Here is a 91,441-nt window from a genome sequence, read left to right on the forward strand (position 1 = left end):
TACTGCCAATGGTGGGAGAGTAGGTCGTTGCCTTTCTTTATAAACCTCAATCTTTAAAAGATTGAGGTTTTTTTATGTTAATTATTTATCTTTTAAATATGAGCTATAAACATTCGTATTTAGTAACAATTCAATATCTAGGATTTAGATTTCATGGTTGGCAAAAGCAACCAAATTTAAAAACAGGTCATTTGTTTTTAGATAAAACTTTAAAGTTTATTTACAAAGGGGTTCGATTTAAAAGCTTGGGAGTGGGTAGAACAGATGCTCGAGTTTCAGCCAGTCATTTTGCATTTCAATTGTTTATAGATGAAGCCATAGATTTTAAACAATTTATGATTGAGTTTAATACGAATGCACCAAGCGATATGAGAGCCTTGAAGATTGAAGATATTCCTAAAAATTTTAATATCATTCAGCATCCAAAAGTTAAAGAGTATCGTTATTACTTTTCTTTTGGAGAAAAGAATCATCCTTACGCTGCACCTTTTTTAACTCGTTTTAGAGAACAACTTGATATTACATTAATGCAAGAAGGAGCGCAACTTTTTGAAGGTTTTCATAACTTTAAACGATTTTGCACAAAACCCTCTGAAACAACCAAAGTAAAAAGAGAAATTAAGTATTGTAGAATAGAAGAGAACATTGAGTTAACAGCTTCATTTTTTCCAAAAGAAAGTTATGTTTTAATCGTAAGAGGAGAAGGGTTTTTAAGAAATCAAATTCGATTAATAATGGGGGCTTTACACGACTTAGGAAAAGGAGAGTTTGGATTAGGCTTTATTAAAGAAAGTTTAAATCCAGATTCTGATATAGAATTGATAAAGAATATTGCTCCAGCTTCAGGTTTACATTTACATAAAATAGATTTTAAAAATTAAAAAAGCGTATCAAACGATACGCTTTTTTAGTTTTATCTATTTATAGAAATTAATCTTTTAATACACTTCTAGAAATTACAATTTTTTGAATTTCTGAAGTTCCTTCGTAAATCTGAGTAATTTTAGCGTCACGCATTAAACGTTCTACATGGTATTCTTTAACGAAACCATTACCTCCATGAATTTGAACAGCTTCAACAGTTTGTTCCATTGCTACTTTAGAAGCGTATAGTTTAGCCATAGCACCTTCACGATCGTAGTTTTCACCAGCATCTTTTTTACAAGCAGCAGCCATTACTAAATGACGAGCGGCAGCAATTTCCGTGTACATATCAGCTAATTTAAATGCGATAGCCTGATGGTTACAAATTTCAGTACCAAAAGCTTTACGTTCTTTAGAATATTTTAAAGCTAATTCGTAAGCTCCTGATGCGATCCCTAATGCTTGAGCAGCAATACCAATACGACCACCTGATAAAGTTTTCATAGCAAACTTGAATCCAAATCCATCTTCTCCAATTCTATTTTCTTTAGGAACTTTTACATCATTAAATTGTAACGTATGAGTATCAGAACCGCGGATACCTAATTTATCTTCTTTAGGACCAATATCAAAACCTTTCATTCCTTTTTCAAGAATAAAAGCATTAATACCACGATGTCCTTTTTCACGATCAGTTTGTGCAATTACTAAATAAGTATCAGCACGACCACCGTTTGTAATCCAGTTTTTAGTACCATTTAATAGATAGTAATCGCCTTTGTCTTCAGCAGTAGTTGCTTGTGAAGTAGCGTCAGAACCTGCTTCAGGCTCACTTAAACAAAAAGCTCCAATTTGTTCACCTGTAGCTAATTTTGTTAAATATTTTTGTTTTTGTTCTTCAGTTCCGTAAGCTTCTAAACCGTAGCATACTAATGAATTGTTTACAGAAACCATTACTGAAGCAGAAGCGTCAATTTTAGATAATTCTTCCATAATTAACACATAAGAAACTGCATCCATTCCACTTCCTCCATATTTAGGATCTACCATTACTCCCATAAACCCTAATTCACCCATTTTTCGAACTAGTTCGTTAGGAAACTCTTGTTTTTCATCTCTTTCTATAACTCCTGGCAATAATTCGGTTTGAGCAAAATCACGTGCAGCATCACGAATCATTAAATGCTCTTCTGTAAGGTTAAAATCCATGTATTTATTTTATATTTTGTTAAATTCGTAAAAAATGTGTTCAAAGATACTTTTTTAATAGCAATTTTTCAATAGACTAGCTATTTTTACTTTATGCAAGAGAACTATATTTATTGTATTGGATTAATGTCGGGAACTTCTTTAGATGGGGTTGATTTAGCATACATAAAAATGAATAGTGAATCCTATGATGATTTTGAGATTTTAAAGGCAAACACAGTAACATATTCTAATCAATGGAAAAATAAACTGCAAGAAGCTATAAATTATGAAAAGAAGCATTTACAAATTTTAGATGTTAGTTATGGTAAATTTTTGGGGAGTAAATTGAATAACTTTATAAGAAAACACCATATTTCTAAATTAGATTTTATAGCGTCTCACGGACATACAGTTTTACACCAACCAGAAAAAGGAATTACCCTACAAATAGGAAATGGGCAAGTTATAGCAAATGTTACTCAGCAAAAAGTAGTATGTGATTTTAGAACTCAAGATGTAGCGTTAGGTGGACAAGGAGCCCCTTTAGTGCCTATTGGTGATAGTTTATTGTTTACTGATTATGATTACTGTTTAAACTTAGGAGGGTTTGCTAATATTTCTTATGAAGAAAATAAACAAAGAATAGCTTTTGATATTTGTCCTGTGAATATTGTACTAAACCATTACACACGTAAAATAGGTTTAGAATATGATGATGAAGGGAAAATAGCTTCAGAAGGAAAAATTAATGTTGAATTATTGAGGCGATTGAATGAGCTTCCCTTTTATCAAGAACTTCCTCCAAAATCTTTAGGGTTAGAATGGGTAAAGTCAACTATTTTTCCTTTAATAGGTAAAGAGGAAGCAGATATATCGACTATTCTAAGAACTTTTGTAGAGCATGTAGCGATGCAAATTGGTGATGTTGTTAAAAAAGAGGCTACTATTTTAGTAACTGGAGGAGGAGCGTTCAATACGTTTTTAATGAAAAGAATAGAGTTTTTTACACAGACAAAAATAAAACAAGTAAGCACAGAGCTTATTGATTACAAAGAAGCTTTGATTTTTGCGTTGTTAGGAGTGCTAAAGACCCAAAACAAAGTAAACTGTTTACAGTCAGTAACTGGTGCGAAGAGAGACCATTCTTCGGGTAACGTTTTTTACCCTCAGAAATAATTTAAAGTATTTGAGTAATGTTGTTTTTTATGATAAATTTGTTCGGTAACAACTACACATTAAAACCTATATTATAATGAATCAACTTTAGCTTCCCTTAGGGGAATAATCACATCGAATTTTTAAACATGAAAAAGAAATAAGCAAAGTTGAAAATCATCTATTATAACATTAAACAATGAAAGAATTACTTAAACAATACGAAGAAAAACAACCTGAAATAGTATTTAATTGGAAAGATTCAGAAACAGAAGCAGAAGGTTGGACAGTTATAAACTCATTAAGAGGAGGTGCTGCTGGTGGTGGTACACGTATGCGTAAAGGATTAGATAAATACGAAGTAATGTCACTTGCAAAAACTATGGAAGTGAAATTTACAGTATCTGGCCCTGCAATTGGAGGAGCAAAATCTGGGATTAATTTTGATCCACAAGACCCAAGAAAAAAGGGAGTATTAGAACGTTGGTATAAAGCCGTGGCTCCGTTGTTAAAAAACTATTACGGAACAGGTGGAGACTTAAACGTTGATGAAATCCATGAGGTAATTCCAATTACAGAAGATAGTGGTGTCTGGCATCCACAAGAAGGTGTTTTTAACGGGCATTTTAAACCAACTGAAGCAGATAAAATTAATCGTATAGGTCAATTACGACACGGAGTAATTAAGGTATTAGAAGACGAAAATTTATCACCAGATACTGCTAGAAAATATACAGTAGCTGATATGATTACAGGATATGGTGTTGCAGAAGCAGTTCGTCATTACTACGATATTTATGGAGGAACAGTAGAAGGAAAACGTGCTGTAGTACAAGGTTTTGGAAATGTAGGTTCAGCAGCAGCTTATTATTTAGCACAAATGGGAGCTAAAGTTGTAGGTATAATTGATAGAGTTGGTGGAGTGATTAAAGAAGAAGGTTTTTCTTTTGATGAGATAAAAGAAATGTTCTTAAACAAAGATGGAAATACTTTAGTGTCTGAAAACATGGTTTCGTTTGAAGAAATGAACGAGCGTGTTTGGAATTTGCCTTGTGAAGTTTTTGCACCGTGTGCAGCTTCAAGATTAGTTACTCAAGAGCAAATTAATAGCATGATAAATTCAGGATTGGAAGTTATTTCATGTGGAGCAAATGTTCCGTTTGCAGATAAAGAAATTTTCTTCGGATCAATCATGGAAGATACTGATAAAAAAGTTAGCCTAATTCCTGATTTTATATCTAACTGTGGTATGGCAAGAGTATTTGCATACTTTATGGAGCGTAGAGTAGAAATGACAGATCAAGCTATTTTTGAAGATACTTCAAATACTATTAAAAAAGCTTTACAAAGAACGTTTGCTAGAAGTGCTTCAAAAGCTAAAATAAGTGAAACGGCTTTTGAAATAGCTTTGAAAGAATTAGTATAAATCATATAACTTTTATAGTTGTAAAAATGCTGTTTTTGAGCAAACAGGTATAAAAAATAAAAGTCTTCCTTTCTTGTTAATATTAAGGAAGGCTTTTTACATAAAACAATTTTACATAAAACAAATCGTTAGTTAAGTAGCGAAAACATAATATAAATCCTAATTTAGTATTCATGCTATTATTTCAAGAAACTCAGGAGTTAGTAGAAGAAGTTCCACAAGAAAAAACATTATCAATCTATAGTTTAATTATGGATGGAGGTGTAGGCGGACAAATTATTATAGCTTTATTATTTGTGTTGTTAGCTATAGCTCTATATATTTATTTTGAACGATTTTTTGCTATCAAAGAAGCTTCAAAAGTAGACATAAATTTCATGGATCAAATTAGAGATCATGTAACGAATGGAAGAATTGATAGTGCTAAATCACTTTGTGATAATACAGTGACACCAACTGCTAGGTTAATTGGTAAAGGAATTTCTAGAATAGGGAAACCTTTAGAAGATATTAATACAGCAATAGAAAATGCAGGAAAGCTTGAAGTATATAAGTTAGAAAGGAATGTATCTGTGTTGGCAACAATAGCAGGAGCTGCTCCAATGATAGGTTTTTTAGGGACTGTAATTGGAATGATTATTGCGATACATGAGATAGCAAATTCAGGAGGACAAATAGATATTAAAATGTTATCGGATGGGTTGTATACAGCGATGACAACTACGGTTGGTGGACTAATTGTGGGAATTATAGCATATATTGCTTACAACCATTTAGTAGTAAGAACAGATAAAGTTGTTTATCAAATGGAAGCAAAGTCTGTTGAGTTTTTAGATTTATTAAACGAGCCAGTATAATGAATTTACGAGGAAGAAATAAAGTCAATCCAAATTTCAATATGTCATCAATGACCGATATTGTTTTTCTGTTATTGATATTTTTTATGTTAACATCCACACTTGTCACAGTAAGTGCGATTGACGTGTTGTTACCAAAAGCTGGAGGAAAAACTGAAAATAATACGTCAGTAGCAGTAACTATTACAAACGACGCATTATTTTATATAGATAAAACAAAGGTAAGTAACGTAAACTTAGAAAGAGAATTACTCACTAAAGTAGGTGTAGATAAAAAGAAAACAGTGGTTATTCGTGGCGATCAAAACGTGCAGTATAAAAATGTAATGCAGGTAATTGATATTGCGAACAGAAACAAGTTAAAAATGATTTTGGCTGTAAAAGGCAAATAAATGACAATTTTAGAAACAAAACATAAACGTAAATCGGCTATTATCACAGCTATTATTCTGATATTATTAATAATTGGAGTATTTAACTATGGAATTAAATATCTAGATCCGCCTATTGAATATGGGTTAGCAATCAATTTTGGGAACTCAGAAGTAGGAAGTGGTGAACCTGTTGAAAAAACAAAAGCTCAAGCTACTCAACAACAAGAAGAAGTAGTTGAAGAGCAAGTAGAAGAAACTCCAGAAGAAACTATCAAAGAAGAAATTATTACAAATGATACTGCGGAAGAAGTTCCAATAGTTGAGAAAAAAGCAGAAAAGAAAGAAGCAGTAAAAGAAACTCCGAAAGAAGTAAAACCGAAAGAAAAACTAAAGCCAAAACCATCAAAAGAAACAACGGATGCATTGAATAGTTTGTTGAATGGTGCTTCAAAAGAAGGAGTAAACTCTGGTGAAGGAGATGATAAGCAATCAGGTGTAAAAGGAAATGAAAACGGAGATCCGAATTCTGATAAATACTACGGAAATTCGGGAAGTGGTTCTGGAGGAAATTATAATTTAGCAGGAAGAAAAGCCTTATCAAAACCTATTCAAAAACCAGATTGTCAAGAAGAAGGTACCGTAGTAGTGAGTATTGAGGTAGACCAAAACGGAAAAGTTACTAAAGCAACTCCGGGAGCTAAAGGAACTACAAATTCAGCTTCATGTTTATATGATGCAGCAAAAAAAGCAGCATTAAAAACAAAATGGAACGCTGATGGAAATGCGCCATCAAAACAACGAGGAACAATTATCTACAAGTTTTCTCTTTCAAAATAGCATATCTTAGCAGAATAGCTACAAGGAATAGTTATTCAATAAGGATGTATGCAACAACTAATGAAGAATCAATAAATATAAGTACATGAAATTAACTGTTATCGGAACAGGATATGTAGGGTTGGTATCTGGGGCTTGCTTTTCAGAAATGGGAAATAAGGTGATTTGTGTAGATATCAATCAAGAAAAAATAAATAACCTTCATCAAGGAATTATTCCTATCTACGAGCCAAGATTGGAAAAAATGGTATTGAAGAATATAGATAAGAAAAACTTGTTTTTTACTACGAAGTTAGAGGAAGCAGTCAATGATTCTGAAATTATTTTTATAGCAGTCGATACTCCCATGGGGAAAGATGGTTCCGCCGATTTACAAGATGTATTAGCGGTAGCGAAGGAGGTTGGTCAGAAAATGAATGAAAGACTGATCATTGTTAATAAATCTACTGTACCAGTAGGAACAGCAGATAAAGTAAAAGCTATAATTCAAGAAGAACTTGATAAAAGAAAAGTAACGATTGGTTTTGAGATGGTGTCAAATCCTGAATTTTTAAAAGAAGGAGACGCCATCAGTGATTTTATGAAGCCAGATAGAGTGGTGATTGGAGCTGAATCTGAATGCGCATTTAAAAAAATGAAAGAATTATATAGCTCATTTTTTAGAACACATGATCGTTTTATAACAATGGATGTTCGCTCTGCTGAAATGACTAAGTATGCAGCCAATGCCATGCTTGCAACAAAAATATCGTTTATGAATGAAATAGCAAATATATGTGAACGTGTAGGTGCTAATGTAAATAACGTAAGAGTTGGGATTGGATCAGACTCAAGAATAGGATACAGTTTTATTTATCCAGGAGTAGGTTATGGAGGCTCTTGCTTTCCAAAGGATGTAAAAGCTTTAAAAAAGATTGCAGAAGATAATGGTTATGAAGCGCAGTTAATTAAATCAGTTGAAGATGTAAATAATCGTCAAAAGCTTGTAATTACTAAAAAAATAATCAAAAGATTTGGAGAAGATTTAACAGGTAAAACCTTTGGGCTTTGGGGGCTTGCATTCAAACCAGGAACCGATGATATGCGTGAGGCTCCAGCAATTTATGTGATAAAGGAGTTGGTGAAAAGAGGAGCAAAGGTACAGGCTTATGATCCAAAGGCCATGGGAGAGGCAAAAGATTTTTATCTAAAGAATGTTAATAATGTAGTGTATAAGAAAACGAAATACGAAGTCTTATTAAATGCAGAAGCATTAATATTATTAACAGAATGGAAGGAGTTTCGTTCTCCTGATTTTTCAGAAATCGAAAAACAATTGAAAAATTCAGTTATTTTTGATGGAAGAAATCAGTATAATAGTTATAATTTAGAAGAAAAAGGATTTGAATACTATCAAATAGGTAAAAGTAACAGAAGAAATATTCTTCAAGTTATTAAATAATCTCTTTCGTATAATCAACTTGAATTTGTTTTTAAACTTTCTCTTCCGTTAAAAAATAATTATTTAATGACCTATCAACAAGTATTAGATTGGATGTTTGTCCAGTTACCAATGTACCAGCGTCAGGGACAAGCAGCATTTAAAAAAGATCTAACAAATATTATTGCATTGTGTAAAGAACTAGGTAGCCCTCAAGAAAAGTTTAAAACTATTCATGTAGGAGGAACTAACGGGAAAGGGTCTACCAGTCATATGTTAGCATCCATATTACAAGAGGCTGGTTACAAAGTCGGTCTGTACACGTCTCCACATTTAAAAAACTTCACAGAACGTATCCGAATCAACGGAGAAGAAATATCAAGAGGTTCTGTGGTCAAGTTTATAGAAAATAATAAGACCTTTTTAGAAAAACAAGGGTTGTCATTTTTTGAAATGACTGTTGGAATGGCATTTGAAGAATTTTCAAATCAAAAAGTAGATATAGCAGTTGTCGAAGTTGGTTTAGGAGGAAGGCTAGACTCAACCAATATTATTTTACCCGAAGTTTCGGTAATAACTAATATAGGATTAGATCACACACAGTTTTTAGGAGAAACCTTACCAGAAGTAGCTTTTGAAAAAGCTGGAATTATCAAAAGTAATATTCCAGTAGTTATTGGTGAACGTCAAAAAGAAACAGAAAATGTTTTTATTACTAAAGCGGAAGAATGTAATGCCCCAATTGTTTTTGCTTCGGATGAAGAGCAACATTATACAACTGATTTATTGGGTGATTATCAAAAAAACAATGTAAAAACAACAGTAGAAGCCATTCAGCAACTAAAAGGGTTTAATATCTCTGAAGAAAAAATAAAAAAAGGATTGTTAAATGTTGTAAAAAACACCAATTTAAAAGGGCGTTGGCAAGTGTTGCAGGAATATCCAAAAGTAATTTGTGATACAGCGCATAACAAAGAAGGATTGTTTTATACATTGAAACAATTAAAAAAAGAAAATTATAAGCAATTGCATATTGTTTTGGGAGTAGTTTCCGATAAGAATTTGAATGAAATTTTACCAATGTTTCCTAAAAACGCCATTTATTATTTCTGTAAACCAAATATTCCACGAGGGTTGTCGGCAGGTGAATTAAAAAAACAAGCGAATGAATTCGGATTGGGAGGAGAGGTGTTTGGCTCTGTAAGTCAGTCGCTTGAGAGGTCAAAAGAAAATGCGTCCAAAGAGGATGTAATTTATATTGGTGGAAGCACATTTGTAGTGGCAGAAATTTTATAGAAAAAAAATAAAAAAGTTATTGTCAATCTCTAAAACTGTTATATATTTGCATCCGCAATTAACAAGTAAGGGCGCGTAGCTCAGTTGGTTCAGAGCACTTGGTTTACACCCAAGGGGTCAGGGGTTCGAATCCCTTCGCGCCCACAACTCTTACAAAGGTTTAATTGCAGGCGGGCGCGTAGCTCAGTTGGTTCAGAGCACTTGGTTTACACCCAAGGGGTCAGGGGTTCGAATCCCTTCGCGCCCACTGAAAGTCTCATCATTATTTGATGAGACTTTTTTATTTTATAACCTTCTTGTTCATGCAATTTTTTGTAGTTTTGTGAACTTGAAAAATGTTTAATGAGTACTGGTTGAGTAAGAAAATACTAATAATGAGGTGTTTTTATACGTGTAGATAACAGGAAGTTGAGAGGTGAATGTAAAGGATAGGAGGTTAACTAGAAGTTAGAAACCAAAAAATATTAATTGTAAAAAAAAGAACATTGAAAATTAAGGTTTTATTACAGGTGGTTTTTGTTGCTTTTTTGGTGTTAGCTAATACTGAAATGAGAGCTCAAGACGTTCAAGGTCAAATGAGTCAAATACAAATTGATGATTTATCTGATGAACAAGTAGCAAAATACTGGGAAAAAATAAAAGAGGAAGGGTATACTCTAGATCAGGCCTTAGCAATAGCAAAAACTAGAGGAATGTCCGAATTACAAGCTCAAAAGCTTAGAGGAAGAATAGAAAAACTCAAAAATAAACCACAAAATAAAGAAGAGGAAAGAGAAGAAGAAAGTCAAGAGGAAGAAGTAGATAGTACTCAGCTTCTTTTCGGTTTGACGGGAGAAGAAAAAAAGGAAGAAAAAAAAGAAGAACTCTTTGGGTATAGTTTTTTTAATAACCCAAATATTTCGTTTACACCAAATTTAAATATAGCTACACCAGAAAACTATATTATAGGAGCGGGAGATGTTATTTCAATTGACCTTTGGGGAGCAGCAGAGGTCAATTATGAGAAAAAAGTAAACAAACAAGGGGCTATAAATGTAGAAGGAGTAGGGTATATTCAATTAATAGGATTACCAGTTAGTGCTGCAAAATCTAAAATAAAAAATTATTTAAAAAGAATCTATGCAGGAATAGGAGCTTCTTCTAGTAGTTATAATAAAGTAAATGTAGCTGTTTCTATAAAAGAAGTAAGAAATGTTCAAGTAAATATAGTAGGAGAAGTAAAGGTCCCAGGATCATATTCAGTTAGTGCTTTATCTACGGTATTAAATGCCTTGTATGCAGCAGGTGGTCCAACAAAGAATGGTACTTTTAGAAGAATTCAGCTTTTTAGGAGAGGAATGAAGGAAGCTGATTTTGATTTTTATCAGTTTTTAGTAAATGGTTCAGAAGAAGGAAATATAACGGTTCAAGATCAGGATGTAATAATAGTAAGACCTTATGAAAGTAAAATTACTATTGAAGGTGCTATTAAAAGACCAGGTGTTTTTGAGATGAAATCCGAAGAAAGTGTAAAAGACTTATTAAATTATTGTAGTGGTTTCACCTCAAATGCGTATAGACAAAAAATTGTTATAGAGAGAATTAAAGGGGTTCAAAAAGAGATTGTGGAGGTTTCACAAGATAATTTTGATTCTGTGAAAATAAAAGATGGAGATTATATCAAAGTAAACGAAATAGTAGATGAGTTCTTGAATAGAGTAAGTGTTGGAGGAGCTGTTTTTCAGCCTGGTAACTACGAATATAAAGAAGGAATGACGGCTTCTAACTTGTTGCTAAAAGCTGAAGGGGTAACTAAAGAAGCCTTTTTAGATAGAGGGATCATTGTAAGAACATATGATAAGAGCGATAAAGAAACATTATCTTTTTCTCCGAGAAAGGCAATGGAAAATAAAGAGCATATACTTTTAAAGGAAAGCGATAGTATTTACATTTTCACGAAAGAAGAGTTAAAAGAAAAAGAGTTTATTACCATTAATGGAGCGGTGAATAAAGAAGGAGAGTTTGATTTTATGAAAGGAATGCGTGTTGAGGACTTAATAGTATTAGCAGGAGGGTTAAAAGATGGAGCAGACGCAAGTATGATTGATGTATCTAGAAGGTTGAAAGATGGAAGTTTTGAAACTGTTAGTGAAAACTTTGATTTAAGTGCAAGTAAAAATCTAGGTACTGATCACTTAGATAACTTTGTGTTAAAACCGTTTGATATTGTTTCTGTAAGGTATTTAAAAGGGTATACAGAACAAAAAAGAGTAACTATTATAGGAGAAGTTAATTTTGAAGGAGAGTACTCAATTGGTCAAAAAAACCAAAGAATTTCTGATTTAATAGAGCAAGCAGGAGGTTTAACAAAATATGCTTATGAAGAAGGTGCTTTTTTAACCAGGAAGAACAACGAAGAGGAAGATGAAAAGCAATCAGACTTTATAGCTGACTTTGCTCAAAGAGATTCATTATCTGGCAATGTTGAACAGCGTATGAAGAAGAAAAAAGACTTTAAAATAGGAATAGAGTTACAGAAGATATTAGCTTCAGGAGGGAAAAAATCAAAGTATGATATAATTTTAGAAGAAGGAGACGAGTTATTTATCCCTTCTGAAAGACAAACCGTAAAGGTTGAAGGAGAGGTGTTGTCACCATCATTAGTGAGATATGAAAAAGGTAAATCATTCAAACATTATATTGAAAACTCTGGAGGCTTTTCTGAAAACGCAAAAAAAAGTAGAGCGTATATAGTGTATGCAAATGGAGATATTAGAACAACAAAAAAGTTTTTGTTCTTTAAATCATATCCAGATGTTAAACCTGGTGCAGTTATTTTAGTCCCAAAAAAACCAGAGGTAACAAATAAAGTTACAACGCAACAAGTGATAGCTATAACTACAGGTTTAGCTACTTTAGGTGTGTTGGTGAAAACGTTAACTGAGAAATAACTTTAACAAACTATGGAAAGTAAAACTAAATATACTTCTAATGATGAAATAGATTTATTAGAGATATTTAAAACTATCTGGGAGGGACGAAAAACAGTTGTCAAATTTCTTATAGTTTTTGTGGTAATAGGTTTGTTTATAGCTGTTTTTTCAGCTAAGGAATATACGGCGACAACAATTGTGTTACCACAGAGTTCGAATAATAAAGTAGGAGGTAATTTAGGAGGGTTGGCAGCAATGGCAGGGATTAATATAGGAGGTGGTAATTCGGAAGGTATTCCACCTAGCTTGTATCCTAAAGTGGTTCAAAGCATTCCCTTTCAGAAAGCACTTTTAGAAGTGCCATTGAAGTTTTCTAATTTAGAAAAAGAAGTAACTTATAAAGAGTACTACACAAATTATCAAAAATTCAATTTATTATCTGCTATTAAGGAATATACTGTTGGGTTACCAGGAAAGATAGTAGGTCTATTTAAAAAGAAGAAAAGTACATTGTTACATGAGAACGACGTACAAGACTCTATATATGTAATGTCAATAGAAGATAAAAAGCTATTTGATTTATTACAAAGTCAATTTGTGTTAGACGTTAATGATAAAGAAGGGTTTGTTAAAATATCATTTTCAATGACAGAAGCATTACCAGCTGCACAAATGACAAAAAAAACTCAAGAACTTTTACAAAAGACTATAACAGAATTCAAAATACAAAAAGCTAAAGAGCAATATAAGTTTATAGAAGAACGCCATAAGGAAGTTAGGAAAGACTTTGTGGAAAAACAATCTATATTGGCTAATTTTAGAGATAAAAACCAAGGTTTGATACTGTCTCGTTCTCAATCACGTTTAGAACGATTACAGTCAGACTATAACTTAGCCTACGAAGTATATTCTGAATTAGCAAAACAATTAGAAACTCAAAAAATTAAGTTGAAAGAAGACACTCCTGTTTTCACAGTAATAGAGCCAGTGAGTGTGCCCGTAATAAAATCAAAACCAAAAAGGCTTTTCATAATAGTTATATGGACTTTTATAGGTTTCATTATGGGGGTGTTGAGTCTTTTTATAAAAGTTTTTTTTAATTCCCTTAAAGATAAAATAAAAGTGTAAGTTTTGAAAAAAGTTAGTGTAGAACTTATAAAATAATTAAAAATGAGTAAAAAAATATGTGTAGTTGGGCTTGGTTATGTAGGATTACCTTTAGCGCATGCATTTGCAGCAAAAAAATATAATGTTGTTGGTTTTGATATTAATGATAGAAGGATAGAAGAATTAAATACAGGTTATGACAGAACCCAAGAAATAGAAAAAAATCAGCTAGATGATGTTAAAAGTTATATAAAATATACCGCAAATATAAAGGAAGCTGAAGACTGTACAATTTTTATAGTAACGGTTCCTACTCCAATAGATGCTAACAATCGTCCTAATTTAACACCTTTAATAGATTCCTCTGGGTTAGTTGCTGATGTTTTGAAAAAAGGAGATATTGTTATTTATGAATCCACAGTTTATCCTGGGGTGACAGAAGAGGTATGTGTTCCTGAGCTAGAAAAGAACTCAAAATTAAAATTTAATAAAGATTTTTTCTGCGGTTATAGCCCAGAGAGGATTAATCCAGGAGATAAAGAACATACAGTAACAAAAATTCTTAAAGTAACTTCTGGCTCAACGCCTGAGATAGCAAATGAAGTTGATGAATTGTATAAATCAATAATTGTTGCAGGTACTCATAAAGCATCAAGTATTAAAGTAGCTGAAGCAAGTAAAGTTATTGAGAATACACAAAGAGATGTCAATATAGCTTTAATTAACGAGCTTGCGTTGATTTTTGATGCAATGAATATTGATACAAATGAAGTTTTAGCAGCAGCAGCAACAAAATGGAATTTTATAAAATTATCACCAGGTCTTGTTGGTGGTCATTGTATAGGTGTAGACCCTTATTATTTAACCTTTAAAGCAGAAGAGTTAGGGTACAAACCTAATCTTATATTAGGTGCTCGGCAGATTAATAATGGAATGGGGAAATATATTGCCGAGAATACGGTAAAAGTAATGATAGCTAATGACAAAAAAATTAATAAATCAAACGTATTAATTCTAGGTGTAACTTTTAAAGAAGATTGTCCAGATATGAGAAATACAAAAGTTGTGGATATTATCGAAGAATTAAAGGTTTATGGGTGTAATGTCGACGTATATGATCCATGGGTAGATCCAAATGGAGATTATAGTAGTTACAAGCATGGAGTAATTGAAAATCCTTTTGAATCAACAAAAAAGTATGATTCTATTATTGTTGCAGTTGCTCACAAACAGTTTAAGGAGTTAACAGGTAAAGATTATGAAAAGATATCAAAAGATATACCCGTTATTATGGATATAAAAGGAATAGTAAAAAATCCAAATTGGAGATTATAAATGAAAAATTTTGCACTAATAGGGGCTTCAGGATATATTGCCCCAAGACACATGAAAGCGATTAAAGAAACTGGAAATAATTTGATAGCGGCGCTAGATCCTTACGATGGTATAGGGGTTATGGATAGTAATTTCCCTGAAGCAAACTTTTTTACAGAGTTTGAAAGGTTTGATAGGTTTGTTGATAAATGGCATAGAGATAATACAGGAAAAAGAATAGATTATATTTCAATTTGTTCTCCAAATTATTTGCACGATTCTCATATCAGGTTTGCTTTAAAAAATGGAGCAGATGCTATTTCTGAAAAACCTCTTGTGTTAAACCCTTGGAATATAGACCAATTAAAGATTATAGAAAAAGAATCGGGTAAAAAAGTTTATAATATACTTCAATTAAGGCTACACCCTTCAATAATAGCTTTAAAAGAAAAAGTAACAAAGGAGTTGGAATTAAATCCAAACAAGGTATATGATATAGATTTAACATATTTAACTTCTAGAGGAAAATGGTATTTTGTTTCATGGAAAGGAGACGAATCTAAATCTGGAGGTATTGCTTCTAATATCGGAGTACATTTTTATGATATGTTATGTTGGATTTTTGGTGAAGTACAAGAAAATACGGTTCACTTAAAAGAGGCAGATGCAAATGCAGGAAGTTTTAGACTTAAAAATGCAAATGTAAGATGGTTTTTATCTGTAAACTACGATTATATTCCAGAAGAGGTTAAAATGAAAGGTTTACGTACTTATCGATCAATAACTGTTGACGGTGAAGAGATTGAATTCAGTGGTGGATTTACAGATTTACATACTCGTAGTTATGAGGAGATCTTAAAAGGAAACGGTTTTGGTTTAGATGAAGCTTATGGGTCTATTAGCACAGTGTCTACAATTAGAAACTTAGATCCAATAGGATTAAAAGGAGAATATCATCCATTTTGTAAAAAAGTTATAAATGGCTAAATATTTTGTACATGAGTCTTCTTTTATAGATGAAGATGTTAGTATAGGAGACAATACTAAGATATGGCACTTTAGTCATATATTATCTAAAAGCAAAATAGGAGAGAATTGTTCTTTTGGGCAAAACTGTGTGATTGGTCCTAATGTTAAGGTAGGTAATGGCGTAAAAGTACAAAACAATATCTCTATTTATGAAGGAGTTGAGGTAGAAGATGACGTTTTTCTTGGGCCATCAATGGTATTTACCAATGTAGTTAATCCAAGAAGCTTTATTGTCAGAAGAGAAGAGTTTAAAAAAACATTATTAAAGAAAGGTTGTTCGATAGGCGCAAATGCAACAATTATTTGTGGTGTTACAATCGGTGAGTATGCTTTAGTGGGGTCTGGAGCTGTTGTTAATAAAGATGTAAAGCCTTACGCATTAATTGTAGGTGTACCAGGCAAACAAATAGGCTGGGTAAGTAAAGCAGGAAATACGTTAAAATTTGATAAAAATAACAGAGCTGTAGATACTTTCGATAATAGTAGATATAGAATTATAGATAACCAATTAATCGAGGAAAAGGAATAGAATGAAAATAGATTTTGCAAAACTTCAATATCAGTATCAATTATATAAAAAAGAAATAGACACTTCAATACAAGCCGTATTGAATAAATCTAATTATATAATGGGTGAAGAGGTTTCTGAGTTAGAAAAATCTTTAGAGGAGTTTACTGGGGTTAAACATGCGATATCGTGTTCTTCTGGAACAGATGCTTTATTGTTAGCAATGATGAGCTTAAATATTAAACCAGGAGAAGAAATCATAACAACACCTTTTACTTTTGTAGCTACTGCTGAAACAATTGCTTTTTTAGGTATCAAACCAGTGTTTGTTGATATTGATGAGACAACATATAATATTGATTCTTTAAAGATAGAAGAAGCAATTACCACAAAAACAAAGGCTATTATGCCTGTTTCTTTGTATGGACAACCAGCAGATATGGACGTTATTCAAAAAATAGCGGATAAACATGGTTTAAAAGTAATAATAGATGGTGCGCAATCATTTGGTTCAAGATATAATGGTCAAACAGATAGTAATTTAGGAGATATTTCAACAACTTCTTTTTTTCCCGCAAAACCTTTAGGGTGTTTTGGAGATGGAGGGGCTGTATTTACTAATGATAGTAAGTTGGCAGAAAGAATGAAGTCATTACGACTACATGGTCAGTCTAAAAGGTATCATCATAAACACATTGGAATAGGAGGTAGGTTGGACACTCTTCAAGCAGCTGTTTTAAATGTAAAGTTGAAGCATTATACAAAAGATTTAAAGTTAAGGCAAGAAGTAGCAAATAACTATACTAAAACAATTGATAACTTAGATGTTGTAAAACCTTTTGTTGAAGAGAATTGTACTTCAGCATGGGCGCAATATTCAATTAGAGTTAAAAACAGAGAAGAGTTACAAGTAAAGTTAAAAGAAAATGGAATTCCTACAGCTGTTCATTACCCAATGCCATTGCATTTACAGGAATGTTTTGAATATTTAGGATATAATGAAGGTGACTTTCCTGTTTCTGAACTTGTTTCAAAAGAAATTTTAAGCTTGCCAATGAATCCTTATTTAACAGAAGAAGAAATAAAGTATATTTCTAATGAACTTTAAGAAATTTTTTCTAAAGTCCGATTTTTCAAAAAATGTACTTACGTTAATGACGGGCACGGCTTTGGCTCAAGCTTTGCCTATATTAATAAGCCCTATATTAACACGTTTATATTCAGATAAAGACTTTGGATTATTTTCCTTATATTCTTCAATAGTTATGGGGATATTAACCATAGGCTCTTTAAGATATAATATGGCTATTGTATTGCCCAAAAAAGATGAAGAAGCTAAACAATTAGTGAAGTTAAGTAGGAAGATAATATCGATAGTTTCAATTATAGCCACATTTTTCTTAGTTTATTTTAGTAAGACTATTGTAGAGCAAATTAATGGTAGTGGAATTGAGAAATATTTTTTTATAGCGGGTGTAAGTATCTTTGTTCTAGCTCAAATAGAAGTGATTCGTTACTATTTAAATAGAAAAAAAAAATATAAATTAATAAGTAAAGCAAAAGTATACCAAAGTGGCGGAAGTAGTTTTTTTCAAGTTCTTTTTGGAGTTTTTCCTATGTCGGGAGGAGTAACAGGAATGATTTTTGGAGTTTTAGTGGGGCAGATAATGGGACTTTACTACCTTTTTAAAAGAACAAAAAATGAATTTAATAATGTTGCTAATAATGATAAATTCTTGTTAAAGAAGTACCAAAAAATGCCATTATTGAATGGCCCTAATGCAGTGGTAGACGCGATAAGAGTAAATGGAATAAATATAATGATAGCTAGGTTGTTTTCAAGCATGTTTTTAGGTCAGTTTGCTCTTGCATGGCGAGTCCTACAATCTCCTCTAGGGTTAATTAATGGAGCTTTGTCACAGGTGTGTTTTCAGCGATTATCAGTATTGGAAAAGTATGAGCATTATTCTTTTCTTAAAAAAAGTGTTGTTAGATCCTTTTTATTAGGAATTATTCCCTTTACAGTTCTTTACTTTTTTGCACCAATCATTTTTTTATTTATTTTTGGTGAAAGTTGGGGAATTGCTGGTAAAGTAGCTAGTTATTTAAGCCCTTGGCTCTTTTTAAACCTAATTACTTCTCCAATTTCTACTTTTTTTATTGTAGTTGAAAAACAAGGCCTTTTATTATTGTATGCTGTTTTTTATATGTTGGTGCCTTTTATTGTTATATGGGGGTTCAGAACTGATTTTTTACTAGCAATTCAAGGATTATCAATTTCAATGAGCATAATGCTTTTAATTTTTGTAGCTATGGTTTTAATTACCAGTAAAATAAATCAAAAGCCTGTTTATGGTAAATAAAATATCATTAAGGTTTCCAATAGAATTAATAATTACTTTAATAATTACTTTAATTATCTGTAGAGAGTCTTTGTTACAAACATTTTATAGCTCTACAGTATTTAACTCAGGTATTTTAACCTTGGTAATACTTCTTATTAATTTTACTAATTTTTCAAAAAAAGTAAAGTTACTTTTACCTTTACTTACTTTTATGATACTGTCAGTATTGTTAAATAGTGTGTATATAGAAAAAGGTGGATATATAACTTTCGGGCTATCAACTTTAAGTTTTATGTTATTGTTTATAAATATAAAAAGAATAGATATTAGAAAGTTATATAATTATATATCTTTTATTGTATTTCTTTTTTTATTTATCATTTATTATTTCTATTTAATGGGGTTACAAGTAATTCCTAGTCACATATTTTATGTACTTGCTGGACCTTTCCAAAATCAGAATCAAACAGGTATGATATTATTGTGTTTATCAGCCATTATTACGAGTTTGCAAAGATCTACTAAGTTAAACCATATTATGTTATTTTTGTTAACCGTCTCTATTATCCTCACACAATCACGAGCTGCAATGTTAGGGGTGTTTATAATTTTAACGTTTTACTATAGAAAGAAGTTAATATTATTAACACCAATATTAATAATATTGAGTATTCAAGTGATTAGACTTTACGCAGATGTTTTTGAGCGTCTTATACATAAAATAACAACTGGAGGTTCCAGTTACCGAGTCGAATTTTGGACTGAAGCATTAAACAACATGCAAAATAATATTTTAACATTTTTTTTTGGTAATGGAGTTAATGTAACAACTGTAGAGCTTTATGGAGAATCGTTGAGCTTACATAGTAGTTATGTGAATTTTATTGTAGCATATGGTTGGCTTGCAACTGTGTTTTTAATTTTGTTAATATTTTATATACTTTATGAAGCCAAAAAAAATGATAATTTAATTTTTGTAAGCTTATTAAGTTTGTTAGCTCATGGTTTTTTTGAAACAAGCTTATTTTTAGGTTTTTCTATATGCTGGATGTCTTTTATTTTAATGTTTTCTTTAAGAAAGCTTATAAACACATAAACTTATGAATATTGTTGTATTGCCATATAATTATCCAAATATTTATAGTGATATTTCAGCTATTTTTATACAAGATCAAGCCGAGGCAATGAGTAATTTAGGTCTTGATGTAAGGGTTGTTGGAGCAGTTCCTATATCATTAAAACAAGTCTTTAAGAGAAAAAAGATATATTTTGGAAATGTTAAGTATGTTAAAAATAATGTAACTGTACACCTTCTTTTATACCCTTCAGTTCCAAAACTAAAAAAAATTAATAGTTTTTTTAGAAATGTTATAAATAACTTTTTGTTAAATAAATCTCACAAGCATAAACCAATAGATGTAATTCACGTACATAATAGTATAGCAGGAAAATCAGCTTTCAATATGTATGAAAAAAAACAGATTCCATATATTATTACAGAGCATTCTTCTGCTTATGTCAGGAATTTAGTTTCTAAGAAAGAAATCGTAGAATATAGAAATATTTATAAACATGCTAGTTGTAGAATTGCTGTAAGTAAACAGTTTTGCGCTGTTTTGAAAGATATTTTTGCTTTAGAGTTTACTTATATTCCAAACATTGTGAATCAGGATTTTTTTTTTCGTAAACCAGAGAAAACTAAAAAAGAAATTATCTTTATTAATGTAGCAAACCTTCTTAAAAATAAAAATCAAGAGCTTTTAATTAAGGCTTTTGCAAAAACTTTTAGAGAAGAAAAAGTAAAGCTACACATATTAGGAGCAGGTCCTGAATATAATAATTTACAAAACTTAATTATTAAGTTGAATGTAGAAGATAAAATTATCTTATTTGGTAAATCGAACAGAGACAAAGTTATATATGAGTTACAAAAATCAGATGTTTTTGTATTATCAAGCATTTATGAAACTTTTGGGGTCGTATTAATAGAGGCAATGGCTTGCGGATTACCTGTTATTTCAACAAAATGTGGAGGCCCAGAGTCAATAATAACCAACAAAAGTTTAGGAGAGTTAGTTAAAAGTAATATAGACGAGCTATCTGCAGCAATGTATAAAGTATATAATAATTTAAGAGCTTATGACAATAATGAGATTAGTAACTTTGTAGAAGATAATTTTTCTGAGAAAGTGATAGCTAATAAACTTAATAATATTTTAAATAATGTTGTGTTTTTTGAAAGGTAAAATGTCAAGTGAAGCTTAAATATTATATAATAAAAGTTGTAAATTTTAGCTAGTTAAAGTTGCTTGTGAAATGATAACGATATGTAATAAAGTTACCAGTGTAACTCAAGTTGTTTATAATAATATAATGAAACAATATCATATATTTGAGGCTCATTAATAGAGGGAAAAACTTATATCAAAAGAATAAGTCAATAAATTTGAAACTTCAAGGATAAGTTGGTCAAAGACATATAGAATACATCTTATTTAGAACAAAATTTTATAGAAACATAAGGAGGTTTAAAAAAGCAAAATATAATGAAAAAAAGAGTAGTTCATTTAACTTCAGTACATGCTAGAAATGATGTTAGAATTTTCGTAAAGCAATGTAAAAGTCTTCAGCAAGCGGGTTATGATGTTTCAATCGTAGTTGCTGATGGCTTAGGAGATGAAGTTAAAGAAGGAATAAAATTTTATGATGTAGGGAAACTACAAGGCAGGTTTAAACGCTTTACCAAAACGACTCAAAACGTTTTTAAAAAAGCAAAAGAACTAAATGCAGATGTGTATCATTTGCACGACCCTGAATTAATGCCTATAGGAATAAAATTAAAAAAGTTACATAAAAAAGTTATTTTTGATGCCCATGAAGATTTACCAAAGCAGTTACTATCAAAACCCTACTTAAATAAGTTTTTATTAAAAATAATTTCAAAGTTGGTGGCAAAATATGAAAAGTATGCGACAAAAAAAATTGATTATATTATTGCAGCTAGCCCTTTTATTAGAGACAAGTTTTTAAAAATTAATAAAAATACAATAGATGTAAATAACTTTCCAATTATTCAAGAGTTGAATACTACTACCCTTTGGAAAGATAAAAAGGATGAAGTTTGCTATATAGGGGGGATTTCAACAATTCGAGGGATAAAGGAAGCTGTAGAGGCTTTTAATGTTAAAAGTATTGTAAGGCTTAATCTAGCTGGTAATTATGTTGAAGATAATCTTAAAGAGTGTTTAGAACAAAAAAAAGGATGGAGTTCAGTAAATGAGCATGGTTTCGTGAATAGAAATGAAGTTCAAAATATTTTATCAAGATCTAAAGCTGGTTTAGTAACACTATACCCAACCATAAACTATCAAGACGCATTACCCGTAAAAATGTTTGAGTATATGCTAGCAGGTATTCCCGTAATTTCTTCCAACATTCCTTTGTGGAAAAAGATTGTAGAAAACCATAATTGCGGTATATTGGTAAATCCGTTAAAACCAAAAGAAATTAGAGAAGCTATTATGTATATAATTGAGAACCCTGAAGAAGCGGAAAGAATGGGAAGGAATGGTAAACAAGCGGTTTTAGAAAAATATAATTGGAATATAGAAAAAGAAAAATTAATATCAGTTTATAAAGAAATAACGAAATAATATGAAAATAGTAACTATTTTAGGTGCTAGACCTCAATTTATAAAGGCTGGAAGTGTGAGCCGTGAAATTTCAAAACACGATACAATTCAAGAAATAATAATACACACTGGTCAGCATTACGACACAAATATGAGTGATATTTTCTTTGACGAAATGAAAATACCAAAACCAGATTACTTTTTAGGTATTGGGGGGAAAACTCATGGAGCCATGACCGGACAAATGATTGAAAAAATAGAAGAAATAGTTGTAAAAGAACAACCAGATTGGGTTTTAGTTTATGGAGACACTAATTCGACACTTGCAGGGGCTATTGTTACGAGTAAATTACATATAAAATTAGCACATATAGAAGCAGGTTTACGAAGTTTTAATATGAAAATGCCTGAAGAAGTAAATAGAATTCTTACAGATAGAGTTAGTAATCTACTACTTTGCCCTACCAACACCGCAGTACATAATTTAAAAAAAGAAGGATACGATAATATTAATTGTAAGATTGTAAACTCTGGAGATGTAATGCAAGATGGAGCTTTATTTTATAAAGAGTTAGCTATTAAGCCTAAAATAGAAGTTAAAGAAAGTTTTATTTTATCCACTATTCATAGAGCTGAAAATACAAATGATGTACATAGGTTAAGAAGCATATTTGAAGCTCTTGAAATAATAGCGAAAGAAAGCCAAGTAATATTACCCCTACACCCTAGAACAAAGAAAGTATTAAAAGAAAATAATATTAATTTATCCACTAATATTACAGTTATAGATCCAATAGGTTATTTGGAAATGGTATGGTTAATTAATAATTGTAAGTTAGTAATGACCGATAGTGGCGGTTTACAAAAAGAGGCTTTCTTTTTTAAGAAACCATGTGTAACATTGAGAGATGAGACTGAGTGGGCTGAATTAGTAGAAAATAATGCGAATATTTTAGTAGGGGCAAACAAAGAAGCTATTTTAAATGGATACAAAATAATGAAAAATGCGAATATCGATTTCTCTTTAAATTTATTTGGAGGAGGTAAAGCAAGTGAGAACATTATAGGTGAATTATTAAAGTTTTAAAAATTATTATTAATAAAGCTAGCAAAAAAAAGAGTAAAAAATTTTCAGCAAAAGACTAATTTATAAGTATGAGTAATGAGAAAAAACTCAATAGAACTTCTAGTTATTTTTTGTAGTAAAGATGATGTTTGATAAGAGAATAAGTTAGAATATTGAATGAGAAAAAACAATGAGTACTGTAAATGTTTTCATAAAAGGAGATACTATTTACAGTCAATAAATTTAAGAACAAATTAATAGTATGTTTTAAAGAGGATGAAAAGAGTTTTGTTTTTAACGGATAATTTCTATCCCGAATTAAATGCTCCAGCCACCAGAACACTTGAACACTGTAAAGTTTGGGTTAAAAAAGGGTATGATGTAACTGTAATAACTGGTGCTCCTAACTTTCCAAAAGGGAAAGTATTCAAAGGATATAAGAATAAAATATTTCAAAAAGAAAAAATTGAAGGAATTAATGTAATCAGGGTGTGGACTTATATTACAGCAAATGAAGGGTTTTTGAAAAGAGTATTTGATTATTTAAGTTTTATGATTAGCTCATTCTTTGTTGGAATATTTTTAAAGACAGATATAATTATAGCTACTTCTCCACAATTCTTTACTGCTATTTCAGGAAGATGGTTAGCTTTTTGGAAAAGAAAAAAATGGGTAATGGAAGTAAGAGATATCTGGCCAGAATCTATCAAAACTGTTGGGGTGATGAAGGACGGTGTAGCAATACGTTTTTTCGAATTTTTAGAAAAAAGAATGTATAAAAGTGCACACAAAATTATAGTAGTTACAAATGGTATTAAAGACTATATAGTTAAAGAACATAGTATCGATTCAGAGAAAATAGAAGTTATAAGAAATGGTGTAAATAAGGAATTTTTTTATCCAACTCCTAAAAAAGAAAGATTACTTAAAGAGTTAGGTGTAGAGAAAAAAATCATAGTAAGTTATATAGGTACTCATGGAATGGCTCACGCTTTAGATTTTATTTTAAAGTCGATTAAAGAAGTTTCTGAAGATTATCATTTCTTATTTATAGGTGAAGGAGCGGAAAAGGATAGGTTAATTCAATTGAAAAATGAGTTGAAGTTAAGAAATGTTACTATGATAGGAATGCAACCTAAAAATAAAATTAGAGATTATATATCAATATCAGACATAAGTCTTGTTAACTTGAAAAAATCAGACACTTTTAAAGGAGCTATTCCTTCAAAAATATTTGAAAATGCTGCAATGTATAAACCTATATTATTAGGACTAGAAGGTGAAGCGAAAGACATTATTGAGAGGTATGGAATAGGAGTGTCTTTTACACCTGAAAATAAAATAGCTTTTTTAAAACAACTAGATTGTTTAAGTGAAAAAAAGATTAAAAAAGAAGGGTTTGACAAGTTTATAGAAGATTTTAATAGAACTAATTTAGCTATTAAAATGATAAATTTTATAACTATTTAAAAGAATAATAAAAGTACTAATATCAACTAGAAGATAAAAAAAGAAGAATAAATTTTTTAATGCCAGTAACTTTCTTAATTTTGCGTTAAAATTCCATGCTATTATGTTGTTAGGCTTATTGGGTGTATTTTTGTTAGGGTCTTTTTTAGTAACCTATTGTATTATACCTAAAATAATTAAAGTAGTATTTCATAAAAAACTACTAGATGAACCTAATATAAGGAGTTCTCATAAAAAAGTAACACCAACATTGGGAGGGGTCGCTTTTTTTATAACTATAATTTTATCTTTTTTCTTTTTGAAAAAATGGGATGAAGATATAATAAGTTTAAATTTAATGGTGAGCTTGACTGTTTTGTTTATAATTGGTTTGAAAGACGACCTAGTAGCATTGTCAGCTACTACAAAATCGATTGCCCAAATATTAGCGATAACTTTTTTAGTATATGATAATAATTTGTTGATAGAATCTCTGGGAGGTTTTTTGGGGGTAACTCAATTAAATTATTGGGTTTATTTATTCTTTGTTTATTTTTCAGTTTTCTTTATAATAAATTCATTTAACCTAATTGATGGTATTGATGGTTTAGCTTCTTCAGTTGGAATAACAATATTTACATTTTTTGCTGTTATTTTTTACTTTTTAGAACAAAATTATTATTTCTTTCTATGCATGGTTATCGTAGGGACACTACTAGCTTTTTTGACTTATAACTTATCTGAAAATAAAAAGATATTTATGGGGGATACCGGTTCTATGATTATAGGCTTTCTAATAGCTGTATTGGCATTAAAAATACTATCATATCAAAAAGAAATTGGGTCTATAGGAGTTTTACCTGAAAATTTACCTATAATTATAACTTCAATAATATCAATCCCTATTCTTGATACTATAAGGGTTTTTATTATTAGAACTGTAAATAAAAAAAGCTTTTTTATAGCAGATAGAAATCATGTACACCATATTTTTATAGATAGAGGTTTTACTCATAAAAAAACAACACTTTTTATAGTTATAATAAACATGATTATTACATTGATAATATATTTGTTGTCAATGAGATTTAATAGTTTTATTTTATTATTGTTTTTTGTTTTATTATCAATGGTTTTTTATTTAGCAATTTTTTATTTGTTAAAAAAAAATGAGTCTAATGACTTAAAAAAAAACGCTAATTTTCTAAATAGAGTAGCAGACTCCATTTTAAGTGTGTTTTTATAGAAAAAGAAGCTTCTTTTACAACAATAGAGATACTTTTTACACTAAACTTAATTAATCTTCACATATTGTATTTTAACAGACACATTAAAAATTTCTTATAAACGCAAAAAATACTAGTAACAGGTGGTTTAGGGTTTATAGGATCTCATGTAGTAGTGGAGTTACAAAACTCAGGTTTTGAGGTAGTGATTATCGATGATTTATCAAATTCTAGAATAGAAGTATTAGAGCAAATTACTGAGGTTACTGAAATTAAACCTGAATTCCATCAAATTGATCTACGAGATAAAAAAGCAGTGTATAACTTTTTTAATGAGAATAAAATAGAAGGAGTTATACATTTTGCTGCTTTTAAGGCTGTAGGAGAAAGTGTTCAAAAGCCATTGGATTATTACGAGAATAATATCAATGCTTTAGTTTATCTGTTACAAGAAATGAAAGATCGGAATGTTGATCATTTTATTTTTAGTTCGTCATGTACAGTATATGGACAAGCAGATAAGTTACCAATTACAGAAAAAGCACCTATTAAACTAGCGAAATCTCCCTATGGTAATACCAAGCAAATAGGAGAAGAAATAATTAAAGATAGTTGTAAGGCTTATAATATGAATGCCATAGCTTTGCGATATTTTAATCCTATAGGAGCTCATGAGTCTATAAAGATAGGAGAGTTACCATTAGGTGTTCCACAAAACTTAATTCCATTTATTACACAAACAGCTGCTGGTATTAGAGAAGAACTAGCTGTTTTTGGAGATGATTACCCAACATCAGATGGTACTGCTATTCGTGATTATATTCATGTTGTAGATTTAGCAAAAGCGCATGTAAAAGCATTACAACGTTTGTTGAACAAGCAAAATAAAGAGAATTTTGAGTTTTTCAATGTGGGAACAGGTAAAGGAAGTTCTGTAATGGAGGTTATAAAAGCTTTTGAAAAGGTGACCCAACAACCGTTAAATTACAGAATAGCAGCACGAAGAGAAGGAGATATTACATCTGCCTACGCTGATACAACTAAAGCTAATGAAGTTTTAGAATGGAAGCCTCAAGAAACATTAGAAGAAGCATTACTATCCGCTTGGAAATGGCAGCAAAAACAGTCATAATTTAAACCGTAGGGTGAAACCTTAAGGTTGTGAGGAGTTATCCTTTTTAATAAGGTTTTCCACATTTGTTATCACCCAGTTCGAAATGACGTTTTGTTTATCATTTCTGTAAAGAGAAATCTTTTGACTCAACGTAGTTAAACTGAAAGGATGAATAATGTATAATCAATAATTAAGAACTCCAAATTCCTCACTAAAAACTAAAAATTGAGAACCTCATTCCCTAATAGTTTATTTTTTCTATACATTAGCAGTATCATAGATGGGGTAAACAGATTACAAAAATGATAAAATCATAATTCATAAATCAAAATTGTACTAAATGAAGGGCATCATATTAGCAGGAGGTTCAGGAACACGATTATATCCAATAACGAAAGGAGTATCAAAGCAGTTACTTCCGGTATATGATAAACCGATGATTTATTACCCGTTATCAGTATTAATGCTGGCTGGCATTCGAGAGATTTTGATTATTTCTACTCCTGATGATGTACCAAGTTTTCAAAAATTATTAGGTGACGGTAATGATTTAGGAGTACACTTAAGTTATGCAGAACAACCTTCACCTGATGGATTAGCACAAGCTTTTATAATAGGAGAAGAATTTATAGCGAATGATGATGTTTGCTTGATTTTAGGAGATAATATTTTTTATGGTCATGGATTGCCAGAAATGCTTCAAGCTGCCATTCAAAATATAAAAAAAGAGAATAAAGCTACTGTTTTTGGATATAATGTAAAAGATCCTCAACGTTACGGAGTAGTAGATTTTGATGAGAGTGGAAATGCAATTTCTATTATTGAAAAACCAGAAAATCCAAAATCAAATTATGCAGTGGTTGGTTTGTATTTTTATCCGAATGATGTAATTCAAATAGCTAAAAATGTAAAGCCATCACAAAGAGGAGAGTTGGAAATTACTTCTGTAAATCAGCATTATTTAGAATACGAACAGTTAAAGGTTGAGTTAATGGGGCGTGGTTTTGCTTGGTTAGATACAGGAACACACGATTCTTTATTAGAAGCTAGTCAGTTTATAGAAACGATTGAAAAGCGTCAAGGTTTAAAAGTAGCCTGTATAGAAGAAATAGCGCTCTATATGGGATATATCAATAAAGAGCAAGTAAAAAAGTTAGCTGAATCTTTGAAAAAAAATAGCTACGGACAATATCTATTAAACTTAGCAAAAGAAAAATAATGATTTTTACAAAAACGGATATCCTTGAAGTTGTAGTTATAGAGCCTAAAGTTTTTGAAGATCAAAGAGGATATTTCTTTGAATCTTTCAATCAAAAGGAATTTGAAGAACACATCGGACAAATAAGTTTTGTTCAGGATAACGAATCGAAATCGATCTATGGGACTTTACGTGGCTTACACTTTCAAAAGCCACCTTTCGCACAAGCTAAGTTAGTACGTTGTATTCAAGGGAATGTGCTAGATGTTGTGGTTGATGTTAGAAAGAATTCACCTACTTATGGTAAATATATAGCTGTAGAGCTATCCGAAGAAAATAAAAAACAATTATTCATTCCAAGAGGTTTTGCACATGGATTTGTAACCTTATCTAAAGAAGCTGTTTTTGCATATAAGGTGGATAACTGGTATGCTCCAGAATATGACTCAGGAATTATATGGAATGATGCTACTTTGAATATTGATTGGAAAATTAATTCAGAAGAGGCAATACTTTCTCCAAAAGACCAACAACTTTCAACTCTTAAAGAGCTAGAAACTCCATTTATTTATTAGTAAATTTGAAAAGTTTATATAGTAAACTTTTATGAGGAACATATTAATTACTGGAGGAGCGGGGTTTATTGGCTCGCATGTGGTACGTTTGTTTATACACAACTATCCTGATTATAATATCATCAATTTAGACCTTCTAACATATGCTGGAAATTTAGAAAATTTAAAAGATATTGAAGGTAAATCTAATTACACCTTTGTAAAGGCTGATATTTGTGATTATGATGCTGTAGCTGATGTTTTTTCAAAATATAAGATAGATGGAGTAATTCATTTAGCAGCAGAGTCGCATGTCGATCGTTCTATAAAAGACCCTTTTTCATTTGCCAAAACGAACGTAATGGGAACCTTAAGCTTATTACAAGCCGCTCAGAACTATTGGGAAGGTGATTTTAACAAGAAGTTGTTTTATCATATATCTACAGATGAGGTATATGGTTCTTTAAACGAAAAAGGTTTTTTTACAGAAACAACAGCTTATGATCCTCATTCACCGTATTCAGCATCTAAAGCATCTTCAGATCATTTTGTAAGAGCATTTCATGATACTTATAACTTACCCGTTGTAATTTCTAACTGTTCAAATAATTATGGATCACATCAGTTTCCTGAGAAGTTAATTCCGCTTTTTATCAATAATATCAAAAATAATAAGCCTTTACCAATCTATGGAAAAGGAGATAATGTAAGAGATTGGCTGTTTGTAAATGATCATGCAAAGGCAATCGATGTTATTTTTCATAAAGGAAAATTAGGAGAAACTTATAATATAGGAGGTTTTAATGAATGGAAAAATATCGATTTGATAAAAGTTTTGATAAGTACTGTAGATAGGTTGTTAGGAAGAAAAGAAGGAGCATCCGAAAAACTAATTACTTTCATAAAAGATAGGGCAGGTCATGATTTTCGTTATGCAATAGACGCATCAAAGCTTAAAAATGAGTTAGGGTGGGAACCTTCTTTACAATTTGAAGAAGGAATAAAGAAAACAGTTCAATGGTATTTAAAAAATGAAGAATGGGTAAAAAATGTAACTAGTGGAGAGTATCAAAAATATTATGATGAAATGTATGAATAAAAAAAATCCAAAACTTAAGTTTTGGATTTTTTATCATATAATTTAAAGACTTATCTCAGTCTACTCAAACTTAAGTCTTCATTGTATTTAACAATAAATAAACCTTGGTTTCCACTACTTCCGAATGTTTTTTTCTGATAATCAAATTTGTTTTCAATTCGTAAAGACACTCCTTTTTTAAAGGTTTTTGTGAGCTTATTACCAGAAGCTAAACGCATTAAAACATCATATGTTACATCAAAACCTTTAACAGCATAGTCTGAAGGAATAGTGTTGTTTTTTTGTAAGTATTTAGTATTAAAAGCTTTAGTTTCTATAGCTTCTTCGTCTGTGTATGTGTTTGAAACATAAGTGAAGTTAACACTAGCTAGTTTGTTATTATCAATTTTATCATAAGCGTCACCTTTATCTAATGTAAATACTTGGACTTTAACTTCATCAGGAATTCCAATCATACTATTAAGAGCATCAGCTACAACAACATTATCATCAGAAGCAATAATAACCCAATTATGTCTTTTTGAAGACATTTTACTTGTAAAGCGGGCTCTTTTTATATAACCTTTTTCAGGCTTTAAAACATGTATAGTATTAATACTATCATGTCTCTTTAGCTCAGAAATAATTTTAGAAACTTTTGTATTTGTGTCTTTTTCATCATCACTAACAATAAAAATCTCTTGATCTTTATAACTATCTTTTAAATAAGAAGCCAAATACTCCGCATAATTATCTTTCTCAGGAGAAGCTTTGACTAATTTAGATGAAGTAAATTTACTTTGTTTACTAGAGTAGTGAGGGAAAACAACAGGCGCATTCACATCACGAGCAACAACTTCTGCTTTGTCAGAGTAAAAAGGTCCGATAACAACATCAGTATTTTCTAGCTTTTTATTTTTTAATAGGGTAGCAATATTTTTGCCTCTATTTCCTGTATCAAAAATATTTACATTTACTAGTACTCCTTGTTTTTTAATAGAGTCGATAGCCATTTCAGCTCCCATGTAAAAATCAGTAACCATATTTGCTAGTTGATTGCCTTCAAAAATATCTTTACTCGATTTAGAGCTATATTCATTTGCTTTAAAAGGAAGTAAAATAGTAAGGTTTATAGAGGTGTTTACTTCAATAGAATCTTTATAAAAAGTATAATTCTCTTTTTTACTAACCTCCTCTATAGGTTTAATTTTTAATAATTGGCCTATTGATAATTTATTATCAGTTAATTCTGGATATTCAGGATTCAATTGTAATAAATCTTCTTTCGTAACATTATAAAAACGAGTTAAACTATACATAGTTTCTTTACTCTTAACAATATGCGTTAAGAACTTTTCTAAAACTTCATTTTTATTAATAGGAACTGTTTTTTCTATAGCTTTAACCTTTAATACCTGACCAATACTTAAATTATTACTTTGAATATTGGTGTACTCAGGATTGAATTTAATTAAGTCCTCTTTTGTTATACCGTACTGTTTTGTAATACGATACACAGTTTCTCCTTTTTGGACTTCATGAGTTTCATATTCAACAATTGTTTGTTGAAAAACAGTATTATCTTCTTTAGTTTCAGGAGTCGTTTCTTCGTTGTTATTAGTATCGGTAGTATTTACTTCTTCTTCAGGTGAAGTAGTAGATGAAGAAGTACCTTTTTTAATTTTAGGGTTTGGTATTACAATTACTGTGTTAGCATCTGGACGTCTTCCAACATCAGGATTTAAACGTAATAAATCTTTCGTTTTCATGTCTAAACGATCTGCAATGTCTCGCATCGTTTCTCCTTCTTGGGTTTTGTAAGATACATAACGTTTTTGCTGACCGCAAGAAACGGCAAAAGTTAAAATACAAACTAATAGTAAAAACTGTAATTTCTTCATCTACTCTTTTTTATATTAATGATGGATTTTTATTCCCATTCAATTGTTGCTGGTGGTTTAGAGCTAATATCATATACAACTCTATTCACACCTTTTACATTATTAATTATTTTATTTGATGTTTTTTGTAAAAACTCATAAGGTAAATTAACCCAATCTGCAGTCATACCATCTGTACTTTCTACAGCGCGTAAAGCTACCACTTTTTCGTAGGTCCTTTCATCCCCCATAACTCCAACAGAATTTACGGGTAATAAAATAGCACCTGCTTGCCATACTTTATCATACAGTCCACTTTCTTTTAATCCGTTAATGAATACTGCATCTACTTCTTGTAAAATACGAACCTTTTCAGCTGTAATATCTCCTAAGATTCTAATAGCCAAACCAGGTCCTGGAAATGGGTGACGACCTAATAATTCTTTATCAATTCCCATAGAAGCACCAACTCGACGTACTTCATCTTTAAAAATCATACGTAAAGGCTCAACAACTTTCAATTTCATGAAATCAGGTAAACCACCTACATTGTGATGACTTTTAATAGTAGCTGAAGGACCTCCGTTAACAGAAACTGATTCTATTACATCTGGATATATTGTTCCTTGTGCTAACCATTTAGCATCTTCTATTTGGTGTGCCTCATCATCAAAAACATCAATAAAAACCTTACCAATAGCTTTACGTTTTGCTTCTGGGTCACTTAACCCAGCAAGTTTATCCAAAAAACGTGCCGAAGCATCAACCCCTTTAACGTTTAATCCCATACCTTCGTATTGCTTTAATACGTCGGTGAACTCATTTTTACGTAACAATCCGTTGTTAACAAAAATACAGTGTAAATTACTTCCGATTGCTTTGTGTAATAATACTGCGGCTACGGTAGAATCTACTCCTCCAGATAAACCTAAAACAACTTTATCATTGCCTACTTTTGCTTTTAACTTAGCTACTGTTTCATCAACGAATGAATCTGGTGTCCATGTTTGAGCTACCCCAGCTATAGTAACTAAAAAGTTTTGTAATAATTGTTTACCATCAGTAGAATGATATACTTCTGGGTGAAATTGGATAGCATAGGTAGTTTCTCCATCAATTCTGTATGCTGCATTTTTTACATCATGAGTGCTTGCTAACAATGTTCCGCCAGCTGGTAATTCTTTAATCGTGTCTGAATGGCTCATCCAAACTTGGCTTCCTTCAGAAATATCTTTAAAGAATTCTTCCCCTTCTTTGATAAAAGATAAATTAGCTCTTCCGTATTCTCGAGTGTTAGAAGGCGCTACTAAACCACCAGAAAAATGAGCTAAGTATTGAGCTCCATAACAAACTGCTAATAAAGGTTTTTTACCTCTAATATCAGATAAATCTAGATGTGGAGCTTCTTCAGAACGAACCGAAGATGGGCTTCCTGAAAGGATTACAGCTTTAAAATCGTTTAAGTTTTGTGGTATTTTGTTGTAAGGGTGAATTTCACAATAAATGTTTAATTCTCTTACACGGCGCGCAATTAACTGTGTGTATTGCGATCCGAAATCTAATATAAGTACGTTGTGTTGTTGCATGCGCAAAAATAGTACTTACATTTTATATTTGCGAGAATATTTAGTAAGAAATTAATGAGTTTTAAAAACTATTAAAACTTATAAACGATAGCGTTAATATTCATACCTGCACCTACAGAAGCTAAAATAATAACATCTCCTTTTTTTACTTCTTGGTTTTCAATATTTCCTTTTAAAACTAAATCGAGTAGGGTAGGTACGGTTGCTACTGAACTATTTCCTAATTTATGAATACTCATTGGCATTATGTCTTTAGGAACTGGTTTTTTATACAAGCGATAAAAACGTTTAATAATGGCTTCATCCATTTTTTCATTGGCTTGATGGATGAATATTTTTTTTACATCATCAATGTCTAGGTCACTTTTATCCAAAGCAGTTTGCATTGCCTTAGGTACATTATTTAATGCGAACTCATAAATTTTTCGTCCATGCATTTTAATATAACGAATATTGTTGTCTTTGCTTTTGTCATTAGAGTTTCCGAAGAATAAATAATAAGCTTCTTCTTTAGTAAAAGTTTGTGATGCATGGCTAAGAATACCACTATCACTATTATCCGAAGCTTCAACAATACAAGCACCAGCACCATCGCTATAAATCATAGAATCACGATCGTTTATATCTACAACTCTCGATAGCGTTTCGCCTCCAATAACTAAACATTTTTTTGCAATACCTGCTTTTATAAAAGCCTGTGCTTGAATAACACCTTCAATCCAGCCAGGACAACCAAATAAAATATCGTATGCTACACAATTTGGGTTCTCAATCTGTAATAAATGCTTTACACGAGTAGATAAGCTAGGAAGAATATCACTTTGAATAGCGTCTGTTTTAACATCTCCAAAATTATGAGCAAAAATAATATAGTCTAATTCTTCAGGATTAATATTGGCATCTTCAATCGCTTTTTTTGCTGCAAAAAAGCCAAGGTCTGAAGCTTTATATTCAGGTTTAGCATAACGACGCTCTTCGATACCCGTTATCGATTTAAATTTCTCAATAATTACAGAGTTTGAATTATCAAAGGAAGTTCCATCAGCATTCAAAAAGAAGTTATTATTAAACTTACTGTTTTCTTTTTTGATTGATGGTATAAAGGATCCTGTTCCTGTAATTACTGATAGTTTCATTAGGGTTACTGATTTTTAAATGTTGAGTAATTACAAATAAAGCATTTTTATTGACGATTACCTCTTTATATACAGTCATTTTTTTAGAATTATGATTTTCTTAAAAAAAAGAAGGTTGTATTATTTTTTTATAAAAAACAAAAGTGTTTTTTTGTGATTTTAATGTTTAATCCGTTATAAATAGGAACTATCAAAAGAAAAAGGTAATAGAGAAAGAAGAGATGCTGTTTTTACAATTCTACCAACTTCTCCCATAAAAATAATTTCAATAGGTTGCTGTTGATTGATTTCGTATTCTGATAATGTTTGACGACATGCACCACAAGGACCAACAGGTTTGTTAACAGTTGAATTTTCTGAAGCTGCGGTTATTGCTATTTTTTTTACTTTCATATTAGGGAATTCAGATCCAGCCTTCCAAATAGCAACACGTTCTGCACACATGCCAGAAGGGTAAGCAGCACTTTCTTGATTATTTCCTAAAATAACTTCCCCGTTATCAAGTAATATAGCTGCTCCTACATTAAACTTGGAATATGGGGCGTATGCTTTTTTTCTTGCTTTTACAGCTTCTTGAATTAAAAAAGCATCTTCAGTTGATAATTGTGAAATATCATCAAATAAAGTGGCAGAAGTGGTTATGTCAATTTTCTTCATCGTAAATAAATTAGTCAAAAAAAGCAGTCGACTCGACTGCTTTTGTATTCTGATACGAATTTATAAAAAAAAATCCTGTTTTTTAATAAACCTCATACAGTTCTCCTAAGTCAAATGATAAAGAAAAACGTAATGTGTTTTCTAATGGGTTGTTAACTGCTGCCGTATTTACTAAATATGATAAATCTAAAGTAAAAGCTCTTGCGGTAAACCCTGTACCTAAGGTTAAGAATTGACGTTGTCCTTTTTCTTCACTTTCATGAAAATAACCAGCTCTTAGAGCAAAGGCATTGTTATATAGATACTCGGCACCTAAAGCCCAAGTTGTTTCTTGTAACTCTTCACTAAAGCTTCTATCTCCTAAAGAAGTGAACATTCCTTCAAACCAACCTCTCTCTGAGTTAGGACTTGATGGAACTAATAGTTTTGTGAATTCTAAGTTAAGACCTAAAATATTTTTGTCATCAAAAATGAAATCAAAACCACCACCAATTTTAGCGTTTGTTGGAATAAAGTTTGGTGTTCCAGGACTGTATTCAACTTTTGGACCTATGTTAGCTATGTTAAAACCTAATCTGTAGCGTCCGTTAAAGCTTCCATAGTTATCTTCTTTAGATTGATAATAACCAGAAACATCAACTGCAAAAGAGTTAACGGCATCTAAATTAGAGTCATTACTTCTTATTTTGTAATTAGAATGGATATACTTTAAACCAATTCCCATAGAAAAAGTTTCACTTAGTTTTAATGAATAAATTCCTGTGATAGCTAATTCATTAGGGTTTTCTGTTCCATTAGAAGTACCACTGTCACTTGTTAAAGCTACTTCTCCAAGAGAAAAATACTTTAAATCAACTCCCCAAGCTGATTTTTCACTATACCTATTAACATAAGAACCTCCACCAACGAAAATATCATCGGTTAAGTTTCTAAGCCATGGAGTATAGTTAAGTCCTATGCTAATTTTATTTTGATTAAATGCAGTTTTAGCAGGGTTGTGAAAAATTGAATAAGCATCTGAAGAGGTAGCAACTCCAATATCTCCCATACCACCAGCACGAGCATCAGGTGTAATCAATAAAAAAGGCATTGCCGTTGTGTTTATTGATGTTTGGGCTTGCGCTTTATTTTGAAGGGTAAAGCACACAAAAAATAATACGATTGATAATTTTTTCATGTAAAATTTGATTAATTGTTTAGCAAATATATAATTTTTCTTGGGGGAGTTTATAACTAACAGCTTTTTTTAGATTTCTTGTAAAACTAAACTTAAAAGTTTATTTAGTAACTTACTAAGTTAACGGTATTACTATAATAATATTATATACCTTGATTTAGAATCAAGAAGAAAATTACTTTTGTACTGTTAAAAATATTAAACTTTAACAGCCTATATTTTAATCTTTTTCTTAGATTCGTAATACTAAAGTATAAAAACTGTCGTTTGTAATCTTGCATAGACAAGGTTACTAAATGTGAATTTATAGATAAATTAGTTGTAAGAAATTAGAAATATTGTAAATTGCGACACCCTTAAAAAACAGTTAAAAATACATGAAAAGTACGTTGAAATTATTTAGTTTATTAGCGATCACTGGTTTATTAGTTACTTCTTGTAAGAGTAATGGAGGTGGGTCGAGTAAGTCTTCATTAACTGGTTGGAACTTTAATGATCCTAATTATGGAGGTTATTTGAAGGGAGAATACAAAGAAGGAAAAAATGTCCCACCAGGAATGGTACATATTGAAGGAGGTACTTTTACTATGGGATTGGTACAGGATGATGTTATGTTTGATTGGAATACAACTCCTCAAAAAATGCATGTTCGTACTTTTTATATGGACGAAACAGAAGTAACCAATGCAGAGTATGGTTTGTTCATGCAGTATACCAAAGATGTATTTCCACCAGAAGATCCACAGTTTAAAAATATTTATCCTTCAGTTTTACCAGATACACTGGTTTGGAGAAAAGGATTAGGTAATACTAATTTGTTGTCAGAGAGCTATTTAAGGCATCCTTCTTATGCAGAATATCCTGTAGTTGGAGTTAGTTGGATACAAGCTAATAAATACTGTAAATGGCGTACTAACGCTGTTAACCTAAAAATATTAATGGACAAAGGAGTTATTAAAAATATTTTTAAGGAAGACTCAGTAAGTTTTAAAGGTGAAAATAATTTTGATACTGATACCTATTTGACAGATCCTTATGCAATTTTTGATGGAGATTCTACAATTTATAAAAAAGGAATTCCAGTACCAAGACCAAAAGGAGAACCTAAACCTGAAAAAGGAACTTTTACAGGAAGACAAGTAACTTCTTCTGATGGTATTTTATCTCAGAAATTTAGATTACCGACAGAGGTAGAGTGGGAATATGCAGCAAAAGCTATTTTTGAAAATCGTGAGTATAATAACATTAGAGGTAGAAAAAAGTATGCTTGGAGCGGAAAATATACTCGTGATAGAGATAAGAGAAGAAGAGGAGACCAATTAGCAAACTTTAAGCAAGGTAAAGGAGACTATAGTGGTATAGCTGGATGGAGTAGTGATGGATCAGATATTCCTAATGCAGTAAGAAGTTACCCTCCAAATGCTTTTGGATTATATGATATGTCTGGTAATGTTTCTGAATGGGTAGAAGATGTGTATAGACCAATTATCGACTCAGAAGCGAATGATTTTAATTACTTTAGAGGTAATATTTTTACAAAAAAATTAATTAACGAAGAAGGTAAAGTTGTTATTGTAGGCGATGGAGAGGTGCAGTATGATACTTTAGAAAACGGTAGAATTGTACCTAAAGACTTACCAGGAAGTGTTAAGTATATTCCTATTACTAAAGAAGATACTTATATGAGAAGAAACTATAATTTAGCGAACAATTCAAGTTTAGGTGATGGAGACCAAGCTTCTTCTAAGTTTTATGGTTTAGATAAAGATCAGTTAGATCGTACTACAAGAATGTATAATTCTCCACAAAAACCTGAAGCAGAAATTGACACTTTAGGGAATGTTATTAATAACTACAAGTATGATGACAAGAGAAGAACTACATTGATTAGTGATCAATCTAGAGTTTATAAAGGCGGTTCTTGGGCCGATAGAGAATATTGGTTAGATCCAGCACAGAGAAGATATTTTCCTGAATATATGGCAACAAACTATATAGGTTTTAGATGTGCTACAGATAAAATGGGGCCAATGGTGCTAAACAAAAGAAAAAGAGCTATACCAGATAGAGCTAGATAACAAAAAGTATTTTTATAGAAGAAAACCTCATTGAAATTCAATGAGGTTTTTTATTTTTACCTTATGAAGATAGAAGAATTATACAGCTTATATATCACGCACGGTTTAGTAGATACAGATACTAGAAATATTAGAGAAAACACACTTTTTTTTGCTTTAAAAGGAGAGAACTTTAACGGAAATAAGTTTGCAGAAGAAGCGATAGCTAAAGGAGCTGGTTATGCAATAGTTGATGAAGTTGAGTATAAAACATCTGATAGAATAATTTTAGTAGATGATGTTTTAGGTGTGCTTCAAGAGCTTGCAAATTATCATAGAAACCAGTTGCAAGTACCTGTAATTGCTTTAACAGGAAGTAATGGGAAAACTACGACAAAAGAGCTAATAAATGCAGTTCTTTCAACGAAGTATAAAACAACTGCTACCATTGGAAATCTAAACAATCATATTGGTGTACCATTGACTTTATTGTCAATGAATAAAAGCACAGAGATTGGTATTGTAGAAATGGGAGCAAATCATGCAAAAGAAATTGAGTTTTTATCAGAAATAGCAAATCCTGATTATGGATATATAACAAACTTTGGAAGTGCACATTTGGAGGGGTTCGGTTCTTTAGAAGGAGTGGTGAAAGCTAAGTCTGAATTGTATGATTTTCTCAGATCACACAATAAAAAAGTATTTATAAACCCTAATGATGAAAAACAAGTAGCCATAACCAATGGTATGGAGGTAATTATTTTTGAAAAAAGTATAAAATTTAAAGAGGCTAACCCTTTTGTAAAACTATCATATCAAAATATAAATGTATTAAGTAGCTTAATTGGGAGTTATAATTTTAATAATATATCAGCGGCAATAACTATTGGAAATTATTTTAATATACCCTCTGAGTTAATAAAGAAGGCAATTGAAAGGTACATTCCGTCTAATAATCGATCTCAGATAATAAATACTAACACCAATAAGATTATTCTAGATGCTTATAATGCTAATCCTACAAGTATGAAGGCAGTTTTAGAAAGTTTTAGTAAGTTAAAAGCTAACCATAAAACAGTAATTTTAGGTGACATGTTTGAGCTTGGAAAATATAGCTCAAAAGAGCATCAAAATATAGTTGAAGAAGTAGAAAAAAACAATTTTGACGTTGTTTTTTTGATAGGGGAAAATTTCTATAATACTATTTCTAGAACTAATAAAATAATGAAGTTTAAATCTTTTAAAGATTTAGAAAAGTATTTACAAAATAATTCAATAACAGATAGTACCCTTTTAGTGAAAGGGTCGAGGGGAATGGCTCTTGAAAGAGTTGTAGAACTTTGTTAAAATGAATTGTTTCTATGAAAGTCAACCAAATTATCAATAGGACGTTGAATTACATCAGTAACAGGTAATTTATTTTTTGATGCAATTTTTTCTAATATGTCTTTAAAGTAATAAGCTATAGATCCAATAAAATAGATTGGGGTTTGACTATCTTTTTCAAAAGGAAGAATACGATACTTGAAAAACTCTTGAATCCCTTTTTTAATCATTTTTCTAACATACTTTTCATCTTTATGATCAAGCATAAATTTTGCAAATGAAGCTAAATACATATTTGGGTAAGGTTCCCTGTACAAGTTCATTTTTACGACATCTATATCAAGGTCGAAAGATGTTTTGAATGCTGAAGCTATTCTTTTTGGCATTTTTTTGTAGTAAAAATCACGTAATAATTGTTTGCCAAAATAATTTCCGCTAGCTTCATCCATAACAGTATAACCTAATGATGGGGCTGTTGTAGTTATGTTTTTGCCATCATAATAACAACTGTTAGATCCTGTTCCTAAAATACAGACAATTCCAGGTTTATTACCAGTACTAGCATAGACAGCAGCTAAAGTGTCTTCAGAAACAAACACTGTAGCTTTTTTGAAGACAGATTCCAGAACATTTCTCAAGTTTTCAGCAGCTTCTGTACTGCCACAACCTGCACCATAAAAATGAACTTGTAGCGTATCGTTTTGTACTTCCAATAAAGTATTAACATTATTGACAGTACTTAACATTTGTTGTTTGGTTAAAACCGAAGGATTTAAGCCTAGAGTAGTAGTTCTAAAAACTTCTTTCTTAGTATCGTCAAGAGCAATCCAATCGGCTTTTGTAGAGCCTCCATCGGCAATTAAAATCATTTCATGTATTTTTTAACAAGCTAAATATAGGATTAAATGATAAAAAAGTAGATAACAAAGTAATTGTATGATGAAAACTAAATCTTCTTCATTTGCTGTTTCATCATCTGCATCTGCTCTTTAAGCATTCCGTGTTTGTCTAGTTTTTTAGCTTCAGCCATTAAGTTGGTAGCTTCTCTTTTTCTGCGTTTTGTCATGGCTATTCCAGCTAATTGTAATTTAGCCATAGCTAAATCATGATCCATAGCTAAACCTAATTTAACCGCTTTTTTTAAGTACTTTTCAGCTTGAGTTATGTTGGTTTGAGATAGCATAATTCCATGTAGGTAATTATAATACCCTTCTTGCTTTTTAGTTAATGAAGTAGAAGGATTCTTTATGTACCCTAACCATTTTTGAGCTCCAGGGAAATTCTGTTTACGTAGTTGTAAAAAAGCTAAAAGAATAAACTCATTTTTAAAGTAAAATAAAATGAATAGTCCAGCAAGCAAAAGTATTGATATGCCGTTCATAATGTGTCCTTGTATAAACTCATATACAGACCATGCAGTTATTAATGCAGCTAAAACTAATTTTATATTTTTATTGAACATAGTTGTCTTTTCTTTTCGTCGGTTTGCAAAAATACATTTTTTAACAGAAAAAGTAGTAACTTATTTTTTGTAATACTTTTTGTTTTTTATCCACGCAAGAGTTCCTAAAACAACAACAAAAGCTAAAGAATAATAAACTGAAGCAGGCGTAATTACTTTATCTCCACTAGCATAAGAGTGTAATCCAGATAAGTAGAAATTTACCCCCATATAAGTCATCATAATTGATGAAATAGCTAAGATAGATACTAAATTAAATGTGTATCTTCCTCGTAAACCTGGTATTAATCGCATGTGTAATACAAAAGAGTATATCATTATAGAGACTAAAGCCCAGGTTTCTTTAGGATCCCAGCCCCAATAACGTCCCCAGCTTTCATTTGCCCACATTCCTCCTAAGAAGTTACCAACAGTAAACATTACCAAACCAACAGTTAATGCCATTTCGTTTATAATAGTTAATTCTTTAATGTGTAAATCCATTTTCTTTTTGTTCTTTTTGTTGGTAAAAACGATTAAAAACAAAGCAAATATTCCGAGAATCATACCTAAAAAGAAAGGTCCGTAAGCAGCAACAATTATAGAAACGTGTACATATAACCACCAAGAGTTTAACACTGGTTGTAAGTTGGCAATTTCAGGGTCTAACCAGTTTTGGTGAGCAAACATTAGAATTATCGAAACTAAAAATGTTGTAGCAGCAATAGTTAAAGAAGATTTTTTTCCTAGGATTAACCCAAATAACATAGTTGCTAAACCTACAAAAATAATGGACTCATAAGCATTACTCCAAGGAGCGTTGCCGCTAATATACCAACGAGCAGTTAATCCTAATACATGAAAAACAAATAAGAAAATAACAACACCTATTAATGCTTTCACAAGGTAATTAACCCATGGTTTGTTATTGAAAATTTGTAAGAAAACAAACACAATTAAAAGTAAACTAACGTATCCGTAATATTTAGAAAGTTTTACAAAAATATTTAGCTTATTGTAAGCTATTTCTAAATCGATTTTGTTTTTAGAAGGAATGACTTCTGAACCAAATTTTTGTTGGAATTTCTTAATTCCATTTAAAACCTTATTGGTTTCAGTATAATCTCCCGATTTTTTTGATACTTGTAGCAACTGTAAATACACGGGTAATGACTGACGAACAAAAACAGAGTCTGTTCCTTTAAAGTTCGCTTGTAGTGTTTCTGGTTGTGAAACCCATTTGTTGTTTTCGTCGTTAGGAACTGGGTAAATACGTAATATACCACCTCCTAAAGCTTGCGATAATAACCAAACTCTTCTTTCAATCTTAATAGCATCTTGTTCAAATTTATTTTGAATTCTTTTCTTTTCAGCTTCAACAACAAGTTTACTAATTTTTGAAGAGCCATCAGGATTGTAAAAATCAATAAAACGAGCATATTCAGTATCTTCAGAAAGTCCTAAAATTTCTCTAATTTGTGTGTTTCCTTTTTCAAGATATACAAAGGGAACGTTTAACCAAAGCATCGGACTTTCTGTAATTGAAAGTAAAATCTGACTAGGATCCATGTCTTTAAATTTATCTACATGGGCTACTTTTCTAACTAATTCTGAAGCAAAGGTGTGGGCGGGCTTCATACGTCCACCAGCATCTTGAATAACTAAAGAACTAAATAAATCAGCATGTTCATTATCTACTTTATTTGCGATTAAAATAGAATCAATTTGAGCTTCAGAAACTTGTTTTGGTTCATGTTGTTTATGTTGCGTATAACTAGCTAAAGAAATAAATAAAGCAATTACAGATAGCTTGGTTTTCTTGTTTCGTATTTTAACTAATGATTGTTTTAAGTCGTAAAAACGAGTGTTTTTAACAAACAAAGAAGCTGTTAAACCAAAGAACAATAAGAAATAACCAATGTAAGTAACCCAAGTACCCCAAAAATCGTGATTTACAGATAAATGTGTCTGTTCGTGTTCACCGTCAATTTTATAACTTGACTGGAAAAATTTATATCCTCTGTAATCTAATATATGATTCATAAATATTCTATAATCGAACGTTTCGTTAGGAGCAATTACAGTAACTTCACTAGCATAAGCTGCGGCACTTTCTGATCCTGGGTATTTTTCTAATTGAAAATCATTTAATTTTACGCTAAAAGGAGTTTGTAACAATTTAGATCCATACCAGGCTCTAAAATTTAAGTTTCCAATACTAAATTGTTGTTGGTTGTCTACATTAAACTTGCCTCCATAAAACTCAACGCGTTCAGTTTCTCCATTTGTAGTTATATCAAAAATTACAGTATCGTATTTTTGATCATCTTTTTTCCCTCTAACTGTTCTAATCTCTCCTTTTTCAGGTGTTTTAGGAACTACAAACTGTAATCCATTTATGTTATGAAGCGTTAATAGTTGAAAGTGTTGTGCACTATCTTTAACTATTAAACCTTTTTTTTGGTCAGCCATTCTAAACCAATCTCCATCATTCTTAGAAATCATTTTTAAGCTACCATCTTCATAAAAGAAGTTAATTGAAGCAGCTTCCTTATTAGGAGCTTCAAAGCCTATTAAAATGTTATGAATATTCTCTATAGTTCCTTTTTTAATGTAGTGTTCATGCCTGCTTCCATCAGAACTTTCTACAAAGAATAGATGTTCTGTCCCGTTTTCGTCTAAAACCATTTTTGTTTCAGACCAAGGAATATAGTCTACTAAATTAAAAGTAACCTTATGGTTTTTTCCTGTTTTTTCAGGTTGAAAGTTTTCTTCAAAATTTGCAGAGTTTTTACCCCAAGCAGATAAAAGTAATTTGTTTGCAGTAGTTTTTTGAAATTCACCATTATCAATAATAACATTTAAATAGGTATGCTCAGAGTAGAATTGATTGGTTGTTTCTCCTTCATCAATAACCATTAGGCCTTCATAACTTATATAACGAGTAATACCAGCACCTATTAAGATTAATAGAAAAGATATGTGAAATAATAAAACAGACCATTTTTCCTTTCTATATAATCGGTATTTAAAAATATTACCAAAAAAGTTGATAATAAAGAATACCATAATTAATTCAAACCACCAAGTGTTGTACACTAATGCTTTAGAGGTTTGGGTTCCGTAATCGTTTTCAATAAAAGTGGAAATTCCCATGGCAATGGCAAAAACAAAAAATAATACAGCCATTAAACGGGTAGAGTAGAGGATATCTAAGATTTTTTTCATCAGTAAATCTGCTAAGTATAAAACGACGCAAATTTACGGATTAAAGCTTTAATCACCTTATGAAATCAATCTATTTTTAAAAGGTAAAATGTTAAATTTATGAGGGTTAATTTCCAATTCGCTCCCCCATTTTAACAAAGGTTTCCATTTTGTTTTTGGTGTTGGTTAAAACATCTTCATCAATAATTATTTTAGAACTATTAACTAACAATACAATAGTTGAACCACCAAAAGCAAAATATCCCATTTCATCGCCTTTTTTTACTTCGGAATTAGGTTGGTAAGTCTCAATAATGCTTCCAACCATGGTAGCACCAACGGGGGCGATGATAACATCTCCTTTGTTTTGTGTAGTTAAAGTGCAGTACTCTCTTTTATTTTCACAGAATACTCTAGTGAAGTTAGCAGCCAAAGCGTGTGGAGAAACGGAGAAATAGCGTCCTTTAATTTTTGTTACTTCGGAAGGAATTCCGTCATAAGGAAAATGATACCTGTGATAATCGTTAGGGGCTAATCGAAGTATAATTAAAGAATCGTCTTTGTGTTTTGTAGCTAGCTCTTTATTGCCTAGAAATTCCTCTAAGGTGAATTTTCTTCCTTTAATAAAGAAGTTATGAATATCAGAAATGTTTTTAAATGCTAACATTTTTCCGTCTCCAGGAGAAACGAAGCCTTCCTCAATAGGACGAGCACCAAGTTTTAATTTTCGATAAAAAAAATCATTAAAGGAAACATAGTCTTCAGATGACCTTTCGGCTTCGCTCATGTCGATTTGAAGTTCTCTAACAAAACTGTTTATTTTGTTAATAGAATTGGGTTTGTTCATGAGCTTACCATACCACGATGACAAAAATTTACGTTTAACTAATGGTAATAAAGCCATTTTTCCAAACGGATTATTGTAAAGCAATTTTAAATACCCTTCTCCAGGAGGGGTTTCGGTAATTATTTTACCTGTTTTTCTATCAATGAATTTTATTTTCATAACCGTTATTCTTCGGTGCTATCAATTAAAATAGTTAACATGTCAATGGCTGCTTGTGCAATTTTAGTTCCAGGGCCGAAAACACCTACAGCACCAGCATCAAATAAAAATTGATAATCTTGTGCTGGAATCACACCGCCAACAATAACCATAATATCTTCACGCCCATATTTTTTTAGTTCAGCAATAACTTGTGGAACTAATGTTTTATGTCCTGCAGCTAGTGATGAGATACCTAATATATGTACATCATTTTCTATAGCTTGTTTGGTAGCTTCTTGTGGTGTTTGGAATAAAGGACCAATATCTACATCAAAACCTAAGTCAGCATAACCTGTTGCTACTACTTTAGCACCACGATCGTGACCATCTTGTCCTAATTTTGCAATCATAATACGAGGACGACGACCTTCTAATTCCGCAAACTTATCTGCTAATTCAGTAGCTTTTTTAAATAATTCGTCATCTTTTATTTCTTTACTATACACGCCTGATATGGTTTTATGCACTGCTTTATGACGCCCAAAAATAGTTTCAAGAGCATCTGAAATTTCACCTAATGTAGCTCTGTTTCTTGCAGCTTTTACAGCTAAATCTAATAAGTTTCCTTCGCCTGTTTTTGCAGATTTTGTTAAATCATGTAAAGCTTTGTCAACTTCTGTTTGATTTCTGTTTGATTTTAAGTTGTTCAGTCTGTCAATTTGAGATTGACGTACTGCTTCATTATCAACTTCTAAAATATGTAAAGGGTCTTCTTGTTTTAATTGATATTTATTAACACCAACAATTACATCTTGACTACTGTCGATTTTGGCTTGTTTTATGGCAGCAGCTTCTTCAATACGCATTTTAGGAATTCCTTTTTCAATGGCTTTGGTCATTCCGCCTAATTCTTCAACTTCTTGAATTAACCCCCATGCTTTATTGGCAATTTCTTCAGTAAGTTTTTCTACATGATAACTACCCGCCCATGGGTCTACAGTTTTTGTAATATGGGTTTCTTGTTGTAGGTATATTTGTGTGTTACGAGCAATACGTGCTGAAAAATCAGTTGGTAAGGCAATTGCTTCATCTAAAGCGTTGGTGTGTAAACTTTGTGTTCCTCCAAAAGCAGCAGCCATTGCTTCAATAGCAGTGCGAGCTACATTGTTAAAAGGGTCTTGTTCCGTTAAACTCCACCCACTGGTTTGACAGTGAGTTCTTAATGCTAACGATTTTGGGTTTTTCGGATTGAATTGCTTTACGAGTTTTGCCCAAAGCATTCTTCCTGCTCGCATTTTGGCAACTTCCATAAAATGATTCATACCAATTGCCCAGAAAAAAGATAAACGAGGAGCAAAAGTGTCAATATCCATTCCTGCTTCGAGTCCTTTTTTGATGTATTCTAATCCGTCAGCTAACGTATAGGCTAATTCAATTTCTGCAGTAGCACCAGCTTCTTGCATATGGTATCCTGAAATAGAGATTGAATTAAACCTTGGCATATTTTCAGAAGTATATCTAAAAATATCAGCAATAATTTTCATTGATGGAGTAGGTGGGTAAATGTAAGTGTTACGCACCATAAACTCTTTTAAAATATCGTTTTGAATTGTTCCTGATAATAGTTCAGGAGCTACACCTTGTTCTTCAGCTGCTACAATATAAAATGCCAAAATAGGTAACACAGCTCCGTTCATTGTCATGGAAACGGACATTTTATCTAATGGTATCTGGTCGAACAAAACCTTCATGTCTTCTACAGAATCTATAGCAACACCTGCTTTTCCAACATCACCTTGTACACGCTCATGGTCTGAATCGTAACCACGGTGTGTCGCTAAATCGAAAGCAACTGATAATCCTTTTTGACCAGCAGCTAAATTTCTACGGTAAAAGGCATTACTTTCTTCAGCAGTGGAAAAACCTGCATATTGACGAATTGTCCAAGGTCTACGAACATACATGGTAGAATACGGCCCACGTAAGTTTGGAGCGATACCAGCAACAAAATCTTCGTGTTTAAAGCTATTGTTTTGTTGTTCTAGGGTTTTATCTATTTGTATGTTTGATATATCTTTTCTACTCATTTTGCAAACGTTCTTGTTCTAACTTTTCAGCTAATCGTTTTTGAATAATAGGTTGAATTAAGGTTTTTTCGTTACGAATTTTCAAGAAAGGAGAAACTTCTAAATCGTTTTTCATCTTGTCATTTTCGTTTTGAATTTTGTTTGTGCCAAGTAACACTAATTCTCCTGAATCAAATAACTGTTGTTCTTTATCAGCTGATTCTTTTATTTTTCGTTGGATGACTCCTTCTTTCAGTTGTTTTAAAAAACCACCACCTTTTTCTATTAACTTAAAAACTTCTAGTGTTTTTTGAGCAAGTTGTTGGGTGATTGTTTCGATGTAGTATGCACCATTAGCAATGTTTTGTGCTTCTGCTAGTTCACTTTCTTGTTGTAAAATTAATAATTGATTTCTTGATATACGTTCACCAAATTCGTTCGGTTGATGGAAAATTTTATCGTACGAACTATTGGCTAGGGTATTCGCTCCTCCTAAAATAGCGCTCATACATTCTGAAGTTGTACGAAGCATGTTTACATTATAATCATATAAGGTTTTGTTGCGTAAACTAGGTTGTGCGAAAATGTGAGCAGTTGCTTCGGTATTGTATTCTTTTAAAAGAGCATTCCATAAAACTCTAAAAGCACGTAGTTTAGCAATTTCGAAAAAGTAATTGCTCCCTACAGAAAAATTAAAATGAATATTTTTTGCTGCTGAACCTCCGAAGTGGTTCAAATATTCGTTTGCGTGTGCAAGTGTATATGCTAATTGTTGAACGATGGTTGCTCCTGCATTTTGATAAATTGAAGTATCAACACAAATAGCATTTTTAGTAGTTTTTGTTATCTCTTCTAGTTGTGTATGGTCGTTTTTAAGGTTTGAGTACCAGTTTCCAGAACTCGCTAAGTTTCCTATAATGTCTATATTAAAAAAACAATTGTCAGAGTTTATAAAACTAGCTAATTCTTTGATGAATTCTGAGGATAAAAAACTGAAAGTAAAGTAAAGTAAAGTTTTTTGAGGGTCAATTCCTTTTAGTAAGGTTTTGTAGTCGAACTCTTTTTTCGCCTTAAATTCAACGGCGTTTGCTCCTCTTTGAATTGAGTCGATAGCAAATAAGTTTGCTTTTTCTTCATTTTCAATATTAATAGATTGGCAAATAGCAAAACCTTTGTTTGGAGTGTTAACTTTGGTGTTGGTTCTGTCTTCTTTAGTGTAAAAAGGTTTTACAGTAACACCTTCTTCAGTTTTCCATAAAAGGGTATCGTTATAATCGGCACCTTTTAGGTCTACTTGTATTTTTTGCTTCCATTTTGCGGGGGTAACACCTTGAAATTCGTCAAATAAATAGTTACTCATTACTTTTTATGGTATCAAATTCAATAATATAAATATCTTCATCTTCTTTCTTCATTAAGTATTTTTCTCTAGCATAGCGTTTTAGTTGAAGAGAGTCTTGTAGTTGCTGTATAGTTTTTTTATCTTTTTTTATTTTCTTTTCATGATAATCAATCCAACTTTTTAACTCGTTGATTTCGCTATTAAACTCTCTATGTGTAAGGTAAGAATTCTCATCAAAAAAAAGCATCCATACCACAAATACGGTGAGTATAATCACATAAATATTAGTAGCTATTTTAAAGGAAGGTTTGTTTTTTATTGATTTAAAACTCATGTTATAAACGGTCGTTAATTACAGTTCTTACAATGTCTATGGCAACAGTATTATATCTATCGTTAGGTATAATAATGTCAGCGTAATTTTTTGTAGGTTCAATAAATTGTTGATGCATGGGTTTTAAGGTGTTTTGATAACGGTTCAAAACTTCATCAACATCTCTACCTCGTTCTTTAATATCTCTTCTTACACGTCTAATCAAGCGTTCGTCAGCATCGGCATGAACGAAAATTTTTATGTCACACAAGTTACGAAGTTCTGTGCTATTAAAAATCAAAATCCCTTCAATAATAATAACTTTTCTAGGATGTGTTTTTATGGTGTCTTTGGTTCTGTTGTGAGCAACGAATGAATATACTGGTTGTTCAATAATGCATCCGTTTTTTAATTCAGATAGATGATCTACCATTAAATCAAAGTCGATTGCTCTGGGATGATCAAAGTTTATCTTAGTACGTTCTTCGTAAGTTAGATTATCTGTTTGCTTGTAGTAAGAGTCTTGAGAAATAACGCATACTTCGTCAGCAGGAAGTTCGTTTATTATTTGGTTTACTACCGTGGTTTTTCCACTTCCCGTACCTCCAGCAATACCGATAACAAATATATTTTTCATTAAGTTTTTGTAAAAAATAGAGTTATGACAAATTTAGCAAATTAAGCGCATAAAAAAAGCGCTAACTTTTTGTTAGCGCTTTTAGTTTTGAGCCGATGGAGGGACTCGAACCCACGACCTGCTGATTACAAATCAGCTGCTCTAGCCAGCTGAGCTACATCGGCGTTTGCTTTAAAAGCGTGGCAAATATATAATGTTTTTTGAAACTGAAAAAACTTTTTTTAAAATTTTTTAAAGAGTGTTTTTTGTAATAGTTTTAGGTGTTTTTTAAGTAGTTGAATTAGAGTTTGTTTGGTTTTTAAGGGAGGTGTATTTTTTAAGAAAAGAAGTCGGGATGAGTGGATTCGAACCACCGATCTCTGGTCCCCCAGACCAGCACTTTAACCGGACTAAGCTACATCCCGATACTACAAATATATTTAAAAAAGAAAAAGTTCTAAGTAAATTACTTAGAACTTTATCAAGAATAAATATTATAATGAGAGTGGTAGTTGATGAAACTACTATTCTTATGTATATATTATAAACGAGCTTAAAGGTTGTTTATTGCTTAAGCTGTTAAAGGTTTTCCTTTTAAACGTTTTTCAATACGTTGTTTTACAGCTGTTAAACGCTTCATTAAGTCCATTAACGTGCTGTCTTTTGTTTGTTTATATACCTCATTAATCTCTAGAATCAGAGCTTTTGCTTCTCTAGAGGCTAGTATTCTATCACTAGTAGTAATAAATTTGAATTTTCTGTTTTCAAATTCTTCTGCCTTATTGATTAATTCTGAATTCATAAAATTTACCAATTTAAATTAAAATTTCTTTATTAGGTTTTGTCTGATAAAAGATATATGCCTAAAATAACTGGGGCGGCAAATATATAGGAAACTTTCTGTTTACAAACAAACAAGTCCATCAATTTGATTTATTAGTTAATAAGTTTTTTTTATAAGATAAAAAAACTTTTTTACACTATCTTATATCAGGTATAAGTATTATCTATAAATATAAATGTAACGATTTTATTTTGTTATTTCAAATTATTAGTAGAAAATTAACAGTTTTCACCTATTTATTTAATGGTTTTTTAAGGAATGGTAAGGTTTTAGTTTGAATACAGTATTTTTGTAGCGAGATAAAACATAGAACTAATATGAAGAAAATATTACTATTAATTTTTACTGTTTCAATACTGTCTTGCAAGAGTCAAGGTAAAAGAGCTGTTTTAGGAGAGTCTGATTTTCAGAAAGAAATGAATACTAAGTTTAAAGATGCTTCTAGGTCACCATTAACTAAAAAAGGATTGAAAGAGTTTAATGGGCTAAATTTTTTTCCTATTAATGAGAAGTATAAAGTAAATGCTAGTCTAGAATTGTTACCGAATGCTCCTGTTTTTAATTTTCCTACTACAACAGATAGGATAGTGTTATACAAAAAGTACGGAATATTATCTTTTTCTGTTGATGGAGAAGAGTTTGAGTTGGCAATTTATCAAGATGTAAAGCCTGATCCAGAATATGCTAACCATTTATTTTTACCTTTTTTAGATAATACGAATGGAAAAACGTCTTATAAAGGTGGTCGTTTTATAGATGTTTACACAACAGATATAAAGGATGATGGTACTATTGTAATAAATTTTAATGAAGCTTATAATCCTTACTGTGCATATAGTGGTCGTTATTCTTGCCCAATTACACCAAGTGATAATTATTTAGATGTAGAAATTAAGGCAGGGGTGATGTCTTATGAAAAACCTAATTAATAAAAAAAATCCTGCATATGCAGGATTTTTTTATTTAGAAGGAGGTGTTAAGCCTTCTTTACTGTCTTGTTTGATAGCTTTTGCTAATGAGTCTAAATAAGACTCTCTTACTTTTAACTTGGTCTCTTTATGTGCTTTCTTATTTAGTTTAGAAAACATTTCAGCAACCTTTATAGCTGTTGGTAGTAAGTGTTCTTGAGGGACAACTTTATCCAAAAAACCGGCTGTAATAGCATTTTTAGGGTTGTATATTTCTGAGCAACTAACACTTCTTTCAAAATAAATAGGGGCTAAACGTGCTTTTGCAATTTCGATACCAGCATTATGCATGGTCATACCGATTAAAACTTCGTTCAATCCGATTTTAAAGTCACCTTCAATACCTAGCCTATAATCAACAGATAGTAGTAAGAAGGCTCCTTTGGCAACGGCGTGACCAGAACAAGCTGCAATTATTGGATAAGGAAAAGAAAGCATTCTGTGTGATAATTGAGATCCTTTGGTTACTAGTTCTAAAGCTGATTCAGGAGATTGTGTCATGCTTTTTAAATCGTAACCTGCAGAGAATATTCCTGGTTGTCCTGTTAATATTACTGGTTTTTCTTCTTTTTCAGCTTTATCAAAAGAGATGTTTAAAGCGTCAATCACTTCATGAGAAATAGCGTTAGCTTTTCCGTTTGTAATAGTAATTATTACGTAGCTGTCTTCTGATTTGTATTGTATAAGTTCGCTCATTTATTATATAAATTTTACTCACAAAGTGAGGTTGGTTTTAAAGTTGTGGTATTATTTAAATTGCTTGTGGACTCGTCCAAAGATAATTTACTAAGTAAATACCTGCAAAAACAGCTAAAAATCCGATGATAAAGCTTCCTATAGTGTATAGTGTAAAAGAGGTAAAATCGCCAGATTTTAAAAAGACGTGATTTTCATAAGCAAAGGTTGAAAAAGTGGTAAATCCACCACAGAAACCAGTAGCTAATAATAGGGTGTGGTTTTGTGTTAATGTATCATTTTTGGCAGCAAGCCCTAAAATAATACCAATAAGTAAGCTCCCAAGAATATTCGTCGTAAAAGTTCCATAAGGAATTCCTGTTTGTGAACTGTTTAAAGCTTTTCCGATAATATATCGTAATACACTTCCTGTTCCGCCACCTATAAAAACTAATAATAATTGTTTCACAAAAATATTTCTAAGTTAATAGCTTGGTTTTACTCTCTTATTGAAAGAAATGTTGTAAAAATCTTTACAAGAGCTTTTCATATCATTGCGAAAATAAGAAAACCTCACAAATTTGTGAGGCTTTACTTATGTATAAATTGTATAATTGTTTATAATTCTACATCATCAGTATCTGTCCAATTCCATTTTCCAGTGATGATTCCATTTTTTACGGTAACAATACCAGGGTTAGCTCTAATTACTGTTTTTAAAGCAGTTTCATCACAAAACCCAAAAGTGTATGGTAGTCCAAAATTTTGTTGGGTAGCTGCTAAATCTTCAATATAATCAGCTGTTAGTACGTAGACTTTATAACCTTGTTCGCTAGCTTGTTTTGCAATTTTAGAAACATCAGCAATACCTTCTTTTTCTGTTTTCTTTAAATTAGACATAATAACAAGCATTGCTTTTTCTTTTGCTAACATTTCGTCTAACTTGTCGCCTTCATCTGTTTCGATCATGAAATCATGTATAGGAGGAAGCTCGTCGCTATCTTCTGGGTATTCCATTCCTTTAGCAATATCTGTTCCTATAGAATAAGCTCTAAAATCAATAATTGGTAAATGTTGTAAAACATAATAAGTTACAATTAGTGCTAAAAAGACAGAACTATAGGTTGTTAAAGAAGCAAACTTATTTGAAATTATAGGTTTAATATGTTTAACTCCTAAAATAAGAATAACAATAAAAACCATAAAAACAACATTCTTGTAAAAAGTTTCTCCTGGAGTTAGCTTTAAAGCATCGCCAAAACAACCGCAATCTGTAACTTTATTGTAGGTGTATGAATACCAGGTTAAGAATAAGAATATTAGGTTTATACCGAATAAACTCCAAACGGTAAATTTTGCTTTATAGCCTACTAAAAGCATAATACCTAAAACTAATTCGGTAACAATTAAAAGAATTGAGAATGGTAAAGCATAAGGAATTAAAAATTCTAAATTTAATACATCGGCACCAAAGTATTCTTCAAATTTATATTGAGATCCAATGGGGTCTACCAATTTTACAAATCCAGAGTAAATAAAAAGAAGACCTACAAGTGCTCTTGAAATATGTGTTAACATTTTTAAAATCATAGGGGTGTTTTTTAGGTTAATTATCTGATTCAGAAAGGTGAATCATGGCAAAAATAGCATAATTAATCATATCTTGATAATTAGCATCAATTCCCTCAGAAACTAGGGTTTTGCCTTGATTGTTTTCAATTTGTTTTACACGAAGTAGTTTTTGAAGAATTAAGTCGGTCAACGAAGAAATTCTCATATCTCTCCATGCTTCACCATAATCATGGTTTTTGTTCTCCATTAATTCTTTGGTGATTTTTATATGTTTATCATATAAACTTGTTGCCTCTTCAGTCGTCAAATCAGGTTGTTCAACAATACCTAATTCAATTTGAATTAATGCCATTACCGAATAATTGATAATACCAATAAACTCTGATTTTTCTCCTTCATCAACTTTTCGTTCAGTGTTTTCTTGTAATTGGCGTATACGTTGAGCTTTTATGAATATTTGATCAGTTAATGATGGAAGTCTTAAAATTCTCCAAGCACTACCATAATCACTCATTTTTTTTACAAACAAACTTCTACATTCTTCAACTACAGTATCATACTGTTTAGAGGTGTTTTGCATTTTTCTTATTTAAAAGTATTCGACCAAAAATAGTAAATATTACAAGCTTTTCATTTATTTTTACTTGGAAATTTAGTGTGATGACAATTAATTGTAAAGGAACCTTGGTAGATTTAACTAAGCCTAAGGTTATGGGGATTTTAAATGTAACTCCTGATTCTTTTTTTGATGGTGGTAAGTATAAAAATGAACGTGATATACTGTTGCAAACGGAAAAGATGTTGCATGGTGGTGCTACATTTATTGATGTTGGTGCGTATTCTTCGAGACCTGGAGCAAAACATATTTCAGAAGAAGAGGAGCTGCAAAGAATGATTCCTGTGGTTGAGCTGTTAATTAAAAATTTTCCTAAAATTCTTATTTCAGTAGATTCTTTTAGAAGTAGAGTAGTAGAAGAATCGATATATGCAGGAGCTACCATGATTAACGATATCTCTGGAGGAAAGATGGATAAGCAAATGTTTGAAACAGTAGCAAAATTGCAAGTTCCATATATAATGATGCATATGCAAGGGACACCACAAAGCATGCAACAAAATCCGGAATATGAAAATGTGGTTAGAGAAGTAATTTCTTTTTTTGCAGAACAGCTTTTTAAACTTAGAGCTTTAAAAGTAAATGATGTACTAATTGATGTTGGTTTTGGTTTTGGAAAAACGCTCGATCAAAACTATAAGTTACTTAAAGAACTATCGTTGTTTAAAAGCTTAGAAGCACCTATTTTAACAGGGGTTTCTAGAAAGTCGATGTTATATAATTTGTTAAATATAACACCACAAGAAGCTTTAAATGCTACGACTGTAGCAAATACCGTTGCTTTGTTAAATGGAACACATATTTTAAGAGTGCACGATGTAAAGGAGGCTGTTGAAGCAGTTAAAATTGTGGAACAGTTGTAATAAAATCATTACATTTACTTATTAAGTTATGTGTAGTGCTTACTAATTTTTTTTAAAAGGCTAAAAAAACTTCAAAAAATTAATGAACTTGGATTTTATTGACTTTTCATTCCTTGATGTGTTAGATATATTTTTAGTAGCAGTGTTACTTTATTATATCTATAAATTATTAAAAGGAACAGTCGCTATTAATATTGTAATAGGAATTGCTTTTATATTTTTGATATGGAAGGTAACACAGGCTTTACATATGGAAATGTTAAGTGGAATTTTAGGTTACTTACTTTCAGGTGGGGTCATTGCACTTATTATTGTGTTCCAACAAGAAATTCGAAAGTTTTTATTAATGATTGGAACTACTAATTTTTCAACAAAAAAAGGTTTTTTAAATCAGTTGAAGTTTTTAAAAACAGAAATTCATTCTGAAACAGATGTTGAAACTATTTTAATGGCTTGCGCTAACTTATCGAAAACAAAAACAGGAGCATTATTAGTTATTGAGAAAACAAATAATTTAGATTTTTTAATTAATACTGGAGATAAGATGAATGCCTTGGTTAATGAAGTTATTATTGAGAGTATTTTTTATAAAAACAGTCCGTTACATGATGGTGCGACAGTTATTCGTGACAATTATATTGTGGCAACTCGAGTAATATTACCAGTTTCTAACAGTACTAAAATACCTTCAAGGTTTGGGTTACGTCACAGAGCGGCTATTGGTGTTAGTGAAAAAACCGATGCAATTTGTTTATTGGTTTCAGAAGAAACAGGAGAGATTTCGTATATAAAAGATGGAGAATTTGTATTGTACAAGTCATTAGAAGAGCTCCATAGAAAATTAGAAAAAGATGTAATGGCATAAAAAAACTCGCAATTTGCGAGTTTTTTTATGACCTGTCCAAAAGATTATTGAGCAGGAGCCATTTTAGATTGAATAGCAGTCATAACTTCACTAAACTTTACAGCATCTTCTTGGCTTAAGTTACCAAGAATATCTTGTGACTTTTTAGCTAACTCAACACCTTTTTGAGCTAATTCAGAATTTTTTACAACATCACCTTTTGCATCAATGTATGTTTTAGCATACTCAGCATAAGACTGTAAGTATTCACCTACTTTTGGATCTTCAAATTCAGGAATTTCAACACCTTCGATTGTAGAACCTACAGCTTTAGCAGCTTCTTCAGTAGCCTCTTTTGCTTCTTCTGTTGTTTTAGTTGCAGCTTCTTTAGCTTCTTCAGTAGCTTTTTCTACAGTTTCTACAGCATCTTTAGCTTCCTCTTTAGTATTTTTACATGATGTTGCTAATAAAGCACCAACAACAAATACTGATAAAATTACTCTTTTCATCGTTTATTGATTTTTAGTTTTTAAGATTGAATAACAAATGTACTACTTTGATTGATGTAAACAAATTTATTTACACCACTGTTTCATTATTAAACTGTTTTTCGTACAAATTCTTATAATAACCCTCATGTTTTTTTAATAATTGTGTATGATTTCCTTTTTCAACAATGCAACCTTTGTCCATAACGATAATCATATCTGCTTTTTTAATGGTCGCTAAACGATGTGCAATTACAATAGAAGTCCTGTCTTTGGTGATTTCATCAGTTGCGTATTGAATCATTTGTTCAGAATGTGTGTCAACTGATGAGGTAGCCTCGTCTAAAATTAAAATACTTGGCTTACTAACATAGGCACGTAAAAAGGCAATTAATTGACGTTGACCTGAAGATAACATGCCCCCGCGTTCTTTTACATTATAATGATAGTTGTTAGGAAGAGTCATTATAAACTTGTGAATCCCTATCTGTTTTGCTGCTATTTGAACTTCTTCAAAAGAAATGTTTTCATTGTTTAAAGTAATGTTGTTTAAAATACTATCTGAGAATAAAAATACATCTTGTAATACTACAGCTACTTTTTGACGTAAAGAAGTTATTTTGTAATCTTGAACAGGAATGTTATCAATAGATATTTCACCACTATCTATTTCGTAAAAACGATTTATAAGATTAATTATGGTTGATTTACCTGCACCTGTAGCTCCCACAATGGCAACTGTTTGTCCTTTTTTAACATTAAAACTAATTCCTTTTAAAATTTCTGCTCCTTTTATATAGCTAAACCGTACATCTTTAAAGTCAATAGTTCCTTGTATGTTATTAGCAGTAATCGTTCCATTTTTGTCTATAGAACTTTCAGTATCTATTATATTAAAAACACGTTCACCAGCTACAATTCCCATTTGTAGTTGATTAAACTTATCAGCTATTTGCCTTAAAGGTCTAAAAAGCATTTGAGCCATTTTTATAAAACCAATAATGGCACCAACACTTACAGCTTTGTCTTCAACAACTTGTAAACCACCATACCATACAATTAAGCCTATTGCTATTGAAGATAGTATTTCGGCGATAGGGAAGAAAATAGAGTAGTACCATACAGTTTTAACATGTGCTTTTTTATGTTTATTGTTAATATCAATAAAATTTTTGTACTCAATTTTTTCTCTATTAAAGAGTTGGACAATTTTCATTCCTGTAACTCTTTCTTGTACAAAACTGTTTAGGTTTGCTACTTGGTTACGAACATCTTGAAAGGTAGATTTAATTGCTATTTGAAATAGTTTAGTAGCGTAAATTAACACAGGTAAGGTTGCAAGTGCAATTAATGCTAGCTTCCAGTTTGTATAGAACATTACCATGATTACTACAATCATTTTTAAAACATCGCTAACAATCATAAAAACACCCTGAGTAAAAAAATTAGCAATGGTTTCTATATCTGAAACAACACGAGTTACTAACTTTCCAACTGAAGAGTTATCAAAATACCCCATTTTAAATTGAAGTATTTTCCTAAAAGTTTTAGCCCTTATATCTCTAATAATATGTTGCCCTACCCAGTTTGCATAATAGATAAAACTAAACTGAAATAATACTTGAATAAGTAAAACAACAATCATGGCAATTGTAAAATACAACAGCCTTGTAATGTCTTTGGTTACTGTAAAGTCGTCTATGGCCGTCATTAAAATGACAGGAGTTAGTACCGCAAATCCTGCTAGTAAAATGGTAGATAATGCCGCAATTATAAATCTTACACGGTATTTTTTTGCAAAACTCATAAGTCGTGCAAAAATTTTAATATCAAATGCTTTTCCTGTTGTTTTGCTCACTATATATAGTCGTATTTTACTTTTGTTAAAAATAAACCTTTTGCAGGAACTGACACTCCTGCTTTGCTTCGATTTTTACTTTCTATAATGTTTTTAAAATCATCTAAAGTTATTTTTTCTAAACCAACCTCAATCAAGGTACCTACTATAGCACGAACCATGTTTCTTAAAAAACGATTAGCACTAATATGAAAGGTTAGTTCATTTCCACTTTTTATCCATTTTGCATTAGTTACTGTGCAATTAAACGTATGTACATCTGTTTTTACTTTTGAAAAACATTTAAAATCTTCATAATCATAAAGAATTGTAGCAGCTTTATTCATCAATTCTATGTTTAATTGCTGGCGGTGTAATTGCCAAGTAGTATCTAACAAAAACGGATTTCTACCTAGCCAAATTTTGTATTCATAGCTTCTGCTAAGTGCATCAAAACGAGTATGAGCATCGTTATGCATTAATTGTGTATTAAATATAACGATGTCATCGGGCAAAATAGCGTTCAACTTGTAGGTGAAATTATCGTTTAGTAGAGTTTCTACATCAAAATGAGCAAACATTTGAGAGGCATGTACACCTGCATCTGTTCTTCCAGCTCCTACAATATTTATTTCGTTTCTTAAAATAGTGCTAATAGCCTTATTTATTTTTTCTTGAACTGAAATTGCGTGTGGCTGTATTTGCCATCCATGATAATTTTTTCCGTTGTATGCTAATTCAATAAAATACCTCAAGAAGTGTAAAGATTTTAAATAGCTAAATTATAAAATTATAACTTGAAATGTACTAGATAGGAGGTGAAATAATGTTTTTGAGATTTATTAACATATGTTAACAGGTTAACTGAATGTTTGTGTTATTTTTGTTCACTTTTAAAATAAGATAGTGAATTCCCCTTAGTATAAAGAAATCCATGATGTAATGTCGTGGATTTTTCCTTTTTAATTCATTAGTTTTGTTTTAATGAAGAAAATTTTACTCCTTTCCGATACACATAGTTTTATTGATAATCAAATTTTAAAGTTTGTAAAGCAAGCTGATGAGGTTTGGCATGCAGGTGATATTGGAGATTTACAGGTTACTGATAGAATAAAAAGCCTAAAGCCACTTAGAGCGGTGTATGGAAATATTGACGATAAAAACGCTAGGGCAGAATTTCCGTTAGACAATAAGTTTATAGTTGATGGTATTTCGGTTTGGATAACTCATATTGGAGGCTATCCGAATAAATACAATCAACGGGTTAGAGAAGAGTTAAAAAGTAAAACACCTCAATTGTTTATTTGTGGACATTCACATATATTAAAGGTTCAGTACGATAAAAAACTAAATTTACTTCATTTAAATCCAGGAGCTGCAGGAAACCATGGGTTCCATAAGGTTAGAACGATGTTACGTTTTGAAATAGATAATGGTAGTGTGAAAAATATGGAAATTATTGAGCTAGCTAACAGAGGTTAATTTATTGAGTTTTTTTTCTTTACTAAGTATAGGAACAGCAATATGTATAGAAGTACCTACATTTATTTCAGACTTAATGGTTAGTTTACCATCCATCATATGAATTCTAGCTTCAACTTGATTAAGACCAATACCATCAGAAAAAGAGGAAGACGAGGTAGAAAATCCTACCCCATCATCCTTAACGAGAACGGTTAGTTGATTCTTCTCTTCCTTTAAATCTATTTGCGCATGTTTAGCTTTACTGTGCTTCAAAATATTATTGATTAATTCTTGAATCACATTAAATATTTTTATTTCAAATTCCTGATTATATCTGTTGATGTTTTTTGCAGAAACTTCAAGTTTTAACTGGCTGTTAGAATATTTTTTAACAACGTCTTTAATTGCATATTCTAACCCAAATTTTAGTAAAATAGAAGAAACTAAATTGTGAGACAAGTCTCTTACTTTTTGCGACGCTTCAGAAATTATAGCTTGTGTTTTTTCTATTTCTTGAGGGGTGTCTCCATTAAATTGTTTTTTTGTAGCAGTTAAATGCATGTTTGCCGATGAAAGTAGCGCGCTAACATTATCATGCAGTATTTCTGCAATAAGTTTTCGTTCGGTTTCTTTTCCGTCTATGGTAGCGTTAAGAATTTTAACCTGTGCTTCAGACCTTACCTTCTCAAGGTTTTGTTGTTGTATAAGTTTACTTTCAGAAAGTTTAAGACGTAGGTTTTTTTGACGAAGCTTGTAGTTGTAAATGATTACTCCAGAAACTATTAAAACTAAAAAACTCAAAGCTCCAAATAGCATAGATGTTTTAGCTTCTTGAGCTTCTTCTAGTTTTCGTTGTTCTTCTACTAAAGCTGTTTTTTCTTTTTCTAAGTTAAGTTCGTGTTTTGTGTAAATTTCATCAACAATTCTTCTTATTTCAATATCTCTTAAATCATCCTTAATGTTGTAAGATTTTTCTTGATAATCATAGGCTCTGTAGTCTTTTTGTAAATATAAAGTATATGCTAAGTTAAAATATAGAAATTCTTTGTATTTGGTAGCCCTATCACTTGAGTCAAGTTTTATTAAATCTAAACCATCTAAGTAAATCTTTTTTGCCTTTTCGTAATTTTTTTGTTCTAAATAAATGCTGGCTAAATTACCAAGTGCAGCAGACTCTAAAACTTTTTTATTTGCTTTCTTGTATATTTTTATTGCTTCTAAAGAGTATTCTCTAGCTAAATCGTAAATAGAGTCTTCTCTATATATGTTAGATAAGTTGGTGTATGAGCTTGCTTTGGTAGTGAGATTTTGCTGATTAAAAGAGTTGCTAGCTAGTATTTCTTTATAGTACTTAATGGCGCTATCTTTCTCTTTGGAAATATGAAACTGCCCACCAATACGTAAAAGTATCTTGTTTATGTTAAAACTGTTTTCGGCTGTACTTAAGTGCTCACTTTTAAATGAAGAATCAGACTTAAAATTTGTTAAAGCTTTTTTATAATATATTATAGCTTTTTTATGGTCATTTATTTGTCTGAAAATATTTCCGATTAGAAATGAAGTTTTATATTTCAATTCAAAATGACCTAATGAATCTGTTTCAGAGAGTATTTTTAGGCTTTTTTCTAATGAAATACTATATTTTTCGTTTTTAAAAAGTTCTTTTGCTTTTTTATATTCATCATACAAGTGTTCTTCTTTTTCCTGACTGTAAGAAAAAGAAGTAAAAGCTATCGTGATTATTATAAAAAAGAGCAAAGATCTTTTGTGCATTTTCTTTATAAAATATATTAAAGTATATCTACAATAATGGACTTTGGTTTTCTGTCAATAGCTAATTCATCTTCTGTTCTACTAGCATATTTATGATTTACAAAATCTAATTTTAACATTTTAGACTCAGAGTTCATTTCTAATTCTCTTGAAAATGTTTTTTGATCTGAGGTACCATTTGATAAATGAACTTCATAAGTTTCAATATCTTCATTATAAACGAAATCTGTTGTTACATTATCATTGATAGTAAAATCTAATTGATATGTTCCGTCACCATTTGCTGTAATACTATATGAGTTTAAAAACTCAGTAATTCCCTTAGCAAATGTAATGTTTTCGTCTTCAATGTATATGTTAGTTCTTTTTCCTTTATTAGCTTCAAAAAAACCAATTTTTAAATGATCGTTTTCAATAGAAAAATCATTAGAGTGCTTTGTGGCTGTTTTTTGTGCAGTTTCAGCTAAAACAATTTCTTTAGAGTTGTCTACATTAGTCAATGTAGTTACATCGGTATTATTAGTTGTATTGAAATCGATAGAGTAGGCCCCAGTTGCATCTCTTTTAAGAGTGTATGATTGTAATAAGTTTTCAGGACTATTCTCTATAACTTCCGTTTCGTTAGAAGAACAAGAAGCAAAAATAACACTAAGGCTCAAAGCAAGGAAATAAGGAGTAAATTTTTTCATGACTTATGGTGTTTATTATTGAGATTTAGATTTTTAAAAAAAAATAGCGATGTACTTAGGATAGATGTTAAGAGACGGGGGACGATATCTCTTAGGGATAAAAGAAAACAAAATGAAGGGGTTTTCTATACTATGTTAAATAACGCGTACATCGCTATTGGGTTTATTGTTAGTAGCAGTTGATTAGCGATGCATGAAGTGTATAGACTCGGGGGGCTTCTTAATCTGGGGGACTAAAGAAAATTTGAAGGGTTGATTATGTCTTTACACTATTTTGTTTCTCACGGCATACATCGCTAAACCTACTACATTTTTTACTTTTAATTTTTTATATAAATTACTTCTATATGTTTCTACTGTTTTAATACTGACATTTAGTTTTTGTGCAATTTCACTGGAGCTTTTCTCTTTAGCAATTAATCTTAATACAGCAACTTCCCTCTCAGTTAAGTCTCCATGCAAAAACTCAGGTTCATCTTCATCTTTTACATCTGAAGCATATAAATCTAATAATTTTACTTTAATATCTTCACTAATATATTGTATGCCGTTGTGAACAACTTTTATGGCATCAATTATTTGCTCATTAGCTCGACTTTTATCTACAAAACCATTAGCTCCTAGTGCTATCATTTCTTGAACAAGTTTTGGGTCGCTTAAACCAGAAAGTATAATTGTTTTAATTTTTGTGTTACGTTTTTTAAACGTTTTTAAAACTTCAATACCATCCATTTCAGGCATGTTAATATCTAAAACTAATACATCTGCTGTATTTTTAGAAGACCAGTTTACCACTTGCCTACCAGTTAAAGAATATCCCTCTACTTCAATGTCGTCTTCAGTATTTAATAAAGCAATGACCCCGTCTATTAAAATCTTATGGTCATCTGCTATGTGAACTTTTATCTTGTTGTAATTCATGGTTGTTATTACAGTTACAAATTTATGAGGTTAAAAGAGTGTGTGCAATACACAATATCCCTAATCGTTTCGTTAATGACTCAGGGTTAACCCTGAGTTTTTTTTAACATTTATTTAACATTTAAGGCTGTAAGCCTTGAATATACTAGGAAACAAAAATAAAAAACCGAGATTTAAATCCCGGTTTTTTTCGCACTAAATATACTAAGATGTTAGGTTTATCGTAATCTATCTACAGATTTTACAAGATCTTCATCCTTCTTAATGGCTCTATTTGCTAAAACTAACAGCAAAATAACAACGATAGGAAAGAACATCCCAATACCTTTCTCAGAAACCGAAGCTTCTCCAGATAATGTTTGTGATAAATATATCAATAGTCCTAATAAAAAAAGGTTTATCAAAATGTTTAAACGGTTTAGTACAAATTGTAACTGACGATTTTTAAATAAAAATATTGTTACAATAGCTACTAAAGCTGAGATAAAAAATAAAACAGGAATACTATTTTCTATGGTTGAGTTCCCAGAAAATAAATCTAAAACATATACCGTATTAGTTTGAGAGTTACTCCAAAGACTAAATAAAAAAGGCAATCCTCCAGAAATAATTCCTGCTACTAATAAGTATATAGATTGTATTCTTTGTATCATAATTTTTTATCGGGTAGCAAATGTAATACTTCTTTTTTTAAAAAGAAATATTAGAAGTTAAAATATTTGTATATATTTGCCTTGTATGTAACCGCACAAAATTATTATATAGCCCCTATATAATTAGCACTCAAAACAAAACTTAATACAATATAATTCTTTACACATAAAGAATTTTAGTAACTTAATTATTTAACGAATGTTCGATATTTCGGAATTAAAAACTAAAAAATTAGCTGATTTACAAGTTATTGCTAAATCAATAGGATTAACAAAGATTAGTCAACTAAAAAAACTAGACTTAGTATACAAAATTTTAGATGCGCAAGCTGAAGCAAGTGCTAATGAGGCTAAACCTGAACCTAAGGCAGAAAAACCAAAAAGGAAAAGAATTACTAAGACAGAAGCTAAAGATACTACTACAACTGTTGACGAAAAGCCAGAGAGTAAAGTTGTTAACGAGCCAGAAGTAAAAAAAACTCCAGAAAAAGTAGCTCCAGAAAAAAAGGAAGTTGTTAATAAACCAAAAAAGAGACCAGAAGAGAAGAAGCAAGTTCAAGCTTCATCAGATGATAAAAAACAGCAACAGCCTCAACAACAAAAGCAACAGCATAATAAAAACCATAACAGAGGTAATAAGCACAATAAAAATCAGAATACGAATAAACAACACCACAAGAGTGGTAACAAGTATCGCGATCCAGATTTTGAATTTGATGGAATCATTGAAAGTGAAGGTGTATTAGAAATGATGCCTGACGGGTACGGATTTTTACGTTCTTCTGATTATAACTATCTATCATCACCTGACGATATTTATGTATCACAATCTCAAATAAAATTATTTGGATTAAAAACAGGAGACACTGTTCGTGGTAATGTACGTCCTCCAAAAGAAGGAGAAAAGTACTTCCCGTTAATTAGAGTTTCAAAAATTAATGGATTAAACCCAAATATTGTTCGCGATCGCGTTTCTTTTGAACACTTAACTCCATTATTTGCTGAAGAAAAATTTAATTTAGCAGAAAAAGGAAGTTCATTATCAACTAGAATTATCGATTTGTTTTCTCCAATAGGAAAAGGACAACGTGGTATGATTGTAGCACAACCTAAAACGGGTAAAACTGTGCTATTGAAAGATGTGGCAAAAGCTATTGCAGCAAATCACCCTGAAGTATATCAAATAGTTTTATTAATTGATGAGCGCCCTGAAGAAGTTACTGATATGCAACGTAGTGTACGTGGTGAAGTAGTTGCTTCTACTTTTGATGAGCCAGCAGATAAACATGTTCGTGTTGCTAACATTGTGTTAGAAAAAGCAAAGCGTTTAGTAGAGTGTGGTCATGATGTAGTGATTTTGTTAGACTCTATTACACGTTTAGCAAGAGCTTACAATACAGTAGCACCAGCATCAGGTAAGATTTTATCAGGAGGTATTGATGCGAACGCATTACACAAACCAAAACGTTTCTTTGGAGCGGCTCGTAACATTGAAAATGGTGGTTCATTAACTATTATTGCTACTGCACTTACCGAAACTGGTTCTAAAATGGATGAGGTTATCTTTGAAGAATTCAAAGGAACAGGTAACATGGAGTTACAATTAGAACGTAACATAGCAAACCGTAGAATTTACCCTGCAATTGACTTAATTAAGTCAAGTACACGTCGTGATGATTTATTATTAGACGAAAAAACAGTACAACGTATGTGGGTATTACGTAAGTATTTAGCAGATATGAACCCTATTGAAGCAATGGAGTTTATACAGGATAGAATTAAAAGATCATTGAATAACGATGAGTTCTTGATTTCAATGAACGGATAATCGTTAGTATATAAAATAAAAAATCCCGCTTTTTGCGGGATTTTTTATTTTGGGTATATCATAAAATCCAATGGAACGTCAAACTCATGAGTATCTTCTATTTTTTTGATAGGAGGAAAGAAATTAAGTCCAACAGTTCGAGTATCTTCTCTACACTCTGATAAAAATCGATCATAAAACCCTTTTCCGTAACCAACTCGGTATTTTTGTTCGTCAGAAATTAACATGGGAACAAAAACTAAATCGATATCTTTTACATTAGCTTCTTCCGCATTTACAGGTTCTGGAACTCCAAATTTATTGAGTTCAAGTTTAGTGTCTTTTTCAAAATAGAAATGAGAAAGAGTATCATCTTCAAAATTACAACGACTAACAATAATTTTTTTTCCTTTTTCTCTAAAAAAATCGATGATAGGTTTTGTGTCCACTTCATTAAACTTTCGCATGGACAAAAACAAATGTACAGTACGAACATCACTAGTTTGTAACTTGAATATTTGTTGATAAATACTTTTCTGTAGTTTTTCTTTTTCTACTTCAGTAAGTATGTTTCTCTTTTGTTTGTATAGTTTTCTAAGGTCAGGTTTAAGCATTGGGTTACAACGATTTTAATTCTTCTTTAAGTTTTTTAGTTAATCCTTTAACTATAAGTTCGTATGAGTAATCAATCAATTCAAAAACAAAAGTATCAGAAACATCATTGTTTAAAGTAACTGTATTCCAATGTTTCTTACTCATATGAAATCCTGGGTTAATACTTTCGTACTCGGTTCTTAATTCTAGGGCACGTTCAGGGTCACATTTTAAATTAACCTTAGGTTTATGTTGCTCCCAACTATCTAACCCCGATAAAGCAAACATTTTATTCATTACTTTAAACACTAAAACATTATCATCAAAAGGAAAATGTTCAGTAACTCCTTTTTTGGTAATGCAATAGTTGCGAAATTCTTCAATATTCATTCTTTTTATTTTTATAGGATGTAAAAGCTAAGAAAATAATAGACATAAAGCTAAGTAATAAGAAAAAGTATTTAAAAATATTTACGAATATGAAAAATTCAAAGCCTCTACGCATGGAGTATTTGTCAGCTTTTTCTTGAAGTAATATTAAAGCATCATGGTTATCTATGTAATAATATAAAGAGAAAGAAAAAGTAGAAATGAATAATAATTTAAATGTTTTATAATATTTCTTCATTACAGCTAGTTATTCAATTAAATTTTGAGTTGATTCAGGAATTTTTAATGCAGAATAGTCTAGTTTCCATCCAATAGTTTCTACTAAGTTTTGCATTAGAGTAACAGCTTCCAAAGCTTCCTTGTTTGCTGTTTGCATTAGGTTGCTTTCAGGTATTTTTTGAAGAATATGCTCTTTGGCCTCTTTGTTTACTTCGGTTAAATCTTCTGAGCTAAACTTGTTAAGTAATCCGTTTTGAATATCATAGAAACGTAAATTAGGTTCTATTGAAAATACTTCGGGTTGTGGAAATTGAGATAAAATCAATACCTTTTTCTTCGTGTCGGTATGCATTTTTATTTTTCTAAAATCAAAACCAATATGCACTTTGGCATTAATTAGAATAATGGCTTTTTTCTTACTGGTAACAAGTCCTAAAAATTTTTCTCTAGTATTTTCATGATGGTATATCTCGGCAAACTCTCCTTCAACAGTAATCAGTTTAGATACTTTTTTAATTTTATCTAACAAAACTACCGATTGTTTTTCGGTTAAATTTTTTCTTCTTACTGAGGTAAATTTTTTAAAAATGTAATAGGATATGATAGCACCTCCAGCTAAACCTAAAAAAAGTAATTCCATAACAACGAATTTACATAAAATAGGTAAAGCATAAAAAAGAGAATAAATAATAAGATAGTTTTTATCATAAAAGCAAGCTAAGGATAGTTATTTTGTATTTTTATTCCCCGAAAACATAAGTGTTTATCTGAGTTTAATAAAAAAAGCTACTAATGAAGTCAGGAAGTACAACAGAAAAAGAACTAAAAGAACGTATAAAAGAGTTAACCTGTCTTTATGAGGTAACGTCTTTAATAATAAATGCCAACCTTGATCAAGTAGCTATTACTTTAAAAGCAATTGCAAAAAGTTTAAAAAGAGCATTACAGTTTCCCAAAAACACTCGAGTTTTTATTGATATAGAGGAATATTCTGAAGAAAAAAGTAAAACAGAGGAAGAACTTTGTATAATTTCAAGTACTATTCCGGTATTTAATATACCTAAAGGAAAAATATCAGCATTTATAAAAGGTAAAAAACTTAAAGATAACTTATATCTAAAAGAAGAAAAGGAACTGTTTGATACCGTAGCTAAAAAAATAGGAGGACTTTTAGAACGTATTGAAATAAAGAATAACGAATTATCAATGAGGCGTAAAATGGAACACGCCGATCGTTTATCAATTTTAGGAGAACTAACAGCAGGAATTGCCCATGAGTTAAATACCCCGCTAGCTAATATTTTAGGTTACTCAGAGTTATTAAAAGCTGATATGCATAATAATGAAAAGGCCTTAGCGGATGTAGAAAAAATTATTCAAAGCGCAATTTTTTCAAGAGAAGTAGTGAAGAAGCTAATGTATTTTGCTTGTGAGATGCCACAAGAAATGAAGGAAGTAAATATTATTCCAAGCATAAAAGATGCTATAAATTTACTGGACGCTACTTTTAGAAGACAATCTGTAAAGTATTTAGTAAAAGTAGAAGAGTCTGAATTATGGTTGCGAGCAGATACGGTTCAGCTTACTCAGATTATTTTTAACTTAATTATAAATGCTATTTACTTTTCACCAAAAGAAGGGCTAGTTACCATTGAAACATTTCAAACAGGTAAAGAAGTAGTTTTAAGAATTTCAGATGAAGGCATAGGGTTAAGTGATGAAGCTCTTGAAAAAGTGTTCCAACCTTTTTTTACCACGAAACCAACAGGAGAAGGAACAGGTTTAGGATTGAGTGTAGTGCATGGTATTGTATCAAGTCATAAAGGAACAATAACAGCTAAAAATGGCATTGAAAAAGGTGCTATCTTTGAGGTTAGGTTACCAAAATAAAAGAAATGCCGTTAAAAAAGGAAAATATATTAATAGTAGATGATGATGTTCATATCTTAGAATTGTTGCATAGACACTTACAATCTTGGAATTATCACACCTACAAAGCAGTATCGGTTAAAGAAGCAGTCACAATTTTAAGAGATACTGCAATAGACTTGTTAATTACAGATTTAAAAATGCCTGAAGTAGACGGGTTTGAACTTGTTAAGTTTGTTTCAGAGCATTATCCAAAGTTACCTAAACTTATAGTAACAGGATATCCATCAGTACAAGACTCACTTGAAGCTATTAAATCTGGTGTAGTAGCATATCTAACAAAGCCGTTTACTAAAGAAGAGTTGAAAACAGCAATGGATGATGCTTTGACAAAATCAGAAATAAGCCAAAGAAAGGTTCCTCAAGAGAAAGAAAAAAAGAACTTTTATGGAGACATGATAGGAGCTTCAGAAAAGATTAATGAAATTTTTCAAATAATAGATCGTGTAAAAAATAATAAGGTAACGGTTTCTGTTAAAGGGGAGAGTGGAACGGGAAAAGAATTGGTAGCGCGCGCAATACATTATGAAGGGAAGTTTGCTAAAGAACCATATATAGCTGTGAACTGTGGCGCAATACCAGAGAATTTATTAGAATCTGAGTTGTTTGGTTATGTTAAAGGAGCTTTTACTGGGGCAGAAAGTAACAGAAATGGTTTTTTTCAAGCAGCAAATGGAGGGACTATATTTTTAGATGAAATAGGTAACGCTTCTTTAAATGTGCAGTCAAAACTGTTAAGAGCTTTACAAGAAAAAGAAGTGGTAAAAGTTGGAGCTCAAAAAGCGGAGAAAGTAGATGTTAGAATTATTGCAGCAACTAACAACAACTTAAAAGAAATGATTCAAAAAGGAACATTTCGAGAAGATTTGTTTTATAGGTTAACGGTAGTAGAAATAGAGGTACCATCTTTACGAGAAAGAAAGGATGATATTTCTATGCTAGTAGAAAAATTTCTTTTTAAGTATGGTGTTGAGTATAAAGATAAGTTCATAAAAATAAGCCCTAAAGCTTTAGATGTGTTAAAACGATATAATTGGCCTGGGAATATTAGAGAGTTAGAAAACATAATACAGCGTGCAGTAATTATGTGTGATCGTATAGTTGAGGTAGAGCATTTACCGGATTCGCTAAAATATAATGTCGATTTTTCAGAAGAAGGATTAATATCTTTAAAAGAAATGGAAAAACGTCACATACAACATGTATTAAATGCTACTAATAACAATAAAACAAAAGCAGCAAAAATCCTTCAAATAGATCGTAAGACTTTACGAGAAAAGTTAAAAGAATAAAATGTTTTTTTGGGTGTTTTTTCTCCGCCTGAGGAAAAATTCCCCACTTTAATTTTGAAGTAAATTTTACAGAAACTTCTGTATCCTTTATAAACAAAGGGTGCAGAAGTTTTTTTGTTTTTTGGCATATTTATCGGCATACCATTTGCCTTTAGAAAGAAAGAACAAAATAAATGTAATTTATGAATACTAATCCTTTTAATATTTGCCCTTCATGTACAGAAATAAATACATGCGTGTTAACCAAATCTAAAGAAAAGGTGTGGTCATGTAGTGAGTATAATGAGGTGAGTGCCGAAGAAGTAAAGAAAAAAGAGGTAGTTGCAGAACAAGAAATGCAAGCTGTTTAAGGGAGTCAGGTATGAATAATACAAAAAGTAAAATTTTAGGTAGTAAAATAAATTCAAACATAAGTGAGATGACATTAACCAAAGAATTAAAAAAACCAACGAAGCGAAAGAATGCTAGAGGAATGGTTGATAATGTACTAGAACAGTTTAATAGTGCATCTGATCAAATTGGTTTACACCCTAATATTCGTAAAATATTAAGTATTACGAATAACGAAATCATTGTTAATTTTCCTGTGAAAATGGATAATGGAGGTGTTGAAATTTTTCAAGGATATCGTGTACAACACAATAATGCATTAGGTCCGTATAAAGGAGGTTTACGTTACCACCCAACGGTAGATATTGATGCAGCAAGAGCTTTGGCAATGTGGATGACATGGAAAACATCTTTAGCAGGTTTACCATACGGTGGAGGTAAAGGAGGTATTCAAATTGACCCTACCAAATATTCAAAAGATGAATTAGAACGTATTACTAGACGTTTTACGTTTGCTTTAGGAGATAATATTGGGCCAGAGCATGATATCCCTGCTCCAGATGTAAATACAAGTGCCCAAACTATGGCGTGGATGGCAGATACGTATATGAGTACTAAAGCACCTGCGGAACGTTCAATGAATCAACATGTAGTAACAGGAAAACCAATAGGAAGTGGTGGACTTGAAGGGCGTGATAGAGCAACAGGTTATGGAGTTTTCTTAACTATTAAGTTTTGGGTAGAACAAAATAATGAGAGTTTAGAAGGTAAAACTTTTATTGTGCAAGGTTTTGGTAATGTTGGTTATTGGGCATCATACTTTTTAGAAAGAGAAGGAGCCAAAATGGTAGGAGTTCAAGATGCCTACGGAAGTATTCAAAACATAAATGGAATCAAGGTAGAAGATCTTTTTAACTATACAAAAGCTAATAACGGAAGTTTAGTAGGGTATCCAGAATCAATAGGAATAGAAAAAGAAGATTTTTTTGCTACCGATTGTGATATTTGTATTCCTGCCGCTTTAGGAAATCAAATCACAGAAGATAATGCGCATGTAATCAAAGCTAATTTAATAGCTGAAGGAGCAAACGGACCTATAAATGTTGAAGGAGAAAAAATTCTTTTAGAAAAAGGAGTAACAATTATCCCTGATATATTATGTAATTCAGGAGGAGTAATCACTAGTTATTTTGAATGGCTTCAAAACCGTAATGGTGAGTTATGGAATATGGAAGAAGTAATTACACGATTAGACAAGAAGCTAAAAGACTCATATACTAGAGTTTCAGATTATGCAAAGTTAGAAGGTGTAGATATGCGAAAAGCAGCATACTGTATAGCTATACAACGTATAGAAAAGGCATATGTTCAACGAGGTATTTTTCCATAAAAAACAGTAAAATGAAGTACGGAAGTTTAGTTTTAGAAAAAAAGGAGTATGTGTACATTAAGAGTTTACTAAATGTTTCAGAACATACTGAAGAAGGTAAAGTACAAACATCATTAGATAAGTTTGCTGAGGAATTAAAGTCAGCTAAGATTTTAGATGAAGAAGAAATGCTAGATGATGTAGTACGTTTAAATACTGTTATAACTATAGCTTCTGGTGATGTTTGGAAAAAAACTATTCAGATTGTAAAACCAATTGAAAAAGATTTGAAAAACAATAAAGTCTCTATTTTAACACCAATAGGTATAGCTTTGTTTGGTTATGCTTTGAATGATGTAGTTCATTGGAATTTACCAGGAGGGAAGAAAGAAGTTAAAATTTTAAAAGTAATTCAAGATAAAGGGAAAGAGAGTTTAAGTACCCTAATTTAAAGATAAAAAAATGACACTTAATAATCACGGTAGCGATATAGATGTTGTACATAAGTATAATTATGCAGAACTAAAAGGATGGGTAGATCAGTTGCAGTATATCAATAGAGAAATTGAGAACCTTTTAAGTTTACATGAGTATTCTTTAATTAATAAAGCTATTTCTAAAGAAACATTGGAACTCTTTTCCGAGAGGAAAAAAGTAAATAATGAGCTTTATAAAACTGTTTTGTCGTATTCAAATACATATGTTAATGTAGCAGAATGTGATAATATACAGTGCGATATGGCTTATTTAGGAGAGTACGATAGGTTACGTGAGAATTATCAAAATAATTTGGAAGCTTATCAAAAACTTAAAGACAAGTTTTTTGATGAAGTCTTATTAAGAGAATAGCATTCTTGTTAAGCAAGTATGTTAGATTTGTAGAGTTAGTTGTAAAACCTTGGAATCATGTAGTTCCAAGGTTTTTTTGTTTTAAAAAATATTAAAGCTCTTAATATTTTAATAACTACACTTTAGTGTAAGATTTGATTAGGTATGTTTAGTTATTTTTGCTTTAATAAACCTTATAAAAAATCAATGTATAGTAGAAATAGAATATATATTAAACCAGAAGAGCAAGAATTGATAAAGAATTATCCAATATTATTAGGCGGTAGTGGTATAGGTAGTAATATTGCTGAATGTGCTTTAAGGTTAGGTTTTGAAAAAATTACTATAGTTGATGGTGATGAGGTTGAGGTGTCAAACTTGAATAGGCAAAACTATACTGAAGATGATATCAAAACAGATAAAGTTGAAGCGCTTTCTAAAAGATTGTTATCAATTAATCCGAAAGCAGATATTACGGTTCATAATTGTTTTATTACAAAAGAAAATATACATTCAATAATTGAAGGACATAAAGTAGCGGTAAATGCTTTAGATTTTACGTCTGAAATACCATTAAGATTTGATAAGATTTGTAGAGATAAAGGGGTGCCAATTATTCATCCATATAATTTAGGCTGGGGAGCTTTAGTTTCTGTAATCACACCAGATAGTTTGTCGTTAGAATCAATAGCTAAAGAAGAAGAGAAGTTTAACGAAGTAAATATGGTAGAATACGCAGTAAGTTATATGAAGTTTTGGGGAAAGCCTCAGAAATGGATAGAAGATGTTATAGAAGAATACAAAAAAGAGAAGGAAGTATTACCTCCTCCTCAATTATCTGTAGCTTCATGGTTGGTAGCGTCTATTTGTGCTCACTTGCTATTTAATATTTCTACAGGTAAACCTGTAAAAAAATTTCCTGAATTTTACTTGTCATCAATTAATAGTTAAATAAGTCTATTATTGGTAGCAAAAGAAATTGCCTCTGTTATGTTAGCAACTTCTAATTTATCAAATAATTTTTTTCTGTGAAATTTAACAGTATCAGGAGATACAAAAATAGATTCAGCTATTTCATTGATCTTAAAACCTCTTGCAGAATACTGTAATATTTCTTTTTCTCTATTTGTAAGTGTTATTTTTTCTTCTGTTTTCCAATATTTACCTTCTAGATTATAAGTAAACATTTTGTTGTCTCCTTGTTTGTATATTTTGATATTACCAGAGTGTTGTTCTGTAGATAAAGAGATAATACATATAGCTTTCCAAACTTTACCATCTTTATTCAAAAATAAAGGAGTTAATTTTTGGTTTATTAAAATAGTTTTTTTCTCTTGATTTTTAATATTAAAATCATAGGAAATTGTGTAGAGTAACCTTTCTTCAATGGGTAGTTTTTCAAAAAAATCAAAACCTACCGTATTTATTTTTAAAAGTAAATCTAAATCGGGGGGGGTAACGTACTTAAAATAAAAAGCATACCCCATCTCTTTTACTTCTTCAGCTGTATGACCACACAAGAATAAGGGGTTATCAGAAACATATTCAAATCCTTTCTTTTGATAGTCAATAATATAAATACTTTTATAAGTGGTTCTTGCAAAAGCTTTTATAGGAGCTAAATAATCAGATGTTTTAAGAAGTTCATTTTCAGAAATATTATCAACAGTGTTTTTCATTGAAAAAAAATCATTGATGTTGTTTTCCATAATTAAAAATATTGAAGAGTTCTAACAAATCTACTAAAAAGTATATTATTATGTCTAATAAAACTACACTTTAGTGTAGTTTGTTGGTCATCAATATCTTAACTACACTTTTGTGTAATTAAAAAGCAGGAATCTATAGATAGTTTTGAGAGTATAAAACACAATGTTATGACTTTTAAAAACAAATCCTTAGAAATATTATCATCAAGTGAAATGATAAATTTAGCTGAATTCATAGTTAAAGAGAATTTTAAACATCACACTAAAGGAAACTTACCAAGTAATTATTATTCAAGTGTTCAATCTATTTATAAAGAGGAGTTAGATTTTTCTAAGAGCTCAAAAGTATTTGTTTCAAAAAATGATAAAGGAGAAATTGAAGGTGCTATAAGAGTGCTAAGATGGGATTACTCAAGAAAGTTACCAATTCAAAAAATATTTGGAATAAACCCGATAGAGATTGCAGGTATGTCTCCTTTAAAAACAATTTGGCACATAGGTAGATTCGCAATAAAAAAAGAGGTTAGTGATATAAACCTTTTTAAAAAACTAATGATTTGTGCCATAAGCCCAATTTGTGAAAAAGAAAATTCTGTGGCTTTTGCAGAATGTGATAGTAAGTTGTTGAGAGTTTTAAGAATTTTAGGAATAGAAGCTACTGTGGTTGGTGAGGCAGTGAATTATTTAGGTTCAGAGACTATACCTGTGTGTATGACTTATTCAGGCTTAATAGGGTTTTATAGAAAAAATAAGCATTTGATATTTAAATCAATAGACAATAGTTCGGTAAAAAAATCAAAACTACCTGAAAGTGTAGTTGTTGATAATCAAATATCTAACTACACTTTAGTGTAATGAGATAGGTGTAGAGGTCATTTAAATTTGAAGTATAATAAAATAAATTAAAGAAATGAAGAAACAAGTTCTAAATATGATTCTGCTTTTAATGTGTACAAACATTTTCTCTCAAATAACATATAAAGGGGTGGTTGTTGATACAGAAAAGCAGCCAATTTCTCTAGCCAATGTAATTTTATATGATTCTATAAATGAGAAGCTGATAGATGGAGTAACTACAGATGATAGAGGGGAATTTAGGTTAAAAGTAAAAGAAAAAACTTCATTTTTTATTGAAATAAGCTTTTTAGGTTTTAAAACCAAGAAAATTAATGTAACAACTAATGATTTAGGAAATATTGTTTTAGAAGAGGATATAAGCCTACTCAAAGAAGTAATAATAACTAGTAAAAAACAAACATTAGTTAGGAAAAATGATCGTTTAGTTTTTAATATAGATAAAACAGTTGCTCAAGAGTTAGGTTCTGCTATAGAGGTATTAAGGGTAACACCTAATATAGTTATTAGAGATGACCAATTAACAATGCTTGGAAAAAGTTTTGTAAGAGTGATGGTTAACAGTAAAATGTTGCCGTTGACAGGAGACGATTTAAGAGGGTACTTAGCCAGTATTAATAGCTCCGATATTATTAGAGTTGAGGTAATAACAGTACCACCCTCTGAGTTTGAGGCTGAAGGAAATGGAGGAGTAATTAATATAGTCTTAAAAAAAGAAAAAAAAGACTTTTGGAGTGCCGTAGCCCGAGTATCAAGTACTCAGAGGACATTATTTTCCTACGGAAGAAGCCTAGCTCTGAATTATAAAAAGAAAAACACATATTTAACTGTAAATATTTCTAATGGACTTTATCTAAAAAGAAACATTTTTAGAAATAATAACTTTTTTACAAATGAAACATGGAGAGGTAATGGGCCTTCAGAATATGAGGATGAGTATTTAAATTATAGATTGTCATTTACTCAAACTTTAACTAACAAATGGGAATTAGGGTTAGGATACTCAGGAACAAACTCAGATATAATTTCTTCGACAGATAATAAAGATTTGATTTACGATTTAAAGGATGAATTAAAGTACTCCTTATTATCTGATGGAGTTTCTAACAAAGACGCCAAGAGCCATGCGTTAAATTTTTACAATACAATTAAACTAGATAGTTTAGGGAAAAAGATTTCGTTAGATGTAGATTATTATAAGTCTACTTCGTTTAAAGAAGGTGAAAATAAAGGAGAAAGGAGAGAACAAAATACGATAACTCCTACTTTTTCAAACAATACAAGTATAGATTATGATTTTGAAAATATTTCAGGAAAAGTAGATGTATCGTTACCCTATAACTCAATAGATATAAAGTTAGGAGGTAAGGTGTCTTTTTCTCAAACTAATAATGACTTTAAATTTTATGATAGTTTTAATGGAACCCCAGTTTTAGATGAGAATCAATCTAATGTATTTAATTATGACGAGCATATTTATGCAGCATATGTATCAGGAACTAAGAAAATTTCAGAAAAGTTTAGTGCAAAAGCAGGACTTAGAGTAGAGAGTACAGTAACTAAATCATACTCTAAATCGAATAACCAATCGAACGAAAATAAGTATACTAAGTTTTTTCCTACACTATACCTTACATACAAGTTAAAGGGAAATCAGTCTCTGTCGTTTAATGTAAGTAGGAGATTAAATAGACCTAGATTTGAAAGCTTGGATCCTTTTAAAATAGTTGTAAACCCATTTAAAACAATACAAGGTAATCCGTTTTTACAACCTTCATTTATTACTAACACAGAACTGATATTTAATTCTAAAAAGAACGAATTAAAGATTTATGGTCAAAAGATTACAGATAGGTATGAACAAATTTCAGAGTTAGACCCTGTAAGTAAAGTGGTAAACTATACGTATTATAACCATTTAAATATAGAAAATTACGGGATAACAGATACGTATATCTTTGATAAATTAAAATGGTTGACTTCATACAACACAATAGATATAGGATATTCTAAAATGTCTTCATCAATACCAGAAACTATTGGAGAGCAAGAAGGATTTAATGCCTTTGTACAGACTCAGAACTATATCAAATTAAATTCTAAAAAAACACTATCACTAGGGGTTAATTATTACCATGTTTTTGCAGCAAAACAAAATGTTTCAAGACATGGAGGTTACGGTCCTTTAGACTTATCTCTTAGATTAAAACTATTAAAAGGAGACTTAAACCTAGTGATATATGCTAATGATATTTTAAAAACAAGTGTAACCACTGTGACAGGTTATTATAACAATGTTAAAACAACCTATAATAACTATTACGATTCAAGATCATTAAGTTTTATAGTAAGATACACTTTTGGAAATAAAAATATTAGAACAAAAAGAGATAGATCAGGTAATAGAGATATACAAAATAGAGCTCAATAATAATTGAGTATATAAAATAACCAAGGCCAAGGTTTACAGACCGAAAAACAGTTAAAGTCTTAAAAATATAACTGATAATTAATTCAATATAAATTTTTTAAAGATGAAAAAAATCACATTAAACAAAGGGTTAAAGTTAAACAAAGAGGCAATTACAAAGTTACAAGACTCTCAAATGTCAACCTTTAAAGGAGGTGTTAGAGCAGCAGGACTTACTTGTGCAAACGGATCGTGTATCAAATCTTGTAATGAAAACTCTTGTAACGGATCAGCAGACCAGGTAATTAATTAAAAAATAAAAAGATGAAAAAAATCACATTAAACAAAGGATTAAGATTAAACAAAGAAGCAATTACAAAGCTTCAAGATTCTCAAATGTCTTCTTTTAAAGGAGGTATAAATGCAGTAGCAGGAGCTACTTGTGCAAATGGATCTTGTATTAAGTCATGTAATGAGGACTCTTGTATAGGAGGAGCAGATCAAGTTATTCATTAATAATAAAAACAAATAAAGATGAAAAAAATCACATTAAACAAAGGGTTAAAATTAAACAAAGAAGCAATTACAAAGCTTCAAGATTCACAAATGTCTTCTTTTAAAGGAGGAGTAAGAGAAGCAGAAGGTCTTACTTGTGCAAATGGATCTTGTATTAAGTCATGTAATGAGGATTCTTGTAACGCTAACCGAATACAATAATAAAAACAAAAAGATGAAAAAAATCACATTAAACAAAGGATTAAAGTTAAATAAAGAAGCAATTACCAAGCTTCAAGATTCACAAATGTCTTCCTTCAAAGGAGGAATTAGAGACGCGGAAGGTCTTACTTGTGCAAATGGATCTTGCATTAAGTCATGTAATAAAAATTCATGTAAAGGAGCAGATCAAGTAATTAATTAAAAAAACAAAAAGATGAAAAAAATCACATTAAATAAAGGATTAAAGTTAAACAAAGAAGCAATTACAAAGCTTCAAGATTCTCAAATGTCTTCTTTTAAAGGAGGTATAAATGCAGCAGCAGGAGCTACTTGTGCAAATGGATCTTGTATACAATCATGTAATAAAAACTCTTGTAAAGGAGGAGCAGATCAAGTAATTAATTAAAAAACAAAAAGATGAAAAAAATCACATTAAACAAAGGGTTAAAATTAAACAAAGAAGCAATTACAAAGCTTCAAGATTCACAAATGTCTTCTTTTAAAGGAGGAGTAAGAGAAGCAGAAGGTCTTACTTGTGCAAATGGATCTTGTATTAAATCTTGTAATAGAAACTCTTGTAAAGATCAAGTTATTAATTAAATAGTAATTAATAGAACAAGGTTCTTTTTAACCTAAAAGAACCTTGTCTAAAAATAAATAAAGATGAAAAAAATCACACTAAACAAAGGATTAAAGTTAAATAAAGAAGCAATAACGAAGCTTCAAGAAGCTCAAATGTCTCAATTAAAAGGAGGGGTTAGAGACGCAGCAAGTATTTCTTGTTTAAATTTTACATGTAATGCGTCTTGTGACACAGGAACGTGTAATGGATCTGCAGATCAAGTTTTAAACTAAAATGAAATTGCAAAGTAAATATAACTCTATTAAAATAATAATAAATACAGCAGTTTAATTGCTGCTGTATTTTAAAGTCATACAAAATGAAAGAAGCACATAAATTAATAGAAAATATAGATAAAATAAAAAGAGAAGATTTAGAGTCAGATAGTTTATTAAATGGAAAGTTAGGACTTGTTTATTACTACTTATGCCTTTATAAGGTTTTTAATAAAGAAGATCATTTACAAAGAATAGAAAAAAACTTAGAGTCTGTTTTTACAAATATTGAAAAAGGTGTTTCTAGCTTAATGTATGATTCTACATTAGAAAATGGTTTGAGCGGTTTAGGGTATGTTTTACAGTTACTAATTGAAGAAAAAATAATAGATGAAGGTTACAATTCACAACTAGAAGAAATAAATAACATAGTAGTAGATCAAGCTATTGAGTTAATTCAAAATAATAATTATGATTTCGTTAGAGGCCCTTTTGGAATTTTATTTTATCTAAATTATGTAGATAGCAAACCTCATGTTAATAGAGTTTTAGAAGCTTTGTTTGAAAAGTTAAAAGAGGATAAAAACTTTTTATTTTATAATGAATACACATATATAGAAGGCGTGCACATTGGTTATGCCCACGGATTATGTGCGATAATAAAAGTTTTAAATGATATAAATGATGAAAGAGCAGAGTATTTCGTAAGATATTTATTAGATAAACTAATAAATATTATGAAAAAGAATGAATATCAAATAATCAAAGACAAGAAATACTACTTGCCTAGAAGTATTCACAAAGGAGATGAGTTTGAAAAAGGCTTAAACTATAGAGCTGTGCTAGCCTGGTCTAATTGTGATGTGAATTTTTCTACATTAATATATTCATTAAATGAAAAATTTAAAACTAATGAACTATTAACTATTGCTAATAAAATAGCTTTAGAAAGCCTTGAAAAAAGAGAAGAGAAACATACAAGAATTTGGGATCATAGGTTTTACTTTGGAAGTTCAGGTGTGTTAAAAACATACATGTTCTTATATAAAAAAACTAGAAACTCAAAGTATAAAGAAGCATCTAACTTTTGGTATCAAAAAACATTAAACTATCTTACTGAAAGTACTATAAAAGAACATCCTCTTAATTTTTTAAATAATCTGCCGGCTACAGCTTTATCTCTTTTAGAGTTTGAAAGAGAAGAAGAATTTAACTGGTCCAAAATACTACTATTATGATAAATGATACATTAAAAATAGGAATACTAGAGTTTGCAGCTAGCAATAAACAAAATTCAATGCATGCTATAGAAGATATTTTTACTTATGCATGTAGGGCAGATGAGTTAAATTTTTCTAGATTTTGGCTTACAGAGCACCACAGAGCTAGTGCTGTACATCCATATAATAACCCAGAGATCTTAATGACTCTAATTGCGGGGATGACAGAAAATATTAGGATTGGATCTGCAGGGGCTTTAATAGGTTATTACTCACCATATTCTTTGGCGCAAAATTATAAACTACTTAATAATATTTATAATAACAGAATTGATTTTGGTTTGTCTAAAGGACGTCCAGAGAACGCACATCAACATAATTTTTTCAATTTAAATAATAGCACATTTGAAAATACGATGTACGAAAAAAACCTTCAAGCGATATGTGAACTACTGCATGAAGAAGAAAAAAAATACAATGAGAGCAAGATTGTACTTCCTCCATTTAAAGGAATTGCACCTTCCTTATGGTATCTATCTAACAGTTATAGAAAAAAAGATTTAGCAATAAAAAATAAATTAAATATATGTAGATCCCTAATGCATGGTTTGGATGTTTTTGAATATGATGAGGATCTTAAAGGATTACAAGAGTATAAAGAAGAGTATTATCAAACGAATGGGCAACTTCCTGAAGTAGCTATAGCAATAGCAGTTACTTTTTCAAAAACAACAAAAGAAGTAGAACAAGAAGAAAAGGAGTATAAAAACAAGAGAGAAGGCTTGAAAATTATTTCGGTTAATGAGTATACTTTTTTAGAAAAATTAGAGCAAATTCAAAAAGCATATGGGGTAAATGAAGTCATAATATGCGATACCGAAAAAGATATAGAAGCTAAGTTAGAAAACTTAGAATTAATAAAAGAATTAACAACACAACAAGTGCTTAAAACGTTTTAAGATGAAAAATATTAGTTTATTACCAAACAAAATAATTAGACAACCATTATTTTCTTTAAATAAATACAATCAAATTCCCAAAAAAGAAAAAGAACTAAATAGTTTTATAGATTCTTTATTTTTTAATAAGGAGTTCTCTGAAGCGGTTTATTTATCATCTCCTAGTTTATATAAAGAATGGGAAAAAGTAGTAAAAAAAGAGAAAGAAAGAGGAAAAATAAACGAAGCTATACTAAAATACTTTTTAAGATCAGTTTCAAATACAGTGCCTTTTGGTCTTTTTACTTCTTACACTACTTTAAGCTCAAATAGTAGTTTAGATAACGAAAAAAAATATAACAGGTATTCAAGTATTGATTTAGAGTATTTGCTAAACTTATTAAATCACCTTAATCAACATCCGGTTATTATACAAACAGTAAAATACAGAAGAAACAATACTATATATAAAATAGGAGACAAGTATAGGTATATAGAACCAAAATTTTCTAAAGGAAATATAAGTTACACACTTTCTTCAATAGATAGTGACGAGTTGATAGACTATTTAGTGTCACATGAAAATGATACAATGACTTTTGAAGAATTAAAAAATATGATATTAAATTTAGTAGATGGAGTAGAAGAAGAAGAGGTGACTGCCTATTTATTAGATTTAATAAATTCAAAAATATATATAAGCTCATTTGAAGCTACATTAAATGAAGAAGACCTTTTAAATCAAGTAATTAATTTTTATAAAGAAAATAGTTCCAAAATAGATACAGATGAAGAGTTAAAAAAAATATTTTCATCATTAATAAAAGTTAAAGAAAAGCTGATAAAATTAGATGAAAAAGTTTTCAATTCAATAGATATTTACGATGATATTTTTAAAAATTTAAAAAATATAGGGATTGATTTTAAAGAAAAATTTGTCATTAATTCAAATTTAAAAAAGATTTCAAAAAACACAAATGATACAGGAAACATAGATATAAGGTTAAATAAATTAATGAGTGTTTTATCTAAGGTATCTAAAAAAAACATAAAAGAAGATTCAAATTTAAATGTATTTAAAAGGAGTTTTTATAATAGATATGAAGATAAAGAAGTAGCATTAGTTGAGGCTTTAGATAATGAGTTAGGAATAGGGTATTTACCCCACTTAAAAGATGAAGTAATATTTTCTGATTTAATAGATGATGTGACTATGCCACAAGTTCGAAAAGTTACATCAGAAAGGAAAGTAGAAACAAAGGTTCATAATTTTTGGCTTAACTTATTGCTTCAAAACCCTGAAAAGAAAGAAATAAATTTAGCAAAAGAAGATTTAACCATTTTTAAAGAAGAAAATGAAGCTAAAAATGGTGCCTTTTCTATTTCTTATTCATACACTAAAGATAAAATATATCTTAAACACATTGGAGGAACAACAGGAACCAATTTAATAGGAAGGTTTAGTAATAGTGATACAGATGTTCAAGAGATTATTAATAATGTAACAGATTTTGAAAAGTCGTTACTTAAAAATAAAATTGTAGCAGAAGTTATTCATCTACCTAATAACAGAGCAGGAAACATACTAATAAGAAAAGTAAATAGAGATGCAGAAATAAGTATAATATCAAAAGCTTCTGGTAATACCAAAGTTATAGACGTAAATGACTTATATATTAGCTTGAAAAGAAATAGAATAGTTCTTAGATCAAAAAAAGAGAATAAAGAAGTTGTTCCTTTTTTAAGCTCAGCTCAGAATTATCATTACAATTCACTGCCTATTTATCATTTTTTATGCGACTTACAATCACAAGATCGTCATAATGATTATTCAATAAACTTTGGAGGATTTAATATAGGAGATTTAGAATATTGTCCAAGGTTAACATACGGTGAAGATGTAATTCTAAGAAAAGCAACATGGTTATTAAAGAAAGATAATTACAAAGAAATAGAAAACCTAAAAGCAGATTTAATAAAGAAAAGTGTCCCAAGGTATATTTATATAACTAGTGGAGGTGAAGATAAAATGATTATTGATATTGAAAATTACAATACACTTAACATACTATATCAAGAAATAGAAAAAAATAAAATTCTAAGAGTTACAGAATGTGTTTACGATATGCATAACAATCAAACACCTGAAAGCTACGCGAATGAATATATTGGAGTTGTTAAATCTCAAAAAGAGTTAAAGATATTTAAAAATATTTCTACAAATACATATAAAGTTGAAAACAATAATGTAAAGAGAACCTTTATTTACGGTGATGAATGGGTATATTTTAAGCTTTATACAGGAAGAATAACATCAGATCAACTTTTAATTGAAAACATTTCTAGAATAGCAACAAAATTAAAAGCATCAGGTATAATAGATAAGTGGTTTTTTATTCGTTTTACTGATCCAGATTTTCACTTAAGGCTAAGATTTCATTTAAAAAATGAAAAAAACTACTCAGAGATGTCTAAGATTATTCATAATGAGTTATCGCATTTATTAGAAGAACAAAAAATATGGAAGTTAGACTTGTCAACATACAACAGGGAGTTAGAAAGGTATTATTGGCAAAATATAGAGAGTTCTGAAACTATATTTCATATAGATTCAGAATACACCGTAAACATGTTAAAGTATCTAAAAGATAATGGAGAGAGTAGAAGGTGGCTTTTTATTTTAAAATCAATAGATGATTTTTTTAATGTTTTTGACATCAGTTTAGCTAAAAGACATCAAATTATAAATACTATGTTTAATAGTTTTTGGGTTGAGTATGGTAAAGTAAAAACAATAAAAAAAGATGTAAACAACAAGTTTAGAAAATATGTAAAAGATATAAACAGCATATTAAACACACCAGAAATTGAGGTAAAAAACATATATAAAGAGAGGTATTCAGCATTAAAAGAAGTTCAATTAAGTATAGACGCTAAAGAAAATTTAGATGATTTGTTATGGAGTTATATTCACATGCATGTAAATAGATTTGTGCAAGCAAATCCTAGGTTTCATGAACTTATAATGTATGGAATTTTAGAAAGATATTATAACCAAGAGATTGGTAAGAGAAAGTATAACCAAAAACAAGTTGAAAATGAAGCTTATTAGACAATATGATAAAATGGATTGCGGCCCATCTTGTTTAGGAATGGTTGCAAGTCATTACGGAAAAGAAATATCACTAAATTACCTAAGAGAAAAGTGTTATATAACAAAGGAAGGAGTTTCTTTATTAGGAATAGATGAAGCTTCAAAAAAGTTAGGTTTTGAGACTTTTTCAGCTACTCTAGGATTACAAGAGTTAAAAGATATAGATAATTTAAATTATCCATGTATTTTGCATTGGAATAATAATCACTTTGTAGTTCTAAAAGAACATAAAAGGCCACATTTATTAGCTAGGAAAAAGAAATGGCAAATAGCAGATCCAGCACATGGTTTTGTAAATTTAAATGATGAGAAATTTTCCAAATCATGGTTAGGTGAAAATGGAAAAGGAGTTGCATTGTTCTTAAAACCACAAAATAAGTTCGTAAATACAGAATTTAAAAAACCAGAAAAAATATCATTAAAATACTTTATAGACTTTTTTAAAAGCCATAAAAAAAAGTTGGTATTTGTATTTGTTTTAATGCTTCTAGGAAGTTTAATAAATATGGTTTTTCCTTTTTTAACACAGTACCTAATAGATAAAGGAATTGATAAAAAAGATGTAAACTATATTGAATATATTTTATTCTCACAGCTGAGTTTGTATCTAGGAGTAATTGTTATAGAGATATTTAGAAACTGGTCATTATTAGTGGTAGGAACCAAAATAAGTATTAAAATAATTTCAGAATTCTTGTTAAAAACATTGGATTTACCCTTAAAGTTTTTCGACTCAAAGCTTATTGGAGATTTTCAACAAAGAATACAAGATAATGATAGGATAGAATACTTTTTAACATCACAATCAATAACTACATTTTTCTCAATGATTACTTTTTCAGTATTCTTTGGAGTATTGGCTTACTATAATATAACAATACTATTAATTTATACATCATTAACACTTCTGTCTGTGTTGTGGTCTCATTATTTCTTAAAGAAAAGAAAAATATTAGATTATAATAGATTTATTGAAAACAGTAACAATCAAGAAACGATATACGAGATACTAAATGGAGTAACAGAAATGAAATTGAACTCTTTTGAGGAGTATAAGTGTAACCAATGGAAAACAGTTCAAGATAGGTTGTTTAATATAAATTTAAAAATATTAAGATTAGATCAAATTCAATCATCAGGCTTCACGTTTATAAACCACGTAAAAAACATACTAGTATCTTTTTATACAGCAATTTTAGTAGTAAACGGAGACATGACTTTAGGTGTTTTATTAAGTATTTCATATATAATAGGCATGATGAATTCCCCTGTAGATCAGTTGATTAATTTTATAAGATCATTACAAGACGCAAAATTAAGTTTATCAAGGTTAAATGAAGTACAAAATGAAGACCCTGAAGAAAAAGAGTCATACTCTGAGTTAAAGTTATCAAATAATGGTACAAATACAGGTGTGAAGTTGAGTAATGTTTCTTTTCAGTATGAAGGTCCCAGGTCTCCTTTTGTTCTTAATAATATTGATTTATATATTCCAGACGGAAAAGTTACAGCCATTGTTGGGGCAAGTGGAAGTGGAAAGACTACATTAATGAAGTTATTGTTAAGGTTTTATAACTCTATAGGAGGTCATATTAGTTATAATGACCAAAATATTTTAAATATTTCACCTAGAAGTTTAAGAAAACATTGTGGAGTAGTAATGCAAGATGGATTTATTTTTTCTGATACAATAAAAAGAAATATAGCGACATCAGATGAAGAAATTGATTATGAAAGGTTAAGAGAGGCAGCAAAAATAGCGAATATTGATGAGTATATTGATTCGTTAGCTCAAGGATATGATACAAAAATAGGAGCCTCAGGTAGTGGACTTTCTGGAGGACAAAAGCAACGAATATTAATAGCAAGAGCGGTTTATAAAAATCCACACTACATGTTTTTTGACGAAGCAACTTCAGCGTTAGATGCCGAAAATGAAAAGAAGATTCATGATAATTTATTCAACTTCTTTAAAGGAAGAACAGTTGTAATAATAGCTCATAGGCTTAGTACAGTAAAACACGCAGATCAAATAGTAGTATTAAAGAAAGGGAAGGTAAGTGAAGTAGGAAGCCATGATGAATTAGTAGGTAAGAAAGGAGACTATTTTAGTTTAGTAAAAAATCAATTAGAATTAGGAAGTTAGAAATGGATACAAACAATATAATTTTAGAAATAGAAAAATCAATTAACAATAATTATGGAATTTTAACTTCTATGGGAGTTGTTAACGGATTAGCAGGAGTTTCTCTTTTTTATCATTATAAGGATAATAAGGATAAGTGTCTCTCTTTTTTAGAGAAATCAATCAGTGGTTTAAATGAAGATTATAAAGGAAATGATATTATAGCAGATATTATAGAAATAGGAATTCTGCTTGACTTTTATATCAAAGAAGGTGTTATAAAAAAAGAAGAAGTAGCATTTTACTTCGATAACTATGACTCAATTCTTCAAGAACTTTTAATAGATAAATTAAAAGAAGACAATCTAAATCCAGTTACTGGAATATTGAAGTATGGCAATTATTTTATAAATAGAGCCAAATATTCCGGAAGAAATTACAATGAATTATTTTCATTAATTCTCTCTAAAATAGAAAAACTAGCAAAAAAAGATAAAAAAACAACTGGAATTTATTGGGTTTCTACCATTGAAAGAGAAGGACGATATTTAGTAGAGTTAGGAGTAAAACATGGAGTCATAGGAATTGTAGATTTTTTAGTTGAATTATATGGGTTAGGATTTGAGAAAAAAAGGACAAAGAAACTAATAAATGAAGCTATAAAATATGTTGTTGAGTCTAAGTTAAAGGACAAAACATTTCTTTTTCCTTTTTGTACAAATAACGTTAAAGATGCCGTATCTTTTTCTTTCAATTTAAATTACGGAGATCTTGGAATTGCCTATGGAATTCATAAAGCAGTTAAGGTGTGTAATTTAGAAGTTTACAAAGAGGTAGTTAATCAAACATTAAAAAACGCAGCTAATTTTAAAGACGATGAAAATAAATACTTAACAGATGCTAATTTATTTTATGGTTCATTAGGAATTGCTTCTTTACTAAAAAAGTTTAGAAAAGAATTAGAAGAAGATTTTCTTAATGATTCAATAAACTATTGGTATACAAAAACAAAAGAACATAAAAGACATGATAATGAATGGGCTGGATTTGACACAACTTTTAATAAGTTTGATATTAATGCTCAACTTTCTATGTCGCACGGAATAATTGGTGTAGGAACAGCACTCCTTAATTTTAATAAAGATTTAAACTTCGACTTTTTAACTTTTCTAGGGTATAAATTTTAAAACCCTAGAAAATTTCTGCTATGCTAATGCACCTACAAATAGTTATTAATTAGAAGTAAATTAGTAAAAAAATAAACAAAAAAAGTCTCGGGGGTTTTTACTAAAAACTGACATTTATTAATTTTTTATATCATAAAAGCTTAGTTTACTTAAAAATTTACTAGGAGAGGTACCAAACTTCTTTTTAAAGGCTGTAGAAAAGTGTTGTGGGTTTTTATAACTTACCTTTTCAGATACCTCATTTACAGTATAGCCTTTTAGTAATAGTTCTTTAGCTTTATTCATTCTTAAATTAAGAATAAATTTAAAAACGGTAATACCAAATGTAGTTTTAAATCCTTTTTTTAAGGCATATTCATTGGTGCCAATTTCTTTACATAACAAAGATAAGGTTAGCGGAGATGTATAATTATTAAGTATATATTCATAGACCCTTTCAATTTTATTTGCTTCTTTAGTAGTTAGTTTTGTTGTGTTTTTTTTAGGAGTACTAGGTGTAAATTGATAAAGTTGCAATAAAAGAAGGTCTAAGATTTTAGAGGTAACATGTATTTTTTGAAAATGATTATCCCATTCAGAGTCAATAACTTCTTTTATTAAAAAATGCATTCTTGAATTTATTAAGCAGTTTTCTGAATTAATTTTACCAAATTTTTTATCATTAATAATTTTTTTAAAATCATCAAACCTAATACCATCAGGTAAATACTGAATAAAGAATAAAGGAGATAAGTTAAGGCGTACAATAAAAGATTCTGAAGATCCACACTCTAAAAAGCCTTTTGTATTGCTATAAAAGTTAATATTATGTGAGTTAGAATTAAAAAAATACTTGCTTTCTATTTCAGGTATATGTATAGTAAACTTCCCTTGTAAGTTAAACAACATTTCTATACTTTCTCCTTTAATATTAAAAGATATTTTATAGCCTTTTATTGTTTTTATGGAGCCAAAACCTATTTTGAAGTTTTCAAATACATGCTCCTTATACCAACCTTTAAAATTATCTTCATTAAAGTTAGTTACTAAGGTTTTGTAAAAATTATCATTTGTATTTTTAATATTAGATAGCTTATCAAAAATAGCTTCTTCATTATTATATATAGTAACTTTCATACTCTCTTATTCCGTTTAACGTATGTTTTTTATCCGTTTAACGTATCCCCCGATTTTCGAATAAAAATTAGTTTTGCAGAAAACAAAAATAACTTATTTTTATTTAGTCTTAATAAGTAAAAATTAATTTTAACATAAAAAATGACAGAATCGGTTTTAGTTATAACTTATAAAAAAATAGCATGTTAACAATTATAGGCTGTTTAGCTCTCATAGGTTTTTATTTTTTATACAGTACTTCAAATAGAGCAGATTTAACGTTTTATTTACCTCTTCAGAAATGGATTAATGAGAATAAAATAAAAGGAAAGTATATAGGTGTAGTCCTGTTAATTATTGGTTTAACTAGCGCGGTTTTATGTTTAGGTTTTGGCGCAGGAATATTTTCATATTTAACTCTACTAATGTTAGTGTCAAGTTTAGTTGTTTTAATTGAACCTTTACGCTTTTTAAAACTCTCAATATTAGTTGCTATGATGATTTTATCACTATTACTTGAAGTTTATCTTAAATAATTATGCCTGCAAATAAAAAATATTTGACAAGTTCACCTATCCAACGCATTGCAAAAATAAGTGCTGGTTTTGTAGGAGGATACGTTGTAACAGAAACCTTTCACATAATGTTAATGACTTTTTTTAACATACCAAATGTAATAATGACACTACGTTTTTTTGGATTTATTATGTGGGTGGTTTTAATGATTTTAGCCTTTTTAGCCAAAAGTGCATGGAAAATATGGGTGCTTTATACTCTCGTTAGTCTTCTATTTATTACAGTTATTTACTTAAATACTCCAAATCAATTATAATAAAATATTAAAATACCATTATGGCTAAGAGAGTATATAATATAATGTTTCATACACATACCATTAGTGGTATTGTTATAAGTGCAGCATTATATGTAATTTTTTTTACAGGATCTATTTCTTTTTTAAGAGATGAAATAATAGCTTGGGAAAGAAATGAACCCGTTGAAAAAACCTTTTTTTTAAAAGGAGATTTTGATGCTTTATTAAATAATTTAGGAGAAGAGTATTACCTAAAAGGGAGAGACATTTCTTTTTATAGAAATATAGAAGGACAAAATGTAATCACCAGAATGGGGCAGTCTAAAGATACATTGGCACCAAAAAAAGAGCCTAAAAGAGCTTTTTTTTATACAAATTTAAAAACCTTTAAAAAAGCAAATTATAACCAAAACTATTCTTTAGGAGAATTTTTTTACAGGCTACATTTTTTTGCGCAATTAAATTTTTATGGACGATCTGGGTATGTTTTTGCTGGTTTAATAGCTTTTTTCTTTTTGTTTGCAATTATAACAGGAATTATTGTTCACTGGAAAAAAGTAGTACCTAATTTTTACCAATTTCGACCAAAAACGAAATGGAAAACTATTTGGACTGATGCACATGTTGCACTCGGTGTAATAGGACTACCATATCAATTTATATTTGCTGTTACAGGTGCATACCTAATTATTGGTTATATGGTAATGTTAGCACCTGTGCAAAACTATATTTTTAATGATAATTCTAAAGCTTTAACCGAAGTATTGAATTACGAAAAAGATATAAATTATGAGTACAAAGCAGTAGAATTAGAAAAAACTATTTCTATTAATGATTTTTTAGTTAGAACAAAAAAAGAATACCCTAGCTTACAATTAAATAGTATCGAAATATTTAATTATGGAGATGCAAATATGCACGTAAAAGTAGGAGGGTATCCAAAGTATAAGGATAACTTTTTAAGTTCAGGGTCGATTACATTCAAAGCAGCAGATGGATTTATAGTACAAAAAAAAGATTCAAAAAATAGCTTATCATATATAGAAGGAGCTACAAATCTTTTAAAAAGATTACACTTTGGAGATTTTGGTGGTTATGGAATGAAATTAATTTACCTGGTTTTAGGTTTTGTAACCTGTTTTGTAATCATATCTGGTGTACTTATTTGGTTAGTTGCAAGAGATAAAAAAAGCGTACCTAGTTACAAACGTAAATTTAACACTTGGTTAGTAAATATTTATATGGCTATATGTTTAAGCTTATATCCAATAACTGCTCTAGTTTTTATTGCCATTAAATGTTTTTCAAGCAGCAATGGAGACAATAAAAAAGTATTTATTTACCAAATATTTTTCTGGGGATGGTTTATACTAAGCTCACTTTTTATCGCAAAAAAAGATAATTATTTTACCAATAAAATATCACTTTTATTAGGCAGCATTTTAGGTTTCCTAGTACCTATCTCAAATGGTGCTATTACTGGTAATTGGCTATGGATTTCTTGGCAAAAAGGATATTCGCAAATTTTTGTGGTAGATGCTTTTTGGTTGCTACTTTCAATAACATCACTTAGTATTTTCTTTAAAATAAAAAGATTGACTTATTAATTTAAAATCTGTATTTTTTTGCTTTAAAATACTGATAAATGGAACAATTTGAAGGTAAAAACAT

The 91,441-nt window shown here is 30.4% G+C and carries 87 protein-coding genes and 4 tRNA genes; 58 read left to right on the forward strand and 33 right to left on the reverse strand.

The annotated features are described in order from the left end of the window. Positions 1-98 precede the first annotated feature (98 nt). Positions 99-881 (forward strand): tRNA pseudouridine(38-40) synthase TruA, encoded by a 783-nt coding sequence (locus Q4517_RS10510; RefSeq protein ID WP_303508980.1) that lies wholly within the window; start codon positions 99-101, stop codon positions 879-881. A 49-nt stretch (positions 882-930) separates the two neighbouring features. On the opposite strand, the gene Q4517_RS10515 is transcribed toward Q4517_RS10510, so the two are convergent. Next, on the reverse strand, positions 931-2,073 hold the full coding sequence (locus Q4517_RS10515) for an acyl-CoA dehydrogenase (protein ID WP_303508982.1): 1,143 nt from the start codon (positions 2,071-2,073) through the stop codon (positions 931-933). A 93-nt stretch (positions 2,074-2,166) separates the two neighbouring features. Between Q4517_RS10515 and Q4517_RS10520 the strand changes: the two genes are divergently transcribed. The 26 genes from Q4517_RS10520 to rfbB all read left to right on the forward strand — a co-directional run bounded on the left by Q4517_RS10520 (position 2,167) and on the right by rfbB (position 29,973). Then, entirely contained in the window at positions 2,167-3,231 is a 1,065-nt protein-coding gene (locus tag Q4517_RS10520; protein ID WP_303508984.1) for an anhydro-N-acetylmuramic acid kinase, read from the forward strand. A gap of 178 nt (positions 3,232-3,409) precedes the next feature. Then, a complete protein-coding gene (locus Q4517_RS10525) occupies positions 3,410-4,636 on the forward strand; it encodes a Glu/Leu/Phe/Val dehydrogenase dimerization domain-containing protein (protein WP_303508987.1) in 1,227 nt (408 codons plus the stop codon). A gap of 173 nt (positions 4,637-4,809) precedes the next feature. Then, positions 4,810-5,493 (forward strand): MotA/TolQ/ExbB proton channel family protein, encoded by a 684-nt coding sequence (locus Q4517_RS10530; RefSeq protein WP_303508990.1) that lies wholly within the window; start codon positions 4,810-4,812, stop codon positions 5,491-5,493. After that, on the forward strand, positions 5,493-5,885 hold the full coding sequence (locus Q4517_RS10535) for a biopolymer transporter ExbD (RefSeq protein ID WP_047790254.1): 393 nt from the start codon (positions 5,493-5,495) through the stop codon (positions 5,883-5,885). The genes Q4517_RS10530 and Q4517_RS10535 overlap by 1 nt, the downstream gene beginning before the upstream one ends. Continuing rightward, entirely contained in the window at positions 5,886-6,704 is an 819-nt protein-coding gene (locus Q4517_RS10540) for an energy transducer TonB (protein WP_303508996.1), read from the forward strand. A gap of 85 nt (positions 6,705-6,789) precedes the next feature. Next, a complete protein-coding gene (locus Q4517_RS10545; protein WP_303508998.1) occupies positions 6,790-8,145 on the forward strand; it encodes a UDP-glucose/GDP-mannose dehydrogenase family protein in 1,356 nt (451 codons plus the stop codon). A 66-nt stretch (positions 8,146-8,211) separates the two neighbouring features. Continuing rightward, positions 8,212-9,420, forward strand: a complete 1,209-nt coding sequence (locus Q4517_RS10550; protein WP_303509001.1) for a folylpolyglutamate synthase/dihydrofolate synthase family protein — start codon at positions 8,212-8,214, stop codon at positions 9,418-9,420. 69 nt (positions 9,421-9,489) lie between these two features. Then, positions 9,490-9,564 (forward strand) — tRNA-Val (locus Q4517_RS10555). Positions 9,565-9,592: 28 nt separating this feature from the next. After that, a tRNA-Val gene (locus tag Q4517_RS10560) sits at positions 9,593-9,667 on the forward strand. A gap of 238 nt (positions 9,668-9,905) precedes the next feature. After that, positions 9,906-12,350: an SLBB domain-containing protein gene (locus tag Q4517_RS10565; protein ID WP_303509004.1), complete on the forward strand. Its 2,445-nt coding sequence runs from the start codon at positions 9,906-9,908 to the stop codon at positions 12,348-12,350. A gap of 12 nt (positions 12,351-12,362) precedes the next feature. Then, the gene (locus Q4517_RS10570; protein WP_303509007.1) at positions 12,363-13,460 is read left to right on the forward strand and encodes a Wzz/FepE/Etk N-terminal domain-containing protein; all 1,098 of its coding nucleotides are present in this window, start codon (positions 12,363-12,365) and stop codon (positions 13,458-13,460) included. Between the two features lie 42 nt (positions 13,461-13,502). Next, on the forward strand, positions 13,503-14,774 hold the full coding sequence (locus tag Q4517_RS10575) for a nucleotide sugar dehydrogenase (protein ID WP_303509009.1): 1,272 nt from the start codon (positions 13,503-13,505) through the stop codon (positions 14,772-14,774). After that, positions 14,775-15,740, forward strand: a complete 966-nt coding sequence (locus Q4517_RS10580; protein WP_303509011.1) for a Gfo/Idh/MocA family protein — start codon at positions 14,775-14,777, stop codon at positions 15,738-15,740. Beyond that, the gene (locus tag Q4517_RS10585; RefSeq protein WP_303509013.1) at positions 15,733-16,311 is read left to right on the forward strand and encodes an acyltransferase; all 579 of its coding nucleotides are present in this window, start codon (positions 15,733-15,735) and stop codon (positions 16,309-16,311) included. The genes Q4517_RS10580 and Q4517_RS10585 overlap by 8 nt, the downstream gene beginning before the upstream one ends. Position 16,312: 1 nt before the next feature. Beyond that, positions 16,313-17,398, forward strand: a complete 1,086-nt coding sequence (locus Q4517_RS10590; protein ID WP_303509015.1) for a DegT/DnrJ/EryC1/StrS aminotransferase family protein — start codon at positions 16,313-16,315, stop codon at positions 17,396-17,398. Next, positions 17,388-18,653 (forward strand): lipopolysaccharide biosynthesis protein, encoded by a 1,266-nt coding sequence (locus Q4517_RS10595; protein WP_303509017.1) that lies wholly within the window; start codon positions 17,388-17,390, stop codon positions 18,651-18,653. Before Q4517_RS10590 ends, Q4517_RS10595 begins: the two co-directional genes overlap by 11 nt. Further along, entirely contained in the window at positions 18,643-19,731 is a 1,089-nt protein-coding gene (locus Q4517_RS10600; RefSeq protein WP_303509018.1) for an O-antigen ligase family protein, read from the forward strand. The genes Q4517_RS10595 and Q4517_RS10600 overlap by 11 nt, the downstream gene beginning before the upstream one ends. Before the next feature lie 4 nt (positions 19,732-19,735). Then, a complete protein-coding gene (locus tag Q4517_RS10605) occupies positions 19,736-20,881 on the forward strand; it encodes a glycosyltransferase (RefSeq protein WP_303509020.1) in 1,146 nt (381 codons plus the stop codon). A 300-nt stretch (positions 20,882-21,181) separates the two neighbouring features. Next, complete coding sequence (locus Q4517_RS10610) at positions 21,182-22,288, forward strand: glycosyltransferase family 4 protein (RefSeq protein WP_303509022.1); 1,107 nt, start codon at positions 21,182-21,184, stop codon at positions 22,286-22,288. 1 nt (position 22,289) lies between these two features. Next, the gene (wecB, locus tag Q4517_RS10615) at positions 22,290-23,354 is read left to right on the forward strand and encodes a non-hydrolyzing UDP-N-acetylglucosamine 2-epimerase (RefSeq protein WP_303509024.1); all 1,065 of its coding nucleotides are present in this window, start codon (positions 22,290-22,292) and stop codon (positions 23,352-23,354) included. Between the two features lie 255 nt (positions 23,355-23,609). Beyond that, positions 23,610-24,803 carry a glycosyltransferase family 4 protein gene (locus Q4517_RS10620; protein ID WP_303509026.1) on the forward strand — a complete coding sequence of 398 codons (1,194 nt, stop codon included), beginning with the start codon at positions 23,610-23,612 and terminating at the stop codon, positions 24,801-24,803. A gap of 298 nt (positions 24,804-25,101) precedes the next feature. Then, a complete protein-coding gene (locus tag Q4517_RS10625; protein ID WP_303509027.1) occupies positions 25,102-26,028 on the forward strand; it encodes an MraY family glycosyltransferase in 927 nt (308 codons plus the stop codon). Between the two features lie 110 nt (positions 26,029-26,138). Beyond that, positions 26,139-27,140 carry a UDP-glucose 4-epimerase GalE gene (gene galE, locus Q4517_RS10630; RefSeq protein ID WP_303509172.1) on the forward strand — a complete coding sequence of 334 codons (1,002 nt, stop codon included), beginning with the start codon at positions 26,139-26,141 and terminating at the stop codon, positions 27,138-27,140. A 322-nt stretch (positions 27,141-27,462) separates the two neighbouring features. Continuing rightward, the gene (gene rfbA / locus Q4517_RS10635; protein ID WP_303509028.1) at positions 27,463-28,341 is read left to right on the forward strand and encodes a glucose-1-phosphate thymidylyltransferase RfbA; all 879 of its coding nucleotides are present in this window, start codon (positions 27,463-27,465) and stop codon (positions 28,339-28,341) included. Further along, positions 28,341-28,895 carry a dTDP-4-dehydrorhamnose 3,5-epimerase gene (gene rfbC, locus Q4517_RS10640; RefSeq protein ID WP_303509030.1) on the forward strand — a complete coding sequence of 185 codons (555 nt, stop codon included), beginning with the start codon at positions 28,341-28,343 and terminating at the stop codon, positions 28,893-28,895. Before rfbA ends, rfbC begins: the two co-directional genes overlap by 1 nt. A 31-nt stretch (positions 28,896-28,926) precedes the next feature. Beyond that, positions 28,927-29,973, forward strand: a complete 1,047-nt coding sequence (rfbB, locus tag Q4517_RS10645) for a dTDP-glucose 4,6-dehydratase (protein ID WP_303509033.1) — start codon at positions 28,927-28,929, stop codon at positions 29,971-29,973. Positions 29,974-30,023: 50 nt separating this feature from the next. Here the strand turns inward: rfbB and Q4517_RS10650 are convergent, their stop codons facing one another. From Q4517_RS10650 to porV, 5 genes are all read right to left on the reverse strand, one after another. Next, the gene (locus tag Q4517_RS10650) at positions 30,024-31,853 is read right to left on the reverse strand and encodes a LysM peptidoglycan-binding domain-containing protein (protein WP_303509036.1); all 1,830 of its coding nucleotides are present in this window, start codon (positions 31,851-31,853) and stop codon (positions 30,024-30,026) included. 29 nt (positions 31,854-31,882) lie between these two features. After that, the gene (gene guaA / locus Q4517_RS10655; RefSeq protein WP_303509037.1) at positions 31,883-33,418 is read right to left on the reverse strand and encodes a glutamine-hydrolyzing GMP synthase; all 1,536 of its coding nucleotides are present in this window, start codon (positions 33,416-33,418) and stop codon (positions 31,883-31,885) included. Positions 33,419-33,489: 71 nt separating this feature from the next. Further along, positions 33,490-34,554: a 3-oxoacyl-ACP synthase III family protein gene (locus Q4517_RS10660; protein WP_303509040.1), complete on the reverse strand. Its 1,065-nt coding sequence runs from the start codon at positions 34,552-34,554 to the stop codon at positions 33,490-33,492. 174 nt (positions 34,555-34,728) lie between these two features. After that, the gene (gene cdd, locus Q4517_RS10665; protein WP_303509043.1) at positions 34,729-35,211 is read right to left on the reverse strand and encodes a cytidine deaminase; all 483 of its coding nucleotides are present in this window, start codon (positions 35,209-35,211) and stop codon (positions 34,729-34,731) included. A gap of 82 nt (positions 35,212-35,293) precedes the next feature. Then, positions 35,294-36,388 carry a type IX secretion system outer membrane channel protein PorV gene (porV, locus tag Q4517_RS10670; protein WP_303509045.1) on the reverse strand — a complete coding sequence of 365 codons (1,095 nt, stop codon included), beginning with the start codon at positions 36,386-36,388 and terminating at the stop codon, positions 35,294-35,296. Between the two features lie 377 nt (positions 36,389-36,765). Here porV and gldJ point away from each other — a divergent pair, with 377 nt between their 5' ends. Together gldJ and murF are read left to right on the forward strand one after the other, a co-directional pair. Then, positions 36,766-38,466 (forward strand): gliding motility lipoprotein GldJ, encoded by a 1,701-nt coding sequence (gene gldJ / locus Q4517_RS10675; RefSeq protein WP_303509048.1) that lies wholly within the window; start codon positions 36,766-36,768, stop codon positions 38,464-38,466. A gap of 63 nt (positions 38,467-38,529) precedes the next feature. Further along, a complete protein-coding gene (murF, locus tag Q4517_RS10680) occupies positions 38,530-39,792 on the forward strand; it encodes a UDP-N-acetylmuramoyl-tripeptide--D-alanyl-D-alanine ligase (protein WP_303509051.1) in 1,263 nt (420 codons plus the stop codon). Here murF and Q4517_RS10685 read toward each other — a convergent pair. From Q4517_RS10685 to Q4517_RS10735, 11 genes are all read right to left on the reverse strand, one after another. Then, positions 39,789-40,640, reverse strand: a complete 852-nt coding sequence (locus Q4517_RS10685; RefSeq protein WP_303509053.1) for an N-acetylglucosamine kinase — start codon at positions 40,638-40,640, stop codon at positions 39,789-39,791. The two genes, murF and Q4517_RS10685, sit on opposite strands and share 4 nt — an antisense overlap. Before the next feature lie 77 nt (positions 40,641-40,717). Further along, entirely contained in the window at positions 40,718-41,233 is a 516-nt protein-coding gene (locus Q4517_RS10690) for a DUF2892 domain-containing protein (protein WP_303509056.1), read from the reverse strand. A 60-nt stretch (positions 41,234-41,293) separates the two neighbouring features. Continuing rightward, complete coding sequence (gene ccsA, locus Q4517_RS10695; protein ID WP_303509059.1) at positions 41,294-44,440, reverse strand: cytochrome c biogenesis protein CcsA; 3,147 nt, start codon at positions 44,438-44,440, stop codon at positions 41,294-41,296. 106 nt (positions 44,441-44,546) lie between these two features. Next, on the reverse strand, positions 44,547-45,425 hold the full coding sequence (locus Q4517_RS10700; protein ID WP_303509062.1) for a phosphatidylserine decarboxylase: 879 nt from the start codon (positions 45,423-45,425) through the stop codon (positions 44,547-44,549). A gap of 5 nt (positions 45,426-45,430) precedes the next feature. After that, positions 45,431-47,494: a methylmalonyl-CoA mutase gene (scpA, locus tag Q4517_RS10705; RefSeq protein ID WP_303509063.1), complete on the reverse strand. Its 2,064-nt coding sequence runs from the start codon at positions 47,492-47,494 to the stop codon at positions 45,431-45,433. Then, positions 47,487-48,833: a methylmalonyl-CoA mutase subunit beta gene (locus Q4517_RS10710; RefSeq protein WP_303509064.1), complete on the reverse strand. Its 1,347-nt coding sequence runs from the start codon at positions 48,831-48,833 to the stop codon at positions 47,487-47,489. The genes scpA and Q4517_RS10710 overlap by 8 nt, the downstream gene beginning before the upstream one ends. Next, on the reverse strand, positions 48,826-49,149 hold the full coding sequence (locus tag Q4517_RS10715; RefSeq protein ID WP_303509065.1) for a septum formation initiator family protein: 324 nt from the start codon (positions 49,147-49,149) through the stop codon (positions 48,826-48,828). The genes Q4517_RS10710 and Q4517_RS10715 overlap by 8 nt, the downstream gene beginning before the upstream one ends. A gap of 1 nt (position 49,150) precedes the next feature. Further along, positions 49,151-49,756: a uridine kinase gene (udk, locus tag Q4517_RS10720; protein ID WP_303509174.1), complete on the reverse strand. Its 606-nt coding sequence runs from the start codon at positions 49,754-49,756 to the stop codon at positions 49,151-49,153. A gap of 99 nt (positions 49,757-49,855) precedes the next feature. Then, positions 49,856-49,929 (reverse strand) — tRNA-Thr (locus Q4517_RS10725). Between the two features lie 165 nt (positions 49,930-50,094). Further along, a tRNA-Pro gene (locus Q4517_RS10730) sits at positions 50,095-50,169 on the reverse strand. A 146-nt stretch (positions 50,170-50,315) separates the two neighbouring features. Then, positions 50,316-50,546, reverse strand: a complete 231-nt coding sequence (locus Q4517_RS10735) for a hypothetical protein (RefSeq protein ID WP_115901993.1) — start codon at positions 50,544-50,546, stop codon at positions 50,316-50,318. Positions 50,547-50,905: 359 nt separating this feature from the next. Here Q4517_RS10735 and Q4517_RS10740 point away from each other — a divergent pair, with 359 nt between their 5' ends. After that, a complete protein-coding gene (locus tag Q4517_RS10740) occupies positions 50,906-51,517 on the forward strand; it encodes a DUF1684 domain-containing protein (protein ID WP_303509070.1) in 612 nt (203 codons plus the stop codon). Positions 51,518-51,547: 30 nt separating this feature from the next. Here Q4517_RS10740 and Q4517_RS10745 read toward each other — a convergent pair whose 3' ends face one another. From Q4517_RS10745 to Q4517_RS10760, 4 genes are all read right to left on the reverse strand, one after another. Beyond that, complete coding sequence (locus Q4517_RS10745) at positions 51,548-52,252, reverse strand: crotonase/enoyl-CoA hydratase family protein (protein WP_303509073.1); 705 nt, start codon at positions 52,250-52,252, stop codon at positions 51,548-51,550. Between the two features lie 55 nt (positions 52,253-52,307). After that, complete coding sequence (gene crcB / locus Q4517_RS10750; RefSeq protein WP_303509076.1) at positions 52,308-52,700, reverse strand: fluoride efflux transporter CrcB; 393 nt, start codon at positions 52,698-52,700, stop codon at positions 52,308-52,310. A gap of 149 nt (positions 52,701-52,849) precedes the next feature. Beyond that, positions 52,850-53,821, reverse strand: a complete 972-nt coding sequence (locus Q4517_RS10755) for a DoxX family protein (protein WP_303509079.1) — start codon at positions 53,819-53,821, stop codon at positions 52,850-52,852. Positions 53,822-53,837: 16 nt separating this feature from the next. Then, positions 53,838-54,383, reverse strand: a complete 546-nt coding sequence (locus Q4517_RS10760; RefSeq protein WP_303509082.1) for a DUF1599 domain-containing protein — start codon at positions 54,381-54,383, stop codon at positions 53,838-53,840. A gap of 80 nt (positions 54,384-54,463) precedes the next feature. Between Q4517_RS10760 and folP the strand changes: the two genes are divergently transcribed. Continuing rightward, positions 54,464-55,282, forward strand: a complete 819-nt coding sequence (gene folP / locus Q4517_RS10765; RefSeq protein WP_303509085.1) for a dihydropteroate synthase — start codon at positions 54,464-54,466, stop codon at positions 55,280-55,282. An 82-nt stretch (positions 55,283-55,364) separates the two neighbouring features. Continuing rightward, a complete protein-coding gene (gene cdaA / locus Q4517_RS10770) occupies positions 55,365-56,147 on the forward strand; it encodes a diadenylate cyclase CdaA (protein ID WP_115902001.1) in 783 nt (260 codons plus the stop codon). A 44-nt stretch (positions 56,148-56,191) separates the two neighbouring features. Here cdaA and Q4517_RS10775 read toward each other — a convergent pair whose 3' ends face one another. The 3 genes from Q4517_RS10775 to truA all read right to left on the reverse strand — a co-directional run bounded on the left by Q4517_RS10775 (position 56,192) and on the right by truA (position 59,206). After that, entirely contained in the window at positions 56,192-56,635 is a 444-nt protein-coding gene (locus Q4517_RS10775; protein ID WP_303509090.1) for a hypothetical protein, read from the reverse strand. Positions 56,636-56,705: 70 nt separating this feature from the next. Further along, a complete protein-coding gene (locus Q4517_RS10780) occupies positions 56,706-58,472 on the reverse strand; it encodes an ABC transporter ATP-binding protein (protein WP_408034055.1) in 1,767 nt (588 codons plus the stop codon). Next, entirely contained in the window at positions 58,472-59,206 is a 735-nt protein-coding gene (gene truA / locus Q4517_RS10785) for a tRNA pseudouridine(38-40) synthase TruA (protein ID WP_303509099.1), read from the reverse strand. Before truA ends, Q4517_RS10780 begins: the two co-directional genes overlap by 1 nt. A 229-nt stretch (positions 59,207-59,435) precedes the next feature. On the opposite strand from truA, the gene Q4517_RS10790 reads away from it, so the two are divergent. Continuing rightward, a complete protein-coding gene (locus Q4517_RS10790; protein ID WP_303509102.1) occupies positions 59,436-59,933 on the forward strand; it encodes a metallophosphoesterase in 498 nt (165 codons plus the stop codon). On the opposite strand, the gene Q4517_RS10795 is transcribed toward Q4517_RS10790, so the two are convergent. From Q4517_RS10795 to Q4517_RS10810, 4 genes are all read right to left on the reverse strand, one after another. Continuing rightward, a complete protein-coding gene (locus tag Q4517_RS10795) occupies positions 59,916-61,688 on the reverse strand; it encodes a tetratricopeptide repeat-containing sensor histidine kinase (protein ID WP_303509105.1) in 1,773 nt (590 codons plus the stop codon). The genes Q4517_RS10790 and Q4517_RS10795 overlap by 18 nt on opposite strands. A gap of 17 nt (positions 61,689-61,705) precedes the next feature. Further along, a complete protein-coding gene (locus Q4517_RS10800) occupies positions 61,706-62,377 on the reverse strand; it encodes a hypothetical protein (RefSeq protein WP_303509106.1) in 672 nt (223 codons plus the stop codon). Positions 62,378-62,641: 264 nt separating this feature from the next. Further along, positions 62,642-63,298, reverse strand: a complete 657-nt coding sequence (locus tag Q4517_RS10805) for a response regulator transcription factor (protein WP_303509108.1) — start codon at positions 63,296-63,298, stop codon at positions 62,642-62,644. Between the two features lie 218 nt (positions 63,299-63,516). Continuing rightward, positions 63,517-63,951, reverse strand: coding sequence for a DUF4293 domain-containing protein (locus Q4517_RS10810; protein WP_303509110.1), 435 nt, complete (start codon positions 63,949-63,951; stop codon positions 63,517-63,519). 199 nt (positions 63,952-64,150) lie between these two features. On the opposite strand from Q4517_RS10810, the gene rho reads away from it, so the two are divergent. Beyond that, positions 64,151-65,779 (forward strand): transcription termination factor Rho, encoded by a 1,629-nt coding sequence (rho, locus tag Q4517_RS10815; RefSeq protein WP_303509112.1) that lies wholly within the window; start codon positions 64,151-64,153, stop codon positions 65,777-65,779. Positions 65,780-65,823: 44 nt separating this feature from the next. On the opposite strand, the gene Q4517_RS10820 is transcribed toward rho, so the two are convergent. The 3 genes from Q4517_RS10820 to Q4517_RS10830 all read right to left on the reverse strand — a co-directional run bounded on the left by Q4517_RS10820 (position 65,824) and on the right by Q4517_RS10830 (position 67,601). After that, entirely contained in the window at positions 65,824-66,372 is a 549-nt protein-coding gene (locus Q4517_RS10820; RefSeq protein ID WP_303509115.1) for a 5-formyltetrahydrofolate cyclo-ligase, read from the reverse strand. 4 nt (positions 66,373-66,376) lie between these two features. After that, a complete protein-coding gene (locus tag Q4517_RS10825) occupies positions 66,377-66,742 on the reverse strand; it encodes an MmcQ/YjbR family DNA-binding protein (protein ID WP_303509118.1) in 366 nt (121 codons plus the stop codon). Between the two features lie 247 nt (positions 66,743-66,989). Next, positions 66,990-67,601 carry a DUF4230 domain-containing protein gene (locus Q4517_RS10830; protein WP_303509120.1) on the reverse strand — a complete coding sequence of 204 codons (612 nt, stop codon included), beginning with the start codon at positions 67,599-67,601 and terminating at the stop codon, positions 66,990-66,992. 152 nt (positions 67,602-67,753) lie between these two features. Here Q4517_RS10830 and Q4517_RS10835 point away from each other — a divergent pair, with 152 nt between their 5' ends. The 7 genes from Q4517_RS10835 (at position 67,754) to Q4517_RS10865 (ending at position 73,660) form a co-directional block, all read left to right on the forward strand. Continuing rightward, positions 67,754-68,851, forward strand: a complete 1,098-nt coding sequence (locus Q4517_RS10835; RefSeq protein ID WP_303509122.1) for a sensor histidine kinase — start codon at positions 67,754-67,756, stop codon at positions 68,849-68,851. A 5-nt stretch (positions 68,852-68,856) separates the two neighbouring features. Next, positions 68,857-70,182: a sigma-54 dependent transcriptional regulator gene (locus tag Q4517_RS10840; protein ID WP_303509124.1), complete on the forward strand. Its 1,326-nt coding sequence runs from the start codon at positions 68,857-68,859 to the stop codon at positions 70,180-70,182. 182 nt (positions 70,183-70,364) lie between these two features. After that, positions 70,365-70,532, forward strand: coding sequence for a hypothetical protein (locus tag Q4517_RS10845; RefSeq protein WP_170137046.1), 168 nt, complete (start codon positions 70,365-70,367; stop codon positions 70,530-70,532). 68 nt (positions 70,533-70,600) lie between these two features. Then, on the forward strand, positions 70,601-71,902 hold the full coding sequence (locus tag Q4517_RS10850) for a Glu/Leu/Phe/Val dehydrogenase (RefSeq protein WP_115902055.1): 1,302 nt from the start codon (positions 70,601-70,603) through the stop codon (positions 71,900-71,902). 11 nt (positions 71,903-71,913) lie between these two features. Further along, the gene (locus tag Q4517_RS10855) at positions 71,914-72,333 is read left to right on the forward strand and encodes a GreA/GreB family elongation factor (protein WP_115902017.1); all 420 of its coding nucleotides are present in this window, start codon (positions 71,914-71,916) and stop codon (positions 72,331-72,333) included. A 10-nt stretch (positions 72,334-72,343) separates the two neighbouring features. Continuing rightward, positions 72,344-72,730, forward strand: coding sequence for a hypothetical protein (locus tag Q4517_RS10860; protein ID WP_303509130.1), 387 nt, complete (start codon positions 72,344-72,346; stop codon positions 72,728-72,730). A gap of 186 nt (positions 72,731-72,916) precedes the next feature. Further along, positions 72,917-73,660 carry a ThiF family adenylyltransferase gene (locus Q4517_RS10865; protein WP_303509133.1) on the forward strand — a complete coding sequence of 248 codons (744 nt, stop codon included), beginning with the start codon at positions 72,917-72,919 and terminating at the stop codon, positions 73,658-73,660. Here the strand turns inward: Q4517_RS10865 and Q4517_RS10870 are convergent. Beyond that, positions 73,657-74,418, reverse strand: a complete 762-nt coding sequence (locus tag Q4517_RS10870) for a response regulator transcription factor (RefSeq protein ID WP_303509135.1) — start codon at positions 74,416-74,418, stop codon at positions 73,657-73,659. The two genes, Q4517_RS10865 and Q4517_RS10870, sit on opposite strands and share 4 nt — an antisense overlap. A 168-nt stretch (positions 74,419-74,586) precedes the next feature. Here Q4517_RS10870 and Q4517_RS10875 point away from each other — a divergent pair, with 168 nt between their 5' ends. From Q4517_RS10875 to Q4517_RS10940, 14 genes are all read left to right on the forward strand, one after another. Continuing rightward, positions 74,587-75,273: a hypothetical protein gene (locus Q4517_RS10875; RefSeq protein WP_303509137.1), complete on the forward strand. Its 687-nt coding sequence runs from the start codon at positions 74,587-74,589 to the stop codon at positions 75,271-75,273. 55 nt (positions 75,274-75,328) lie between these two features. Beyond that, the gene (locus Q4517_RS10880) at positions 75,329-77,704 is read left to right on the forward strand and encodes an outer membrane beta-barrel family protein (protein ID WP_303509139.1); all 2,376 of its coding nucleotides are present in this window, start codon (positions 75,329-75,331) and stop codon (positions 77,702-77,704) included. A 103-nt stretch (positions 77,705-77,807) separates the two neighbouring features. Then, a complete protein-coding gene (locus Q4517_RS10885; RefSeq protein ID WP_303509141.1) occupies positions 77,808-77,996 on the forward strand; it encodes a class I lanthipeptide in 189 nt (62 codons plus the stop codon). 11 nt (positions 77,997-78,007) lie between these two features. After that, the gene (locus Q4517_RS10890; RefSeq protein ID WP_303509144.1) at positions 78,008-78,199 is read left to right on the forward strand and encodes a class I lanthipeptide; all 192 of its coding nucleotides are present in this window, start codon (positions 78,008-78,010) and stop codon (positions 78,197-78,199) included. A gap of 18 nt (positions 78,200-78,217) precedes the next feature. Continuing rightward, a complete protein-coding gene (locus tag Q4517_RS10895) occupies positions 78,218-78,400 on the forward strand; it encodes a class I lanthipeptide (RefSeq protein WP_047790192.1) in 183 nt (60 codons plus the stop codon). Between the two features lie 13 nt (positions 78,401-78,413). After that, positions 78,414-78,602, forward strand: coding sequence for a class I lanthipeptide (locus Q4517_RS10900; protein ID WP_125064394.1), 189 nt, complete (start codon positions 78,414-78,416; stop codon positions 78,600-78,602). 12 nt (positions 78,603-78,614) lie between these two features. Further along, positions 78,615-78,806, forward strand: a complete 192-nt coding sequence (locus Q4517_RS10905; RefSeq protein WP_047790190.1) for a class I lanthipeptide — start codon at positions 78,615-78,617, stop codon at positions 78,804-78,806. Positions 78,807-78,817: 11 nt separating this feature from the next. Beyond that, positions 78,818-79,000, forward strand: coding sequence for a class I lanthipeptide (locus Q4517_RS10910; protein WP_047790189.1), 183 nt, complete (start codon positions 78,818-78,820; stop codon positions 78,998-79,000). Positions 79,001-79,063: 63 nt separating this feature from the next. Beyond that, complete coding sequence (locus Q4517_RS10915) at positions 79,064-79,255, forward strand: class I lanthipeptide (RefSeq protein ID WP_047790188.1); 192 nt, start codon at positions 79,064-79,066, stop codon at positions 79,253-79,255. Positions 79,256-79,341: 86 nt separating this feature from the next. Beyond that, positions 79,342-80,475: a lanthionine synthetase LanC family protein gene (locus Q4517_RS10920; RefSeq protein ID WP_303509150.1), complete on the forward strand. Its 1,134-nt coding sequence runs from the start codon at positions 79,342-79,344 to the stop codon at positions 80,473-80,475. Further along, a complete protein-coding gene (locus tag Q4517_RS10925) occupies positions 80,472-81,416 on the forward strand; it encodes an LLM class flavin-dependent oxidoreductase (RefSeq protein ID WP_303509152.1) in 945 nt (314 codons plus the stop codon). The genes Q4517_RS10920 and Q4517_RS10925 overlap by 4 nt, the downstream gene beginning before the upstream one ends. Before the next feature lies 1 nt (position 81,417). Further along, positions 81,418-84,507 (forward strand): lantibiotic dehydratase, encoded by a 3,090-nt coding sequence (locus tag Q4517_RS10930; RefSeq protein ID WP_303509155.1) that lies wholly within the window; start codon positions 81,418-81,420, stop codon positions 84,505-84,507. Then, entirely contained in the window at positions 84,494-86,695 is a 2,202-nt protein-coding gene (locus Q4517_RS10935; protein WP_073184754.1) for a peptidase domain-containing ABC transporter, read from the forward strand. Before Q4517_RS10930 ends, Q4517_RS10935 begins: the two co-directional genes overlap by 14 nt. Before the next feature lie 2 nt (positions 86,696-86,697). Next, positions 86,698-87,861, forward strand: a complete 1,164-nt coding sequence (locus Q4517_RS10940; RefSeq protein WP_303509159.1) for a lanthionine synthetase LanC family protein — start codon at positions 86,698-86,700, stop codon at positions 87,859-87,861. Between the two features lie 117 nt (positions 87,862-87,978). Here Q4517_RS10940 and Q4517_RS10945 read toward each other — a convergent pair whose 3' ends face one another. Next, entirely contained in the window at positions 87,979-88,977 is a 999-nt protein-coding gene (locus Q4517_RS10945; protein ID WP_303509161.1) for a helix-turn-helix transcriptional regulator, read from the reverse strand. A gap of 182 nt (positions 88,978-89,159) precedes the next feature. Here Q4517_RS10945 and Q4517_RS10950 point away from each other — a divergent pair, with 182 nt between their 5' ends. Genes Q4517_RS10950 through Q4517_RS10960 form a run of 3 tightly spaced genes read left to right on the forward strand, consistent with a single transcriptional unit; the run spans position 89,160 to position 91,377 of the window. Beyond that, positions 89,160-89,492, forward strand: a complete 333-nt coding sequence (locus Q4517_RS10950) for a hypothetical protein (protein WP_303509166.1) — start codon at positions 89,160-89,162, stop codon at positions 89,490-89,492. 2 nt (positions 89,493-89,494) lie between these two features. After that, a complete protein-coding gene (locus Q4517_RS10955) occupies positions 89,495-89,788 on the forward strand; it encodes a hypothetical protein (RefSeq protein ID WP_303509168.1) in 294 nt (97 codons plus the stop codon). 20 nt (positions 89,789-89,808) lie between these two features. After that, positions 89,809-91,377 carry a PepSY domain-containing protein gene (locus Q4517_RS10960; RefSeq protein WP_303509170.1) on the forward strand — a complete coding sequence of 523 codons (1,569 nt, stop codon included), beginning with the start codon at positions 89,809-89,811 and terminating at the stop codon, positions 91,375-91,377. Positions 91,378-91,441: the final 64 nt, after the last annotated feature.

Origin of the sequence: Tenacibaculum sp. 1_MG-2023, assembly GCF_030547425.1 — a bacterium.
Lineage (GTDB): Bacteria > Bacteroidota > Bacteroidia > Flavobacteriales > Flavobacteriaceae > Polaribacter.

Coding starts and splice junctions, on each gene's coding strand:
- Q4517_RS10510 (WP_303508980.1), top strand. CDS start 99: ATGAGCTATAAACATTCGTATTTAGTAACAATTCAATATCTAGGATTT.
- Q4517_RS10515 (WP_303508982.1), bottom strand. CDS start 2,073: ATGGATTTTAACCTTACAGAAGAGCATTTAATGATTCGTGATGCTGCA.
- Q4517_RS10520 (WP_303508984.1), top strand. CDS start 2,167: ATGCAAGAGAACTATATTTATTGTATTGGATTAATGTCGGGAACTTCT.
- Q4517_RS10525 (WP_303508987.1), top strand. CDS start 3,410: ATGAAAGAATTACTTAAACAATACGAAGAAAAACAACCTGAAATAGTA.
- Q4517_RS10530 (WP_303508990.1), top strand. CDS start 4,810: ATGCTATTATTTCAAGAAACTCAGGAGTTAGTAGAAGAAGTTCCACAA.
- Q4517_RS10535 (WP_047790254.1), top strand. CDS start 5,493: ATGAATTTACGAGGAAGAAATAAAGTCAATCCAAATTTCAATATGTCA.
- Q4517_RS10540 (WP_303508996.1), top strand. CDS start 5,886: ATGACAATTTTAGAAACAAAACATAAACGTAAATCGGCTATTATCACA.
- Q4517_RS10545 (WP_303508998.1), top strand. CDS start 6,790: ATGAAATTAACTGTTATCGGAACAGGATATGTAGGGTTGGTATCTGGG.
- Q4517_RS10550 (WP_303509001.1), top strand. CDS start 8,212: ATGACCTATCAACAAGTATTAGATTGGATGTTTGTCCAGTTACCAATG.
- Q4517_RS10570 (WP_303509007.1), top strand. CDS start 12,363: ATGGAAAGTAAAACTAAATATACTTCTAATGATGAAATAGATTTATTA.
- Q4517_RS10575 (WP_303509009.1), top strand. CDS start 13,503: ATGAGTAAAAAAATATGTGTAGTTGGGCTTGGTTATGTAGGATTACCT.
- Q4517_RS10580 (WP_303509011.1), top strand. CDS start 14,775: ATGAAAAATTTTGCACTAATAGGGGCTTCAGGATATATTGCCCCAAGA.
- Q4517_RS10585 (WP_303509013.1), top strand. CDS start 15,733: ATGGCTAAATATTTTGTACATGAGTCTTCTTTTATAGATGAAGATGTT.
- Q4517_RS10590 (WP_303509015.1), top strand. CDS start 16,313: ATGAAAATAGATTTTGCAAAACTTCAATATCAGTATCAATTATATAAA.
- Q4517_RS10595 (WP_303509017.1), top strand. CDS start 17,388: ATGAACTTTAAGAAATTTTTTCTAAAGTCCGATTTTTCAAAAAATGTA.
- Q4517_RS10600 (WP_303509018.1), top strand. CDS start 18,643: ATGGTAAATAAAATATCATTAAGGTTTCCAATAGAATTAATAATTACT.
- Q4517_RS10605 (WP_303509020.1), top strand. CDS start 19,736: ATGAATATTGTTGTATTGCCATATAATTATCCAAATATTTATAGTGAT.
- Q4517_RS10610 (WP_303509022.1), top strand. CDS start 21,182: ATGAAAAAAAGAGTAGTTCATTTAACTTCAGTACATGCTAGAAATGAT.
- wecB (WP_303509024.1), top strand. CDS start 22,290: ATGAAAATAGTAACTATTTTAGGTGCTAGACCTCAATTTATAAAGGCT.
- Q4517_RS10620 (WP_303509026.1), top strand. CDS start 23,610: ATGAAAAGAGTTTTGTTTTTAACGGATAATTTCTATCCCGAATTAAAT.
- rfbA (WP_303509028.1), top strand. CDS start 27,463: ATGAAGGGCATCATATTAGCAGGAGGTTCAGGAACACGATTATATCCA.
- rfbC (WP_303509030.1), top strand. CDS start 28,341: ATGATTTTTACAAAAACGGATATCCTTGAAGTTGTAGTTATAGAGCCT.
- rfbB (WP_303509033.1), top strand. CDS start 28,927: ATGAGGAACATATTAATTACTGGAGGAGCGGGGTTTATTGGCTCGCAT.
- Q4517_RS10650 (WP_303509036.1), bottom strand. CDS start 31,853: ATGAAGAAATTACAGTTTTTACTATTAGTTTGTATTTTAACTTTTGCC.
- guaA (WP_303509037.1), bottom strand. CDS start 33,418: ATGCAACAACACAACGTACTTATATTAGATTTCGGATCGCAATACACA.
- Q4517_RS10660 (WP_303509040.1), bottom strand. CDS start 34,554: ATGAAACTATCAGTAATTACAGGAACAGGATCCTTTATACCATCAATC.
- cdd (WP_303509043.1), bottom strand. CDS start 35,211: ATGAAGAAAATTGACATAACCACTTCTGCCACTTTATTTGATGATATT.
- porV (WP_303509045.1), bottom strand. CDS start 36,388: ATGAAAAAATTATCAATCGTATTATTTTTTGTGTGCTTTACCCTTCAA.
- gldJ (WP_303509048.1), top strand. CDS start 36,766: ATGAAAAGTACGTTGAAATTATTTAGTTTATTAGCGATCACTGGTTTA.
- murF (WP_303509051.1), top strand. CDS start 38,530: ATGAAGATAGAAGAATTATACAGCTTATATATCACGCACGGTTTAGTA.
- Q4517_RS10685 (WP_303509053.1), bottom strand. CDS start 40,640: ATGATTTTAATTGCCGATGGAGGCTCTACAAAAGCCGATTGGATTGCT.
- Q4517_RS10690 (WP_303509056.1), bottom strand. CDS start 41,233: ATGTTCAATAAAAATATAAAATTAGTTTTAGCTGCATTAATAACTGCA.
- ccsA (WP_303509059.1), bottom strand. CDS start 44,440: ATGAAAAAAATCTTAGATATCCTCTACTCTACCCGTTTAATGGCTGTA.
- Q4517_RS10700 (WP_303509062.1), bottom strand. CDS start 45,425: ATGAAAATAAAATTCATTGATAGAAAAACAGGTAAAATAATTACCGAA.
- scpA (WP_303509063.1), bottom strand. CDS start 47,494: ATGAGTAGAAAAGATATATCAAACATACAAATAGATAAAACCCTAGAA.
- Q4517_RS10710 (WP_303509064.1), bottom strand. CDS start 48,833: ATGAGTAACTATTTATTTGACGAATTTCAAGGTGTTACCCCCGCAAAA.
- Q4517_RS10715 (WP_303509065.1), bottom strand. CDS start 49,149: ATGAGTTTTAAATCAATAAAAAACAAACCTTCCTTTAAAATAGCTACT.
- Q4517_RS10735 (WP_115901993.1), bottom strand. CDS start 50,546: ATGAATTCAGAATTAATCAATAAGGCAGAAGAATTTGAAAACAGAAAA.
- Q4517_RS10740 (WP_303509070.1), top strand. CDS start 50,906: ATGAAGAAAATATTACTATTAATTTTTACTGTTTCAATACTGTCTTGC.
- Q4517_RS10745 (WP_303509073.1), bottom strand. CDS start 52,252: ATGAGCGAACTTATACAATACAAATCAGAAGACAGCTACGTAATAATT.
- Q4517_RS10755 (WP_303509079.1), bottom strand. CDS start 53,821: ATGATTTTAAAAATGTTAACACATATTTCAAGAGCACTTGTAGGTCTT.
- Q4517_RS10760 (WP_303509082.1), bottom strand. CDS start 54,383: ATGCAAAACACCTCTAAACAGTATGATACTGTAGTTGAAGAATGTAGA.
- folP (WP_303509085.1), top strand. CDS start 54,464: ATGACAATTAATTGTAAAGGAACCTTGGTAGATTTAACTAAGCCTAAG.
- cdaA (WP_115902001.1), top strand. CDS start 55,365: ATGAACTTGGATTTTATTGACTTTTCATTCCTTGATGTGTTAGATATA.
- Q4517_RS10775 (WP_303509090.1), bottom strand. CDS start 56,635: ATGAAAAGAGTAATTTTATCAGTATTTGTTGTTGGTGCTTTATTAGCA.
- Q4517_RS10790 (WP_303509102.1), top strand. CDS start 59,436: ATGAAGAAAATTTTACTCCTTTCCGATACACATAGTTTTATTGATAAT.
- Q4517_RS10795 (WP_303509105.1), bottom strand. CDS start 61,688: ATGCACAAAAGATCTTTGCTCTTTTTTATAATAATCACGATAGCTTTT.
- Q4517_RS10800 (WP_303509106.1), bottom strand. CDS start 62,377: ATGAAAAAATTTACTCCTTATTTCCTTGCTTTGAGCCTTAGTGTTATT.
- Q4517_RS10805 (WP_303509108.1), bottom strand. CDS start 63,298: ATGAATTACAACAAGATAAAAGTTCACATAGCAGATGACCATAAGATT.
- Q4517_RS10810 (WP_303509110.1), bottom strand. CDS start 63,951: ATGATACAAAGAATACAATCTATATACTTATTAGTAGCAGGAATTATT.
- rho (WP_303509112.1), top strand. CDS start 64,151: ATGTTCGATATTTCGGAATTAAAAACTAAAAAATTAGCTGATTTACAA.
- Q4517_RS10820 (WP_303509115.1), bottom strand. CDS start 66,372: ATGCTTAAACCTGACCTTAGAAAACTATACAAACAAAAGAGAAACATA.
- Q4517_RS10825 (WP_303509118.1), bottom strand. CDS start 66,742: ATGAATATTGAAGAATTTCGCAACTATTGCATTACCAAAAAAGGAGTT.
- Q4517_RS10830 (WP_303509120.1), bottom strand. CDS start 67,601: ATGGAATTACTTTTTTTAGGTTTAGCTGGAGGTGCTATCATATCCTAT.
- Q4517_RS10835 (WP_303509122.1), top strand. CDS start 67,754: ATGAAGTCAGGAAGTACAACAGAAAAAGAACTAAAAGAACGTATAAAA.
- Q4517_RS10840 (WP_303509124.1), top strand. CDS start 68,857: ATGCCGTTAAAAAAGGAAAATATATTAATAGTAGATGATGATGTTCAT.
- Q4517_RS10845 (WP_170137046.1), top strand. CDS start 70,365: ATGAATACTAATCCTTTTAATATTTGCCCTTCATGTACAGAAATAAAT.
- Q4517_RS10850 (WP_115902055.1), top strand. CDS start 70,601: ATGACATTAACCAAAGAATTAAAAAAACCAACGAAGCGAAAGAATGCT.
- Q4517_RS10855 (WP_115902017.1), top strand. CDS start 71,914: ATGAAGTACGGAAGTTTAGTTTTAGAAAAAAAGGAGTATGTGTACATT.
- Q4517_RS10860 (WP_303509130.1), top strand. CDS start 72,344: ATGACACTTAATAATCACGGTAGCGATATAGATGTTGTACATAAGTAT.
- Q4517_RS10865 (WP_303509133.1), top strand. CDS start 72,917: ATGTATAGTAGAAATAGAATATATATTAAACCAGAAGAGCAAGAATTG.
- Q4517_RS10870 (WP_303509135.1), bottom strand. CDS start 74,418: ATGGAAAACAACATCAATGATTTTTTTTCAATGAAAAACACTGTTGAT.
- Q4517_RS10875 (WP_303509137.1), top strand. CDS start 74,587: ATGACTTTTAAAAACAAATCCTTAGAAATATTATCATCAAGTGAAATG.
- Q4517_RS10880 (WP_303509139.1), top strand. CDS start 75,329: ATGAAGAAACAAGTTCTAAATATGATTCTGCTTTTAATGTGTACAAAC.
- Q4517_RS10885 (WP_303509141.1), top strand. CDS start 77,808: ATGAAAAAAATCACATTAAACAAAGGGTTAAAGTTAAACAAAGAGGCA.
- Q4517_RS10890 (WP_303509144.1), top strand. CDS start 78,008: ATGAAAAAAATCACATTAAACAAAGGATTAAGATTAAACAAAGAAGCA.
- Q4517_RS10895 (WP_047790192.1), top strand. CDS start 78,218: ATGAAAAAAATCACATTAAACAAAGGGTTAAAATTAAACAAAGAAGCA.
- Q4517_RS10900 (WP_125064394.1), top strand. CDS start 78,414: ATGAAAAAAATCACATTAAACAAAGGATTAAAGTTAAATAAAGAAGCA.
- Q4517_RS10905 (WP_047790190.1), top strand. CDS start 78,615: ATGAAAAAAATCACATTAAATAAAGGATTAAAGTTAAACAAAGAAGCA.
- Q4517_RS10910 (WP_047790189.1), top strand. CDS start 78,818: ATGAAAAAAATCACATTAAACAAAGGGTTAAAATTAAACAAAGAAGCA.
- Q4517_RS10915 (WP_047790188.1), top strand. CDS start 79,064: ATGAAAAAAATCACACTAAACAAAGGATTAAAGTTAAATAAAGAAGCA.
- Q4517_RS10920 (WP_303509150.1), top strand. CDS start 79,342: ATGAAAGAAGCACATAAATTAATAGAAAATATAGATAAAATAAAAAGA.
- Q4517_RS10925 (WP_303509152.1), top strand. CDS start 80,472: ATGATAAATGATACATTAAAAATAGGAATACTAGAGTTTGCAGCTAGC.
- Q4517_RS10930 (WP_303509155.1), top strand. CDS start 81,418: ATGAAAAATATTAGTTTATTACCAAACAAAATAATTAGACAACCATTA.
- Q4517_RS10935 (WP_073184754.1), top strand. CDS start 84,494: ATGAAGCTTATTAGACAATATGATAAAATGGATTGCGGCCCATCTTGT.
- Q4517_RS10940 (WP_303509159.1), top strand. CDS start 86,698: ATGGATACAAACAATATAATTTTAGAAATAGAAAAATCAATTAACAAT.
- Q4517_RS10945 (WP_303509161.1), bottom strand. CDS start 88,977: ATGAAAGTTACTATATATAATAATGAAGAAGCTATTTTTGATAAGCTA.
- Q4517_RS10950 (WP_303509166.1), top strand. CDS start 89,160: ATGTTAACAATTATAGGCTGTTTAGCTCTCATAGGTTTTTATTTTTTA.
- Q4517_RS10955 (WP_303509168.1), top strand. CDS start 89,495: ATGCCTGCAAATAAAAAATATTTGACAAGTTCACCTATCCAACGCATT.
- Q4517_RS10960 (WP_303509170.1), top strand. CDS start 89,809: ATGGCTAAGAGAGTATATAATATAATGTTTCATACACATACCATTAGT.